Source organism: Streptomyces daghestanicus, assembly GCF_020521275.1.
Lineage (GTDB): Bacteria > Actinomycetota > Actinomycetes > Streptomycetales > Streptomycetaceae > Streptomyces > Streptomyces griseoviridis.
The window spans coordinates 340249-455591 of sequence record NZ_BNDX01000007.1 but is presented as its reverse complement, the minus strand read 5'-3'; the positions used below and the strand labels follow the sequence as shown (position 1 = coordinate 455591).

98 protein-coding genes, 1 tRNA gene and 3 pseudogenes (2 of these 102 only partly in view) are annotated in these 115343 nt (G+C 74.4%); 58 read left to right on the top strand and 44 right to left on the bottom strand.

All coding sequences use genetic code 11. The annotated features are described in order from the left end of the window. A protein-coding gene (locus Sdagh_RS09355) for a catalase (RefSeq protein ID WP_189424446.1) crosses the window boundary here: on the top strand, nt 1-90 show its end. It extends 1569 nt beyond the left edge of the window; the window shows 90 of its 1659 coding nt (coding positions 1570-1659); its start codon lies off the left edge, out of view; the stop codon is at nt 88-90. 4 nt (nt 91-94) lie between these two features. On the opposite strand, the gene Sdagh_RS09350 is transcribed toward Sdagh_RS09355, so the two are convergent. Then, entirely contained in the window at nt 95-961 is an 867-nt protein-coding gene (locus Sdagh_RS09350; RefSeq protein ID WP_189424436.1) for a fructosamine kinase family protein, read from the bottom strand. Between the two features lie 93 nt (nt 962-1054). Between Sdagh_RS09350 and Sdagh_RS09345 the strand changes: the two genes are divergently transcribed. After that, nucleotides 1055-1378: a hypothetical protein gene (locus Sdagh_RS09345; RefSeq protein WP_190078473.1), complete on the top strand. Its 324-nt coding sequence runs from the start codon at nt 1055-1057 to the stop codon at nt 1376-1378. A gap of 52 nt (nt 1379-1430) precedes the next feature. On the opposite strand, the gene Sdagh_RS09340 is transcribed toward Sdagh_RS09345, so the two are convergent. Continuing rightward, nucleotides 1431-2714 carry an SLC13 family permease gene (locus tag Sdagh_RS09340; RefSeq protein ID WP_372478429.1) on the bottom strand — a complete coding sequence of 428 codons (1284 nt, stop codon included), beginning with the start codon at nt 2712-2714 and terminating at the stop codon, nt 1431-1433. A gap of 228 nt (nt 2715-2942) precedes the next feature. Between Sdagh_RS09340 and Sdagh_RS09335 the strand changes: the two genes are divergently transcribed. After that, nucleotides 2943-3476 carry a hypothetical protein gene (locus Sdagh_RS09335; RefSeq protein WP_189424432.1) on the top strand — a complete coding sequence of 178 codons (534 nt, stop codon included), beginning with the start codon at nt 2943-2945 and terminating at the stop codon, nt 3474-3476. Between the two features lie 367 nt (nt 3477-3843). Here the strand turns inward: Sdagh_RS09335 and Sdagh_RS36930 are convergent, their stop codons facing one another. After that, nucleotides 3844-4104 (bottom strand): hypothetical protein, encoded by a 261-nt coding sequence (locus tag Sdagh_RS36930; protein WP_372478424.1) that lies wholly within the window; start codon nt 4102-4104, stop codon nt 3844-3846. 85 nt (nt 4105-4189) lie between these two features. Here Sdagh_RS36930 and Sdagh_RS09325 point away from each other — a divergent pair, with 85 nt between their 5' ends. The 3 genes from Sdagh_RS09325 (at nt 4190) to Sdagh_RS09315 (ending at nt 7676) form a co-directional block, all read left to right on the top strand. Next, nucleotides 4190-5185 carry an NAD-dependent epimerase/dehydratase family protein gene (locus tag Sdagh_RS09325; protein ID WP_189424430.1) on the top strand — a complete coding sequence of 332 codons (996 nt, stop codon included), beginning with the start codon at nt 4190-4192 and terminating at the stop codon, nt 5183-5185. A 372-nt stretch (nt 5186-5557) separates the two neighbouring features. Then, nucleotides 5558-6097 carry a glycosyltransferase family 9 protein gene (locus Sdagh_RS09320; protein ID WP_226534907.1) on the top strand — a complete coding sequence of 180 codons (540 nt, stop codon included), beginning with the start codon at nt 5558-5560 and terminating at the stop codon, nt 6095-6097. Nucleotides 6098-6314: 217 nt separating this feature from the next. Continuing rightward, nucleotides 6315-7676, top strand: coding sequence for an MGH1-like glycoside hydrolase domain-containing protein (locus Sdagh_RS09315; protein ID WP_189424523.1), 1362 nt, complete (start codon nt 6315-6317; stop codon nt 7674-7676). Nucleotides 7677-7701: 25 nt separating this feature from the next. Here Sdagh_RS09315 and Sdagh_RS09310 read toward each other — a convergent pair whose 3' ends face one another. Beyond that, entirely contained in the window at nt 7702-8238 is a 537-nt protein-coding gene (locus tag Sdagh_RS09310) for a DoxX family protein (protein ID WP_189424428.1), read from the bottom strand. A 225-nt stretch (nt 8239-8463) separates the two neighbouring features. On the opposite strand from Sdagh_RS09310, the gene Sdagh_RS09305 reads away from it, so the two are divergent. Together Sdagh_RS09305 and Sdagh_RS09300 are read left to right on the top strand one after the other, a co-directional pair. Beyond that, nucleotides 8464-11508: a glycosyl hydrolase gene (locus Sdagh_RS09305; protein ID WP_189424426.1), complete on the top strand. Its 3045-nt coding sequence runs from the start codon at nt 8464-8466 to the stop codon at nt 11506-11508. Nucleotides 11509-11578: 70 nt separating this feature from the next. Next, nucleotides 11579-12250: a GNAT family N-acetyltransferase gene (locus Sdagh_RS09300; protein WP_189424424.1), complete on the top strand. Its 672-nt coding sequence runs from the start codon at nt 11579-11581 to the stop codon at nt 12248-12250. Here the strand turns inward: Sdagh_RS09300 and Sdagh_RS09295 are convergent. The 4 genes from Sdagh_RS09295 to Sdagh_RS09280 all read right to left on the bottom strand — a co-directional run bounded on the left by Sdagh_RS09295 (nt 12202) and on the right by Sdagh_RS09280 (nt 15551). After that, nucleotides 12202-12957 carry a metallophosphoesterase family protein gene (locus Sdagh_RS09295; protein WP_189424422.1) on the bottom strand — a complete coding sequence of 252 codons (756 nt, stop codon included), beginning with the start codon at nt 12955-12957 and terminating at the stop codon, nt 12202-12204. The genes Sdagh_RS09300 and Sdagh_RS09295 overlap by 49 nt on opposite strands. Next, a complete protein-coding gene (locus tag Sdagh_RS09290; protein ID WP_189424420.1) occupies nt 12957-13238 on the bottom strand; it encodes a BON domain-containing protein in 282 nt (93 codons plus the stop codon). The genes Sdagh_RS09295 and Sdagh_RS09290 overlap by 1 nt, the downstream gene beginning before the upstream one ends. Then, nucleotides 13235-13927 (bottom strand): nucleotidyltransferase domain-containing protein, encoded by a 693-nt coding sequence (locus Sdagh_RS09285; RefSeq protein ID WP_189424417.1) that lies wholly within the window; start codon nt 13925-13927, stop codon nt 13235-13237. The genes Sdagh_RS09290 and Sdagh_RS09285 overlap by 4 nt, the downstream gene beginning before the upstream one ends. A 442-nt stretch (nt 13928-14369) precedes the next feature. Continuing rightward, on the bottom strand, nt 14370-15551 hold the full coding sequence (locus Sdagh_RS09280) for a PP2C family protein-serine/threonine phosphatase (protein ID WP_189424415.1): 1182 nt from the start codon (nt 15549-15551) through the stop codon (nt 14370-14372). A gap of 161 nt (nt 15552-15712) precedes the next feature. Here Sdagh_RS09280 and Sdagh_RS09275 point away from each other — a divergent pair, with 161 nt between their 5' ends. Next, nucleotides 15713-16114, top strand: coding sequence for an SRPBCC family protein (locus Sdagh_RS09275; RefSeq protein WP_189424413.1), 402 nt, complete (start codon nt 15713-15715; stop codon nt 16112-16114). A gap of 231 nt (nt 16115-16345) precedes the next feature. On the opposite strand, the gene ctaD is transcribed toward Sdagh_RS09275, so the two are convergent. Beyond that, nucleotides 16346-18055: an aa3-type cytochrome oxidase subunit I gene (gene ctaD, locus Sdagh_RS09270; protein ID WP_226534906.1), complete on the bottom strand. Its 1710-nt coding sequence runs from the start codon at nt 18053-18055 to the stop codon at nt 16346-16348. Between the two features lie 279 nt (nt 18056-18334). Between ctaD and Sdagh_RS09265 the strand changes: the two genes are divergently transcribed. The 4 genes from Sdagh_RS09265 to Sdagh_RS09250 all read left to right on the top strand — a co-directional run bounded on the left by Sdagh_RS09265 (nt 18335) and on the right by Sdagh_RS09250 (nt 22264). Beyond that, on the top strand, nt 18335-18484 hold the full coding sequence (locus Sdagh_RS09265) for a hypothetical protein (RefSeq protein WP_226534904.1): 150 nt from the start codon (nt 18335-18337) through the stop codon (nt 18482-18484). Nucleotides 18485-18835: 351 nt separating this feature from the next. Continuing rightward, nucleotides 18836-19879 (top strand): polyprenyl synthetase family protein, encoded by a 1044-nt coding sequence (locus tag Sdagh_RS09260; RefSeq protein WP_190078182.1) that lies wholly within the window; start codon nt 18836-18838, stop codon nt 19877-19879. A 589-nt stretch (nt 19880-20468) separates the two neighbouring features. Further along, entirely contained in the window at nt 20469-21743 is a 1275-nt protein-coding gene (locus tag Sdagh_RS09255) for a cation:proton antiporter (RefSeq protein WP_189424736.1), read from the top strand. Between the two features lie 95 nt (nt 21744-21838). After that, entirely contained in the window at nt 21839-22264 is a 426-nt protein-coding gene (locus Sdagh_RS09250) for a hypothetical protein (RefSeq protein ID WP_189424734.1), read from the top strand. Between the two features lie 55 nt (nt 22265-22319). Here the strand turns inward: Sdagh_RS09250 and Sdagh_RS09245 are convergent, their stop codons facing one another. After that, a complete protein-coding gene (locus tag Sdagh_RS09245; protein ID WP_189424731.1) occupies nt 22320-23462 on the bottom strand; it encodes a S1 family peptidase in 1143 nt (380 codons plus the stop codon). Nucleotides 23463-23617: 155 nt separating this feature from the next. Then, nucleotides 23618-24511 carry a hypothetical protein gene (locus Sdagh_RS09240; RefSeq protein WP_189424729.1) on the bottom strand — a complete coding sequence of 298 codons (894 nt, stop codon included), beginning with the start codon at nt 24509-24511 and terminating at the stop codon, nt 23618-23620. 114 nt (nt 24512-24625) lie between these two features. On the opposite strand from Sdagh_RS09240, the pseudogene Sdagh_RS36690 reads away from it, so the two are divergent. From Sdagh_RS36690 to Sdagh_RS09225, 3 genes and pseudogenes are all read left to right on the top strand, one after another. Beyond that, nucleotides 24626-24925: pseudogene (locus tag Sdagh_RS36690) on the top strand (sigma factor); the annotation flags it as partial. A 445-nt stretch (nt 24926-25370) separates the two neighbouring features. Continuing rightward, nucleotides 25371-25871 (top strand): SRPBCC family protein, encoded by a 501-nt coding sequence (locus Sdagh_RS09230; RefSeq protein ID WP_189424752.1) that lies wholly within the window; start codon nt 25371-25373, stop codon nt 25869-25871. Beyond that, on the top strand, nt 25864-27492 hold the full coding sequence (locus Sdagh_RS09225; protein ID WP_189424727.1) for a phytoene desaturase family protein: 1629 nt from the start codon (nt 25864-25866) through the stop codon (nt 27490-27492). The genes Sdagh_RS09230 and Sdagh_RS09225 overlap by 8 nt, the downstream gene beginning before the upstream one ends. A gap of 150 nt (nt 27493-27642) precedes the next feature. On the opposite strand, the gene Sdagh_RS09220 is transcribed toward Sdagh_RS09225, so the two are convergent. The 3 genes from Sdagh_RS09220 to Sdagh_RS09210 are packed head-to-tail and all read right to left on the bottom strand — an operon-like array spanning nt 27643 to nt 31137. Further along, nucleotides 27643-29190, bottom strand: coding sequence for an FAD-dependent oxidoreductase (locus Sdagh_RS09220; protein ID WP_190078183.1), 1548 nt, complete (start codon nt 29188-29190; stop codon nt 27643-27645). Beyond that, nucleotides 29187-29918: a methyltransferase domain-containing protein gene (locus Sdagh_RS09215; RefSeq protein ID WP_190078184.1), complete on the bottom strand. Its 732-nt coding sequence runs from the start codon at nt 29916-29918 to the stop codon at nt 29187-29189. Before Sdagh_RS09215 ends, Sdagh_RS09220 begins: the two co-directional genes overlap by 4 nt. A 28-nt stretch (nt 29919-29946) precedes the next feature. Beyond that, entirely contained in the window at nt 29947-31137 is a 1191-nt protein-coding gene (locus Sdagh_RS09210; RefSeq protein ID WP_226534945.1) for a lycopene cyclase family protein, read from the bottom strand. Nucleotides 31138-31633: 496 nt separating this feature from the next. Between Sdagh_RS09210 and crtI the strand changes: the two genes are divergently transcribed. The 6 genes from crtI (at nt 31634) to Sdagh_RS09180 (ending at nt 38379) form a co-directional block, all read left to right on the top strand. Then, nucleotides 31634-33121: a phytoene desaturase family protein gene (gene crtI, locus Sdagh_RS09205; RefSeq protein ID WP_190078186.1), complete on the top strand. Its 1488-nt coding sequence runs from the start codon at nt 31634-31636 to the stop codon at nt 33119-33121. Then, nucleotides 33118-34125, top strand: a complete 1008-nt coding sequence (locus Sdagh_RS09200) for a phytoene/squalene synthase family protein (RefSeq protein ID WP_190078187.1) — start codon at nt 33118-33120, stop codon at nt 34123-34125. The genes crtI and Sdagh_RS09200 overlap by 4 nt, the downstream gene beginning before the upstream one ends. Then, nucleotides 34122-35129 carry a Rieske (2Fe-2S) protein gene (locus Sdagh_RS09195; protein WP_189424716.1) on the top strand — a complete coding sequence of 336 codons (1008 nt, stop codon included), beginning with the start codon at nt 34122-34124 and terminating at the stop codon, nt 35127-35129. The genes Sdagh_RS09200 and Sdagh_RS09195 overlap by 4 nt, the downstream gene beginning before the upstream one ends. A gap of 18 nt (nt 35130-35147) precedes the next feature. Then, nucleotides 35148-35621, top strand: a complete 474-nt coding sequence (locus Sdagh_RS09190; protein WP_189424713.1) for an MSMEG_6728 family protein — start codon at nt 35148-35150, stop codon at nt 35619-35621. A gap of 9 nt (nt 35622-35630) precedes the next feature. Then, nucleotides 35631-36149: a MarR family winged helix-turn-helix transcriptional regulator gene (locus Sdagh_RS09185; RefSeq protein ID WP_226534902.1), complete on the top strand. Its 519-nt coding sequence runs from the start codon at nt 35631-35633 to the stop codon at nt 36147-36149. Nucleotides 36150-36300: 151 nt separating this feature from the next. Beyond that, nucleotides 36301-38379 (top strand): MMPL family transporter, encoded by a 2079-nt coding sequence (locus tag Sdagh_RS09180; RefSeq protein ID WP_190078188.1) that lies wholly within the window; start codon nt 36301-36303, stop codon nt 38377-38379. A gap of 3 nt (nt 38380-38382) precedes the next feature. Here the strand turns inward: Sdagh_RS09180 and proP are convergent, their stop codons facing one another. After that, entirely contained in the window at nt 38383-39870 is a 1488-nt protein-coding gene (gene proP, locus Sdagh_RS09175) for a glycine betaine/L-proline transporter ProP (protein ID WP_189424748.1), read from the bottom strand. A gap of 465 nt (nt 39871-40335) precedes the next feature. On the opposite strand from proP, the gene Sdagh_RS09170 reads away from it, so the two are divergent. After that, the gene (locus tag Sdagh_RS09170; RefSeq protein ID WP_189424709.1) at nt 40336-41178 is read left to right on the top strand and encodes an RNA polymerase sigma factor SigF; all 843 of its coding nucleotides are present in this window, start codon (nt 40336-40338) and stop codon (nt 41176-41178) included. Between the two features lie 64 nt (nt 41179-41242). Here the strand turns inward: Sdagh_RS09170 and Sdagh_RS09165 are convergent, their stop codons facing one another. From Sdagh_RS09165 to Sdagh_RS09145, 5 genes are all read right to left on the bottom strand, one after another. After that, nucleotides 41243-42577, bottom strand: coding sequence for a lipase family protein (locus tag Sdagh_RS09165; protein WP_190011883.1), 1335 nt, complete (start codon nt 42575-42577; stop codon nt 41243-41245). A gap of 196 nt (nt 42578-42773) precedes the next feature. Beyond that, nucleotides 42774-44843, bottom strand: coding sequence for an iron ABC transporter permease (locus Sdagh_RS09160; protein WP_189424705.1), 2070 nt, complete (start codon nt 44841-44843; stop codon nt 42774-42776). Nucleotides 44844-44850: 7 nt separating this feature from the next. Then, nucleotides 44851-45834 (bottom strand): iron-siderophore ABC transporter substrate-binding protein, encoded by a 984-nt coding sequence (locus tag Sdagh_RS09155; protein ID WP_189424703.1) that lies wholly within the window; start codon nt 45832-45834, stop codon nt 44851-44853. Then, complete coding sequence (locus Sdagh_RS09150; RefSeq protein WP_189424700.1) at nt 45831-46691, bottom strand: ABC transporter ATP-binding protein; 861 nt, start codon at nt 46689-46691, stop codon at nt 45831-45833. The genes Sdagh_RS09155 and Sdagh_RS09150 overlap by 4 nt, the downstream gene beginning before the upstream one ends. Nucleotides 46692-46758: 67 nt before the next feature. Beyond that, a complete protein-coding gene (locus tag Sdagh_RS09145) occupies nt 46759-47322 on the bottom strand; it encodes an MSMEG_1061 family FMN-dependent PPOX-type flavoprotein (RefSeq protein ID WP_189424698.1) in 564 nt (187 codons plus the stop codon). Nucleotides 47323-47377: 55 nt separating this feature from the next. On the opposite strand from Sdagh_RS09145, the gene Sdagh_RS09140 reads away from it, so the two are divergent. From Sdagh_RS09140 to Sdagh_RS09125, 4 genes are read left to right on the top strand one after another with little or no spacing between them, the layout of a single operon-like run. Beyond that, the gene (locus tag Sdagh_RS09140; protein ID WP_189424746.1) at nt 47378-48580 is read left to right on the top strand and encodes a FecCD family ABC transporter permease; all 1203 of its coding nucleotides are present in this window, start codon (nt 47378-47380) and stop codon (nt 48578-48580) included. After that, complete coding sequence (locus Sdagh_RS09135) at nt 48577-49641, top strand: FecCD family ABC transporter permease (protein ID WP_189424696.1); 1065 nt, start codon at nt 48577-48579, stop codon at nt 49639-49641. The genes Sdagh_RS09140 and Sdagh_RS09135 overlap by 4 nt, the downstream gene beginning before the upstream one ends. A gap of 57 nt (nt 49642-49698) precedes the next feature. Then, nucleotides 49699-50505 (top strand): ABC transporter ATP-binding protein, encoded by an 807-nt coding sequence (locus tag Sdagh_RS09130; protein ID WP_189424694.1) that lies wholly within the window; start codon nt 49699-49701, stop codon nt 50503-50505. 22 nt (nt 50506-50527) lie between these two features. Beyond that, nucleotides 50528-51553 carry an iron-siderophore ABC transporter substrate-binding protein gene (locus Sdagh_RS09125; protein WP_190078189.1) on the top strand — a complete coding sequence of 342 codons (1026 nt, stop codon included), beginning with the start codon at nt 50528-50530 and terminating at the stop codon, nt 51551-51553. A gap of 19 nt (nt 51554-51572) precedes the next feature. On the opposite strand, the gene Sdagh_RS09120 is transcribed toward Sdagh_RS09125, so the two are convergent. Next, complete coding sequence (locus Sdagh_RS09120; RefSeq protein ID WP_189424690.1) at nt 51573-52739, bottom strand: spore photoproduct lyase family protein; 1167 nt, start codon at nt 52737-52739, stop codon at nt 51573-51575. Nucleotides 52740-52894: 155 nt separating this feature from the next. Here Sdagh_RS09120 and Sdagh_RS09115 point away from each other — a divergent pair, with 155 nt between their 5' ends. Beyond that, a complete protein-coding gene (locus tag Sdagh_RS09115) occupies nt 52895-53071 on the top strand; it encodes a hypothetical protein (RefSeq protein WP_189424688.1) in 177 nt (58 codons plus the stop codon). A 21-nt stretch (nt 53072-53092) separates the two neighbouring features. Here the strand turns inward: Sdagh_RS09115 and Sdagh_RS09110 are convergent, their stop codons facing one another. The 5 genes from Sdagh_RS09110 to Sdagh_RS09090 form a co-directional block, all read right to left on the bottom strand. Beyond that, nucleotides 53093-53881: an SAM-dependent methyltransferase gene (locus Sdagh_RS09110; protein ID WP_189424686.1), complete on the bottom strand. Its 789-nt coding sequence runs from the start codon at nt 53879-53881 to the stop codon at nt 53093-53095. Between the two features lie 353 nt (nt 53882-54234). Next, nucleotides 54235-56274: a beta-galactosidase gene (locus Sdagh_RS09105; protein ID WP_190078190.1), complete on the bottom strand. Its 2040-nt coding sequence runs from the start codon at nt 56272-56274 to the stop codon at nt 54235-54237. A gap of 73 nt (nt 56275-56347) precedes the next feature. Next, nucleotides 56348-57691, bottom strand: coding sequence for an ABC transporter substrate-binding protein (locus Sdagh_RS09100; protein ID WP_189424682.1), 1344 nt, complete (start codon nt 57689-57691; stop codon nt 56348-56350). A gap of 99 nt (nt 57692-57790) precedes the next feature. Continuing rightward, nucleotides 57791-58744 carry a carbohydrate ABC transporter permease gene (locus Sdagh_RS09095; RefSeq protein WP_189424680.1) on the bottom strand — a complete coding sequence of 318 codons (954 nt, stop codon included), beginning with the start codon at nt 58742-58744 and terminating at the stop codon, nt 57791-57793. A gap of 7 nt (nt 58745-58751) precedes the next feature. Next, nucleotides 58752-59678 (bottom strand): carbohydrate ABC transporter permease, encoded by a 927-nt coding sequence (locus tag Sdagh_RS09090; protein WP_189424678.1) that lies wholly within the window; start codon nt 59676-59678, stop codon nt 58752-58754. Between the two features lie 311 nt (nt 59679-59989). On the opposite strand from Sdagh_RS09090, the gene Sdagh_RS09085 reads away from it, so the two are divergent. Next, a complete protein-coding gene (locus tag Sdagh_RS09085) occupies nt 59990-60979 on the top strand; it encodes a LacI family DNA-binding transcriptional regulator (protein WP_190011878.1) in 990 nt (329 codons plus the stop codon). 318 nt (nt 60980-61297) lie between these two features. Here the strand turns inward: Sdagh_RS09085 and Sdagh_RS09080 are convergent, their stop codons facing one another. The 3 genes from Sdagh_RS09080 to Sdagh_RS09070 form a co-directional block, all read right to left on the bottom strand. Next, nucleotides 61298-62113, bottom strand: a complete 816-nt coding sequence (locus tag Sdagh_RS09080; RefSeq protein ID WP_189424674.1) for a YhjD/YihY/BrkB family envelope integrity protein — start codon at nt 62111-62113, stop codon at nt 61298-61300. Nucleotides 62114-62300: 187 nt separating this feature from the next. Continuing rightward, nucleotides 62301-62990, bottom strand: a complete 690-nt coding sequence (locus tag Sdagh_RS09075; protein ID WP_226534900.1) for a GAF and ANTAR domain-containing protein — start codon at nt 62988-62990, stop codon at nt 62301-62303. 100 nt (nt 62991-63090) lie between these two features. Then, nucleotides 63091-63852, bottom strand: coding sequence for a FadR/GntR family transcriptional regulator (locus Sdagh_RS09070; RefSeq protein WP_189424672.1), 762 nt, complete (start codon nt 63850-63852; stop codon nt 63091-63093). 233 nt (nt 63853-64085) lie between these two features. Here Sdagh_RS09070 and Sdagh_RS09065 point away from each other — a divergent pair, with 233 nt between their 5' ends. The 6 genes from Sdagh_RS09065 to Sdagh_RS09040 are packed head-to-tail and all read left to right on the top strand — an operon-like array spanning nt 64086 to nt 70155. Further along, on the top strand, nt 64086-65453 hold the full coding sequence (locus tag Sdagh_RS09065) for an MFS transporter (protein ID WP_189424669.1): 1368 nt from the start codon (nt 64086-64088) through the stop codon (nt 65451-65453). Next, the gene (locus Sdagh_RS09060; protein ID WP_190078191.1) at nt 65450-67183 is read left to right on the top strand and encodes a dihydroxyacetone kinase family protein; all 1734 of its coding nucleotides are present in this window, start codon (nt 65450-65452) and stop codon (nt 67181-67183) included. Before Sdagh_RS09065 ends, Sdagh_RS09060 begins: the two co-directional genes overlap by 4 nt. An 11-nt stretch (nt 67184-67194) precedes the next feature. Then, nucleotides 67195-67707 (top strand): ribose-5-phosphate isomerase, encoded by a 513-nt coding sequence (locus Sdagh_RS09055; RefSeq protein ID WP_190011876.1) that lies wholly within the window; start codon nt 67195-67197, stop codon nt 67705-67707. Continuing rightward, complete coding sequence (locus tag Sdagh_RS09050; protein WP_190078192.1) at nt 67707-68480, top strand: triose-phosphate isomerase family protein; 774 nt, start codon at nt 67707-67709, stop codon at nt 68478-68480. Before Sdagh_RS09055 ends, Sdagh_RS09050 begins: the two co-directional genes overlap by 1 nt. After that, nucleotides 68480-69286 (top strand): sugar phosphate isomerase/epimerase family protein, encoded by an 807-nt coding sequence (locus tag Sdagh_RS09045; protein ID WP_189424661.1) that lies wholly within the window; start codon nt 68480-68482, stop codon nt 69284-69286. Before Sdagh_RS09050 ends, Sdagh_RS09045 begins: the two co-directional genes overlap by 1 nt. Beyond that, nucleotides 69286-70155: a phosphogluconate dehydrogenase C-terminal domain-containing protein gene (locus tag Sdagh_RS09040; RefSeq protein WP_189424658.1), complete on the top strand. Its 870-nt coding sequence runs from the start codon at nt 69286-69288 to the stop codon at nt 70153-70155. The genes Sdagh_RS09045 and Sdagh_RS09040 overlap by 1 nt, the downstream gene beginning before the upstream one ends. Nucleotides 70156-70412: 257 nt before the next feature. Here Sdagh_RS09040 and Sdagh_RS09035 read toward each other — a convergent pair whose 3' ends face one another. Next, nucleotides 70413-70853, bottom strand: a complete 441-nt coding sequence (locus tag Sdagh_RS09035; RefSeq protein WP_189424656.1) for a hypothetical protein — start codon at nt 70851-70853, stop codon at nt 70413-70415. 137 nt (nt 70854-70990) lie between these two features. Here Sdagh_RS09035 and Sdagh_RS09030 point away from each other — a divergent pair. Next, a pseudogene (locus Sdagh_RS09030) lies at nt 70991-71435 on the top strand (Rrf2 family transcriptional regulator). Nucleotides 71436-71679: 244 nt separating this feature from the next. On the opposite strand, the gene Sdagh_RS09025 reads toward Sdagh_RS09030, so the two are convergent. Beyond that, entirely contained in the window at nt 71680-72738 is a 1059-nt protein-coding gene (locus tag Sdagh_RS09025; RefSeq protein WP_226534896.1) for a GNAT family N-acetyltransferase, read from the bottom strand. 541 nt (nt 72739-73279) lie between these two features. Continuing rightward, nucleotides 73280-74590 (bottom strand): M23 family metallopeptidase, encoded by a 1311-nt coding sequence (locus Sdagh_RS09020; RefSeq protein ID WP_190011873.1) that lies wholly within the window; start codon nt 74588-74590, stop codon nt 73280-73282. Between the two features lie 640 nt (nt 74591-75230). Here Sdagh_RS09020 and Sdagh_RS09015 point away from each other — a divergent pair. Next, the gene (locus tag Sdagh_RS09015; protein ID WP_189424856.1) at nt 75231-76352 is read left to right on the top strand and encodes an epoxide hydrolase family protein; all 1122 of its coding nucleotides are present in this window, start codon (nt 75231-75233) and stop codon (nt 76350-76352) included. Nucleotides 76353-76920: 568 nt separating this feature from the next. On the opposite strand, the gene Sdagh_RS09010 is transcribed toward Sdagh_RS09015, so the two are convergent. Further along, nucleotides 76921-77802, bottom strand: coding sequence for an ABC transporter ATP-binding protein (locus Sdagh_RS09010; RefSeq protein ID WP_190078193.1), 882 nt, complete (start codon nt 77800-77802; stop codon nt 76921-76923). 276 nt (nt 77803-78078) lie between these two features. Between Sdagh_RS09010 and Sdagh_RS09005 the strand changes: the two genes are divergently transcribed. The 3 genes from Sdagh_RS09005 (at nt 78079) to Sdagh_RS08995 (ending at nt 81524) form a co-directional block, all read left to right on the top strand. Next, nucleotides 78079-79110 carry a hypothetical protein gene (locus tag Sdagh_RS09005; protein WP_226534895.1) on the top strand — a complete coding sequence of 344 codons (1032 nt, stop codon included), beginning with the start codon at nt 78079-78081 and terminating at the stop codon, nt 79108-79110. Between the two features lie 197 nt (nt 79111-79307). Further along, nucleotides 79308-80408, top strand: a complete 1101-nt coding sequence (ku, locus tag Sdagh_RS09000; protein ID WP_190078194.1) for a non-homologous end joining protein Ku — start codon at nt 79308-79310, stop codon at nt 80406-80408. Nucleotides 80409-80777: 369 nt separating this feature from the next. Further along, the gene (locus Sdagh_RS08995) at nt 80778-81524 is read left to right on the top strand and encodes an adenosylcobinamide amidohydrolase (RefSeq protein WP_190011871.1); all 747 of its coding nucleotides are present in this window, start codon (nt 80778-80780) and stop codon (nt 81522-81524) included. Between the two features lie 24 nt (nt 81525-81548). On the opposite strand, the gene Sdagh_RS08990 is transcribed toward Sdagh_RS08995, so the two are convergent. After that, entirely contained in the window at nt 81549-82202 is a 654-nt protein-coding gene (locus Sdagh_RS08990) for an alpha/beta hydrolase family protein (protein WP_308288741.1), read from the bottom strand. A 185-nt stretch (nt 82203-82387) separates the two neighbouring features. Here Sdagh_RS08990 and Sdagh_RS08985 point away from each other — a divergent pair, with 185 nt between their 5' ends. From Sdagh_RS08985 to Sdagh_RS08965, 5 genes are all read left to right on the top strand, one after another. Next, on the top strand, nt 82388-82900 hold the full coding sequence (locus Sdagh_RS08985; protein ID WP_190078195.1) for a hypothetical protein: 513 nt from the start codon (nt 82388-82390) through the stop codon (nt 82898-82900). 269 nt (nt 82901-83169) lie between these two features. After that, a complete protein-coding gene (pgm, locus tag Sdagh_RS08980) occupies nt 83170-84810 on the top strand; it encodes a phosphoglucomutase (alpha-D-glucose-1,6-bisphosphate-dependent) (protein ID WP_189424845.1) in 1641 nt (546 codons plus the stop codon). Between the two features lie 238 nt (nt 84811-85048). Continuing rightward, nucleotides 85049-87643: a glycoside hydrolase family 127 protein gene (locus Sdagh_RS08975; RefSeq protein WP_190078196.1), complete on the top strand. Its 2595-nt coding sequence runs from the start codon at nt 85049-85051 to the stop codon at nt 87641-87643. A 67-nt stretch (nt 87644-87710) separates the two neighbouring features. Beyond that, on the top strand, nt 87711-91067 hold the full coding sequence (locus Sdagh_RS08970) for a glycosyl hydrolase (protein WP_190078197.1): 3357 nt from the start codon (nt 87711-87713) through the stop codon (nt 91065-91067). Nucleotides 91068-91095: 28 nt separating this feature from the next. Next, nucleotides 91096-94332 (top strand): family 78 glycoside hydrolase catalytic domain, encoded by a 3237-nt coding sequence (locus Sdagh_RS08965; protein ID WP_190078198.1) that lies wholly within the window; start codon nt 91096-91098, stop codon nt 94330-94332. A gap of 126 nt (nt 94333-94458) precedes the next feature. On the opposite strand, the gene Sdagh_RS08960 is transcribed toward Sdagh_RS08965, so the two are convergent. Continuing rightward, nucleotides 94459-95859 (bottom strand): FAD-binding oxidoreductase, encoded by a 1401-nt coding sequence (locus tag Sdagh_RS08960; RefSeq protein WP_190078199.1) that lies wholly within the window; start codon nt 95857-95859, stop codon nt 94459-94461. A gap of 105 nt (nt 95860-95964) precedes the next feature. Here Sdagh_RS08960 and Sdagh_RS08955 point away from each other — a divergent pair. Beyond that, nucleotides 95965-96036, top strand: a tRNA-Gly gene (locus Sdagh_RS08955). Nucleotides 96037-96055: 19 nt separating this feature from the next. On the opposite strand, the gene Sdagh_RS08950 is transcribed toward Sdagh_RS08955, so the two are convergent. Next, the gene (locus tag Sdagh_RS08950) at nt 96056-97243 is read right to left on the bottom strand and encodes a cytochrome P450 (protein WP_189424864.1); all 1188 of its coding nucleotides are present in this window, start codon (nt 97241-97243) and stop codon (nt 96056-96058) included. Nucleotides 97244-97447: 204 nt separating this feature from the next. Between Sdagh_RS08950 and Sdagh_RS08945 the strand changes: the two genes are divergently transcribed. Next, nucleotides 97448-98803: an MFS transporter gene (locus Sdagh_RS08945; RefSeq protein ID WP_226534886.1), complete on the top strand. Its 1356-nt coding sequence runs from the start codon at nt 97448-97450 to the stop codon at nt 98801-98803. A 7-nt stretch (nt 98804-98810) separates the two neighbouring features. On the opposite strand, the gene Sdagh_RS08940 is transcribed toward Sdagh_RS08945, so the two are convergent. Continuing rightward, nucleotides 98811-99407, bottom strand: a complete 597-nt coding sequence (locus Sdagh_RS08940) for a TetR/AcrR family transcriptional regulator (protein ID WP_190011866.1) — start codon at nt 99405-99407, stop codon at nt 98811-98813. A gap of 106 nt (nt 99408-99513) precedes the next feature. On the opposite strand from Sdagh_RS08940, the gene Sdagh_RS08935 reads away from it, so the two are divergent. From Sdagh_RS08935 to Sdagh_RS08925, 3 genes are read left to right on the top strand one after another with little or no spacing between them, the layout of a single operon-like run. Continuing rightward, nucleotides 99514-101076, top strand: coding sequence for a class I adenylate-forming enzyme family protein (locus Sdagh_RS08935; protein WP_189424832.1), 1563 nt, complete (start codon nt 99514-99516; stop codon nt 101074-101076). A 26-nt stretch (nt 101077-101102) separates the two neighbouring features. After that, complete coding sequence (locus Sdagh_RS08930) at nt 101103-102278, top strand: acyl-CoA dehydrogenase family protein (protein ID WP_189424830.1); 1176 nt, start codon at nt 101103-101105, stop codon at nt 102276-102278. 31 nt (nt 102279-102309) lie between these two features. Further along, on the top strand, nt 102310-104157 hold the full coding sequence (locus Sdagh_RS08925; RefSeq protein ID WP_190078200.1) for an alkyl/aryl-sulfatase: 1848 nt from the start codon (nt 102310-102312) through the stop codon (nt 104155-104157). A 9-nt stretch (nt 104158-104166) separates the two neighbouring features. Here Sdagh_RS08925 and Sdagh_RS08920 read toward each other — a convergent pair whose 3' ends face one another. Beyond that, nucleotides 104167-104919: a sulfite exporter TauE/SafE family protein gene (locus Sdagh_RS08920; protein WP_370594954.1), complete on the bottom strand. Its 753-nt coding sequence runs from the start codon at nt 104917-104919 to the stop codon at nt 104167-104169. Between the two features lie 135 nt (nt 104920-105054). Continuing rightward, nucleotides 105055-105591, bottom strand: coding sequence for a cysteine hydrolase family protein (locus tag Sdagh_RS08915; protein WP_189424824.1), 537 nt, complete (start codon nt 105589-105591; stop codon nt 105055-105057). A gap of 102 nt (nt 105592-105693) precedes the next feature. Between Sdagh_RS08915 and Sdagh_RS08910 the strand changes: the two genes are divergently transcribed. Next, nucleotides 105694-106056 (top strand): transglycosylase family protein, encoded by a 363-nt coding sequence (locus Sdagh_RS08910; RefSeq protein WP_189424822.1) that lies wholly within the window; start codon nt 105694-105696, stop codon nt 106054-106056. Between the two features lie 102 nt (nt 106057-106158). Then, on the top strand, nt 106159-106944 hold the full coding sequence (locus Sdagh_RS08905; RefSeq protein ID WP_189424820.1) for a PepSY domain-containing protein: 786 nt from the start codon (nt 106159-106161) through the stop codon (nt 106942-106944). A 74-nt stretch (nt 106945-107018) separates the two neighbouring features. Here the strand turns inward: Sdagh_RS08905 and Sdagh_RS36685 are convergent, their stop codons facing one another. Both Sdagh_RS36685 and Sdagh_RS36680 read right to left on the bottom strand, forming a co-directional pair. Continuing rightward, nucleotides 107019-107312 (bottom strand): FCD domain-containing protein, encoded by a 294-nt coding sequence (locus Sdagh_RS36685; protein ID WP_306884364.1) that lies wholly within the window; start codon nt 107310-107312, stop codon nt 107019-107021. Between the two features lie 308 nt (nt 107313-107620). Then, nucleotides 107621-107713 (bottom strand): annotated as a pseudogene (locus Sdagh_RS36680) (GntR family transcriptional regulator); the annotation flags it as partial. A 108-nt stretch (nt 107714-107821) separates the two neighbouring features. Here Sdagh_RS36680 and Sdagh_RS08895 point away from each other — a divergent pair. Further along, on the top strand, nt 107822-108751 hold the full coding sequence (locus Sdagh_RS08895) for a dihydrodipicolinate synthase family protein (RefSeq protein WP_189424818.1): 930 nt from the start codon (nt 107822-107824) through the stop codon (nt 108749-108751). A gap of 41 nt (nt 108752-108792) precedes the next feature. Further along, nucleotides 108793-110301 (top strand): sialate:H+ symport family MFS transporter, encoded by a 1509-nt coding sequence (locus Sdagh_RS08890; protein ID WP_190078201.1) that lies wholly within the window; start codon nt 108793-108795, stop codon nt 110299-110301. Between the two features lie 32 nt (nt 110302-110333). On the opposite strand, the gene Sdagh_RS08885 is transcribed toward Sdagh_RS08890, so the two are convergent. Then, nucleotides 110334-110537, bottom strand: coding sequence for a hypothetical protein (locus Sdagh_RS08885; protein WP_372478423.1), 204 nt, complete (start codon nt 110535-110537; stop codon nt 110334-110336). A 55-nt stretch (nt 110538-110592) separates the two neighbouring features. Then, nucleotides 110593-111471 carry an SDR family oxidoreductase gene (locus tag Sdagh_RS08880; RefSeq protein WP_189424814.1) on the bottom strand — a complete coding sequence of 293 codons (879 nt, stop codon included), beginning with the start codon at nt 111469-111471 and terminating at the stop codon, nt 110593-110595. Nucleotides 111472-111766: 295 nt separating this feature from the next. Between Sdagh_RS08880 and Sdagh_RS08875 the strand changes: the two genes are divergently transcribed. From Sdagh_RS08875 to Sdagh_RS08860, 4 genes are all read left to right on the top strand, one after another. Continuing rightward, nucleotides 111767-111946, top strand: coding sequence for a hypothetical protein (locus Sdagh_RS08875; RefSeq protein WP_189424812.1), 180 nt, complete (start codon nt 111767-111769; stop codon nt 111944-111946). A gap of 128 nt (nt 111947-112074) precedes the next feature. Next, the gene (locus tag Sdagh_RS08870) at nt 112075-112578 is read left to right on the top strand and encodes an ATP-binding protein (RefSeq protein ID WP_189424810.1); all 504 of its coding nucleotides are present in this window, start codon (nt 112075-112077) and stop codon (nt 112576-112578) included. A 77-nt stretch (nt 112579-112655) separates the two neighbouring features. After that, nucleotides 112656-113996 carry a pyridoxal-phosphate dependent enzyme gene (locus Sdagh_RS08865; protein WP_226534884.1) on the top strand — a complete coding sequence of 447 codons (1341 nt, stop codon included), beginning with the start codon at nt 112656-112658 and terminating at the stop codon, nt 113994-113996. 91 nt (nt 113997-114087) lie between these two features. Continuing rightward, nucleotides 114088-114852 carry a class I SAM-dependent methyltransferase gene (locus tag Sdagh_RS08860; RefSeq protein ID WP_189424148.1) on the top strand — a complete coding sequence of 255 codons (765 nt, stop codon included), beginning with the start codon at nt 114088-114090 and terminating at the stop codon, nt 114850-114852. Here Sdagh_RS08860 and Sdagh_RS08855 read toward each other — a convergent pair. Then, nucleotides 114842-115343: the 3' portion of a GNAT family N-acetyltransferase gene (locus tag Sdagh_RS08855; protein WP_190078391.1), read on the bottom strand. It continues 110 nt past the right edge of the window; the window shows 502 of its 612 coding nt (coding positions 111-612); its start codon lies beyond the right edge, outside the window — the gene reads right to left on this strand; the stop codon is at nt 114842-114844. The two genes, Sdagh_RS08860 and Sdagh_RS08855, sit on opposite strands and share 11 nt — an antisense overlap.

The following is a 115343-nucleotide window of genomic DNA, read 5'->3' as shown; positions in this document are numbered from 1 at the left end:
TCCAACCTGGGCAAGAACCCGCCGCGCGACGTCGAGGGCCTCACCATGACCCACTGCGTGCCGAACGAACGGCACGTCGTCACGCGCTGAGCGCTCAGGCGGCGAGAGCCTCGCGGGCGACCGCGACGGCCTGCTCGGCGTAGCTCCGGCCGAACAGCACGGCGTGCACCAGCAGCGGGAACAGCTGGTGCACGCCGACGCGTTCGCGCCAGCCCGCCGCGAGCGGCGCGGCCCGGTCGTAGGCGGCGAGGACCGTCTCCAGGTGCGGGCAGCCGAAGAGGCGGAGCATCGCCAGATCGGTCTCGCGGTGCCCGCCGTGCGCGGCCGGGTCGATCAGCCGGACCGCGCCGTCGGCGCCCCACAGCACATTGCCGTTCCACAGGTCGCCGTGGAGCCGGGCCGGCGGCTCGGGCGGCCCGGCCAGTCCGGGCAGGCGCGCGCAGACCCGTTCGACGTCGGCCGCCTCCGCCGGACGCACCGTGCCGGCGTCGACCGCCCGGCGCAGATACGGCAGCACCCGGTGCTCGGCGTACCAGCCCGGCCAGTCGGTACCGGGCACATTGCGCATCGGCGCCCGCCCGATGAACGCCTCCACCGGCCCGTCCGGCGGCGCGGCGCCGAACGCCGGGGCGCCCGCGGCGTGCAGCGCCGCCAGCTCCCGGCCGAACCGCTCCGCCGCCCGCGCGTCCGGCCGGCCCTCCGCCACCAGGTCGGTGACCAGCCAGTGCCGGTCCGCGCCGCGCACGGCGGGGACCGCGACGGCCCCCGCCCGCGCCAGCCAGCGCAGCCCGGCCGCCTCCGCCCGTACCGCGCCCTCGTCGTCGCGCTTGACCATCACCGTCCGGCCGTCGTCGAGGGCGACCTCGGTGAGCGCCACGGACCGGCGGCGCTCAGCAGTCACCGCCCGCCCGGTCAGCCGGGCCGCCACGCCACCGGGAGTGTCGCCGTCCGTCGCGTCCATGCCGCCCACCCTACGAGGGGCCGTCCCGCCGACCCGGTGAAAACCGCCGGGCCCGCCGATCGAACGGACCGGCGGCGGGGGACCAGTGGGACCATGACCAGTTCAGCGTTCCCCCGCACGATCATCCTGCCGCCGCCCGTGTGCGAGCAGGCCGCGCAGCACCTCGAACACGCGGTACGGCGGGCCATCGACGGGGCCGCCGCCCCGTGGCGCGCCTTCCGCGGCGCCGACGGCGACGACTTCGAGATCCCCGTCTCCGTGGTCGAGCAGGCGGCCGGCTGCCTGCTCGTGCTGGCCGCCGAGAGCGCCCAGCACCTCCGCCCGTCCGCCCTGCGCGCCCTGATCACCGTCGCCCTGCACCTGCGGGACGCCGCCGAGGCCGTCCGCCGGCCCACCCTGCCGAGCACGCCCTGGTGACGGCGGACCTCCCGGGACGGCGCGGGCGCCCCGCGCCCCCGGCCGTCCCGGCTCAGACGCCGGCCACCCGCAGCGACGCCCACAGCGCCACCGTGGCGGCCACCAGCGTCGCCGGTACGGCGATCAGCCCGAGCCGGGTGAAACGGCCGAGGTCCACGGCGATGCCCCGGTCCCGCAGGATGCGCCGCCACAGCAGGGTGGCCAGCGACCCCACGTAGGTCAGGTTGGGGCCCAGGTTCACGCCGATCAGCACCGCGAGGACGGGGCCCGGCCCGGCCGGCGCGGCCAGCGGCAGCAGGGCCAGCACGGCCGGCAGGTTGTTGATCAGGTTGGCCAGGACGGCGGCCACCGCCGCCACCCCGAGCAGCGCCGGCAGGGAGTCGCCCGAGGGCAGCACCCGGGCCAGCCCGTCGGCGAGCCCGCCGGCCACCACGGCCTGCACCACCACGCCGAGGGCGAGCACGAACAGGCAGAACAGCGGGGACGCGGCGCCGACCAGTTCCCGTACCCCGGCCCGGCGCCGCAGCAGCGCCCGGCCCCCCAGCACCAGCACGCCGCCCAGCGCGGCCCACGCCGGCTCGATCCCGAACGGCGAGGTCACCGCGAACCCGGCCAGCGTCAGCCCGAGCACGACCAGGGTGAAACGGGGCACCGCCGGCCCCGCCACCGCCTCGGGCACGGCCTCCGGCGCGGCCGGGGCGGCCAGGTCGGCACGGAAGAAGCGCCGGAAGACGGCGTACTCGACGGCGATCGACACCAGCCAGGGCAACGCCATCAGCACGGCGAACCGGGTGAAGGTCAGCCCGCTCGCGGTGAACGCCAGCAGATTGGTGAGGTTGGAGACCGGCAGCAGCAGGGACGCCGAATTGGCCAGGTGGGCCGTGGCGTACAGGTGCGGGCGGGCGACCGCGCCGGCCCGCGCCGCGGTGGCCAGGACCACGGGGGTGAGCAGGACCACCGTGGCGTCCAGACTGAGGACGGCGGTGACCGCGCAGGCCAGCAGGAACACACCCCCGAGCAGCCGCCGCGGGCTGCTCCCGTACCGGCGGGCCACCAGCGCGCCGGCCGCATCGAACAGGCCGTCGCGGGCGCAGAGGTGGGCCAGCACCAGGATCAGCGCGAGGAAGCCGACGACCGGCAGCAGACTGCGGACCTGCTCCCACGCCGCGTCCGGCGAGACCGTGCCCAGCGCCACGGCGAGCGCGGCGGCGGGCACGGCGGCCGCCGCCTCCGGCAGCCCCCGGGGACGTACGACGGCGAAGACCAGCACGCCCAGCAGCAGGACGACCGGGACGGCCTCGGAGACGACGGCGGTGTTCAGCGGGTTCTCCTGGATCGGCTTCGGTACGGGAACGGCGGCGGCGCCGGCCGGGAAGCGGCGCCGCGCACGCCCAGGATCGCATCCGGTACGGGGCACACCGGGCGCCCGTCCCTCCCGTGGCCTGCGCGGATGTGGCCGAGCCCACGCCCCGGGGGAGACCCGGACCCTGGTCCGCGCCGGTCACCGCGGGCTACCGTGACCGGCGTCCCCACCTCCCCGCAGACCCGTACGGACGGCCCGGCAGTGCACGCAGAACTCACCCCGGTCATCGCCGCCACCGCCCAGTGGCTCACCCGCGCCTACCCGGCCTCCGGCGGCGCCCACGCCGCCGCGCTCTGCGAGGCGCAGGCCCGCCAGGCCGTCACGGTCGCGGCCCGGCTGCGCTATCCGACGGCGATGGACGCCGCGCTGGCCGGCGTGGCCGGTCCCGGCGGCTCCGCCCGGCTGGACCGGCTTGCGGGCGCCGACGACGCGACGGCCGAGGCCCTGGCGGAGCAGCCCTGGCGCAGCTGGGTCGACGAGACCGTGGCGAGCTGGGCCGCCTGCCTGCTGGGCGACCCGGGCCTGGCGGACCGGGCCGTCGCCGCGCTCGGCCGGGCCGCGGGGGCGGTCACCGGCCTCGCACCCACCGCGTACCGGCGGCTGCTCGCCCCCGACGCCGGGGACCGCCGCGCGGCGGTCCTCCTGCGCCACCCCGACCTCCTCGCCCCCGTGGCGGCCCTCCACCGCACCGGGCTGCTGACCCGCCTGACCAGGGGGCCGGCCCTGGCCGCCTGAGCGCTCCGGCCGTGTGACCGGGTGCGGTGCCGGGCCGGCGGGACGGCGGTGCCGGGGGCTCGCTGTGCCACCTCGACCGGACGGCCCCGGTGGTCCGGGGCCGACCCGTCCGGCCGGGGTCCGGCAGGGGCTGCCCGAGCGTCCGCCCGGCGAGCCCCCGCGTGGGGTCAGGCCGCCGGGGTCGGTGCCGAGCGGCCCGGGACCTCGGCCTCCTCCGTGCGTAAGGTCAGCGGGACGGTGACGCGGCGTCCGCGCAGCAGGGGGCACGCGCCGCTGGTGCCGACGACGGGCAACCCGCCCGCGACCAGGGCGCCGCGCGCCCCCGCCGGCGCCGTCAGCAGACCGACGGCGGGCGCCCGCCGAGGCGCTACACCGCGCCGACGCTGCCCCACACCCCGGGCACCCGGCCCCGCAGGCGGGCGGGCGGATCGGTCTGGAGGACCGCCGCGCCGGCCGTGTCGGAGACGGACTCCGCCACCGCCGTCGGCGGCACCGCCACCAGCAGGACGGTCATCGAGGGCGGCATCCCGGCCGGCACCTGGAGCAGCCCGCCGGCCGCGGCCGGCGCGCCCACCAGCCGCACCGGGGTCCGCCACAGAGCCGGGCGCGGCAGGGGCGTACGGGGCACAGGGGACGTCGGAGTATGAAGGCGACTCGGCGGGGCACTCGGGGCGCGGTCGTCAGCGTCGCGCGGAGGAAGGAAGGTCGTCCTCATGATGCCGATGGCGGCGTTCGCCATGAAGACCGGGGCACGGGCCCCCTGGGACCGTGCCCTGGTGACCGGGGGAGCGGGGTTCGTCGGCTCCCACCTGTGCACCCGGCTGCTGGATGCGGGCGTCGAAGTCGACTGCCTCGACGACCTCTCGACCGGCCGCGCCGGGAACGTGGCCCACCTCGCGGGCCGCCACGGCTTCCGCTTCCTGGAACGGGACGTCGCCGGCCCCGGCCTGCCCGGCCTCCTCGACGGCCCCTACGACCTGGTGCTGCACCTGGCCGGACCCGCCCGCCCCGGCGCCGGGTGGGACCGCCCCCCGGCCCTCCTGGACGCCGCGAGCACCGGAACCCGGGCCGCCCTGGACATCGCGGGCCGGGACGGCGCCCGGTTCCTGCTCGCCTCCGCGCCGCCGCCGGACGCGGACGACCCCTTCGACGCGCACGGGGCGTACGCCGAGGCCCTCCGGTTCTCCGAGGCCCTGGTGGCCGCGCGGGCCGGCGATCCCGGTGCGCACGCCGGGATCGTGCGGCTGTTCACGGCCTGCGGCCCCCGGATGCGGACGGACGACGGCACGGTGCCGGGCGCCTTCCTCGCCCAGGCGCTCGCGGGCCGCCCGGTCACCCTCGCCGGGGACGGCGGACGCCGGCACTCCCTGTGCTACGTCGACGACCTGGTCGACGGGGTGCTGCTGGTCGCGGCCGGCCGGTCGGTACGGCCGGTCGACCTCGGCGGGGACGAGACGCCGACGGAAGCGGAGATCGCCCGCCGGGTGATCGAGCTGACCGGCTCCGACGCGCCGGTGACCTGCACCGGACGGCCACCGGGCGACCCCGCGGGGCCCCGCCCCGCCACCGGCTTCGCCCAGGAGATCTTCGGCTGGATGCCCGGCGTGACCTGGCAGGAGGGCCTCGCGCGCACCGTCGCCGCGCTCACCGAACGCCCCGGTCCGGTGCCGGCCACGGTGGTCCGCGCCGACGAGGGGGGCTGGGCATGAAGGCGCTCGCCGTCCACCCCGGCGGTTTCGGGGACGTCCTGCCGGCCGGCCCGGCCGTACGGGCGGTGGCCACCCGCGCCGGGCGGGTCACCCTGCTGTGCGCGCCCGGCGGGGCCCACGCCGCGCGCCTGCTGCCCCAGGTCGGCGACGTCCTCCTCTGGGCCCCGCCCCCGGGACCCACCGCGCCCCCGCCGGACCCCGCCGGCCCCGACACGTCCGGCCTGCTGCGGCACCTGCGGCGGGAGGCGTACGACATCGCCCTCGTCCCCGGCCTGCCCCACTCCCTGGCCGGCCGCGCGCCTGCTGCACACGGCACGGACACGCCACGCCGCCGGCGCCCGTCCCGGCGCGGGCGCGCGCCCCGCTCCGGGCGTGGACACCGCTCACGGTGCGGACCCCGCCCCCGGCACGGACCCGCGCGCCATCCCCGCCCCCGCCCGCGCCGCGCCGCACGCCGCCGCCGCGCTGGGCTTCGGACTGCGGCCCGGGGACGACGGCCGGCTCCGGGTCCACCCGGTCCCTGACACCGCCTCCCTCACCGGGAACGGCCCGTACGTGGTCGTCCGTCCCGGAGCGGGCGACCCGGGCCGCGCCCGGGACGCCGCGTACGGCGCCGGGCTCGTCACCCGGCTCTGCGACGCCGGCCACCGGGTCGTCGTCACCGGTGGACCGGACGAGGCCGCCCTGACCCGCGCGGCCACCGGCGACGCGGCCGTCGACCTCGGCGGCCGTAGCGGCCCGCGCGCCCTCGCCGGTGGGCTGAACTCCGCCGACCTCCTCGTCACCGCCTCCGCGGGCCCGGCCCACCTGGCCGCCGCGGTCGGGACACCGGCGGTCGGCCCGGAGCGGAACCGCCCCGGCCCCGAGTCCGTCGTCCGCGAGGCCGCGAACGCCCTGACGGCGGACCGCTGAAGCGCCCCGGGCCACCGCGCCTTGCCCTGTCCGCCGGCCGAAACATCGCCCCACCGCCCGGACTTACGCGCATCCGCCAGTCATCACGCCGCCAGTTCTGCGTGTTGACACGACATAAGTTGGGGATATCGTCGACGCAACCGCAGCCCGTAACCTTCCGGAGTCATCCGTGGAACGCGTCGTTCACACCAGCCGCCGGGCCGAGACCGACCGGCGCGTGCCGTCCCGCCCGGCGCGGACCGGGTCGCCCGATGCCCCCGCTCCGGCCCCGGACCTGCGCCGCGCCGCCGCTCGGGTCCTCGCCGCCAACTGGACCGGTGCCTCCACCGTGCCCTCCCGCACGCTCTACCCCCACCAGTGGAGCTGGGACTCGGCCTTCGTCGCCATCGGCCTGCGTCACCTCTCGGCCCACCGCGCCCAGCGCGAACTGGAATCCCTGTTCGCCGCCCAGTGGGCCGACGGCCGCCTCCCGCACATCGTGTTCAACCCGGCGGTCCCTGCGGACGCCTACTTCCCCAGTCCCGACTTCTGGCGCTCCTCCCGGGCCGGCCGTGCGGCCGGCGCCCCCACCGCACCGGAGACCTCGGGCATCGTCCAGCCGCCGGTGCACGCCCTGGCCGCCTGGCTGGTCCACGGGGCCGACCCGGAGCTGTCCCGCCGCACCGGCTTCCTCGACCGCGCCTACCCGCGGCTCACCGCCTGGCACGACTACCTCCTGAACCGCCGTGACCTCGGCGGCGGGGGACTGGCGGCGGCCGTCCACCCGTGGGAGCCCGGCACCGACAACAGCCCCTGCTGGGACCGGGCCCTCGCCCGCGTCACCGCCGCCCCGCCGGACACCTTCCGCCGCGCCGACCTGGACCACGGCCACCCCCACGACCGGCCCACCGACCTGGACTACGGCCGTTACGTCCGCCTCGCGGGCGACTACCGCGACGCCGGCTACGACGACCGGGCCGCCCGGCCCGCCTTCGCCGTCGAGGACCCTTGCTTCAACGCCCTGCTCATCGCCGGCGAGCACGCGCTCGCCGCGGCCGCCCGCGCCCTCGGCCGCGACGCCGCCCCGCACACCGCGCGCGCCGCCGCCCTCACCCGGGCCCTGCTCACCCGGCTGTGGGACGCCGAGGCCGGTCTCTTCCGGGTCCGCGACCTCGGCCCCGACACGCTGGTCGGCGAACGGGCGGTCACCGGCCTCGTCCCGCTCCTCGTGCCGCACCTGCCGCCCGGCGTGGCACACGCCCTGCGCCGCACCCTCGCCGGACCGGCCTTCGCCGCCCCCGCCACCCGCCTGGTCCCCAGCTACGACCTGACCGGCTCGGCCTTCGACCCGCAGCGCTACTGGCGCGGCCCGGCCTGGTTCAACACGGCCTGGCTGATCCACCGGGGCCTGCGCGCCCACGGCTTCCGCCCGGACGCCGACCGGCTGCGGCACGGCTTCCTCGCCGAGGCCCGCCGGTCCCGTTTCGCCGAGTACGTCGATCCCGTCACCGGCGCGGCGCGCGGCGCCCGGCACTTCTCCTGGACCGCCGCCCTCGCCCTCGACCTGCTCCACGCGCCCGCGGAGGTTCCGCGGCCCTGAAGCCGCCCGCCGCCCGGAACGTGCGTCAGTGCCGCGAGACCTTGCCCAGCACCCCGCCCGCGGCGCCCGCCGGACCCGCCGCCACCTTGACCGAACGGCGCACCAGACGGGCGTCGTGCCGCAGGCCCCGCGCCGCGTGCCGGCCGCGCCACACCACCGAGGGGGCGCCGCCGGTGTCGTCGGCCGCGACCAGCAGGCCGCCCAGCATGGACAGGTTCTTGAAGAAGTGGATGCGCTGCCGGGCGCGGGCGGCCGGGTCCTGCTCCTCCCAGAAGCGGTGCGCCGCCAGCGTCGTCGGCACCAGCGTCGCGGCAAGGGCCAGCGCCGCCAGCCGGGGACAGCGCCCCAGCCCGAGCAGCACACCGCCCGCCACCTGCACCGCCCCGTTGATCCGCACGAGCTGCTCGGTGTCGTCCGGCAGCGCGTTCACCCGGTCGGCCACGGGCCGCACCACGGCTTCGGCGGTCGGGGCCGCGTCCTGGGGACTGCGGACCGCGTGCAGACCGCCGGTGACGAACATGGAGGCCAGCATCGGCCGGCCGGCCAGGCGCAGAAGACTCATCGTGTGCTCCAGAAGTGGGGTGCCGTACAGCCCCCGCCGGGTTCCCCGCCCGCTCCTCGCCAATCGGCACCCGGCGCCGGGCGGACCAAGAACCTCGCGCACGGATCTTGACCCGGCCAGGACGGGCCACTTAGCGTTCCGGCACTGGTAGGCGATTGAAACGATTCATCCCCCTCCCCCCACTTCACTCGCCCTTCTTCCCGATGAGCCGAGGGACGCACACCCATGCACGAACACACCCCGCCGCGCCCGGCGATGCCGCGCCGCCGCATCCTCGCCGCCGGCCTCGGTACGGGCGTCGCGGCGGCCGTCGCCGCCACCGGAGCACCCACCGCGTCCGCGCTGCCCGCCGCCGGCGCCGCCTCACTGGACACCGCCGCCGCGACCGCCGGCGCCGCCCCCGGTGCCGCCTGGTTCGCCGAACCGCCGCGCTCGGTGCGCCCCAGGTTCCGCTGGTGGTGGCCGGACGGCCTGGTGGACCCCGACGAGATCGCCCGGGAGATCGACCAGATCGCGGACGCGGGCTTCGGCGGCGTCGAGATCGCCGCCGTCCACCACAGCCTCTCCGACAAGTCGGTGCTGGACACCGCCCACCGCGGCTGGGGCAGCCGGTCCTGGCGGGACGGCGTCGAGGCGGCCCTGCGCCGCGCGGTCAGACGCGGCCTCACCGTCGACCTCACCCTCGGCCCGAGCTGGCCCACCGCCGTCCCCGGCGTCACCCCCGACGACGAGGCGGCCGTCCAGGAACTCGCCCACGGCCGCGTCTCCGTCGCCGCCGGCACCACCTACCAGGGCCCCGTCCCGGCACCCGTGCACGCGCCCGCCGCCGGCGTCACCCGGCAGACCCTGCTGGCCGTCCAGGCCGCCCGCGTCGACCCGGCCAACTCCACCCGCAAGGAGACCGGCCTCGACCTCGCCACCGTCCAGGACCTCACCGCCATGGTCACCGGCGGAGCGCTGACCTGGACCGCCCCCGGCGACGGCGACTGGGTGCTGATCTCCTACTGGCGGCGCGGCTCCGCCCAGCAGCCCGAGTCCGGCCCGCACTCCGCGCCCGCCGCGTACGTCGTCGACCACTTCAGCCCCGCCGGCACGGCCGCCGTCACCGAGTACTGGGAACGGAACCTGCTGACCCCGGCGATCCGGAAGCTGCTGAAGGCGTCGGGCGGCGCCTTCTTCGAGGACTCCGTCGAACTGGAGACCGACGGCCTGGTCTGGACGCCGAAGCTGCCCGAGGCGTTCGCGCGGGACCACGGCCGCCCCCTGCTGCCGTACCTGCCCGCGCTGATCCTCGACAACAGCAACCAGGTCTTCGCCTTCGGGGCGCAGGAGACCCGGCAGATCCGCCACGACTTCTGGGAGACCGTCTCCCACCTGTTCAACCGCCACCACGTCACCGCCCTGCGGGACTGGGCACACTCCCTCGGCATGGAACTGCGGGCCCAGCCCTACGGCCTGCAGACCGACGCCATCGCCACCGCCGCGATCCTCGACGTCGCCGAGGGGGAGTCCCTGGGCTTCAAGAACCTCGACGACTACCGCTGCCTGGCCGGCGGCCGCGACATGGCGGGGCACACCGTCCTGTCCTGCGAGGCGGGCGCCTACAACGGGTCGGCGTACAGCACCACCTGGGACCGCTTCCTGCGCACCATGGGCGGCGCCTACGCGGCCGGCGTCAACCAGACCGTCGTCCACGGCTTCTCCTACGCCACCGTCCCGGGCGCCGCCTGGCCCGGCTTCGCCGCGTTCAGCCCGTACAACGGCGCCCCCGGCTACGGCGAGTCCTGGGGACCGCGCCAGCCCACCTGGGGCCATCTGCCGGACGTCGCCGGCTACCTGGGCCGGGTCCACCGCGTCCTCCAGGCCGGCACCGCCCGCGCCGACGTCGCGGTGTTCCGGCAGACCGGCTACACCGCCACCGGCATCGGCGCCTCCTGGTTCACCTCGACCGGCGTACCCCTCGGCTGGACCCACCAGTTCCTCAGCGGCCCCCTGCTCGACCTGCCCTCCGCCACCGTCCGGGGCGGCCGGCTCGCTCCCGAGGGTCCCGCGTACAAGGCCCTGTTCGTCGAGGGCGACTTCTTCTACTCCTCCACCCCGACCCTCGCCCTCGCCGACGCCCGCAGACTGCTCGCCCTCGCCGAGCGGGGGCTGCCCGTCGTGCTGCTCGGCGCCTTCGACCAGGCACTGACCCCGGGCGTCCCGGCCGACGACGAGACCGACCGGCTGCGCGCGGTCCTCGCCCGGCTGCTCGCCCTGCCCCACGTCACCCTCGTCGCCGACAAGACGGCCGTCGGGGACGCCCTCGCCGGCCTCGGCGTCACCCCCGACGTCCGGCACGCCGCCTCCTCCACGCTGCTGAACGCCCACCGGGCCACGGACGACGCCGACTTCTACTACCTCGTCAACGGCAAGCACGCCGAGACCGTCAAACCGGCGGTCGCCGCCATCGACCACGACGTGACCCTGCGCCGCACCGGACGCGGCACCGCCGTGCCGTACCTGCTGGACGCGTGGACCGGCGAGGCGGTGCGGCTCGCCCGGTACACCCAGGACGGCGACGCGTTCACCGTCCGCGTCACGCTCCGGCCCGGCGAGTCGATGATCGTCGCCCTGGGCCGCCCCGGCCTCTTCGGCGACCGCCACGGAAACCGCCCGTACGTCCTCGCCACCGACGCGGACGAGGCACTCTTCACCGACCGGGGACCCGCCGTGCGCACCACCCGGGCCGGCACCTTCACCACCCGGCTCTCCCGGGGCCGCCCGGTCACCACGAAGGTCCGGGAGGTGCCCGGCCCGATCACCCCCGCCTCCTGGCGGCTGGAGGTGGAGGACTGGCTCCCCGGCACCTCCGCGACCCGGACCGAGACGGTCCGCCGCACCGTGGACCTCGACACCCTGCTGCCCTGGTCACAGATCCCCCAGCTGGCCGACTCCGCGGGCGTCGGCCGCTACCGCACCACGGTCGCCCTGCCCGCCGGCTGGGACGCCTCGCACGGCGCCCGCCTCGAACTGGGGCAGGTCAGCGACACCGCCCGGGTCACCGTCAACGGCACCCCGGCCCCGCCGGTGGACCGCCTCAACCCCGTCGTCGACATCGGCCCGTACCTCGCCCCGGGACGCAACGTCATCGAGATCGAGGTGGCCACCCCGCTGGTCAACCGCCTGCGGGTGGCCCGCCCGGAGGTGTTCGGCAGCACCGCCCGGCAGGACCACGGCCTGGTCGGCCCGGTCCGCCTGGTGCCGTACGTCCAGACCGTCGTGGGCTGACCGGCGCCCGCCCCGAGCCCGGCCGGGACGCGTCCTTGAGGGGGCGTCACCGGCCGGGCACGATACAGCGGTGACCTCCCCCGACACCGCACCCGAGCCCGCCACCGCGACCATCCGCCCGTACCGCCCCGAGGACGCCGAGGCCCTGGACGAGATCTGCGTCCGCACCGGGCACGACGGCCACGACAGCCGCCCCCACTACACCGACCCCGGCGTCCTCACCGCGACCTTCGCCGCGCCCTACGCCCATCTGGAGCCGGACCTGGCCTTCGTACTGGACGACGGGCGGGGCCGGGCGGTCGGCTACATCCTCGGCACCGCCGACACCGCGCGCTTCGCCGCCGCCTTCCGCGCCCACTGGCTGCCCCGCGTCGCCGCCCGCTGGCCGGACCCGGCCGGCGAGCCCCGCACCCGGGACGAGCGGATCGCCCGCCTCCTGCACCGCCCCGAGCGGATGATCGTCCCCGAACTGGCCGCCCACCCGGCCCACCTCCACATCGACCTGCTGCCCGGGTGGCAGGGCCGCGGCCACGGACGCGCCCTGACCCGCACCTTCCTGCGCGCCCTGCGCGAGCGCGGGGTGCCCTCCGTCCACCTGCTGACCGGGACGGCCAACACCGCCGCCAGGGCCTTCTACGACCGGCTTGGCTTCCGGCGGGTCGACGTACCGTCGCTCGGCCCGGAGACCACCGCCTACGCCCGCACCACCGAGGAGGACCCGGACCGGCCCAGCGCGAGCTGATACACGTTGAACGCCCGCCTGATCACCGGCTGGGCGACGTTGCGCACCCGCACCCCGCCCGCCGTCATGCCGTGCTCCGAGCCGGCGTGCGCGTGCCCGTGCACCGCGAGATCGGCCCCGGCGGTGTCGATGGCCTCGGCCAGCAGATAGCTGCCCAGGAACGGATAGATCTCCAGCGGTTCGCCCGCCAGGGTGTCGGCGACGGGGGAGAAGTGGGTCAGCGCGATCCGCGCCGCGCAGTCCCGGCCGGCCAGGTCCTTCAGCGCGGCGCACAGCGCGTCGGCGCTGCGCCGGGTGGTGCGGACGAACTCCTTCATCACCGGCTCGCCGAACTCCCCGGCGCTGCGCCCGACGAACCCCCCGCCGAACCCCTTCGTCCCGGCGACCCCGACCCGGGTGCCCGCGCAGTCGATCACCGCGCCCTCGCCCTCCAGGACCGTCACCCCCGCATCCCGGAGGATGCCGGTCACCTTCTCGGGCTGCCCGTCGTGGTGGTCGTGGTTGCCGAGCACCGCCACCACCGGCACCGGCAGGTCCCGTACCTCGCGGGCCACCACGTCCATCTCCTCGGGTGTGCCGTGCCGGGTCAGGTCCCCGGCGAGCAGCAGCAGGTCGGCACAGTCCGGCAGGGTCTCGAAGGCGGGCCGCAGCAGGCCCTGGCTCTCCGGTCCCATGTGGATGTCTCCGACGGCGGCGACACGGATCATCACAGCTCCTCGGCACGGTCGGGGCGGGCGGTCTCGGCCACCACGATGTCGCTGTGCACGGTCAGCCCGGCCAGTTCCTCGCCGACGACCCGCAGCAGGGTGTCGCGGCACCGGGCGGACGGCACCGTCCCGGTGACGGCGACCGCCCCGGCCCGGACCTCGGCGCGGACCCCCAGCTCACCCAGTTCCTCGGCGGCCAGCCGGTCGCGCAGATGGGCGACGCGGTACTCGACGTTCTCACCGGTTCCGGCACCGGCCCGGGGTGCGGCGGAGTCGCTCATCGCGGTCCCTCCTCGCCTGTCGTGGGGATGATCTCCAGCCGCTCCAGCACGTAGAAGAAGGCGGCCGGCATGGGGTCGGCACCGAGGTCGCGGCGGAGCCCGGCCCAGTCGACCTTCTCCCGCAGGGTGCGGGCGATGGGCAGGACGGCCCCGAAGTCGCAGTGGTGCTCGGAGAAGGCCGCCAGCAGCCCCCGCAGCAGGTCCGTCGGGCACAGCACCGGCATCAGCACCGAGTCCACCGACCGCTCCTCGGCCCGGCCCAGCAACCCGGAGGTGACGGGCTCGTGCGCCAGCTCGAAGATCAGGTCGACCTGCTGGCCGAGGCAGTCGGCCTTCAGCAGCCAGTCCTCGGGCGGGGTGTAGACGCCCAGCCCGGCCTCGCGCAGCGCCCCGGCGACGGCCTCCGCGTCCTCGGGGCGGATGCAGAAGTCGACGTCGTGCTGGAGGTTCTGGGTGCCGCCGTGCGCGTAGACGGCGACGCTTCCCGCCAGCGCGAACGGCAGCCCGGTCTTCTTCAGCAGGGCTCCGACCTGTTTCGCGGCCTGGAGGATCGCCTGGTTGCGGTCGAGGGGGAGGTCCTCCTCCCGGACCCCGCCGCCGCTCGGGCCGGGCACGGTCTGCCCCGCCACTCGGAGTTCGGACACGCCGGCGCGCTGATCGAGAGCGTGATCGTCGGCGGGCTGCGTCATCGCTGTCCCCTTTCCGGACCGGGCCGTTCGCGGTCCACCGGGGAAGCGGTTCCCCAGGCCGCGAGGTGCCTTTCCGGGTACCCGGCGTACCGGCGCCGACACGGGCCGGTACGCGGACCGGCCGCAGGGGCCCCGGACATCATGGACGACGACCGCCGCACCCTGGACCGGCTGGATGTCCGCCCGGCTCGCGGAGACCGGACGGCACGACCCGGCGGCGGCGCGCGAGGCCCGCGCCGGGTGGCAACGCGGCGCCCTGCCGGAGACGGCCGCCCAGGACCTGGCCACCTGGGTCACGCCCGGGTCACCGACACCGGTTCCACCACCGGTGAGGGGTCCTGCCTGGCCGGCTCCACGCGCGTCACCCCGGCCGGCAAGGATCTCGTCCTCGGCCGGCCGCGGGCGCGCACCGGATCGGGACCGTGCCGCCGGACGGGGCGGGTCAGCGGGCCGGCGGCCGCCACTCGAACATCAGCAGCGTCGCGTCGTCCCGCAGCCGGTTCCCCCGCGCGTCCAGGATCGAGTGGATCAGGCGGCGCAGTGTCTCCGGCGCCAGCTCCCCGCCGGCCGTGGCCCGGATGACGTAGTCCGCGAACCGCTCCAGGCCCATCAGCCGGGCCTCGTGGGTGCGGGCCTCGGTGATCCCGTCCGTGTACACCAGCACCCGGTCACCGGGCTCCAGGGCCACCTCGTGCATCCGGCGCGGCCGGGGCGACAGCTGGGACGGCAGGCCCATCGGCGGGTCGGCTTCCCGCTCCAGGGCGTCGATGAGCAACTGCCCGTCGCGGATGAGGAGGGGTGCCGGATGCCCGCAGTTGCACCAGCGCAGCACACCGGTGGCCAGGTCGAGCTGGGCGATGACCGCCGTGCAGTACTTCTCCGGCAGCCACCGCGCGAGCGCCTCGTCCACGGTGCGCACCAGATCGGGCAGCTCGGCACCGTTGCGCCGGGCGTTGCGGCAGGCGGCCAGCGACACGGCGCTGGTCAGCCCGGACGCCAGGTCGTGCCCCATGGCGTCCAGGACGGTGACGTGCAGGGTCGTCCCGGTCAGCGAGTGGTCGAAGGCGTCCCCGCCGATCTCGTACGCCGGTTCCAGGACGGCGGTCGACACCACCGTGCCGTCGCCGATGGTGCGCGGCGGCAGGAAGGCGCGGAGCATCTCCGAGGGCAGCCGCATCCGCTCGGTGCGGGTGCACCGGGCGAAGGAGTCCTCGAAGGACCGTTTCGAGGTGATCATCATGGCCAGCAGCGAGGCCAGCGCGCGGCCCCGGGTCAGCGATCCCGAGGTGAGCGCGGGCTGGCTGACGGCGAGCACACCGAGCCGCTCGGCGCCGTCCAGCAGCGGGAACCAGGCGGTGACCCCGCCGGTTGCGGCCTCCTCGACCCGCAGCGACTGCGTCCGGTACGCCCAGCCCGCCAGCGAGCCGTCGACGGGCAGCGGGGTGGCCACGTCGGTGTGCGGGACCAGGTGCCGCTGCTGGATGTCGACGAGGTAGACCACGGCGTGCTGGAGGTCCAGGGCCTTCGCGCAGCGCGCCACGGCGGTCGGCAGATCCGAGGTCAGGTGCTCCGGATCGGCGAGGAACTCGTGCAGCCGCGCGTCGCCCGGCTCTCCCGTCGACACCTCGTCTCCCCTCGTCGCGCTCGATGGGCCGCGTAGAGCGCCAGTCTGGCACCGGGCCCCGCGCCCCGCGCGCCGGGCGGGCGCCGGCCCGGACGCTTCGGCCGCCGTGGACCGGGCACGCGGTGACCGACAGGACACCCCGACCGAGGAGCGGTGCCGCGATGACCGAGTACGAGCGTTCCCGCACCCTGCCCGCCGGTGCCGGACAGGTCTTCGAGCGGGCCGCGGACGCCGGGCGGCTGGACGCCTGGCTCCCCCGCGACCTGCACGTCCGCATCGACGACCCGCCCGCCGTCACCGTGCACGAGGACCGCACCGGCCAGGACACCTCCGCCCTGCTGCGGGCCCGCCCGGAGCAGCTGAGGCTGGAATGGGGGACACGTGACGAGGGCGCCTACGCCGGCTGGCTCCAGGTGGCCGGCGTCGACGACGGCACCAGCGAGGTGACGGTGCACCTCTCCTTCTTCGACGACCGGCACGACCCGGGGCGCGCCGCCGTGGACGACGCCCTCGCCACCAGCCTGGACCGGCTGGCGGAACAGGTGGCGGGACACACCGGCTGAACGCGCATGCGTACGGCCGGCGTCACCAGGGCGCCGGGGCCAGCACGACGAGCGGCGCCAGCAGGATCAGCGTTCCGGCCGCCGTGAGGAGCGCCGCCCGGGCGAAGGGACGGGACATCATGGGTTCCCCCTGTGCTGATGGGCCGCGGCGCGCGGCACCTGTCGGTCACCCGGCACTGTAGGGAGCGGGGGACGCCAGGTGTCCCTGAGAAAAGTCAGGGGCGCCCGCCCCTACCGGTCGCTCTCGTGCCCCGGCGCGTCCAGCACGTCGCGCTGCCCGGTGCGCTCCTTCACATCCAGCTGGACCAGCGCGGGATGGTGCAGGTCGAAGGCGGGCGACTCGGAGCGGATGCGGGGCAGCGCGTGGAAGTTGTGCCGGGGCGGCGGACAGGACGTCGCCCACTCCAGCGAACGCCCGTACCCCCAGGGGTCGTCCACCCCCACCTTCTCGCCCCGCTGGGCCGTCTTCCACACGTTGTAGAGGAACGGCAGCGTGGACAGGCCCAGCAGGAACGCGCCGATGGAGGAGACGGTGTTCAGGGCGGTGAACCCGTCGGCGGACAGGTAGTCGGCGTACCGGCGCGGCATGCCCTCGGCGCCGAGCCAGTGCTGCACCAGGAAGGTGGTGTGGAAGCCGGTGAACAGTGTCCAGAAGTGCACCTTCTCCAGGCGGGTGTCCAGCATGGTGCCGGTCATCTTCGGCCACCAGAAGCTGAACCCGCCGAACATCGCGAAGACGATCGTGCCGAACAGCACGTAGTGGAAGTGGGCCACCACGAAGTAGCTGTCGGTGACGTGGAAGTCGATCGGCGGGGAGGCGAGGAGCACGCCGGTCAGCCCGCCGAAGAGGAACGTCACCAGGAAGCCGGCCGCCCACAGCATCGGCGGCTCGAACGACAGCGAGCCCCGCCACATCGTGCCGATCCAGTTGAAGAACTTCACCCCGGTCGGCACCGCGATCAGGAAGCTCATGAAGGAGAAGAACGGCAGCAGCACCGCCCCGGTCGCGAACATGTGGTGCGCCCACACCACCACCGACAGGCCGGTGATGGCGATGGTCGCGCCGATCAGCCCCGCGTAACCGAAGATCGGCTTCCGGGCGAAGACCGGGATGATCTCGCTGACCACGCCGAAGAACGGCAGGGCGAGGATGTACACCTCGGGATGGCCGAAGAACCAGAACAGGTGCTGCCACAGCAGGGCGCCCCCGTTCGCCGGGTCGAAGACCTGCGCCCCGAACCGCCGGTCGGCCTCCAGCACCAGCAGGGCCGCCGCCAGCACCGGGAAGGCCAGCAGCACCAGCACCGAGGTGAGCAGCACGTTCCAGGTGAAGATCGGCATCCGGAACATGGTCATGCCCGGCGCCCGCATGCAGATGATCGTGGTGATGAAGTTGACCGCGCCGAGGATCGTGCCGAACCCGGACAGCCCAAGCCCCATGATCCACAGGTCACCGCCCACGTACGGCGTGTGCTCCGCCCCGCTCAGCGGGGTGTACGCCGTCCACCCGAAGTCGGCGGCGCCCTGCGGGGTCAGGAAACTGGCCAGCACGATCAGCCCGCCGAAGGCGAACAGCCAGTACGAGAACATGTTGAGCCGGGGGAAGGCGACGTCCGGCGAGCCGATCTGCAACGGCATCACCGCGTTGGCGAACCCGGCGAAGGTCGGCGTCGCGAACAGCAGCAGCATGATCGCGCCGTGCATCGTGAACGCCTGGTTGTACTGCTCGGTGGAGAGCAGCTGCAGCCCCGGCCGGGCCAGCTCCGCCCGGATCACCATCGCCAGGGCGCCCGCGATCAGGAAGAAGCAGAACGAGGTGATCAGGTACAGGTGCCCGATCTTCTTGTGGTCGGTGGTGGTCAGCCAGGAGATGACCACCCGGCCCCGGCTGCGGGGGACGGCCGTCCGCACCGCGGCGGTCGGTTCGGTCTGTGTCGCCATCAGCTTCCTCGGGTCGGACCCATCCGTACCCGTGCGGTATTCCGACACGGCGTCAGACGTCCACGCCGATGGGGCCGGATGGCTGACCGTTCCGCCCCGCAGGGGGTGTCCCGGCCGCCACCGGGGCCCCGTCGCCGCCCGCCCGTTCACCCGAATGGCCCCCGCACGGTAGGGGTGCGCGCGGAACCGGTGTCTCCTGGACTGTGACAGCGGCGTCCAACCCGGGAGGCCGGAATGTACGAGATGTGCGTAGGCCCGGAAAAGCCGGGCGGAGCCCTGGTGTGGCATGTGATGGCCAAGCAGGCCGCGGCGACGTTGTGCGGGCAGCAGCTCCGGCAACGCATCGCGGCGACCGACGGCGAACGGGCACGGCACTGCCCGGACTGCATGTCCTCGTTCGAGAGACTGATGGCCACCACGCCGTGCTGACCGACCGTCGGCCCCGGCGTCCGGCCCGCGGGGTCATGTGCCCGGTGATCCCCGCGTGCCGGAGGTGCCCACACCGTGTCCCGGCCGGCCCCGCCGCACACCCCCGCGGCGGGGCCGGCGCACGTCCGCCCGCCGCGTCCGCGACCGTCGGCCGCCCCGGGGCGGGGGGCTGCGCTGCTCCGGTGATCTTTGGCCGGGCGGGGCGCCGGGGCCACGGTGGCGGACACCGCAGCCGATTGACTGACACGGTGGCCGGTCCGGTGCGGTGATCGTCGCCGCCGCCTCCCCGCGTCACCGCCCCCGGACCGCCGCCCGTCCCGTCTTCCGGTGCCACCGTGAGGAGAGTTGTACGTGTCGCAGACCACCGACCCGTCCCCGGTAAGCGGCTTCCCGCGTCTGGACTGGGTCGACGAGGCGTTGCTCCCGGCCCTCCGCGGGGCCGTGCAGGGCCTGCCCGAGGCGGAGAGCCTGGTGGCCCGGTACCACCGAGGCTGGTGCGAGGCCGACGGGAGCCCGCGGACGGCCGATCCCGGCGGCGGCAAGGCCGTGCGCCCCGCCCTGACGCTGCTCTCCGCGGTGGCCGCCGGCGCCGCCCCCGCCGTCGCGGTGCCCGGCGCCGTGGCGGTCGAGCTGGTGCACGACTTCACGCTCCTGCACGACGACGTCATCGACGGCGACACGCTGCGCCGCCACCGCCCCGCCGCCTGGTCGCTGTTCGGCACCCCGGCCGCCGTGCTCACCGGCGACGCGCTGCTCGTCGCGGCCCTGCGCGCCCTGGCGGACGTCCCCGCCGGGGCGGCCGCCGCCGCGGTCCAGGAACTCATCGGCACCCTCGACGAACTGGTCGAGGGCCAGAGCCGCGACGTCGCCTTCGAGAAGGCCCACGGGGTGACGGTCGCCGACTACCTGGTCATGGCGGCCGGCAAGACCGGTGCCCTGATGGGCTGCGCCTGCGCCCTCGGCGGTCTCCTGGCCGGCGCCAGCCCCGGACGCGTCGGCGGGCTGCGCGAGTTCGGCCGGCGGCTCGGCGTCGCCTTCCAGTGCGCCGACGACGTCCTGGGCATCTGGGGCCGCACCGCCCGCAGCGGCAAGCCGGTCGGCGCCGACCTCGCCGCCCGCAAGAAGTCCCTGCCGGTCGTCGCGGCCCTCGCCGCCCGCGGTCCGGCCGCCGGCCGGCTGCGCGCCCTCTACCGCGCCCCGCACCCCCTCACCGGGGACGACATCGCCCTGGCCCGCCACCTGATCGAGGAGGCCGGCGGCCGGCGGGCGGCCGAGGACGAGGCGCGCCGCCAGCTCACCGCGGCCCTGCGCGCCCTCTCCCGGGCCCGGCCCACCGCGGACGCCTACCGGCAACTCCACGACATCGCCTGGGCGATGACCCACCGCGAGTCCTGACCACGCCGGCACCCGGGGGACCACCGGGAAGGGACGCGTGCCGGGTCCCGTTGACGGCGGGCGGCGGCGGGCCACCACCCGGGTGGCCGAGTGTCCCGCCCCCGGAGCCGGGAAGCCGCAGGTCGTACCCGTACGCGCCGTCCTCCCGCGCCGCGGGTACGGCAGCGCGGGCCGCGGCCGATATCCCCGAGTCGGTCGCGGCCCGCCCCCACCGCCGGCGCACTGGGTGGCTGCCGTCCGAGGATTTGGGTGTCGTCCCCGATGCCGCCGCCGGCCCCGCCGTGTGACGGTGGGGGCAGGCCGCGCCCCGGGTTCCCGGGGCGGGGGAGAGCCGGGCCGGGACCGCGGGCGTGCCCCGTGGTCCGGCCGGGCGGCAGCGCGCTCCGGGCCGGTGCGCGGACCGCCGTACACCGTCGTCGTGCCCCTTCCCCGGGCGGCCGTGCGCGCCCGCCGTCCTCGTCGTCCCCGACCGGACGGCGCGGCGCCGCACGACATGCCGGCCCGTACGAAGACAGCAGAAGGAGGACCCGTATCCATCCCCGTCATGTGAAGCGATCCCCACTCCCCGCGCGGCCCGGGGCGGTGTGCCATGGGGCACGCTGACACCCTGCTCGCCATGGGCGGCGCGTTCCTGGCCGCCGCCCTCCTGGCCCGGCTCGGCGGCCGGATCGGGCTTCCGACGATCCCCCTGTTCATGCTCGCCGGCATCCTCCTCGGCCCGCACACGCCCGGCTTCGTCCTGGTGGAGGACGCGCACGACTTCGAGATGCTCTCGGCGCTCGGACTGGTGCTGCTGCTGTTCTACCTGGGCCTGGAGTTCCACCTCGACGACCTCAAGAGCGGCGGCAGGCGGCTGCTGTCCGCGGGCGGCATCTACCTGGTGCTGAACGTCGGGGCCGGCCTGGGCTTCGGGTTCGCCCTGGGCTGGGGGCTGCGGGAGGCGCTGGTCCTCGCCGGTGTGCTGGGCATCTCCTCGTCCGCGATCGTGACGAAGATCCTCATCGACACCGGCCGCATCGGCCGCCCGGAGACCCGGCTGATCCTCGGGGTCATCGTGGTCGAGGACATCTTCCTCGCGCTGTACCTCGCCGCCCTGCAACCGGTCATCAGCGGCGCCCAGGGACTGGGGGAGACGGCGCTCCAGGCGGGCAAGGCGTTCGGGTTCCTGCTGGTACTGGCCGCGGCGGCCCGCTTCGGCACCCGGCTGGTCGGCCGGCTCATCGCCACCCCCGACAACGAGTTGCTGGTCATCAGCTTCCTGGGCGCGGCGGTGCTGGTCGCCGGGGTCTCGGAGGTGCTCGGGGTCGCCGACGCGATCGGCGCGTTCATGGTCGGCCTGATCCTGGCCGGCACGCCCTCCGGGCCCCGCATCCGGGAGCTGGTGCACCCCCTGCGCGACGCGTTCGCCGCCATCTTCTTCTTCGCCTTCGGCCTCGCCATCGACCCCGGCGACCTGGCCTCCGTCGCCGTACCGGTCGCCGCGGCGGCCCTGCTCACCCTCGTCATGAACGTCGTCGCGGGGCTGTGCGTGGCCCGGGTCTACCGCTACGGCTCCGAGCCGGCCGCCGAGATCGCCACCACCCTGGTCGCCCGCGGGGAGTTCGCGCTGATCCTGGCCGCGATGGCGGCGAGCGCCGGGCTCGACGCGCGGCTCGCCCCCTTCATCGCCGGGTACGTCCTGGTCCTTGCGGTGCTCGGGCCGATCGTCGCGGGCCGGGCCCCCGTCCTCGCCGCCGGTCTCCGCGCCGTGGCCGGCCGCCTCCCCGGCCGCCGCACACCGCCGCCTGCGGACCCGTCCGCGGGCCCGGAAGGGGACGCCGGGGAACCGGTCGCCGCCCCGCTGCCCGCGGAGGCCGAGCGGTAGGCGGACCACGGCGCCGGACGGTCACCGGGCCGGTGGGACAATCTGGCCGCAGGGTGGGGCGGCCGGTGCCGCCGGGACCGGAAGGAGCCGTCAGCATGGTCGAGTGGGTGCCCCTGGGACGCGGTGCGCGGCCCGTCCCCCAGCCGGTGGCGGCTCCGCTGGTGTGGACGGGGGCGTTCGTCGGCGCCCTGGTGCTGGTGGCCGTCCTCAACAGCCTCGTCGGCCCCGGCCGTCCGGGGCTGGCCCTGTCGGTGCTCTCCCTGCTCGCCGCCCTGCTGGGGCTGTGCGCGCGGTTCACCGCCGCCCCCGGGACGGCCGTCCTGTGCTGGCTGTCCCTCAACGGCTTCGCGATACCGCCGGCCGGCACCCTGTCCTGGGCCGGCGCCCGCGACGCGGCCTGGCTGGGCTGCCTGTTCGTCGCCGCCCTCGGCGGCACCGCGCTGGCCCGCGTCCACCACGCCCGCGCCGCCTACCGCCGGCTGTCCACGGCGGGCGGCGGGGCGGCGGGGCGGGAGGGCTGAGCGGGGCGTCCCGGAGGAGGCCCGCCGGGCGGCCGGGTCTCCTCCGGGGTCCCGGTCAGGCCGTGTGCAGCGTCAGCCCGTAGCGGTTGAGGATCTCGTTGACCGGCTGGAACCAGGTCTCGCCGCCGCTGGAGCAGTTGCCCCAGCCGCCGGAGGTGACCCCCTGGGCCTGGTCGCCGCTGATGAAGGAGCCGCCCGAGTCGCCGGGCTCGGCGCAGACGCTGGTCTTCGTCATCTGGCGGACGGCGCCCTGGCTGTAGTTGACCGTCTCGTTCTTCGCCAGCACGGTCCCGCAGTGCCAGTGGGTGGTGGAGCCGGAGCGGCAGATCGACGCCCCGATCGGGGCCTCCGCCGAGCCGCGCACCAGCTGGTCGGAGACGGTGCCCCAGCCGAGCACGACCGGCACCGTCCACCAGCCGCTGCCCACACTGACCCAGGCGTAGTCGTTCTCCGGGAACGACGAGCCCTGGAACGTCCCGACGTACGAGCCGTCCCAGCCCCTCACCCCGGCGCCGGCCCCGCCGCAGTGACCCGCCGTCACGAACCCGCCGTGCACCGAGAAGCCGATGGAGCAGCGGACATTGCCGGTGTAGTACGGGTCGCCGCCGACCGTGCCCGCCGCGAAGGTGCCGGGCGCCTCGGGGACGGGCCGCACGGTGACCGGACCGGCCGCGCGGGCCTTGTCCAGGAAGGCCCGGACATCGTTGTCGGCGCGCTCGCCCGCGACGACCTCGACGACCACCGAGTTGGCGGCCGGGTCGACGTGCCAGCCGGCCACGCCCGCGGGCGCGCCGGCGCGGTCGAGGCGGGCCTTGGCGGCGTCCAGCTGCCGGGCGCTGTGCTCGACGGTGCGCACCTCGGCGCCGGTGGCCGCCACCGCCCGGGTGGTCGCGGCGGAGGCGCCGGAGGTGACGGCCACGGTGAGCCGTCCCCGGCCGGCGTCGAACCAGGAGCCGCCGTAGGCGTCCCCGGCGGCCCGGCGGGCCACCGGTTCCAGGCCGGCCGCGTGTTCCTCGGCCGCCAGCCGCCGCTCGGCCTCGGCCCGGGTGAGGCCGAAGTCCTGCTGCATGGCCCGCAGGAGGCCGGCGGAGGCCGGCGCCTCGTCGGCCGCGGCGGCCGGGACGGTACCGGCCGCGGTCCAGCTGCCGAGCATGAGCAGGACGGCGAGCCCGACGTGCTTGAGTCGCTTGCGTCTCACGGGAGTTGCCCTTCGTCGTTCCAGCAGGGTGGGGGTGGAACAACCGCTGTCTGAGAGCGCTCTCACAGGGGTGGGGCGAGCTTAGCGAGACCGAGTGGGTCAGGTCCATGCCAATGCAGTGACGCGTCGGGACGCCGTGGCCGGGCCGGTCCGCCTCAGCGGCGGCGGTGGTGGTCGCGCTCCAGCAGGATCAGCGCCCGCTCGCGCACGCAGTCGGTGTGCACGACCACCTCCAGCGGTCCGAGGCCGTCGATGGCGGACCGCACGGCCGCGAGCGCCTCGTCGAACCGGCGCAGCCGCCGCAGCGCCGACGCCTTGCGCAGCAGCGCCTCGGCCCCGAGCCCGCCGGCGAACGCCGGGGCGTCCAGCAGCTCCAGCATCCGCTCGGGCTGCCCGGGGAGGTCCTCGCCGAGCCAGAGGCCGTGCAGCAGGGCGTGGACGACCTTCTCGTCGTGGGCTCCGCGCGCCAGCGCCGTCTCCAGCAGCGGCAGGCCGGACGCCCGCGACCGCCCGAGCAGAGCGAAGGCCCGCATGGCGGCGACGTAGGGATCGAGGCCCTCGCCGTCGTCCGGCACCCCGGTGAAGAACTCCTCGATGTCCCCGCACCGGAAGTCGTAGCGCAGGGTCGTCAGGTAGCAGTGCCACAGCGCCCGGCCGTACGGCGCGCAGGGGTCGTTCCCGGCCACCTGGGCGCCGCTGAGGAAGACCAGCGCGCTGCGCCCCTCGGACCGGGCCCGCCAGGCCAGGTCGCCGGTCAGCCGCGCCGACTCCGCCCAGTCGGCGGCGCCCGCCGCCAGCCAGAGCGCCGCCTCCCGGGTCCAGTCCCGTCCCGAGGCGATCTCCTCTGCCACCCGGCTCCGCACCATCACCCAGCCCCGGTCGCGCCCGGCCGGCCCGGCGGCGGTCAGCGCCTGCGTCACCGCGTCGGCCGCCCGGGGCAGCCGCCACAGGCCGCGCGCGGTGTGCTCGGCGACGGACGTCCACCGCTCGGGCAGCGAGGCGACCGCCTCGACGGCCTGCCGCAGACCGGGCTCCTGCTCCACGTGCATCGACGCCACTCCTGGGGTCGGCGGGACGGCGGACGGACGGTTCCATGCCTCCCGCGCGCGGACCGGCCTCTAACGCGGTGACGCCCGTACCCCCGCCGATCCGACGCGGAAGCGGTGCGAGTGGCCCGCCGTGCGCGGTGGTTCCGACGATGGCCGACCGAGAACCGCAGGACGCCGTACAGGCCGTACAGGCCGTACAGGAGGGGAGGAGCGGAGACGCGCGGCACCGAGACCGCCCCACCGGTGGACGCGGCGGAGCCGGCCGCCGCCTACCGGGACCGGGCGCCCCTGGTCAGGGCGCTGGCCCGGCGCGCGCCGGGCGACGCCCGGGACGCCGAGGACGTCACCCAGCAGGTGTACGCCGCCGCCTGGCACGGCCGCCGGGGCTACCGCCCGGAGCGCGGCACGCTGCGCACCCGGCTCCTGGGCATCGCCCGCCGCAAGACCGCCGGCGCCCTGGCCGCCCGGACCCGCCGCTCCGGCCTGGTGGCGGCGGCCGGCGCGGTCCGGACGGCCGGACCGGGCGATCCGGCCGTACGGCCCGAGACGGTCCTCGACCGGCTGCTGATCCGGCGGGAACCGGTCAAGCCGCTTCCCGCCCAGCAGACGGTGCTGCGGCTTGCCCTCTGCGACGACCTGTCGCAGACCCGGATCGCCGAACGCGCCGGCCGGCCGCTCGAACACCGTCGAGAGCCACGCCCGGCGCGGGCCGCACCGGCTGCGCGACAGCCTCGGCGAGCGGCCCCTCGCCCGAGTCTCCCGGCGTCCGCGATCCAGGGAGGACCTGGTTGCCGGGCCACCGGAGGGGCACTCGGTGCGCAGCGCGGAAGCACCGCGCAGGCGGACAGGGGAGAAGCGCGTGGCAGTGCGTCATCGACTGGTCCAGGCGAGCCCGCGATCGGTGTGGGCGGTTCTGGCCGATCCCGACAGTTACGTGAAGTGGGTCGTGGGACCCTCCGAGGTCACCCCGGAACGCGGCCGGTGGCCGGAACCGGGCGCCACCATCCACTACGAGCTGAGCCTCGGCCCCGTGCGGCTGGCCAACCAGACGGTCGTCCGCCACGTGGAGGAAGGCTCCGTACTGGAACTGGAGGCCAAGGCGGGCCCGCTCGGCACCGCGCGCATCGCCATCGAGCTGCGGCCCTGGGGCGAGCACTGCCTCGTCATCGTCGACGAGCACCCGCTGCGCGGACCGGGCGGGGCGGTGCACAACACGGGCGTGGAACTCCTGATCCACCTGCGCCACCGCGCCATGCTCGCCCGGCTGGCCAAGCTGTGCGAGAGCAGCGACCCGGCGGCGGAGGCCCCCGCGGCGCCCGGGGCCGTCCGGCGGACCGGGCCGGGGGCGGGTCGTGCCTGACGCCGTCGTGATCGGCGCCGGGCCCAACGGACTGGTCGCGGCGAACCTGCTGGCCGACGCCGGCTGGAGCGTGGAGGTCCTGGAGGAGCAGCCGGAACCCGGCGGGGCGGCCCGGCACGACACCGGGGTCGCCGACGGCTTCGTCAGCGACCTGTTCAGTTCCTTCTACCCGCTGGCCGCCGCCTCCCCGGTGCTGGCCGGACTGCGGCTCCAGGACCACGGCCTGCGGTGGAGCCACGCGCCCCACGTCCTCGCCCACCCGCTCGCCGACGGCGGCTGCGCGGTCCTGGACCGCTCCGTCGACACCACCGCCGCCTCCCTCGACGCCTTCGCGCCCGGCGACGGGGACGCATGGCGGCGGCTGCACGGCATCTGGGAGCGCTACCGGTCGGACATCCTCGACGCCCTGTTCACCCCCTTCCCGCCGGTACGGGCCACCGCCCGGCTCGCCCTGCGGCTGCGGGCCGGCGGCGGACTGCGGCTCGCCCGCACCCTGGTGCTGCCGGTGCGGCGCCTGGGCGAGGAGGAGTTCCGGGGCGAGGGCGGCAGGCTGCTGCTGGCCGGCAACGCCCTGCACGCCGATCTGTCCCCGGAGGCCGCCGGCAGCGGCGGCTTCGGCTGGCTGATGTCCATGCTCGGACAGACGTACGGGTTCCCGGTGCCGGTCGGCGGCTCCGGCGCGCTGACCGCCGCCCTCGCCCGCCGGCTGCTCGCCCGCGGCGGCACCCTGCGCTGCGGGCGCCGGGTCGACCGGATCGTGGTCCGCGACCGCCGCGCCGTCGGAGTCGTCACCGCCGGCGGCGAGACGGTCGCCGCACGCCGTGCCGTGCTCGCGGACGTGTCCGTGCCCGACCTGTACGGCCACCTGGTCGACCCCGCCGATCTCCCCGCCCAGCTCCAGGACGACCTGCGGCGCTTCCAGTGGGACTTCGCCACGTTCAAGGTCGACTGGGCGCTGGACGGACCCGTGCCGTGGCGGTCGGAGGCGGCGGCGCGGGCCGGCACCGTGCACCTGGCCGACGGCCTGGACGAACTGACCCGGTTCATGGCGCAGATCTCCCAGCGGCAGGTCCCCGACCGGCCGTTCTGCCTGTTCGGCCAGATGACGACGTCCGACCCGTCCCGCTCACCGCGCGGCACCGAGTCGGCCTGGGCGTACACGCACGTCCCGCACGACATCCGGGGCGACGCCGGCGACGAGGGCCTCACCGGGAGCTGGGACGCCGGGGAACGCGAGGTCATGGCCGACCGGGTGGAACGCCAGGTCGAGCGGTTCGCGCCCGGCTTCCGGGCCCTGATCCGGGCCCGGCGCGTGCTGGCCCCGCCGACGCTGCAGGCGCTGGACCGGAACCTGTACGGCGGTGCCATCAACGGCGGCACGACCGCGATCCACCAGCAGCTGTTCTTCCGCCCGGTCCCCGGTACGGGGCGGCCCGAGACACCGGTGGCCGGCCTCTACCTGGCCTCGGCGGGCGCGCACCCGGGGGGCGGGGTGCACGGGGCGCCCGGCGCGAACGCGGCGCACGCGGCGTTGCGGCGGTACCGGGGGATGGGGCTGGGGCGCTTGCAGCGGGCACTCACCGGGCGGGACCGGATGGGTGACCGTAAGCCTTCCCGGTAGGGGCCCCGGTGCGCGGGCGGGTGCGGGTGCGTCGTGGGGGCCGGCCGCATAGTTCCCCACGCCCCTGAAGGGGCGTTCCGCGTCCGTCCCTCCAGGGGCGCCGGGAACTGCGCGAGCGACCACGACGCATCCGCGCCCGGGAGACGGCCGTCACCGCCCCCCGCACCGGGCCAGGGCCCGCAGCACCCCGTTGCGCGCCCCGTCCGGGACCGTCCACAGCGTCTCCCCCCGTACCCCCCACCGCTCCAGCAGCGCGTCCGCCGCGAGGAGACCGGAGGTCGCCGCGCGTTCCATGAGGGCCACGGGCAGCCCCGTGCGGACCAGGTCCCCGGCGACCACCAGCGTCGGGTCCGGGGTGCGCACGGTGAGCCGGTCCGGATAGCCGCCGACGGGGAACAGCGGGCAGTCCGCCCGCCACTCGTGCAGCTCGGCGACGACCCGCGCGTGCCGGGTCTCCGGGTAGACCCGGTGCAACTGGCCGGTCAGCCGCTTCTCCTCGACGTCCCGGACGGAGTCCCCCGGGAGCGCGTAGGCGTGCAGTTCGACGACCGAACCGCCCGTGCGGGCCGCCCAGCGGGCCGCCTCCCCCTCCCACTTCGACAGGACGCTGACGTTGTCCAGCGTCCCGTAACCGCTGGTGCCGAGGAACCCGGGCCGGTCCGGCGCCACCGGCCGGTCCAGCCACAGGCGGCTCACCAGGAACGGCGGCGCGGTCCGCAGCCGGGCCACCCGCTCCCGCCAGGCCGCGTCCCCGAGCCCCGGCGAGCGGCCCACCAGCGTCCGCAGCCCCCCGGCGTCCAGGGCCAGGACGACGGCGTCGTGACGCTCGGCCCCGCCGCAACCGGCCACCTCGTACCCGCCGCCGGGGAGCGGACGTACCGCCTCCACCGGGTGGGACGTGCGCGGCTCGGCGCCGAGCGCGGTGAGGCGGCGGGCCAGCGGGTCCCACAGGGCCTGCGGGAACGGTTCGCGCGGCACGTCGAACAGCAGACCCTCCGCGGAGCCCAGGAAGTAGATGTGGAACATCAGCGCCATCTCGGCGGCCGACAGCTGGCGGGGGTCGGCGAAGAAGCTCCGGGAGAACACCTCCAACGCCAGGTGCCGCGCGGCGGCCGGGAAGCGCAGCGCGTCGAGGAAGTCGTGGGCGCTGACCCGGTCCAGGTCCCGGTACACGCGGTCGGCGCGGACGTCGAGCAGCGGCAGGGCCGCGCCGGGGCGGAGCGCCAGCAGGTCCCGCGGTCCGAAACTGGGGCTCAGCGCGACGAAGCCCAGCGCGCTGAACGGAGGGGTGCGCGGCACCCGGCGGAAGCCGTCCCGCGCGCCGTCCGCGTGGACCAGCGGATAGTCGGGCAGCCCGGTCAGCGCGTCCAGCGCCGGGTCGGCGCGGCGCAGCAGGGCGCGCAGGTTGTAGTACTGGCGGAAGAAGGCGTGGAAGCCCCGGCTCATGGTGACGGCCGTGCCGTCGGGCAGGGTGACGGGCCGTCCGGAGACCCGGCCGCCGAGCACCGGCTCGCGTTCGTGGAGCACGACCCGTATGCCCCGCTCGGCGAGCAGCGTCGCCGCCGCCAGCCCCGCGATGCCCCCGCCGATCACCGCCGCGGACGGCGGATCACCGGCCACCCGCTCCCGTCCGGGCCGCGCCGGGAGCCGCCGGGCCCGCCGGTCCCGGCCCGGCGGCTCCGGGTGCCGCCGCCTCATCGGACGTCTCCTTTGGTCGCCGGACGCCGGGCGAGGAAGGTGTGCGTGATGCCGGTCTGCCAGCCCGGCAGCGGGAGCACCCGCACCCGGTCGAAGCCCGCGCGCGCCAGGCGGGCACGGAAGGCCGGTGCGGTGTCGAACGCCTGGACGCTGCGCCACAGGTGGCGGTACAGCCGCCGGTTGCCGGTGACCGCGCCGAGCGGCAGCACCGCCCCCCGGCACACCGCCGACCACACCAGACGGTCGGCGCGCCGCCCGCCCAGGGTGTAGTCGTGCACGGCCAGTACCCCGCCCGGCGCGAGCAGCGCGCGCACCGCGCGCAGCACGCCGTCCGGGTCGGACAGGTTGCGGAACAGGTACGCCGCGAACACCGCGTCGAACGGGCCCCGTACCCCGGCCTCCTCCAGGTCCTCGGCGGGCGCGTGCACGAACCGGACCCGGGACGGCCAGGTCCTGGTCCCCGCCCGGCGCAGCATCCCCGCCGAGGCGTCGACGCCGGTGATCCGCGCGGCGGGCAGCTCGGCGGCGAGCGCCGCCGTCGAGGCGCCGGTGCCGCAGCCCAGGTCCAGCACCCGCCGCACCGGCGTGCCCCCGGCGCCCAGGGCGAGGCGGCGGGCGGAGCGGCGCAGCTGGGCGTGGTAACCGGGGTTGAGCCCGACCAGCCGGTCGTAGGTGTCGGCGCCGCGGTCGAAGGCGGTGGCCAGCGCGGTGTCGCGCAGCAGCGGCATCGGTGAACTCCCGTGGGTGCGAGGTGGGTCAGGGGGCGGAGCGGCGGGGCAGCCACGGCAGTTCGGCCGCGGTGCGCAGCATGGGCAGGACCGGGGTGCGCGCGCCGACCGCCAGGTCCTCGTACGGCCGGGACCGCCCGTCCAGGAAGCGCAGCAGCCGCGCCGCCGGCACCCGGTCGAACAGCCGCAGGAACAGTTCGGGCCCGTCCACCCGGCCGGTGTCCAGCGCGCGCAGCAGCACCGCGTCCATCAGCCGGGCCCGCGCCGGGTGCGGGGGCGGCGGCGCCGGGCGGCGGCCCGCCCGGACGGCGGCGGCGACGGCCTCCGACTGCCGCTGGACGGCGGCGAACGTGTAGCCGGTGGACGGCCGGGTCGCCCCGCCCGCCACGCCGATCCGGAAGACCGGCCCGGCGGTGCGCCGGGGGAAGGCGGCGTCGGTCATCGGGATGACGCCCTGTTCGGTCGACAGGACCCGCAGGGCACCGGTTCCGAGGACGCGGCGCGTGTAGTCGTCGAGTGCGCGGTCGTAGGCGTCCTCGGTGAGCGGGGCGGGACCGAACTCGGTGTACTCGACCAGGGCCGTGCGGCGGCCGGTGGGCAGGACGTAGCCGAAGGACAGGCCCCGCGTGGGCTGCGGGGTGCGGAAGTCCATCAGGTCGACCACCGCCGGGTCGAACACCGGCCGTTCGGTGCGGACGAACCAGCCGCGGAAGTGCTGGAGCAGCCGGGTCCGGGCGGGCGGCGGCCGGTGCGGCGGCCGGGAGTCGAACGCCCAGCGGGCCCGCAGCTCCACCGGACCGCCGGCGGCGTCCGTGCCCCGTACCTGTACGGTCCCGTCGGGCCGGGCGGTGACCGCGGCGACGGTCGCCTCGACCCGCCGGACCAGCGGACGCCCCGCCAGGTCGCGGCCGACCAGCGCCTCGAAGTCGTCCGAGCGGATCATCTTGTAGCGCAGCGGCGCGATCGGCCGCCGCACCACCGCGCCCCGTGGCCCCCGCACCCGCAGCCACTCCCAGGACGCCGTCACCGCGGCGTCGAAGCGGCCCGGCCCCGCCTCCCAGAAGCACCAGGTGCGGGCGGGCGGGCGCAGCGGGCCCGGGGGAGGGCCGACCAGGGTGACGGAGACGCCGGGGGCGCCGCACGCGTCCGCCGGGGACAGCCGGTGCGCCAGCGACAGGCCGGCCGCCCCGGCACCGACGATGACGATGTCCGTGTCCAGTGCGACCGCCTCTCTCCATCCGCGCGCGCCTCGGTCCCGGTCGGCCCCGCGCGCGACGGCCGCGCCGGGAGTACCGGGAGTATTCCGTTCCGGCGGCCCGCGCGGATGCGCCGCGCGGGCGGTGCGGTGCCGGGCGCCCGCCGAGCGGGTGAGCGGCGTACATGATCGGACCAACGCGGCGTGGCGCGGGCCGCGCCGGGGGAAGGCATCAGCCCACCCCGGCGGCACGTCACCAGGACGGGCGGTCCGGCGGCCGGGGCGCATCCGGAACGCCCCGTGATCCGGAACACCTGACGCAGACGCCACCCGCCCCCGCACCGACGACGAGAGGACACGGGATGCGCCCCAGCCGGGCCGACCGCGCCCCCCGCGGCCGACGACCGCCCTCCCCCCGCGCCACCGCGCCCGCGCCGCCCGGGAGACCCCGCGCCACCGGGCCCGCGCCCCGGACCGGGAGGCCCCGCGCCGCCGTGCCCCGGACCCGGCGGGTGGCCCGGTGACGCGTACGGTCACCGGTCCCACCGGCCATGTGGTGGTCGTCGGCGCCGGGCTCGCCGGGCTGTCGGCCGCCCTGCACCTGCTGGGCGCCGGGCGGCGGGTGACCGTCGTGGAACGGGGGGCGGTGCCCGGCGGCCGGGCCGGGCTGCTCGACCGGGGCGGCTACCGCTTCGACACCGGCCCGACCGTGCTCACCATGCCCGACCTGGCCGACGAGGCGTTCGCCGCGGTCGGCGAGCGGCTGCGCGACCGCGTCGAACTGCTGCCCCTGCACCCCGCCTACCGGGCCCGGTTCGCCGACGGCAGCGTCCTGGACGTGCACACCGACCCGGCCGCGATGGAGGCCGAGGTCGAACGGTTCGCCGGTGCCCGGGAGGCGGCCGGCTACCGGCGGCTGCGGACCTGGCTCACCCGGCTGTACGCCGTCCAGATGCGCCGGTTCATCGACGCCAACTTCGACTCGCCGCTCGGCCTGCTCACCCCCGACCTGGCCCGGCTGGCCGCGCTCGGCGGGTTCGGCCAGCTGGACGCGCGGATCGGCCGGTTCCTGCGCGACGAACGGCTCCGACGGGTCTTCTCCTTCCAGTCCCTGTACGCCGGGGTCGCCCCCGCGCGGGCGCTCGCCGCGTACGCCGTCATCGCCTACATGGACACCGTGGCCGGGGTCTGGTTCCCGCGCGGCGGCATGCACGCGCTGCCCCGCGCGATGGCCGCCGCCGCCGTCGACGCCGGCGCCGCACTGCGCCTCGGACAGACCGTCACCCGGCTGGAGCGGTCCGGCGACCGGGTCACCGCCGTCGTCACCGACCAGGAGCGCCTCGCCTGCGACGCCGTCGTCCTCACCCCCGACCTGCCCGCCGTCCACCGGCTGCTGGGCCGCCGCCCGCGCCGCCCGCTGCGGCTGCGGCACGCGCCCTCCGCGGTGGTGCTGCACGCCGGCACCACCCGCACCTGGCCGGAACTGGCCCACCACACGCTCTCCTTCGGGGCCGCCTGGGAGCGCACCTTCGACGAACTCACCCGCACCGGCACCCTGATGACCGACCCCTCCCTGCTCATCACCCGCCCCACCGCCGCCGACCCCTCCCTGGCGCCGGAGGGCCGGCACACCCACTACGTCCTCGCGCCCTGCCCCAACACCGACATCGGACCGGCCGCCGAACACTGGGCCGACCTCGCCCCCGGCTACCGCACCCGGCTGCTGGCCACCCTGGAACGCCGCGGACTGACCGGCCTGGCCGCCGCCATCGAGGAGGAGTGCCTGGTGACCCCCGCCGACTGGACCGCCCTCGGGCACGCCGCCGGAACCCCGTTCTCGGTGGCCCACACCTTCGCCCAGACCGGGCCGTTCCGCCCCCGCAACCTGGTCCGCGGCACCGCCAACGCGGTCATCGCCGGCTGCGGCACCACACCCGGGGTCGGCGTGCCGACCGTCCTGCTCTCCGGGAAACTGGCCGCCGCCCGCATCACCGGGGGCCGCCGATGACCGCCCGCGAACTCGACGCCGCCGGCATCACCGACCCGTACCTGCGCGCCGCCTACACCCGCTGCCGCCGCCTGAACGCCCGGCACGGACGCACCTACTTCCTCGCCACCCGCCTGCTGCCCGCCGACCGCAGACCCGCCGTGCACGCCCTGTACGGCTTCGCCCGCCGTGCCGACGACATCGTCGACGACCTCGCCGCCGCCCCGGCACCGGAGCGCGCCGCCGCCCTCGACCGGCTCGACACCCGGCTGCGCGCCGCCCTCGCGGGCGGCCCGGCGGACGGCGACCCGGTGGTCCGCGCCGTCGCCCACACCGCGGCCCGCCATGCCATCGACCCGGCGCACTTCACCGCCTTCATGGCGTCCATGCGCAGCGACCTGACCGTCACCGACTACCCGACCTACCAGGACCTGCGGGCCTACATGCACGGCTCGGCCGCCGTCATCGGCCTCCAGATGCTGCCCGTGCTCGGCACCGTCACCCCCCGCGCCGCGGCCGCCCCGCACGCCGCCGCGCTCGGCGTCGCCTTCCAGCTCACCAATTTCCTGCGGGACGTCGGCGAGGACCTGGACCGCGGCCGGATCTACCTTCCGGCCGACCTGCTCGCCGCGCACGGCGTCGACCGGGCCCTGCTGGAGTGGAGCAGGCGCACCGGCCGCCACGACCGCCGGATCACCGCCGCCCTGCGCGCCGCCGAGGACCTCACCCGGTCCGTGTACCGCGAGGCCGTACCGGGCCTGGCGATGCTCGACCCGGTCGCGCGGCCCTGCGTCCGCACCGCGTGCGTGCTCTACCGGAACATCCTCGACACCATCGCGGCCGGCGGCCACGCCGTGCTGCACCGGCGGGCCGTGGTGCCGCGCCGCCGCCGGGCGCTCCTCGCGGCCGACGGACTGACCCGGGTGGCCGCCGCCCGGCTGCGGTCCCGCCGCACGGGCGCCGTCGCCGGGCCGGCGACCCCGGTGTGCCCCGACAGCGCCCACGTCATGAGGGAGACCGGATGAACACCGAGCCGGGACCGCGCCGCAGCCGGTTCCCCCTGCGGCTCCGGCGTCCCGTCCCCTGGGAGCGCCAGCGGCCGACCTGGCGCGCGGCCCGCCCCGGCCTCATCGCCGAGGCGCTGAAGCGGGCCCAGGCCCGGCCGTCCGGCAACTGGTACGTCGTCGGCGCCCGGACCGACGTACGCCCCGGCCGGCCGCTGGCCACCACCGTCGCCGGCGAGGAGGTCGTCGTCTGGCGGGACGCGCACGGACGCCTGGTGGGCGGACCCGGTGTCTGCCCCCACCTCGGCGCCCCGCTCGCCGACAGCCCGGTGCGGTGCGGCACGCTGGTCTGCCACTGGCACGGACTCGCCCTCGACGGCACCGCGACGGCGGGATGGGAGCCGCTGCCGGTCCACGACGACGGCGTCCTGGTGTGGGCGCGGCTGGACGGCGTGGGCGGGGAGCGGCCCACCGGGGCGCCCGTCGTGCCGCCGCGCCCCGCGCCGGCGGCGGCCCTGCGATCGGTCTGGCGGGGCACCGGCGCCTGCGACCCCGAGGACGTCGTCGCCAACCGCCTCGACCCCTGGCACGGCGCCTGGTTCCACCCCTACTCCTTCGCCGACCTCACCGTCGTCGGCGAGCCCGACGGCACCGACGGCGGTGACCGCTTCGTCGTGGACGTCTCCTTCCGGCTCGGCGGACGGCTCGTCGTACCGGTCCGCGCGGAGTTCAGCGCGCCCGAACCGCGCACCGTCGTCATGCGCATCACCGAGGGGGAGGGGACCGGCTCCGTCGTCGAGACCCATGCCACCCCGCTCGGCCCGGACGCCGCGGGACGGCCCCGCACCGCCGTCACCGAGGCCGTGCTGGCCGCCTCCGACCGGCCCGGCTTCGCCCTCGCCCGGCGGCTGTCCCCCCTGGTGCGGCCCGTGATGAGCGCCGCCGCCGGCCGGCTCTGGCGCGACGACCTCGCCTACGCCGAGCGACGCCGGCACCTGCGCGAGCGCGGCCGGTTCCCCGGCTGAACCGACGAGGACGAGACGATGCAGACCTTCCTCCCCCACCCCGACTTCTGTGCCACCGCCCTCGCCCTGGACCGCCGCCGGCTCGGCAAACAGCGGGTCGAAACGCTCCAGGTGCTGCGCGGCCTGACCGTTCCCGGCTACGGCTGGCGCCACCACCCGGCGGTGAAGATGTGGCGCGGCTACGAGGAGGCCCTGGTCCGCTACGGCCTGGAGATCTGCCGCGTCTGGCGTGACCAGGGACACCAGGACAGCGTCGCCGCCTCCCTCGTCGCCGGGCTCGCCGCGCTGCGGCCCGGCGCGCCGGTGCGCGGTCAGGCGGACCTGGCGGACGCCGGCGAACTGCCGCCCTGGCTCGGTGACGAGGCGTTCCACCTGAGCCACCGCTCCGCCCTGGTCCGCAAGGACCCCGGGACCTACGCCGCCCTGTTCCCCGACGCCCCCGACGACCTGCCCTACGTATGGCCGGACTCCGACCGCGAGGGCCTTCTATAGGCTGATCACGTGGCGAGTGCGCAGGACCGGGACGGCCGGGAACGACAGCGGGGGACGCACGGGGCGGCGGACGGGCCGGGACCCGGCACCGACCTGCAGAGCTTCGCCGTACTCCTGCGCCGGATGAACGGCGAGATCAACCGGCTGGCGCACGGTTTCGCCGGCGACCAGGGGCTGCACGCCACGGACGTCGCGGCGCTCGCGGCGATCCTCGACGCCGAGGAGCCGATGACACCGGGGCGGCTGCGCGAGCACCTGGGCCTCACCTCCGGCGCCGTGACCGCCTGCGTGGACCGGCTGGAGCGCGCCGGGCACATCCGCCGGGTACGGGAGAGCGCCGACCGCAGGGTCGTCCACCTCCGCTACGCTGCCGACGCGATGGCCGCGGCCCGCGCCTACTTCCGGCCGCTGGCCGAGGCGACCGAGTCCGCCCGCAGCCGCTTCACCGACGACGAGCTGGCGACGGTGGCCCGCTTCCTCGGCGCGCTGAACGAGGAGATGTCCCTGCTCGGGCCCACCGGGCGCTGACTGCGCCGAACGGGTGCATCCGGGGACCGGGTGCGGGCAGAAGGACGGGCGTCGACTACGATCACCCAAAACTATCTTGATGATTGAGATTGTTTTTCATTGAGATAGTCGTCCGAGTCCACCGTGCCAGCTCCGCCACCGATGGAGAGTCATGCCCGTCACCGCACGCCGCGCCCGCTGGGTCCGGCTGCTGCTGCCCGCCCTGCTGCTGATCGCCTGGCTGGGCGTCGGCGGCACCACCGGCCCGTTCGCCGGACGCCTCGGCGAGGTCGCCACCAACGACCAGGCCGCCTTCCTGCCCCGCAGCGCCGAGTCGACCGAGGTGATCGACGAACAGAAGGCCTTCCAGCAGGACGAGACGCTGCCCGCGATCGTCGTCTGGACCGCCGACGGCGGCGACGGCCAGGTCCGCGACCGGCAGGGGGCGGCCACCGAGGCGCTCGCCTCGCTCAGGGGAGCTTCCGGCGTGGCCGGTGAGGTGTCGCCCGCCGTCGTCTCCGAGGACGGGAAGGCGCTGCAGGGCGTCGTCCCGCTGCGGCCCGGCCTCGGGGACGGGCTCGCCGACGCCCTCGACCGCATCCGGGACACCGCGGCGAAGGTCCCCGGCACCCAGGTCGGCATCGCCGGACCCGCCGCCAGCCAGGCCGACCTGTCCGACGCCTTCGCCGGCATCGACGGCCTGCTGCTCCTGGTGGCGCTGGCCGCCGTCCTCGTCATCCTGCTGCTGGTCTACCGCAGCGTGCTGCTGCCGTTCGTCGTCATCCTCGGCGCGGTCTTCGCCCTCGGCGTCGCCTGCGCGCTCGTCTACGTCCTCGCCGACCACGACGTCGTCCGCGTCGACGGCCAGGTCCAGGGCATCCTCTCCATCCTCGTCATCGGCGCCGCCACCGACTACGCCCTGCTGCTGACCGCCCGCTACCGCGAGGAACTCGCCCACCGCGCCGACCGGTTCACCGCGATGCGCGCCGCGCTCAAAGAGTCCTGGGGCGCCGTCGTGGCCAGCGCCGCCACCGTCGCCCTCGGCCTGCTCGCCCTGCTGCTGAGCGACCTGACCAACAACCGCGCCCTCGGCCCGGTCGGCGCCATCGGCATCGTGTGCGCCGTCCTGACCACCCTCACCTTCCTGCCCGCCGTCCTGGTGCTGCTCGGCCGCGCCGCCTACTGGCCCGCCAGGCCCCGCACCGCCGAGGAACGCCGGGGCGTCTGGCACCGGGTCGCGGACCTCGTGGACCGCGCGCCCCGCAAGGTCTGGGCCGTCTCCCTGGTCTGCCTGCTGGCCGCCGCCGCCTTCGCGCCGTCCCTCGCCTCCAAGGGCGTACCGCTGGACGAGACCTTCGTCGGCGAGGCGCGGTCGGTGCAGGCCCAGCGCACCCTCGGCGCCCACTTCCCCGGCGGCTCCGGCAACCCCGCGATCGTCCTCGCCGCCGCCGACCGCGCCGACCAGGTCGTCGCCGCCGCCGAGAAGACCGACGGGGTCGCCTCGGCCGCGCCGGTCACCGCCTCCGGACGGCCCGGCGGGGGCGAGCCGCTCACCGTCGACGGCCGGGTCCGCGTCGACGTCACCCTGAGCGCCGCCGCCGACAGCGACGCCGCCAAGGACTCCGTCGCCCGGCTGCGCGCCGCCCTGCACGCCGTGCCCGGCGCCGACGCCAAGGTCGGCGGCTACACCGCCCAGCAGTACGACACCCTGCGCACCGCCGAGCGGGACCGCACGCTCATCGTCCCCGTCGTCCTCGCCATCATCTTCGTCATCCTCGTCGCGCTGCTGCGCTCCCTGCTGCTCCCGGCGCTGCTGGTGCTCACCGTGGCGCTGAACTTCCTCGCCACCCTCGGCGTCTCCGCGCTGGTCTTCCCGCACCTCTTCGGCTTCACCGGCACCGATCCGTCCGTGCCGCTGTACGGGTTCGTGTTCCTGGTCGCCCTCGGCGTGGACTACAACATCTTCCTGATGTCCCGGGTCCGGGAGGAGTCCCTGCGCCACGGCGTCCGCCAGGGCATCCTGCGGGGCCTGGTCACCACCGGCGGGGTGATCACCTCCGCGGGCGTGGTGCTCGCCGCCACCTTCGCCGCGCTCGGGGTGATCCCGCTCGCCTTCCTGGTGCAGATCGCCTTCATCGTCGCCTTCGGCGTGCTGCTCGACACCCTGGTGGTGCGGTCCCTGCTGGTGCCCGCGCTGGCCCGGGACATCGGCCGCCGGGTGTGGTGGCCGGGGCGGCTGAGCCGCGACTGACGCTCAGCGCGTCGCGGACCGCTCCTCGGCGAAGTCGTAGAGCTGCTCGGAGGTGGTGATCAGCTCCTGCTGTTCCGCGCGGGAGCCGACCATCGGCTGGGAGCCGCGCAGCGGCACCTGGGCGCTCTCCGGGAGGAACCTGACGGTGATCAGGCCGATGACACCGGCCACCACCAGATAGTAGGCGGGCACCAGGTCGTTGCCGGTGGCGTTCACCAGCGCCTCGGTGAACAGCGGCGTGGTGCCGCCGAACGCGGCGACGGCGAAGTTGAAGCCGATGCCCATCGCGGCGTAGCGCACGGCGGTCGGGAAGAGGGCGGGCAGCGTGGCGGCGCTCGGCGCGGCGAAGCAGGCCAGCAGGGTGGAGAGCAGCAGCACCCCGAGCACCGGGGCCACCGTGCCGTCCGACTTCAGCAGCAGGAACGCCGGCACGGCCAGCACGATCATCGCCGCCGCGCCGACCGCGTACAGCGGACGCCGCCCGACCCGGTCGCTGAGCCGCCCGAGGAAGGTGATCAGCAGCACGATCCACAGCATGCCGACGAGGACCAGGAGGTCGGCGAAGCCGGTGGAGCGGCCCAGGGTCTCGGTCTGATAGGTCGGCAGGTACCCGGTCACCATGTAGTTGGTGACGTTGTACAGCAGTACCAGGCCCATGCAGATCAGCAGCGGCCGCCAGTACTTCCTCACGATCGTCCGCAGCTCACTGCCGGCCGACTCCTGGGCCATGTGCTTCTCGTGTTCGTCGAGCTGCTGCTGGAAGGCGGGGGACTCCTCCAGCTTCAGCCGCATGTACAGCCCGATCACGCCCAGCGGACCGGCGATCAGGAAGGGCAGCCGCCAGCCCCAGGAGAGCATCTGGTCGTCGCTCAGGGCGAGGTTCAGCACCGTCACCAGCGCCGAGCCCAGGGCGTAGCCGACGAAGGTGCCGAAGTCGAGCCAGCTGGAGAGGAAGCCGCGCCGGCGGTCGGGGGAGTACTCGGCGACGAAGGTGGTGGCGCCGCCGTACTCGCCGCCGGTGGAGAAGCCCTGGACCATCCGGGCGAGCAGCAGCAGGACCGGGGCGGCGATGCCGATGGTGTCGTAGCTCGGGATCAGACCGATGCAGAAGGTGCCGGCCGCCATCATGATCATGGTGGTGGCGAGCACCTTCTGCCGGCCGATGCGGTCGCCGAGCGGACCGAACACCAGGCCGCCCAGCGGCCGGACCACGAACGCCGCCGCGAAGGTGGCGAACGAGGAGATCAGCTGGGCGCCCGGGGAGGCGCCGGGGAAGAAGACCTTGCCGACGGTGGCGGCGAGATAGCTGTAGACGCCGAAGTCGAACCACTCCATGCAGTTGCCGAGCGCGGAGGCGCCGACCGCCCGCTTCAGCAGGGGACGCTCGACGACCTGGACGTCCTCCTCGCGGAACGCCCCCTCGTTCCGGCGCAGCCGGCGGGTCAGTTCCTCCCGGACCTGCCCCGGCATGTTCGCGACCGCTTTCTGCATCTTCATCCGCCCCAGAGGTCCCGACCCGCCGTCGGGCTCGGCGTCCACCACGCTGTCGCCTTCCTGTTCCGTCCCGGCTTTTGCCTACGCGAATTCTGTGCCGCACTGATCGTCCGGCGCACGCCGTGGCTGCTGCCCGGGTCCGCGCCCGCTCACACCGGCTGCCTGACAGGTCTGCCGCGAGGAGGATTGTCCGGTTCATAGAGAAAGATGAGGTATGCCGCTTGTGGGTTCCAGCGGGCCTTGCCTTCCGGCAAGCGCCACTCCGCGCACCGGCGCCACCGGCCCTCCGGCCGGGGCCCGGGGCCGGACGGAGGGCGCCCGGGCGTCCTCCGGCGGACGCGTTCCAAATCGGTGAAAAGAAACAGGCGTGTTCGAGTGAAGGCCGGGTACGCGCTCTGTTGTCGGCCCCACAGGGCCGGTACGCATACGAATGACTCGGGAGGGCGCGTGATGACGGCGGCGATGACGACGCGGAAGACGGACGTCGAGGGAGAAGCGGTCCGGCTGCCCCAGGTCGCCGACCCGTCGAAGGTGGCACCGAAGGACGCCCGGGAGCTGTCGCGGCTGTTCTTCGACCAGCTCGCGGTGCTGGAGGAGGGCACGCCCGAATACCAGTACGCCCGCAACACCCTGATCGAGATGAACATGTCCCTGGTGCGCTACGCCGCGTCCCGCTTCCGCAGCCGGGGCCCGGAGGAGCGCGAGGACATCGTCCAGGTCGGCATGATCGGCCTGATCAAGGCGATCGACCGGTTCGAGCTGACCCGTGAGGTCGAGTTCACCTCCTTCGCCGTGCCGTACATCGTCGGCGAGATCAAGCGCTTCTTCCGCGACACGTCCTGGGCCGTGCACGTGCCGCGCCGGCTCCAGGAGGCCCGGGTCGAGCTGGCCAAGGCCACCGACGAGCTGCGCAGCCGGCTGGGCCGCACGCCCACGGTCAAGGAGCTGGCCGAGCTGATGAGCCTGACGGAGGACGAGGTCGTGGAGGCGCGGCTCGCCGCCAACGGCTACAACTCCTCCTCGCTGGACGCGGCCCTCGGCGGCAGCGAGGACGGCGAGACCGTGCTGGCCGACTTCATCGGCACCGAGGACACGGCCCTCGAACTGGTCGAGGACTTCCACGCGCTGGCCCCGCTCATCGCGGAACTCGGCGAGCGCGACCGCCAGATCATCCACATGCGGTTCGTGGAGGAGATGACCCAGGCGCAGATCGGTGAGCGCCTCGGCGTCTCGCAGATGCACGTCTCCCGGCTGCTGTCGCGCACGCTGGCGCGGCTGCGGGAGGGCATGCTCACCACCAAGTGACCCCGCTCACGGCGAGAGCCGGTGGCCGCCACGGCCACCGGCTCTCGCCGTGTCGTGCTCCGGGTCAGGGCTGGAGCGGCAGGGTCCGGCAGTCCGAGGCGGCGGGCTTGCCCGCGAGCCGGTCGGTGAGCCAGGAGATGGCCTCGCCCTGGTCGGCGAGGAGCGCCCCGAAGTGGTTGACCAGCTTGTCGCCGACGTTCGGGAGCAGCACCGGCTCGTAGTCGACCTGTCCGCCCAGGGCGCACCAGTCGGCCGCCATCTCGCGGCTCTGGCGGTGCGGGACCAGGTTGTCGCTGGTGCCGGTCGCCACCCGGACCGGGCCGGCCGGCTTCAGGCGGCCGATGCGCTGCTCGGCCAGGAACTCCTGGAGCGCGGGTTCGGCGCGGATGATGTCGCCGAGCGACTGCCCGGTGGTGGTCCAGGCCGAACTCCGGGCGAAGGCGTAGCCGAACAGGGCGTCGCCGACGCACATCGTCGACAGGTCCGCCAGCGCCTCCCGGCCCTTCTGGTTGACGTACTTGTCCGCGATGGGCCGCAGTGCCGGCTCGGTCTGCAGGAACCCGTTGAGGGACCAGCCGAGCGCTCCCGCGAGGTCGCTGCCGTCGATCGCCTCGGTGACCTCGGTGAGGTCGGCGGGCGCGGCACCCGAGTAGGTGCCGGACAGCTTGACGTCGGGGGCGTAGGAGGGCTGGAGTTCGGCGGCGGCGGCCGTCGCCCCGCCGCCCTGGCTGTAGCCGAACAGCCCCACCGGGGACTCGGCGGTGACGGACGCGCTCTCCAGGGACCGGGCGGCCCGTACGGCGTCCAGCACCGCGTGCCCCTCGTCGACGCGGTTGACGTAGGTGTGCAGCCGGTCGGTGGCGCCGAGACCGGCGTAGTCGGTGACGACGACCGCGACGCCGCGGGCCAGCAGGCGGTAGACGGACAGGTCCTCGTAGCCGACCGAGACCGTCTCGCCGTTGAGGCGCAGGGGGTGCTCCAGGCCCAGCGAGGCGGCGCACTGGTCGCCCTGGCCCATGGTGCCGGGGGCGACGACGACCAGCGGGCGCGGTCCGCCGCCGCGCCAGGTGGCGGTCGGCTCGATGTAGGCGCCGGTCACGGCGACCGGGCCGCCGCCCGCGTCCGTGGACTTGTACATCAGCCGGGTCGCCCGGCCGGGCAGCGGGCCGCCGATGCTGGGCAGGCTGAGGGCCAGCTTCAGCGGCTCGCTGCGCACCAGCGTGCCGTCGGCCTCGGGGAGCGTGGACGGCGGGGTGTAGAAGGCGGGTATCTCCACGCCGCGGGAGATCACGGAGGCCGCGTCGCCGGCCGCGGCGGCCGGTACGGCCTGGGCGCCCAGGGCGAGGGCGGCGGCGATCGACGCGGCGAGCAGGGCGGGACGTGCGGGGCGTGCGGGCATGGCGAACCTCCTGGCGATGGTGCTCGCGCTGCTGCTGACGGGACGACCGGACCGTACCGGGCTCGGGGTTACCGTGGGTAGCACCCGGCTTATTACGGTTCAGTAACTTGACTCCGCTTCTAATAACGCGCGGGGGACGCGCCCCGGGCGCCGGGGTGCCCGCGCCCCCGGCGCCCGTGCCCCAGGCGCCCGTGCCTCAGCGGCGGCTGCGGACCAGCAGGTAGAGGAAGTACGGCGTGCCGATGACCGCCGTCATCAGGCCGGCACCGAGCTGGGCCGGCGCGATCACCGTGCGCCCCAGCAGATCGGCCGTGCCGACCAGGGCGGCGCCCAGCAGGACCGCCACCGGCACCACCCGCACGTGCCGGCGCCCCACCAGGGCGCGGGCCGCGTGCGGGGCGACCAGGCCGACGAAGCCGATGGTGCCCGCGCAGGCCACGGCGGTCGCGCTGAGCAGGACGCCCACCACGAGGAAGCCCAGCCGTCCCGGCGCCAGCCGCAGGCCGAGCAGCCGCGGGGTGTCCTCGTCCAGCGACACCAGGTCCAGCTCGGTGCGCCGGACCACGGCGAACACCAGGCCGGCCACCAGGACCAGCGCCACCGGCACCACGTCCGGCAGGGAACGGCCGTAGGTCGAACCCGACAGCCAGGTCAGCGCCTTGGTCGCGTTGAACGGGTCGGTGAGCACGATCAGCAGGCTGATCACCGCCGTCGTCCCCGAGGCGACACCGATGCCGACCAGGACCAGCCGGTTCTGCCGGAACCCGCCGCGCGCGGCGAGCCCGAAGACGACCACCGCGGTGACCCCGGCCCCCGCGAACGCCGCCCCGGCGATGCCCCAGCCGCCGGCCGTGGGCACGGTCGTCACCAGCAGGACGGCGCCGAGCGCCGCACCGCCGGAGACGCCCAGGACGCTGGGGTCGGCCAGCGGGTTGCGGGTGACGGCCTGCACCAGCGTGCCCGACAGGGCGAGGGCGGCACCGGCCGCGAGCGCCGCCAGGACCCGCGGCACCCGGGTGTCCAGCACGAAGGAGACGGCCCGCCCGGCCCGCCCCTGGAGCCAGTTCGAGACATCGCCGAGGAGCAGGGTGCTGTCGCCGACCAGCACACCCGCGACCGTGACGCCGGCGAGGACGACGACGAGGACGGCGACCGTGGCGAGGAACGCCGCCCGGCTCGGGACGCGCAGCCGGTCCGGCGCACCGGCACCGGAGGTGTCCCGCAGCCGGATCGCCATCCCGACCAGGAACACGGCGCCGACCAGGCTGGTGACCGTGCCCGTGGGCACCGCCACCGACACGTCCCGCGGCAGCAGCGCCCGCAGCAGCACGTCCGAGCCGAGCACCAGCGCCGCGCCGGTCAGCGCGGCGGCGGGCAGGCTGCCGCGCGAGCGCGCGAAGCCCCGGAAGCGGCGGGACAGCGGCCGCACCAGCGCGGGCGCGCACAGGCCGACGAAGCCGATCGGCCCGGCGAGGGTGACCGCCGCCGCGGAGAGCAGCGCGGCCAGCACCACGACCGTGACGCGGGTGGCCCGCACCGGCACGCCCAGACCGCGCGCGGCGTCGTCGCCGAGGGCGAGCGCGTCGATCCGCCGGGCCGTCAGCAGCAGCCCGGCCAGGCCGATCACGACGACGGGCAGCGTCTGCAGCACGCCGTCGAAGCCGTTCTGGCTGATGCTGCCCTCGTTCCACTGGAAGAGGCCCTCGGTGCGCTCGGGGAAGAGCAGCAGCAGTCCCTGGGTGAGGGAGTTGAGGCCCAGCATCAGCGCGGTGCCGGCCAGCACCAGCCGGACGGTGCCGGTGCCGAGCCCGGACAGGCCGAGGACGACGGCCGCCGCCGCCAGTCCGCCGGCGAAGGCGACGCCGGCGGAGGCGAACAGCGGCAGCGACAGGCCGGTGGCCCCGGCCACCCCGAGCGCCAGATAGGAACCGGCGTTCACGGCCAGGGTGTCGGGGGAGGCCAGGACATTGCGGCTGACGGCCTGGAGGACGCCGCCGGCGACGCCGAGGGCGGCGCCCACGAGCAGTCCCGCGGCGGCCCGGGGCAGCCGCGAGGCGATCACGACCGAGGCGTCGGACGGGTCGGCCTGCCCGACCAGGGCCTTCCAGACCGCGCCCGGACCGACGTCCGCGGTGCCCTGGGTGACGTCCCAGACGGCCAGCGCGGCGACCAGGACGACGAGTGCGGCCGTCACCGCGGCCGCGCCCGGCCGGGACATGGGCGCCGCCGACGGGCGGGTGGCGGGTTTCGTGGCGGTGACGGCCATGGCCTCGCTACTTCGTCAGCGCGGCGACGACGGAGTCGATGTACGCCGACATCGAAGCGGGTCCGCCGAACATCCAGATGCCGTCGTCCAGCCGGTGCACGGTGCCGGACTTCACGAACGGCAGGGACTTCCACACCGAGTTCTTGGCCAGCGCCCCGGCGAACGGCGTGGCGCTCTCGTCCTCGTCGTTGCCGATGTACGCGAAGTGCGTGTCGTCGGGCAGGCCGGTCAGGCCCTCGACGTCGGTCGAGCCGAGGCCGTACGCGGCGTCACCCTTGACGGTCCAGGCGTTCTTCAGGCCGATCGCCTCGCTGACCTCGCCGATGAGGGAGGTGGCGGTGTACGGGCGGACGGTCACCTGGTTGGAGGCGACGTAGCCGTCCGCGAAGGCGTAGTCGGCGCCGGCCAGGCCGGCGCCGGCGAGGGCCTTCTTGCCCTCGGCGACCTTCGCCTCGAAGTCCTCGCGGACCGACTCGGCCTGGTCGGTGGTGCCGGTGGCCTTCGCGATGAGGTCGACGTTCGCCAGCATCTGGTCGATCTGGCCGGTGCCGTCGGCGGACTTCACCGAGAGCACCGGGGCGATCTTCTTGAGCTGCTTGACGGCGGAGGCCGGCAGGTCGGTGGTGGCGACGATGAGGTCCGGCGCGATCGCGGCGACGGTGTCGGTGCTCGGCTCGCCGCGGGTGCCGATGTCCTTGGGGGAGTTGGTCAGCGGGGCCGACGTGTCCCACGTCGTGTAGCCCTTGACGTCGGCGACGCCGGCCGGCTTCACGCCGAGCGAGACGAGGCTCTCGACGACGTTCCACTCGGTGGCGACGACCTTGGTGGCCGGGCCGTCGAGCTTCACCTTCGCGCCCGTGCCGTCCGTGAGGGTGATGGCCTCGGAGGACTTCTCGGAGCCGCTGTCGGCGGCCGGCTCGGTGGAGCCGCAGGCGGCGAGGGTGAGCGCCGCGGCGGTGGTGGCGGCCGCGGTGAGGAGAGCGCGTCTCATGAGGTGGTGCCGAGCCTTTCACGTCGGGTGTGGTGGCGGCCGATCGGGCGGGTGCGCAGCCGGCCGGTGAGGGGGTCGGTGTCGACCTCGATGCGGATGCCGTAGACGGCGGTGAGCCGCTCGGGGGTCAGGACGTCCTCGGGTGGACCGTCGGCGACGATCCGGCCCGCTTCGAGCAGGGTGACCCGGTCGGCGACGGCCGCCGCCTGGTCGAGGTCGTGCAGGACGACGCCGACGGCGATGCCGTGGTCGTCGGCCAGGTCGCGGATGAGATCGAGGAGTTCGACCTGGTAGCGCAGGTCGAGGTAGGTGGTCGGTTCGTCCAGCAGCAGGACGCCGGTCTCCTGGGCGAGACAGCTCGCGAGCCAGACCCGCTGCAACTGCCCGCCGGAGAGGTGGTCGGCGCCGCGTCCGGCCAGCTCCGTCACCCCGGTCAGGGCCAGCGCCCGGTCGACGGCGGCCGGGCCGTCCGGGTCCGCCCGGCCCCAGCGCCCCCGGTACGGGTAGCGGCCGAACTCGACCACGTCCCGCACCGTCAGACCGCCCGGGGTGGGCCGGCCCTGGGTCAGCAGCGCCACGTACCGCGAGAACTCACGGGACGTCAGGGCCAGGCCGTCGGTGTCGCCGTCGATCCGCACGGTGGCGGTGCGCGGGCGCTGCAACCGGGCGATCGTGCGCAGCAGCGTGGATTTGCCGCTGCCGTTCGGACCGACCAGGACGGTCACCTCGCCGGGCCGGAGGCCGACCGACGCGCCGTGGACGACGTCGACGCCGTCGTAGGCGACGGTCACGTCCGTGGCCGTCAGCTCATGGCCGCGCAGCCGCACGGTTTCGGCCACTTCTTCACCAGATCTCACGAGGCGAAGGTTAGCCTAACCTAAAAAGTGCTGGTAGTGCCGGGGTGCCGTCGGTCCCCGGGGGTGCTCAACCGGCCTGCCAGGACTCCGGCTTCCACAGTCCCGCGCGGTTCAGCGACGCCGGGCAGTGCAGGTAGATCTCGTCGATGTCCAGCACGATCGCCAGCGCGGGCCGCTTCCCGCCCTGGGCCATCGCGTCGAAGAACGGCGCGTCGGTCAGGATGCGGGCCCGGCCGTTGATCCGCAGCACCTGCTTGCCGCCCGGTATCAGGTACAGCAGCCCGGCGCGGGGGTTGGCCAGAATGTTGTGGAAGCTGTCCCCGCGCCGGTTCCCCGGCCGGTCCGGCAGCGCGATCCGGCCGGGTCCGAGGACATGGGTGAAACCGGGCGCGTCCCCGCGCGGGGAGACGTCGCAGTTGCCGTCGGCGTCGGAGGTGCCCAGCAGGCAGAACGACGAGCGGGCCAGGATCTCCTGGTCCTCCTCCGTCAGCCGGCCGTGGACCTTGTCGATGACCAGCGGCCAGGGCTCACCGAGCAGTTCCCGCAGCTCGGCGGCCGAGGTCAGCTCGGTCCAGCCCGCTTCCGTGCCGGTGTCCGGCCGGTCGCCGGCGGTGTCGATCGTAAGCGGCAAGGCCGGCTCCCAGGGTGCGTCGTACGACGGGTAGTTGCGTGTGAAACGATATCTGATGTTAGGTTCGCCTTACTTATCGATCCGGAGGTGCCCCCTCCGGTGCGCGCGGCCCTTTCCGGGCCCGTTCAGCACGCCCTTCGAGGACCCGACCCGCCATGACCTCAGTCCCTTCCCTCCGGACCCTCCTCCGGTGAACGCTCCGCCAGCCGTCCGGCCCCGGGCCGACGAGGGGGCGCGGGCGGTCCTCGCCCGCCGGCACGGCGGCGCCGCCCTCGCCGCCGGGCTCTGCCTGCTCGCCGTCCTGCTGCTCGCCGCCCTCGTCCTCAGCCTGGCCGTGGGGTCGGGTCACGTCCCCCTGCGCGATGTCGTCCAGGGCGTCTTCGACCCGGACCGCTCGGTCCGCGCCCAGCTCGTCGTGCAGGAGGTACGGGTCCCGCGCACCCTCGCCGGACTGCTGGCCGGCGCCGCCCTCGGCCTCGCCGGCGCCGTGATGCAGGGCGTCACCCGCAACCCGCTCGCCGATCCCGGACTCCTCGGCGTGAACGCCGGCGCGTCCGTCGCCGTCGTCTTCGCGATGAGCGTGCTGTCACTGACCGCGCCCGAGCAGTACATCTGGTTCGGCTTCCTCGGCGCCTGCCTCGCCGCCCTCCTCGTCTACGGGGTCGCCGGGCTCGGCCGCGAGGGCGCCACACCGGTCAAACTCGCCCTCGCCGGGGCCGCCGCCACCGGGCTGCTGATCTCCCTCACCGACACCATGCTGCTCACCGACAGCCAGGCCTACGACCAGTACCGGTTCTGGCAGGTCGGCGCCCTCGACGGCCGTGACCTCGACGTCGTCCTCCAGGCGGCGCCGTTCATCGTGGTGGGCGGCGTGCTGGCGCTCGGCCTGGGACCCCGGCTCAACGGCCTCGCGCTCGGCGACGACCTCGCCCGCGCCCTCGGCCAGCGGGTCGGCGTCGCCCGCGCCCTCGGCGCCGTGAGCACCGTCCTGCTCTGCGGGGCCGCGACCGCCATCGCCGGACCCCTCGGCTTCGTCGGCCTCGCCGTGCCGCACGCGGTACGGATGTTCACCGGCCCCGACCACCGCTGGGTGCTGCCCTACAGCGCCCTGCTCGCGCCCGTGCTGCTGCTGGTCGCGGACGTCGTCGGCCGGGTGATCGCGCCGCCCGGCGAGGTCCAGGTCGGGGTCGTGACCGCCGCCGTGGGCTGTGTCCCGTTCATCCTGCTGGTCCGCCGGCGCGGTAAGGAGACGCTGTGAGCACCTCCCTGAGCGGTGTCCCGGCGCCCGCCGGGGCCGCCGCCGCGATCGGCCGGCTCCGGCGCGCGCGCAGGGCCCGCTTCGCCGCCGTCTGCGCCGGCCTGGCCCTCGCCGCGCTGGGCGCGCTGGTGCTCTCGCTGACCGTCGGCGACATCGACGTCCCCCTCGCGGACGTGCTGGCCGTCCTCACCGGCCGCGCGGACGCCGGCACCTGGTTCATCGTCGGTGAACTGCGGCTGCCCCGCGCGCTGCTCGCCCTCCTCGTCGGCCTCTGCTTCGGCCTGTCAGGTGCCGTCTTCCAGTCCCTGCTGCGCAACCCCCTGGCCAGCCCCGACGTCATCGGCGTCAGCTCCGGGGCGAGCGCGGGCGCGGTGCTCGCCTCCATGGCGTTCGGCCTGAGCGGACTGGCCATGTCGGGCAGCGCGCTGGTCGGCGCGCTCCTCGCGGGCACCCTCATCTACCTGCTGGCCTGGCGCGACGGCGTCAGCGGCAGCCGGTTCGTGCTCATCGGCATCGGCGTCGGCACCGGACTGATCAGCCTGCGCTCCTATCTGATGACCCGCGCGGAGGTCACCGAGGCCGCGAACGCCTTCGTCTGGCTGACCGGCAGCCTCAACGGCCGCTCCTGGGACCAGTTCCGGCCACTGCTCGGCTGCGCGGCCGTCCTCGTGCCGCTCACCCTGGCCGCCTCCCGGTACCTGGCGCCGCTCCAGCTCGGCGACGACGCGGCCGGCGGCCTCGGGGTCCGCGTCGAGCGCGGTCGGCTCGCCCTGCTGGCGAGCGCCACCGCGCTGGTCGGCGTCGCCACCGCCGCGGCCGGGCCCATCGGGTTCGTCGCCTTCGTCTGCCCGCCCATCGCCCGCCGCCTGGTCCCCGGCCAGGGCGCCGCGCTGCTGCCGTCCGCGCTGACCGGCGCCGCCCTGGTCTGCCTCGCCGACTTCGCCGCCCAGCACCTGCTGCCCGGCACCCAGCTGCCGGTGGGCGTGGTCACCAGCGTCATCGGGGCGCCGTACCTGCTCTGGCTGCTCGCCCGCGCGGGCCGGGCCGGGCGCGGCGGCTGACCGCGCCCCGCGAAGAAACCCGCCGTCCCCCTTTCCCGTCGACGTAGGAGAACTCCGGTGCCGTCCCAGCACACCCTTCAGACCCGCGGCCTCGGTCTCGGCTACGGGGAGCGCGAGATCATCTCCGGTCTCGACGTCGACCTGCCGCCCGGCCGGGTCACCGTCGTCGTCGGCCCGAACGCCTGCGGCAAGTCGACGCTGCTGCGCGCCATGGCCCGGCTGCTCGCCCCGACCGCCGGCGCCGTGCTGCTGGACGGCAAGGACATCCACCGCACCCCGCCCCGGCAGGTCGCCGCCACCCTCGGCATGCTCCCGCAGAGCCCGGTCGCCCCGGACGCCATCACCGTCGCCGACCTCGTCGGCCGGGGCCGCTACCCGCACCAGGGCTGGTTCCGCCGCTGGACCGCCGCCGACAGCGAGGGCGTCGCCGCGGCGATGCTCGCCACCGACGTCATGGACCTGGCCGACCGGTCCGTGGACGAACTCTCCGGCGGCCAGCGCCAGCGCGTGTGGATCGCCATGGCCCTCGCCCAGGAGACCGACATCCTCCTGCTCGACGAACCCACCACCTACCTCGACATCAGCCACCAGCTGGACGTCCTCGACCTCCTCACCGACCTCAACCGGGACCGCGGCGTCACCCTCGCCGTCGTCCTGCACGACCTCAACCTGGCCTGCCGCTACGCCGATCACCTGATCGCCATGAAGGCCGGCCGCGTCGTCGCCGAGGGCGCGCCCGCCGACATCGTCACCGAGTCCCTGGTGCGCGAGGTGTTCGGGCTGCGCTCGACGGTGGTCCCGGACCCCGCGTCCGGCACCCCCATGGTGGTCCCCCTCGGCCGCCACCACGTCCCCTCCCCGTGAACCGCACAGAAGGAACCCCCTCATGTCCCTCAGCTCCCCCTCCCGCCGGCGCCCCCGGCGCCTGGTCGCCCCGGCACTCGTCCTCTCCCTCGCCGGCGCCCTGACCGCCTGCGGCGGCGGCTCCTCCGCGGACGACTCCGCCTCCTCCTCCGACGCCTCGGCGAAGGCGTCCGCCGGTGCCTTCCCGGCCGAGGTCGCCACCAAGTTCGGCACCGTCACCGTCGACGAGCAGCCCAAGAGAGTCGTCGCGCTGGGCTGGGGCGACGCCGAGACCGCCCTCGCCCTCGGCGTGCAGCCCGTCGGCCAGAGCGACTGGCTCGCCTTCGGCGGCGACGGCGTCGGCCCCTGGGCCGAGGGCGAGTACGACAAGAGCCCCCAGAAGATCGGCACCCTGGAACCCGAGTACGAGAAGATCGCCGCGCTCAAGCCGGACCTGATCCTCGACACCAAGTCCAGCGGTGACCGGACCCGCTACGACACCCTCAGCAAGATCGCCCCGACCATCGGTGTGCCGAAGGGCGGCGAGCAGTACAAGATCGGCTGGAAGAAGCAGACCGAGATGATCTCCCAGGCGCTCGGCCTCGCCGACAAGGGCGAGAAGCTCATCGCCGACACCGAGGCCGAGTTCACCGCCGCCGCGAAGGAACACCCCGAGTTCAAGGGCAAGACGATCACGGTCGGCTCCCGCACCTCCAACGGCTGGGGCGCCTACGTCCGCGGCACCGACCGGGTCGGCTTCGTCGAGCAGCTCGGCTTCGAGAACAACCCGAAGGTCGAGGCGGAGGCCGGCGAGGGCTTCTCGGTGACCGTCTCCGAGGAGAACCTCCAGATGCTCGACGCCGACCTCGTGGTCATGGCGCCCATCGGCATCGACGCGGCCAGGATCTCCGGCGACGCGCTCTACAAGTCGCTGCCGGCGGTGAAGGCGGGCCACGACATCGTCTTCACCGACAAGAACATCAGCACCGCCTTCGCCACCAACTCGGTGCAGTCGGTCGGCTACGCACTGGACAAGGTCGTCCCGATGTTCGCCGACGCGCTGAAGTGAGGCATCCGGCGCCCCCGCCTCAGAACGCGTAGCGCACCCGCAGCCAGGGGGCGCGGGCGGTGATCAGGTCCCGCAGGGCCCCCACCGCCTCCGCCTTGACCTGGTTGCGGTAGCGGACGTTGAGCGCCCCGTTCTCGGAGCGCTTGGCCTGCTGGAGGTCCGGACGCCACAGCACCTCCTCGCCGCGCGGGTGCCAGCCGAGGTTCACCTCGTGCAGCTCCCGGTTGTGCGTCAGCATGATCACCTCGGCTGCGGCCTGCTCCTTCACCCGGGCCGGCAGGACGTCGTCGAGGTGGGTCAGCAGCTCCGCCCAGGCCTCCCGCCAGCCGGGCCGGACGACCACGGGGGAGAGGTTGAAGTGCACCTCGTACCCGGCGTCCAGGAAGTCCGCCGCGGCGGCGATCCGCTCGGCCACCGGGGAGGTGCGCAGGTCCAGCAGCCGGGAGTCCTCCGGCGGCATCACCGAGAAGCGGACCCGGGTCCGGCCGCGCGGGTCGAGGGCGAGCAGGTCGGGGTTGACGAACTTGGTCGCGAACGACGCCTTCGCGGCCGGCCAGCGCCGGAAGGCGTGCACCAGGTCCGCGGTGTTGTCGCTGATCAGGGCGTCCACCGAGCAGTCGCCGTTCTCGCCGATGTCGTACACCCACGCCTCGGGGTCGCACTGGTTCGGCTCCGGCTTCGGGCCCTGGCGGGCGATGTGCCGGCCGACGTGGGCGATGATCCGGTCGATGTTGGTGAAGACGGTGACCGGGTTGGCGTACCCCTTGCGCCGGGGGACGTAGCAGTAGGCGCAGGCCATCGCGCAGCCGTTGGAGGCGCCCGGCGCGATCCAGTCGGCGGAGCGGCCGTTGGGCCGGGTGGTGAGCGTCTTGCGTTCGCCGAGCACCAGTGTCTCGCCCTTGACCCGGACCCAGCGCTCGACCTTGCCCTCGTTGCCGTGCAGGCCGGGGATGCGCCAGTGGGAGCCGACCTCGATCAGCCGGGCGCCGGGGAAGCGCGCGAGGATCTGCCGGCCGCGCGGAGAGGCAGCCGCCGCGGGCTCGGCGTGGATCTCCCGCACGGGCAGCATGCGGCGGGCCGCGGGGGAGTCACGGAAGGACGGGCCCTCCTCGCGGGCGTCCACGAGGGCGTCGAGCCCGAACAGCGCGCCGGAGCCGTCGTCCGGGGGAAGGGACGGGTCGTGCATCGGTACTCCGGGGCGTGAGGTATGTCCGCATAAGGGCCGTCATCCCACTGTACGGGCACCGGCACCGGTGCCGTATGTCCCCGTGTTCCGGTCCCCGCCGGGGGCATACGGGTGACACGGCGCCGACCGGCGTCGCATCACCCCAGGAGGCCCCCGTGCTCGCCATCGTCGCAGCGGTTCTGTTCCTCATCGCCTTTCTGATCAACGCGGCGGACATCGCGACCAACGACATCTTCACGTCGGTCAACTTCATGCTCGTCGGGCTGGCCCTGCTGGCCCTGCACGTCGCGGGCATCGGCAGCGGCTGGGCGGCGCGCGGCCGCCGGCGCTGACGGCCCGGCGGCCGGCGGCGGTCAGGGGATGCGTGCGACCGCCGCGTAGATACCGCTCTCCTCCGGCTCGGGGCGCTCCTGCCCCGGGCCGGCCCACTCGGTGGCCGTGACCAGACCCGGCGGGAGCAGTTCGAGGCCGTCGAAGAAGCGGGCGACCTCGGCGCGGGTACGGAAGCCGAGACGGATGCCGCCCTTCGCGTACTGCTCGATGACCTGCTCGGCCAGCTCGGGGAAGAGGTCGATCGCCGCGTGCGAGAGCACCAGGTGGCTGCCGGACGGCAGGGTCTCCACCAGCCGCCGCACGATGCCGTGGGCGTCCTGGTCGTCGGGGACGAAGTGCATTAGGGCGATCAGCGACAGCGCGATCGGCCGGTCGAAGTCGAGTATGCCCCGGGCGTGCCGGACGATCTCCTCCGGGGAGCGCACATCGGCCTGGATGTAGTCCGTGGCGCCCTCGGGGCGGCTCACCAGCAGCGCCTCGGCGTGCCGCAGCACGATCGGGTCGTTGTCGGCGTACACCACCCGGGCCGTCGGCACCGTGCGCTGCACGATCTGGTGCAGGTTGGGCTCGGTGGGGATGCCCGTGCCGATGTCGAGGAACTGGTCGATGCCCTGGGCGGCGAGGTGGGCGACGGCACGGTTCATGAACGCCCGGTTCTGCCGGGCCGCGTCGTGCGCCTCCGGCGGCAGGGTCCTGCCGACCGCCTCGTCGACGGGATAGTTGTCCTTGCCGCCCAGCAGCCAGTCGTAGACGCGTGCGGGGTGGGCCTTGCTGGTGTCGATCTCCAGCCGGGAACTGTCCGTCGTCATGGCAGGCTCCGTCGTCCGGGGCGCGCGGTGTCGCACCTCGCGATCATCGTACTGCGACCGCCGACCCCCCGGCGCCCCAGGGGAGTTGGCGTATCCGGCGGTGCGGCGGCCAGCCGAGCGGCGGGGCCCGCGCGCCCTGCGACGAGGGGCGCGCGGGCCGGCCGTGCCAGGGCCGGTCGTTCGGATCACGCCGCGGACGCGGGGCCTGGTGCGCGCACCTGCCGCGTTGTCGTCACTCGCCGACGCTCCGCGTCGGCTCCCTCCTCCGCCTCGCATCCGCACGCACCAGGCCCCGCTCACCGGCGCGGGGAAGGCGCAGCCGATTCCCCGCGACCTGGTCCGAACGACAGGCCTTAGACGGACTGCCGCAGGACCGCGACCTCGCGGGGGCCGAGGACCGGGTGGCCGTCGTCGCCCGCGGTGCCGGTGAGCAGCTCGCCGGACAGGCCGGTCACCGGCACCGTGTCGTCGGTGCGGTTGACCAGGAACAGGAACCGGGCGCCGGGTGCGCTGCGCACGGTCACCTCGACCCGTCCGCGCAGGGCGGCGGGCAGCTCGCTGCCGACCCCGGCCGGGGAGAGCAGACGGGGCAGCAGGGCGGTGAGCCCCGTGACACCGAGCCGGGTGGAGACGTAGGCGGCGGAGCCCTCGGCGACCGGGCGCCGGGTCACCGCGGGGCGTCCGGCGTGGTCACCGGTGCGGTAGCGGGCGAGCACCTCGGTGTCCTCGGCGGTGACGGTGATCCGGTCGGTCCACAGCCCGCCGGCCGTGCCGTCGTCCAGCTCCACGCTCTCACCGTCGAGCAGCGGGCCGAACTCCTCGACACGGATGCCGAGCACGTCGCGCAGGGCTCCCGGGTAGCCGCCCAGCCACACATGGTCGTTCTCGTCCACGATGCCGGAGAAGTAGGTGGTGACCAGGTGGCCGCCCCGCTCGGCGAAGCGGGTGAGGTCCTTGGCCAGCTCGGCGGGGACCAGGTGCAGCACCGGCGCGATCAGCACCTTGTGGCGGCTCAGGTCGGCCCGGGTGGTGACCACGTCGGCGCGCACCCCGAGGGCGAGCAGCGCCGAGTACCAGTCCAGGGCCTCCTGCCGGTAGTCGAGCAGCGAGGTGGGGTGCGAGTCCTGCTCGCTCGCCCACCACGACGCCCAGTCGAAGATGATGCCGACCTCGGCCGCCTCCCGTTCGCTGCCCGCGACCGGCGCCAGGGACTCCAGTGTCCGCCCCAGCGCCGCCACCGAGCGGAACAGGTCGCTGTCCGCGCCGGCGTGCGGGACCATCGCCGAGTGGTACTTCTCGGCGCCCGCCGCCGACTGCCGCCACTGGAAGTAGCAGACCGCGTCGGCGCCGTGCGCCACGTGCAGCAGCGCGTCCCGGGCCAGTTCGCCCGGCCGCTTGGCCAGGTTCACCGGCTGCCAGTTCACGGCGCTGGTGGAGTGCTCCATCAGGAACCACGGCCGCCCGCCGGCGATGCCGCTGGTGAGGTTGGCGGAGAAGGACAGCTCGTCGCGGTCCTGCGGCCCGGGGTGCACGTAGTGGTCGTTGGAGACGAAGTCGATCTCGGGCGCCCAGTCGGCGTAGTCCATGCCCTTGGTGCCGCCCATCACCATGAAGTTGGTGGTGACCGGTACGTCCGGGGTGATCTCCCGCAGGATCTCGCGCTCCGCCCGCAGATGGTCCTTCAACGCGTCGGACGAGAACCGCTTGAAGTCGAGCTGCTGCGTCGGGTTGGGGTGCGAGCCCGCGAGGCGGGGCGGCAGGATCTGCTCCCAGTCGGTGTAGCGCTGCGACCAGAACGCCGTCCCCCAGGCGTGGTTGAGGGCGTCCAGGGTGGTGTACCGGGCACGCAGCCACTGCCGGAAGGCGCGGGCCGCGTCGTCGGAGTAGTCGTAGACGTTGTGACAGCCCAGCTCGTTGGAGACGTGCCAGGCGACCAGCGCCGGGTGGGCCGCGTAGCGCTCCGCCATCGCGCGCACCAGGCGCAGGGCGTGTTCCCTGAACACGGGGGAGGTGGGCCGCCAGTGCTGCCGTGCCCCGGGCCACACCGTCTCGCCCCGGTCGGTGACGGGGAGGATCTCCGGGTGGGCGGTGGTGAGCCACGGCGGCGGGGAGGCGGTGGCGGTGGCCAGGTCGACACCGACGCCGTTCGCGTGCAGCAGGTCCATGACCTCGTCGAGCCAGCCGAAGTCCCACTGGTCCGGCCCCGGTTGCAGCCTGGCCCAGGAGAAGATCGCCACCGAGACGACGTTGACGCCGGCCTCGCGCATCAGCCGTACGTCCTCCTCCCACACCTCCCTCGGCCACTGCTCGGGGTTGTAGTCGGCGCCGAAGAGGAGCCGGGGGGTCCGGTCGTCGTCCGGGCCGCCGGGGCGCGACAGGAGAGTGGAGATCATGGCGGTCCTTCCAGATGTGCAAAGGGGCGGCGCGGTCTCGCCGCGCCGCCCCGGGAGTGGTGCTACCGCAGGGTCACTGGACGGTGAAGCCCTGCTCCTTGCCGTACTTCACCGACGCGTCCTGCCAGGACTTCAGGGCGTCGCTCAGCTTGGTGTCGGAGACGTATGCCTTGCCGACGGTGTCGTTGAAGATCGAGTTGGCGTACACCTGGAACGGCAGGTACTGCCAGTCGTCAGCGACGTCGGCGGCCGACTCGGCGAAGATCTTGTTGGCCTGCTGGCCGCCGAAATACGGGAACTTCGTCTCCTGGAACGTCGAGGACTGCAGGTCCTCGGTGGTCGCCGGGAAGGCGCCCGCGTCGAGCCGGGTCTGCACACCCTTGCCGGAGTTGGCGTACTCGATGAACGCGTAGGCCAGCGCCTCGTTCTTGCCCAGCTCCGGCATGGCCAGCGAGCTGCCGCCGTTCTCCGCGCTCGACTTGCCGCCTTCCTTCCACTGCGGCAGCGGGGCGACGCGCCAGTCCCCGGACGCCTCCTTCGCGCCCGACTCCAGGTTGGCGGGCATCCAGGCGCCGATGGGCAGGGTGGCGATGGTGCCGTCGCCGAGGCCCTTGAACCAGTCGTCGCTCCAGCTGCTGACGGGGGCGACCAGGTCCTCGTCGAGGAGCTTCTGCCAGGTGCTCGCGAACGTGGTGGCCCCCTGGTCGGAGAAGTCGACCTTCACGTTGGTGCCGTTGACCACCGAGTACGGGCGCGAACCGGCCTGCCACAGCAGGCTGGTGGTGAAGCCGGCGTCACCGGCGTCGGCGGTGATGTACGCCTTCGGGTCGGCCTCGTGCAGCTTGCGGGCGGCCTCGACGTACTCGTCCCAGGTGCCGGGCACCTCGATGTCGTACTTGTCGAAGACCTTCTTGTTGTAGAACAGCGCCATCGGACCGGAGTCCATCGGCAGCGCGTACACGCTGTCGGTGCCCGCCTTGACCGCCGACCACGGGCCGGGGGAGTAGTGCGCGGCGAGCTTGCCGGCGCCGTAGGCGCTGAGGTCGGTCAGACCCTTGGAGAGCGCGTACTGGCCGATGGCGTAGTACTCGATCTGGGCGACGTCCGGGACGCCCTTCTTCGCCGATATGGCGTTCGACAGGGCGGTGTACTCGTCGGCGTTGGTCCCCGCGTTGACGAGGTTGACCTTGACCTTCGGGTTCTCCTTCTGGAAATCGGCGGCCACCTGCTTCAGGGTGGGCTCCCACGCCCAGACGGTGATCTCCCCGCCCTTCTTCAGGGCTGCCTTGACGTCCGCCTCGGAGACCGCCTTCCCGCTCGATCCTCCGTCGTCGGAGTCACCGCAGGCGGTGGCTCCCAGCGCGAGGGCGCAGACGAGTCCGATGCTGCGCAACAGAAGGCGCGAGTGCTTGTGCATGGTCGAGCTTCCACTTCCTTGTGGCCGGTGCGGCCCTGTCGGGGGTGTGCAGAACGAGGAACATGCGTGGGGGGAGGACGAGGTGGGGGGAGTCTGCCGTCACTCCTTGACACTCCCGGCGGCGAGCCCGGACTGCCAGTACCTCTGGAGCAGCAGGAAAGCGGCGACCAGGGGCACGATGGTGATCAGGGATCCGGTGATGACCAGGTTGAACACCACCTCGCCACCGGCCGTCTGGGCTTGGGCGTTCCAGGCGTTCAGGCCCACGGTCAGGGGGTACCAGTCCGGATCCTTGATCATGATCAGCGGCAGGAAGTAGTTGTTCCATGTCGCGACCATGGTGAACAGCAGGACCGTCACAATACCGGGAGCCAGCAAGGGGAGTACAACTCGGAAGAAGGTCCTGGCCTCGCTCGCGCCGTCGATTCGGGCGGCTTCCAGCAGTTCGGTCGGAATGGCCTCGGTGGCGAACACCCACATCAGGTACAGACCGAACGGCGAAATCAGTGACGGGATGATCACCGCCCAGGGGGTGTTGGTGAGCCCCATCTTGCTGAACATCAGGAAGGTGGGCACCGCCAGCGCCGTGGTGGGCACCGCCACCGCGCCGATGACGACGGCGAACACGGCCTTCTTGCCCGGGAACTGGAACTTGGCGAGCGCGTACCCGCCGAGCACGGCGAGGAAGGTGGCACCGCCGGCGCCCAGGACGACGTACATCAGCGTGTTCAGCAGCCAGCGGGAGAAGACGCCGTCGTCGTAGGTGAAGGTGTCGGCGATGTTGCTCCACAGGGCGAAGTCGTCGTCGAACCACAGGCCGAACGAACCGGCCAGCCCCTGCTGGGTCTTGGTGGCGCTGATGAGCAGCCACAGCAGCGGCACCAGGCTGTAGAGCAGCACCAGGCCGGTGAGGACGGTCAGCAGGACGCTGCGGCGGGGCTTGGTGGACGGCGCCCGGCGGCGGTGGGAGCGCAGCCGCGGCGGCGCGGCGTGCGAACGTCCTTGTACGGGCGGGTGGTTGCGGCCCGGGGCGGTGGCGAGGGGACTGGTCATCGCTGGTTCACACTCCCTTGCGCGTGCCGCGCAGCTGGACGACGTAGGCGATGACCATGGTGATCAGCCCCATGATGATGGCGACCGCCGCGGAGTAGTTCTGCTGCTGCCCGTTGAAGGACAGCGAGTACGTGTAGAAGTTCGGCGTGTAGTCGGTGGTGATGGCGTTCCGCGCCAGCGGCCGCATGATGCTGGGCTCGTTGAACAGCTGGAAGCTGCCGATGATGGAGAAGATCGTGGCGATCACCAGGGCGCCCCGGATGGCCGGGAGCTTGATGGCGGTGATGATCCGCCACTGCCCCGCGCCGTCGATCTGCGCCGCCTCGTACAGCGAGTCGGGGATCACCCGCAGCGCCGCGTAGAAGATCAGCATGTTGTAGCCGATGAACTCCCACGTGACGATGTTGCCGATGGAGGCCAGCATCAGGTCGGCGGAGAGCGGGTCGGGCAGGGAGACGCCCAGGGCGTCGTTGATGTCACCGACCAGGCCGTAGCGGGTGCCGTACATGAACGACCACATCAGGGTGGCGACCACGGCGGGCACCGCGTACGGCAGGAAGATCGAGACCCGGAAGAAGTCCCGGCCGTAGAGGCGCCCGCTGTCCAGGGCCAGGGCGACCAGGAGCGCGAGGCACAGCATGACCGGCACCTGCACGACCAGGAAGAGCGAGACGCGGCCCAGCGCGGCCCAGAAGCGGTCGTCCCGCAGCGCCTGCTGGTAGTTGTCCAGGCCGACGAAGGTGTTCCCGCCGATCAACTGCTCGCGGAAGAGGCTCAGGTAGATCGCGTACACGATCGGCGCGAGGAAGACCAGGGCGAACACGGCCACGAACGGGCCGAGGAAGCCCCAGCCCGTCCACGAGCGGCGGTCCCGTCGCGCCTCGGGCGGTACGGGACGCGACCGGGTGGCCGCTGGGGGGTGCAGCGTCGTCATCTCGTTCCTTGCTGGTTCACTGGTGAACTCGCGATGTTTACGTAAACATCGCACAGCGCGAAGACGGGCTGGGGTTGTTAGGTTTACGTGAACATCCGGTAGGCGGCATGTCTACCGTGCTCCGGTCAAGACGGTCAAGCGGCCCCCGGGCCACATCCCGGGCAGCGCCCGGAAAAGCAAGGAAAGGCGGCGGACGGCGAGTGGACACCGCTGAGCGAGCCGACGCGGGCACGCCCGCACCCAAGGGACCCGCCGGGACACCCGCGACGACCCCACGGCGCCGGCGCCCCGGCCGGTCGCAGAACGCCTCGATGGCGGACGTGGCAAGGCTGGCGGGGGTCTCGTCGCAGACGGTGTCACGGGTCTCCAACGGCTATGCCGGCGTCACCGAGGAGACCCGGCGGCAGGTGCGCGCGGCCATGGAGCAGCTCGGCTACCGGCCCAACAGCGCCGCCCGCGCCCTCAAGAGCGGCGAGTTCCGCACCATCGGAGTGATCACCTTCACACTGTCCACGACCGGCAACGTCCGGACGCTGGAGGCCATCGCGCAGTCCGCCGCGCAGGAGGGGTACGCGGTCACCCTGCTGCCGGTCGCGCTGCCCACCCAGGACGAGGTGCGCGGCGCCTTCTCCCGGCTGGAGGAACTGGCCGTCGACGCGGTGATCGTCATCATGGAGGTCCACCTGCTCGACGCGGCCGTCATCACCCTGCCCCCGTACGTGCAGGTGGTGGTCGTCGACTCCGACGCCGGGGACCACTACACGGTCGTGGACACCGACCAGGCCGGCGGCACCCGCGCCGCCGTCCGGCACCTGCTCGCCCTCGGCCACGAGACGGTGTGGCACCTGGCCGGACCCGAGGACTCCTACGCCGCCCAGCGCCGCGCGGACGCCTGGCGGGCCACCCTCACCGAGGCGGGCCGCACCCTGCCGCCGCCGGTCCGGGGCGACTGGTCGGCCGAGTCCGGCTACCGGGCCGGCCTCGACCTCGCGGGCCGCGACGGGTGCACCGCCGTCTTCGTCGCCAACGACCAGATGGCGCTGGGCCTGCTGCGCGCCCTGCACGAGAGCGGGCGGCGGGTGCCGGAGGACGTGAGCGTCATCGGCTTCGACGACATCCCTGAGGCCGGCGCCTTTCTGCCGCCGCTGACCACCGTCCACCAGGACTTCGCCGAGGTGGGCCGGCTCTGCGTGGCGGCGGCGCTGCGCCAGATGCGCCAGGACGCCCCGGAGCGGGGCACGACGCTGGTGCCGACCCGGCTGGTGGAGCGGGCGAGCACGGCGCCGCCGCCGGGCCGCTGAGCGGTTCGGGACGGGGCCGGGCCGGGCGCGGCCACTCGGGCCCTCGCCGGTCCCGTCGTGACCGTCGCGGTCGCCGTTCCCGTCGCGGCCGTCGTGGCCCGGCGGTGTCCACGGCCCGCAGCGCCGACCGGGCCATCCGCCGCGCCGGCTCCGGCCGATGCCCACGCCGGCCGGAGCCGCGACGGCCTGGAGCGGGCGGCAGAGGAGGGCCGGGAGGCCGGCGGCCGGGTTCTGCCGCTGGTGGTGGACGTCGCCGTCGCGGGGGCGGTGGGCGCCGCCGTGGCCACGGTGGTCGCGGCGGAGTCGCGGCGGCGGGCGTCACCAGTCGGTCTCGGCGGCCGCTTTGCGGGCCCGCCGGGGCAGCCAGTGGTGTTCGTGGAACCAGCGGCCGACCAGTGCCCCGCCGAACACCACGAACCCCACCCCGATGAGCCACGACTCCACCACCAGCACGGTGCCGACCGTGCCGTAGCTGATGGCGTTGTCGAGGATGAGCGGGGTGAACACCAGGTAGGAGAAGCCCCGCAGGCCGATCAGCCCGATCATCGTGGCCAGCGCCCCCGGGAACAGGTCCCGCCAGCGCACCGAGCTGCCCAGCAGGAAGTGCTGCCCCCACCAGAAGAACAGCGTGCCGGTCACCGTCGACAGCACGATCCGCGCGGTGCCGTGCAGCCCGGTCCGGGTCTGCACCTCCTGGTAGAGGTACGCGGTGAGCACCACCACCCAGGTCAGTTGGCGCCAGACCCGGTGCCAGGGGCCGGAGGGCAGACCCCAGATCCGCTCGTAGCCGTTCTGCACGCTCGCCGCGAAGGACACCCCGAACACCCCCAGGAGCAGACCGCCCCAGATGCTGGTGGTGCCGATGATCTCGCGCGGCGGGCTGATGATCTCCGTCAGCACCCGCGCGGAACGCCCCGACAGCCCCATGCCGTCGGCCAGCCACGCCGCGAAGCCCCCGCGGCCCAGCGGATCGGCGGCGGCGACCACGATGAGCAGCGGCGCCAGGGTGACCAGCGCGATCGTGGCGAAGCCCATCGCCCGGTGCATCAGTTCCAGGTCCCGGCCGTGCCGGACCAGGGCGGTGGCGGCCAGCCGGTCCCACAGGGAGTGGAACGGGCGCAGGAACCGGTTCACGGAAGGGGCGCTCCTCCAGGCGGGTCCGAGGCGGCTCGGGGCGCGGCCCTGAGGGTGGGGCCGTAGGGGTGTGGGCCGGTAGGGGGCAGGGACCGCGGTGTGCGGGCCGCTGGGGTGCGGCCGACTGCACCAACCTAGCCCGGTGGCCCGCCCGCCGCGCGCGCCCGCGTCCGCGCGGGGCACCCGCTCAGTCCAGGCGGCCCAGCTCGCAGACGCGCCGGGCGACGTCCCGCAGCTTCACGTTGTGGTCCTGGGAGTAGCGGCGCAGCACCTGGAACGCCTGCTCCTCGGTGAGCCGGTGACTGCCCATCAGGATGCCCATGGCCTCGCCGATGGTGTGCCGGGTGCCGATGGCCTGCTCCAGCTGGGCGTGCGTCCGGGCGCTGGAGAACGCCACCGCCGCGTGCGAGGCGAGCAGCCAGCCGGCGGTCTCACTGGCCTCGGTGAAGGCGCCCCGGCGGCGGGAGTAGAAGTCGAGCGCGCCCAGCTCCTCCTCGTCCGTGTAGAGCATGATGCCCATCATGCTGCCCAGGCCCAGCTCGCGGGCGCGCACCACGTAGTCGGGCCAGTGCGCCGGCTCGTCGTGGAAGTCGGTGATCCGGAAGCCCCGCTCGGCGGCGGCGGACCGGGCGACGTCGAAGCAGGGGCCCTGTGCCAGGCGCTCCTGGAGCCGGTCGCTGTCGACGACCACCTGGTCGGTCGGCGCGACGGACCGCACCTCACCGTCGCGCACGATGAGGATGCCGGCGGCGTCGCAGCCCTCGACCAGTTCGGTGGCCGCGTGGGTGATCCGCTCCAGGGTGGCGTCCACCGACTCCTGTGCCAGCAGGTCCCGCGCCAGCAGCGCCATGCGCTCCCCGAACTCGCGCCAGTCCACCCTGCCCGCCTTCCGCCGCACCGGTATCCCCCGGCACCCAGCATGCCGGGACCCGGGAGGAGCCGCCTGCCCGGAATACGGCGCGGCGGATCCGGACGGCTCAGCCGGCGCCGTCCACCGAGGCACGCAGCCGGGCGCTGGCCATCCGCATGTGCTCCGCCATCGCCCGGTCGGCGGCCTCCGGGTCGCGGGCCCGGATCGCCTCCAGGACCGCGTCGTGCTCGCACAGGGTGCCGCTGACCGTGCCCTCGATGTCGCTGACCCGCTCCATCCACACCTGGAGCAGCGCCCGGATGCTGTGCAGGATGTCGCTCAGCACGCTGTTGCGGGCGATCCGGGCGCACTCCAGGTGGAAGGCGATGTCCGCGTCGATGAAGGCCGTGACGTCGCCGCCCGCCTCCCGCATGTGCCCGAGATGGGCCTCCAGCAGGGCCACGTCCTCGTCGGTGGCCCGCTCGGCGGCCAGCCGGGCGGAGACGCCCTCCATGTACGTCCGCACCTCGACGAGGTCCTGGGTGCGGCGCTGGCCGAGCATCAGCCCCCAGTTGATCGCCCGGGGCAGGAACTCGGAGGTGCCCTCGCGCACGTAGGAGCCGGAACCGGGCCGGATCTCGATGATGCCGAGGACGTCCAGCGCGGACAGCGCGCCGCGGACGCTGGAGCGCGCCACACCGAGGGCCTCGGCGAGCTGGCGTTCCGCGGGCAGCCGGGTGCCGGGCCTGATGTGTCCGGCCGAGAGGTGGTCGAGGAGCCGCTTGGCGACCTCGCTGACGGAGGACTCACGCACCACGGGGCGCAGCAGCCGCGCCAGGTCGGGCGCGGCGTCCGGAGACTGCTGATCGGGCTGACTGGTCACGGTCACCAGTCAACCAGATGCGCGCGTACCCGCACTGACCAGCCGGTTCATCGGCCGGATGGGTGAGGTTTGTCAAGAGTTGGGCCGTTCGGAAATCTATGACGGTCGCCACACTGGTAAATTGGTGACCAATTTGTTTCGGCGGCATAGCGTGAGGTCCGATCCGGTCGGCCGCCCTCGCGGCGCCACCGGCGTGAGCCATCCCGGACGGAGCTGTCCGGGCGAGCCGAGGAGTCGCCATGGGTGCCGACGCGCCAGCCGCGGCAGTCGAGAGAACTGCCATCAAGAAGGTCTCAGTACGCCTCGTGCCGTTCGTGGCCCTGATGTTCTTCGTGAACTATCTGGACCGCACGGCCGTCTCGTTCGCCGAGCCGAACGGGATGGGCCAGGATCTGGCCCTGACCGCCGCACAGTTCGGTTTCGCCTCCGGGATCTTCTTCCTCGGCTACATCGTCCTGGAAGTCCCGAGCAACATGGCCCTGCACCGCTTCGGAGCCCGCCGCTGGCTGGCCCGGATCATGGTCACCTGGGGCATCGTCTCCCTGCTCTTCACCTGGGTGAACAGCAGCGGCGGCCTGTACACGCTGCGCTTCCTGCTCGGTGTCGCCGAGGCCGGGTTCTTCCCCGGCGCCATCCTGTTCCTGAGCCAGTGGGTGCCCTCCCGCCACCGCACCAGGATCCTCGGCCTGTTCTACCTGGCCCAGCCGCTGACCACGGTCTTCGGCGCCCCGCTCGCGGGCTGGCTCATCGGCCATCACGGACTGTTCGGCCTGGAGGGCTGGCGCGTGATGTTCCTCTTCGTGTCGGTCCCGGCCATCCTGCTGGGCGTCATCGCCTGGTTCTACCTGATCGACAAGCCGGCCGACGCCAAGTGGCTGACCCCCGCCGAGCGCGACTGGCTGACCGCGGAACTGGCCGCCGAGAACGCCCGGAAGACCGGTCACGACGACCAGCACGCCAAGGGCGACCTCAAGAAGGCGTTCACCAGCGGCCGTGTCTGGACCCTCGCCGTCGTCTACTTCGGCTTCGTCTACGGCCTGTACGCCCTGGCCTTCTTCCTGCCGACCATCATCAACGGCTTCCAGGAGCAGTACGACACCACCTTCAGCGTGATGGACAAGGCGTGGATCACCGCGATCCCGTACCTGCCCGCCGCGATCGCGCTGTTCTTCTGGACCCGGCACGCCACCCGGCACGGCACCCGCACCTGGCACGTGGCCGGCCCGGCGGTCGTCGGCGGCGTCACCATCCCCGTCGCCCTCTACATGGGTTCGCCCACCGCCACGGTCGCCGTGATCACCGTGACCGCGTGCGCCGTCTTCGCCGCCCTGCCCGTCTTCTGGTCGGTGCCCTCCCGGTTCCTGACCGGTGCCGCCGCCGCGGCCGGCATCGCCCTGATCAACACGGCCGGCAACATCGCCGGGTTCGCCTCCAGCTACATCACCGGCTGGCTGAAGGACTGGACCGGCGACTACTACGTCCCGCTCTACCTGGTCGGCTTCTTCATGCTGCTCTCCGCCGTCCTGATGGTCCGGCTCGCCGCCCGCCACCGCACCGACGAACCGGCCCCCGACCCCGAGCACCAGTCCCTGGAGGCCCTTCGATGACCCGCCTGTTCAACGACCCCGCCGCCTTCGCCGACGAGGCCCTGGAAGGCTTCGCCGCCGCCCACCGGCGCTGGGTGCGGCCCGTCACCGGCGGCGTCGTCCGCGCCGGCGGCACCCCCGGGGGACAGGTCTCCGTGGTCGTCGGCGGCGGCTCGGGCCACTACCCGGCCTTCTCCGGCCTGGTCGGCCGGGGCCTGGCGCACGGCGCGGCGGTCGGCAACGTCTTCGCCTCGCCCTCCGCCGCCCAGATCCGCTCGGTCGCCCGCGCCGCGCACGGCGGCGCCGGGGTCCTGCTGATGTACGGCAACTACGCCGGTGACGTCCTGCACTTCGGCCAGGCCGCCGAACGGCTCACCGCCGACGGGGTCCCGGCCCTGACGTACGCCGTCACCGACGACGTGGCCAGCGCGGACCCGGGAGAAGCGGGGAAGCGGCGCGGCATCGCCGGCGACCTGCCCGTCTTCAAGGCGGCGGCGGTCGCGGCGGAGCGGGGCCTGCCGCTCCGGGAGGTGCGCGATGTGGCCGCGCACGCCGGCGCCCGCACCCGCTCCTTCGGGATCGCCTTCTCCGGCTGCACCCTCCCCGGTGCCGACCATCCCCTGTTCACCGTCCCGGCCTCCCGGATGGCCGTGGGCCTCGGCATCCACGGCGAGCCCGGCATCGGCGAGGCGGAGCTGCCCACCGCCGACGAGGCCGCCGAGCTGCTGGTCGCCACCCTGCTGAAGGAACTCCCCGAGGACGTCGCGGCTCCCGCCGGACAGCGCGCCGCCGTGATCCTCAACGGCCTCGGCTCCGTCAAGTACGAGGAGCTGTTCGTCGTCTACCGCAAGGTCGCCGCCCTCCTGGCGGAGGCCGGTGTCGAGACGGTCGACCCGGAGGTCGGCGAACTCGTCACCAGCTTCGACATGGCCGGTGTCTCCCTCACCCTCACCTGGCTGGACGACCTCCTGGAAGACCTGTGGCGGGCCCCGGCCGACACCCCGGCCTACCGCAAGGGTGTCCTCGGCGAGCCCGAGGCGTCCGCCGCCCCGGCCACGCCGGCCCCCGACACCGAGGACGAGGCGATCCCGGCCGCCTCCGACGCCTCCCGGCGGGCCGCCGGCACGGTGCTGGCCGCGCTGGAGGCGCTGGCCGCCACCGTCGACACCCACGTGGACGAACTCGGCCGGATCGACGCCGTGGCCGGTGACGGCGACCACGGCATCGGCATGCAGCGCGGCTCCACCGCCGCCCGCGAGGCCGCCCGCGCCGCCCGGGACCTCGGCGCCGGTGCCGCCACCGTCCTCGCCCACGCCGGTGACGCCTGGGCCGACAAGGCGGGCGGCACCTCCGGCGCCCTGTGGGGCACGATCCTGCGGTCGGTCGGCACCGCCCTCGGCGACCAGGAGGCCCCCACCGCCGCCCGCGTCGCCGAGGGGGTGGCGGGGGCCTCCGCCGCCGTACAGCGGCTCGGTGGCGCCGAGGTCGGCGACAAGACCATGGTCGACGTCCTGGTGCCCTTCGCCGCCGCCCTCACCGGGGCCGTGGCCGCCGGGGACGGGCTCACCGCCGCCTGGGACCGGGCCGCGACCGCCGCCGCCGGGGCCGCCGCCGCCACCGCGGACCTGCTGCCCCGCAAGGGCCGGGCCCGCCCGCACGCCGAGAGGTCCCTCGGCACCCCGGACGCCGGGGCGCACTCGCTCGCCCTGATCACCCGCGCCGTGCACGGCGTACTGCTCGACCACCAGTGAGGAAGACGGTCATGACTGACAAGCTCCGTATCGTCGTCGGCTGCGACGACGCCGGCTACCAGTACAAGGAAGCGCTCAAGCGGGACCTGGAGAACAGCGGCCTGGTCGCGTCGGTCACCGATGTCGGGGTCGACGCCGACGGGCACACCGCCTACCCGAAGGTCGCCATAGCCGCCGCCGAGCTGGTCGCCCGCGGCGAGGCCGACCGCGCGCTGCTGGTGTGCGGCACCGGCCTCGGCGTCGCCATCGCCGCCAACAAGGTCAAGGGCATCCGCGCCGTCACCGCCCACGACTCCTTCTCCGTGGAGCGGGCGGTCCTCTCCAACAACGCCCAGGTGCTCACCTTCGGCCAGCGTGTCATCGGCCTGGAACTGGCCCGCCGGCTGGCCGGGGAGTGGCTGACCTACCGCTTCGACGAGACCTCGGCCTCCGCCGCCAAGGTCCAGCTGATGTGCGACTACGAAGAAGGCGCCGTCGGTGCCGACGGTGCCGACGGCGCTCACGGTGCGGAGGCCGCGGCCTGATGTCCGGCCCCGTACAGCCCCCCGTCCTGCTGGGGGTGAGCCTGAAGATGTACTTCGGCCACCACCAGACCCTCAACTGGGCGCGCAGGGTCGCGGACCTCGCCCGGCGGCACCCCGCGGTCACCTCCGGCGCCGCCCGCCTGTTCGTCCTCCCCGCCTTCCCGGCCATCGTCCCGGCCGCCGGCATCCTGGCGCCGTACGGCATCGGGGTCGGCGCCCAGGATGTGGCCACCGAGGACTCGGGTCCGTACACCGGCGAGGTCGGCGGCCCGTTCCTGAAGGAGATCGGCTGCCGCTACGCCGAGGTCGGCCATGCCGAACGCCGCCGCCTGTACGGCGAGGGCGACACGGTCGTCGCCGCCAAGACGGCCGCCGCCCTGCGCAACGGCCTCACCCCGGTCCTCTGCGTCGGCGAACGCGACCGGGGCACGCCCGGGCAGGCCGCCACCCGCACCGTCGCCGAGGCCGAGCGCCTGCTGCACGGCCTGTCCGGCGCGGTCGTCCTCGCCTACGAACCCCAGTGGGCCATCGGCGCCCCCGAACCGGCCGCCACCGAGCACATCGCCGCCGTCTGCACCGCCCTGCGCGGCTGGCTCGACGCCCGCCCCGGACACACCGGTTCGACCGTCATCTACGGCGGCAGCGCCGGCCCCGGCCTGCTCACCCGCCTCGCCGGTACCGCGGAGGGCCTCTTCCTCGGCCGCTTCGCCCACGACCCGGCGAACGTAGAGGCGATCCTCGACGAGATCCGCACCTCCGTGGAGGTGGCCTGATGGCCCACGGCATCAGCACCTACGCCTACTTCTGGCGGATCTCCGCCCGCGCCCCCCGGCCGCTGACCCTCACCGAGATGCTCACCGACACCGCATCGCTCGGCGGCCGGGTCTTCCAGATCTGCGACTACCCGCCGATCGAGACCTACGACGCCGCCCGGCTCGCCGACGTCCGCGCCACCGCCCGCGACCTGGGCCTGGAACTGGAACTCGGCACCCGCGGCGTCCGCCCCGGGCACCTGGCCACCTACCTCCGCCTGGCCGGCGAACTGGGCGTCACCCTGGTCCGCTCCATGCTCAACACCGCCGGCCACCGGCCCACGCCGGACGAGGCCGTCGCCCTGCTGCAGGAGAGCGTGCCCGCCTACGCCGACGCCGGCGTGACCCTCGGCCTGGAGACCTACGAGCAGGTCGCCACCGACGACCTGGTGTCCGTCGTCCGCCGGGTCGGCGACGACCACCTCGGCATCGTCCTGGACCCGGGCAACAGCGTCGCCCGGCTGGAACGCCCCGTCGACGTCGTGGCCGCCGCCGCGCCGTACACGGTCAACATCCACGTCAAGGACTTCGCCTTCACCCGCCGGGACGGCTGGGTCGGCTTCACCTACGCCGGCTGCCCGCTCGGCGAGGGACTCCTCGACCACGCCGGCATGGTCGCCGCCGTCCGACAGGCCCGGGGGGACCGCCGTGTCAACCAGATCGTGGAGCACTGGCTCCCGTGGCAGGACGAGGGCTTCGACGCCACCGCCCGGCTCGAACACCAGTGGACGCAGCACAGCATCAACACCCTTCTGAGGAGCGAGTAATGGCCACCGAGATCCAGACCGATGCGACGACCGTCGCCGTCATCGGGGCCGCCGGCAAGATGGGCCAGCGTGTCTCCAACAACCTGGTCGGGAGCGACTTCCGGGTGCTCTTCAGCGAGGCGTCCCCCCAGGGGCAGCAGCTGATCCGCGACCTCGGCCGCGAGCTGACCGAGTCCGCCGACGCCGCCGCCCGGGCCGACGTCGTCATCCTCGCCGTCCCGGACGTCGTCCTCGGCAAGGTCTCCGAGGAACTGGTGCCGCTGATGAAGCCGGGCACCGTCGTCCTCACCCTAGACCCGGCCGCCGCCTACGCCGGTCTGCTCTTCGAGCGCGAGGGCATCCACTACGCCTGCGCCCACCCCTGCCACCCGTCGGTGTTCCTGGAGCGCACCACCAAGGAGGAGTGGCAGGACACCTTCGGCGGCATCGCCGCCCCGCAGGAGGTCGTCGCCGCGTACGAGGGCGGGGACGCCGCCAAGCAGGAACTGGCCGACTCCGTCATCCGCGTGATGTACGCGCCCGTGGTCGACGTGCACTGGGTCACCGTCAAGCAGCTCGCGGTGCTGGAGCCGACCCTCGTGGAGACCATCGCCTGCATGGTCGGCGCCCTGCTCACCGAGGCCCTGCACGAGACCGTGCACACCGTCGGCGTCCCGGAGAAGGCCGCCCGCGCCATGCTGCTCGGCCACACCCAGGTCGCCCTCGCCAACACCCTCAAGGGCTCCAACCCGTTCTCCGACGCCTGCCTGATCGCCATGGACTACGGCCGTGAGTCCATCGTGCGCGACGACTGGAAGAAGGTCTTCGAGGACGAGGAACTGGACAAGGTCATCACGCGCATGCTGAAGATCAAGGAGATCAAGCGCTGACCCGCCCGCCCGGCCTCAGGATGGACCGCGCCGGAAGGCCCGGTCCATCCGGGGTTCCGGCACACACCGGAAGACCCGCCGCACCGGCGCCGTGCGGAGCGCGGTGACGCCACGCCGTCGAGCCAGAACGGCGACACCGGTCACCTCGCGCACGGGCCCCTCCCCGTCCGCCGGGAAGCCTCGCCCCGACGGCGGCTCGTCCCTGATGGGCGCCGACGACACGGACCTTCCGCCTCGGACCGGCGTATGCCCCGAGGCTACGACGCGCCGGAAGGCCCCTCGGGGGCGCGGGGCGCGGGCCCGAGCCGTTCCGCTTCGGCGGCGGACCTGATGCGCAGGCCCGGCCGGCGACGGTGCGCGGTCAGGTATGTCAGCCCCCGCGCGCCCGCCTCGACGCCGCGCGCGGCGCCGTGCGGCAGCCATGCAAGCCCGCCCGCGCGCAACGGGACCGGTTCGTCCGCGCCCAGCAGGGTGCCCTCGCCGCCCAGGACGAGGAGCAGGACGTCCAGGTCCGGCTCGGTGTGCGGGGCGACCCGGGCCGCCGGGGGGAGGCGGACCACATTGGCGTCGAGCTGCCGCCCGGCCTCCGCGAGTTTCCACAGCGCCCCGGCCGGCGCGTCGTCCTGGGCCGCGAGCGCGGCGGTGTCGCACAGGAACCGGGGGAGGGGCGCGCCCTCACCCGCCGCGGGCGTCGTCATCCGCCTGTCACCGTCTCTCTCCTCGTCACCATGGCGTACCGCGCGGCGCGCCGGCGCATCCGCCGTGACACACCGCACAGGGCCGATACCGCCCTCCAAAGGCGAAGGCTACATGCGTATTCGAGTGCCTTCGGATCGTGCGGCTGACGCAGTTCACCGACCTGGCCCCGCGCTCTGCGACGCGCCTGGCGGTGGCGAGACGACTGCGACCCGCTGACCACGCGCGAGGTGGCGGACGGCATGGGCGCGCCCTGCACCCGCGCGGCCAAGGCCGACACCCGCCTCCGGCACCTCGGTGTCGCGGGGGCACGGCGCGGACGCGGCGGCGGACCGGCGCTGACCGCCCTCGGACGGCGGTCCTTTGTGGGCCGGCTGGACCGGGAGCTCGAAGGGGACGGCGAGGTCGTCGAGTGCGAGGGCGACATGCCGTGCCCGCTGCGGGCGGCCTGCCGGCTGCCCGGCGCGCCGCGGGCCGCGCGGGCGGCCTTCCGTGCCGGCCTCGACCCGCTCACCGCCGCCGACCTGGTGACCTCGCCGACCGGCCCGGTCCTGCTCGGGCTGACGGAACGCCCTCCCCCCTGACCCGCTCGGCGGGACACGGGCCGGCACGTCGGCCCGCGACGCCCAGGCGCACCGACCACCTCATTCGGTGAGATACGACTCGGTGATGGCCTCAGTAACGCTCGGGGGGAGGTCCTCCTCCGTCGCACCGGCCTCTTGGGATGGCCGCTCAGTCCGAAGCTCGCAGCAGGAGGACACGCCCCGTGCCAACCGCCGCCCCGGGCCGTGACTGAGGCTCCACCCGGTGCGCGGTGGGGCACACCTTTCAGGCAGGCTCCGCGCTGGGCCGGGGAAGTTCGTCGGGCACTCCGGGGCACGCCGTCGGGGCGCTGACGGCGGAGACGGTCTCAGTCCAGCGTGGCAGGTACTGGTCCTTGTAGGCGTGCTGGCCCGGGACGGTGCGGCCCAGATCGAGGTACTCGTATCCGGCCGTGGTCAGATCCTGTGCGAGGTGGCGCAGGAGGGCGTGGCCGGGAGCGAGGTCTCTGCGGAGAGGGTCTATGGCCGGTACCACGGAGTAAGCCCGGCGGTGTCGCGTCAGACAGAGCTGGGCGGCGGCGATCTCGTCGTCCACGGCCAGGGTGACGATGAACGCCATGCCGGCGCCGCAGCGCTCGAGCACAGTCGGCCAGTGGGACGCGCCGGGGGCGTGAGGCGAGCCGGCGGGCGGCGCGTGGCCGGCCCAGCGGCGCGCGTGCAGGCGGGCCAGGACCGCGTAGGCGGTCAGCAGTTCGTCACTGTCGCGGGTGCGCCGGTAGGTCACCTTGCGGCGTCGGGCGAGTTCGTCCCAGACGCGTTGGCGTCGCTTGTGATCACGTCGGGTCGAGCGGGACATCTCCTCGTAGGCAAGGGGCAAAGGGATCTCGGCACAGTCGGTGACGCTGGTCTGCCAGCGCCCCGCAGCGGCGGAGCCGGTGGACGTGAGGTGTCGGGCGAGGGCACTGTCCGCGGGCAGGCCCGCCAGATCCACGTGCTGGCCCTCGGACGCCAGCCCTTCGAGGTACCCGGCAAGAGCCTTGGCCACCCGCGGGTCCTCGGCTGCCGGGCCCATGGCGCGGACGTACTCCCCCATCGGCGCCGACAGGGCGGTCGTACGCGGTCGGGCGCCCGCACGATCGCAGACCAGCGGCACAGCGGCCAGGACCTGCCGAGCAGGCCCCTCACACAGCGCGACGACCACGCGCGAGGAAGGCGGGAGCTGGTGCGCCCACCCGGTGAGCCACGACGGTGACTGGTAGGGGGTCGCCTCCGAGTCCTGCCGGTACAGATCCGCCCATGACGACGCGATGAAGGCGCCGGCAGCGGCCCCCTCCAGCACACGCACCGTGAAATCCAAGACCGCCTTCTTCCCCTCCGGGCGCCCCGCACGCCGCCTGTAGCCACAGGATCACGTCACCAGAACGGCAGATCGCCGCTTCAAACCCGTATTCACTCGGACGGGAACCGCCGAACCGCGATCACCGGGCGGGGCGAATCGCGACGCAGGCCGGGGTGCCTGGGCCCGAGGTGCGGGAGGCCGCCTCGGAGGAGCCGCCGCCGGCGGGCAGGCCGGCACCACCTGCCGGTGGGAGAGACGTCACCACCACCGCGGCCGCCACTCACGGCGCCAAGTGCGGACAGGACAGCCCCCAGAGGCAGCACCGTACGGCCAGAGCATCGCCGGCGAGGCCACTTGGGAAGCAGCTGAACAACGCCATCGCCCGCTACGGCCGCGTCGACCTGCTCCGCGTCGGCGAACTCGGATACGTGGAACTCGTGGACCTGTCCCGGCGTTCGTCCCCCGCCTGCTGCCGGCTACGCAGCACCCCCCACGTCGGAACCCAGCACGCTCGGCAGTGCGAACGGAGGCCGTGTCCCACGGCGGGTCAGTAGGAGCAGCCGGTGGTGGGCAGAGAACTCGGGGCCGGTGGGGTGGTGTTGTCGTAGAGGGCGAGGAGCAGTCGCTGCGGGCAGTGCTTGACGCCGCCGACGCGGATCTCGAAGTGGAGGTGCGGTCCGGTGGACTGGCCCGTGTTGCCGGACTCGCCGAGGTACTGGCCGGGGGTGACGGTGGTCCCGGCTCCGACGGCCCGGGAGTCAAGGTGACCGTAGATGTACGTGACGCCGCCTGCGTCGGTCAGGGTGACGCCGTTGCCGAAGCCGCCGTCGATGTGGCCCACGGTGCCGCGGGTGACGGCGTAGACGGGGGTGCCGATGGGGACCTGGATGTCGATCGCCGCGTAGTCGTGGTGCGGGTCGTCCAGTTCGCTGCGCGGGACGGCCGACCGGGGGAGGACGTAGGCGTACTGCCGGCCGACGCAGTCGGCGGTCTCCGGTTCGGCGGAGAGCAGGGTCTGCGTCCATCCGGAGGGGTCGACCGGATCGTCGGTGTGGTAGACGATGTCGCTGCCCGAGCCGTCGTCGGGGTCGAGGTCCTGGTACCAGTACATGCCTCCCGCCGAGGTGACCCCGTAGTAGAGGCCGCCGCCGGGTGATACGAGTTTGTCGAAGCCCGACCAGCCGGACGCGACGAGCTGCCTCCCGGTCCAGTCCCCCGCGTCATCGATCCGGTACTCCAGCAGCCGGCCGTCGGCGGCGTTGGCCAGAAGCCGGTCGTCCCCGGTGGAGGTCAGCGCCTTCAGGACGAAGCCGCCGCCGATCTCACGACGCTGGCCGATGTGCTGGGACCCGGCCGGCTTGGGCTGCGAGACGAGGTACTGCAGCAGCACCCCGCCCGCGGTGCCGTAGAGGTGCCCGTGGCCGTCATGGACGAGCTTGTCGTGGGTCCAGCCCGTCCCGATCGGCGTGGGAGCGCTCATCAGTGCGAGGGAGAGGTTGTTGGTCTTGACGTCGATCCGGTAGAGGGTTCCGGACGCGTCGGTGGCGAGGACGGTGTTGAAGTTCAGCGTCGCCAGGGCTCTGGGCTCGAAACCGAGATCGGGGCCTATGTGGGTCTTGAGGCGGTTGCCGGTGGAGGGATCGATCTGGGAGTACGTCAGCCGGCCGTCGGCGAGGGCGCCGTAGACGGACACGGAACCGGAGCAGTCGGCGTCAGCTGCCGCGGCGCGCACGGTGCTCGGGCTCTCGCCGGTGCGGAGCGCGCCGGCGTGGACGGCCGCCGTGGCGCTGGTGCCCAGCCCGAGGGCCAGGGTCCAGGTGAGGAGCGCTCGAACGATTCTGCGGCGTCTATGGGTCAACGTCGGTCCTCCGTCGGTCCGGGTCCGGTGGCACGGGGCGCCCGAGTTCCGGTGTCCGTGCCCTGGTGAGAGCGTCGGCGCGCGGGGTGGTGCCGGCGACGGTGAGCCTTTCCGACGATGAGACCGGTCCGCGCGACACGTGATGCAACTGTGACAGGCTGTCGCGGACTTGACCGGAGAGCGCTCCCTTCGCGACCCGGGGAAGTCTTGACCGTTCGCCAGGAGTCGGCGTAACGGCGCGCAGCCTCCACTCGGCCCGGCCCACGCGATCCGGAACTGACCGGCACACCCGGATGGCGTCTGACGAACTCCTCGGCCGACTGGCCTGGAACTGATCCCGTTGCGTGAGCGAGGACGGCTCCGGCCGCGAGGAGACGAACGCATGCGTGCCCGTGGTGCCGGAGCCAAGGACAGCTGACCGCCGCTGCCGGCTGCCGCCGCGCCCAGGGACAGGACGGAGACGACGGCCCGGGGCACGGCAGCCATGGCACCCCGGCGGCCGCACCACCCCGGGTCCGCACCCGGATGATCAACCGTCTCGGTGCACGCCCTCCGGGGCACACCCCTTCCGAGATCCTTCCGGACGTCACCGGATCGCGGACATGGGACACGCTCCAGAGGAACGAGAGGACGACCGAACATGATCAGCACGGAACAGGCCGCTGCCCCCGTCGTGGAGCAGTCGGTCCTCGACGACCTGCGCCTGCGCCTGCGCGGCTACCGCCGAGTCGACGTTCCCACCGGGCCGGGATGGGCGCGCGGTGTCGACGGCGCCTACCTCGCGGACCTCATCTCCTACTGGGCCCGCTCCTACGACTGGCGCGAGCACGAAGCCCGGCTCCGCGCCCTGCCATGGGTCCTCACCGGCCGGGGCGACGCACCGGTACGTGCGCTTCATCTGCGAGCGGCCCGCGCCGACGCGGTCGCGGTGGTGCTCCTGCACGGGTGGCCCGATTCCGTCCTGCGGTTCGAGAGGGTGTGGCCCCTGCTGCCCGACCTCCACGTAGTCGTCCCGGCCCTGCCCGGCTTCCCGTTCGCCGCCCCTGTCGCCCGCCGCGGTATGTCGTCCCGGGACATGGCCGAAGCGATCGCCGACGCGATGACCGGGCTCGGCTACGAGCGTTACGTCGTGTCCGCCGGTGATGTGGGCTGCGACGTCGCCGAGGCGCTGGCCGCTGCCCACCCCGACCGCGTCGCCGCCCTGCACCTGACGGACGTGTCGCAGTACCACTTCCTGGTGGACCCGCCGAAGGACCTGTCAGACGCGGAGCGGGCATACGTCCGGCACGGTCATCACTGGCAGGCCACGGAGGGCGGTTACATGCACGAACAGGCCACCAGACCGCACACGTTGACGGTGGCCCTCGGTGACTCGCCCGCGGGCTTGGCCGCCTGGATCCTGGAGAAGCTGCGGGCGTGGACCGACTGCGGCGGCGATGTGGAAACGGTGTTCACCCGGGACGAGTTGCTCACATGGATCACCGCATACTGGGTCAGCGGCGCCATCGGCACCTCCTTCACTCCCTACGCCGAGAGCGCGGCGAAACCGACCGGACGCATCGACGTCCCCACGGCATTCACGATCTTCCCGAAGGACCTCGTCAACGCGCCCCGCGAGTTCGCGGCACGCTTCTTCGACGTCCGCTCCTGGACAGAGGAGCCCGCCGGCGGTCACTTCGCCGCCTGGGAGCGCCCGTCGGAGTACGCCGCCGGCATCCGCACGGCGGTGGGTCTGGCGAGGCGGGGCTCTGCGTCCCTGTGATCCTCCTCGCCCCGGCGGCGGTGCTGCTTCAGGCGGCAGAGCCGGGGGGAGTCTCATCGGCCAGGGCCGGGCGCGATTTCGACGGGGCCGGTAGTGCGAGGTCCTGGTCGGGCAGCCGCCTCCGGCGGTGAAGACGCGGCTGTCGGGGCACACCGTTCGCTGCCGGCACCGGATGCTCGCTCAAGGCCCTGGTGGGGTCCGGCGGCCTTCGCCATGGAGAGGGTCCACGCGCGAGAGCAGGGGTGGAGGTCTGGGCCTCACCGCCACGGCGCGAGGTGTGCACGGACCCTTCCAGATGCAGGCCGCCGGGTGGGGGCAGACGGTTGCCTCCCTCGGCTCAGTCCCATGGCCTCACCGGCCCTGCGGACGTGGACGAGCTGGTCCGCTGGGGTGCTCGTTCCAGTCGGCGAGCCAGGACCGGATGTCTCGCTCCGATCTGTCCGTGGGCAGCGGGGCATCGCCGCACGGGACCGCGAAGCCCCCCGCACGGTCCCGGACGACGGTCCCCTGGGCGACAGCCGTCGGCTGCCGTGATCCGCGGTGGCCGTCACCCGGGGCCGGCGCCGGTTCACGCCGGCCGGAAGGGTGTCCGGGCGGGGGAGTGGGCTGCCGTGGCGGTGGTCCCGGAACGGCCGGACCACGCCGCCCACCGGCCCTCGCGCCGGGCCACCCTGATCGGCCGCCCGAAGCAGGCGGTGAGGCCGTCGTCGGTCAGCACCTCCGACACCGGTCCGCTGGCCAGGACCCGTCCCTCGCGCAGCAGCAGCGCGTGACCGACCACCGGGGACAACTCCTCCAGGTGATGCGTCACCGTCACCGTGGCCAGCCGCGGCCGCCCTTCCGCGAGCTGGTGCAGGGCCTCGACGAGATCCTCCCGGGAGGGCAGGTCGAGGGCGTTGAACGGCTCGTCCAGGAGCAGCAGCGCCGGGTCGGCCATCAGCGCGCGGGCGATCAGCACCCGGGCCCGCTGACCGCCCGAGCACACGCCGTACGGGCGGTCCGCCAGCTCTTTGATGCCCAGCTCGGCCAGGAGTTCGTGGGCCCGCTGCCGGACCTCGTCGTCGTAAGCGCGCCACAGCGGCTGCACGGTGCCGGTGTGGCCCGTCAGGACGACGGTGTGCGCGCCGAGGTTCTCGGGCACCCGCTGCGCCGAGGAGACGTGGCCGATCCGGGCGCGCAGCTCCCGCACGTCGACCCGGCCGAGGCGGGCGCTCAGGACGTCGACCGTGCCGGTCGTGGGGTGCATCAGCGCGCCCAGCAGCCGCAGCAGGGTGGTCTTGCCGGCGCCGTTGGCGCCCAGCAGGGCCCAGTGCTCCCCGGGGCGTACGGACCAGTCGACGGCGTCCAGGATCACCTGGTCGGTGGTGAAGCGGCGGACGCTGACGTCCCGGAGGAGGACGACGGCCCTCTCCTGGCCGTTCCCCGTGTGCTCCGCGAACTCCCCGGCCATGCGTGAACTCCTCTCGGTCCCGGACTGCGCCGTCCGGCGGTCCACGGTAGATGTAAACGACATGCTGTTGCTGGGGCGTCCGAGTCCTGGACGGGCGTGCCACCGGGCGGGGGCGGGGACCGGCCGGGGTGTGCGGCGTACCGCGCGTGTCGCGGGAACGGGCACGGTCCGGCTGAGGAGCGCGTGTTCCGCGTGCGGCGTGCGCCGGTGCGGGCCGGTCAGGGCGGGCGGGCGTACCGCGTGCGCCGCGGGGCGGTCCGGTGGAGCCTGGTGTCCGTGCAACGCAGAAGCGCGCGCCGCGCGGACGGCGGCAGCGGCGGCCGGGCCGGTTCCGGTGCCGGTGGGGCGGACCCCGGGACCGGCACCGCGGACACTGCCCTCGACGAGCTGTACGCCACCCCGCCGCCGCGTTTCGTCGCCCGCCGCGAGGAACTGGCCGCCGAGGCCAGGACGGCCGGCCGCGCGGCGGACGCCCGCCTCGTCCAGCAGGCCCGCCGGCCCACCCTGGCGGCCTGGGCGGCCAATCTCCTGCTGCGGTCCCGGCCGGAGGAGTCCGCGCGGCTGCTGGAACTGGGCCGCGCCCTGCGTGCCGCCTACCGAACCCTGGACGCCGCGGAGCTGAAGTCGCTGACCGCCCAGCGGCGGCTCGTCACCGCCCTGGCCCGGCAGGCCGCCGACCTGGCCGACGCGGCCGGCCACCCGCTCTCCGCGGCGGTCCGGCAGGAGGTCGAGTCGACCCTCGGCGCGGTCCTGGCCGACGAGGAGTGCGCCGACCGGTGGGCCGCCGGCCGTCTGCACACCGCCCTCACCCCTCCGTCGGCGTTCCCCGTGGGCGACCTCGCCGCGCCCCCGCCGGCGCCTGTGCGCGAGGGGCGGGAGGAAGGCCGGGCGGCACGGCGCGGGAAACCGGCGGACCGGCCGGCCGTCCGTGCCCGGCACGACCGTGCCGGGGACGAACTGGCCGGGGACGAACTGGCCGCACGCCGCCGGGCCCGGCAGGAGCGGCTCGACCGGGCCCGGAAGGCGGCCGAGGAGGCGGCGCGGCACCGGTCCGCCGCGCGGGCCGAGGCGGCGGAGGCGGACACCGCGCTCGACCGGGCCCGCGAGCGGCACGAGGAGGCCCGGCAGCGGGTGACCGAGGCGCGGCGACGGCTGGACGAGGCCCGTACGGAGGCCCGGCGTGCCGACCGGGAACAGCGGCGGGCCGAGGAACGGCAGCGTACGGCGGCCCACGCCCTGACCGAGGCGGAACAGACGGCCCGCGAGGCCGAACGGGCGGTACGCCGGGCCGACCCGCCCGGCCGCTGACCGGCATCCCCCGCATGCCCCCGCCGCGTACTCCGCCCGCCCGCGCCCGGCGCGCGCTCCGGCCCCCGGAGTGCCAGCGTGGTCGGAACGGACGGCCCGCCGAGCGGCCCCGGGGCGCGGACGCGTCCCGCGGGACGGGCGGTACGGCGGCGGATCGGTACGGCGGCGGAACGATACGGCAGGAGGAGCGGACGGCCATGGCACGCGCGATCTGGACCGGTGTGATCACCTTCGGGCTGGTCAGCGTGCCGGTCGCCCTGTTCACCGCGACCGAGGACCACACCGTCCACTTCCACCAGTTGCAGCGCGACACCGCCGACCGCGTCCGCAACCGGCGCGTCAACGAGCGTACCGGCGACGAGGTCTCCTCCCGGGACATCGTCAAGGGATACGAACTGGACCAGGGCGACTACGTGGTGGTCGAGCCCGACGAACTCGACTCGATCGCCCCGGGCCGCTCCCGGACCGTCGACATCACCGACTTCGTCGACCTCGCGGACATCGAGCCCGTCTACTTCGACCGCACCTATTACGTCGCCCCCAGGGGCGAGGAGTACGGCAAGGTCTACGAACTGCTCCGCGCGGCCCTGGCCGGCACCGGCAAGGCCGGCATCGCCACCGTCGTGATGCGCAACAAGCAGTACCTCACGGCCCTGCGCGCCGAGGCGGACCACCTGGTCATGCAGACCCTGCACTGGGCGGACGAGGTCCGCGACCCCGCCCGCGAACTGCCCGGCCTCCCCGCCGAACGGGCCGGGCGCGGCAAGGAACTGGACATGGCGGTACGGCTGATCGACGCGATGAGCGGGCCGTGGGAGCCGGAGCGTTACCACGACACCTACCGGGACCGGGTCCGCGAGCTGGTCCGGGACAAGGCGGCCGGCCGGGAGATCGCGACGGCCCAGGAACCGCCCCGCGCCACCGACGTCGTCGACCTGATGGCCCTCCTCGAGAGCAGCCTCGACCAGGCCGGCGGTACCGGCGGAGAGGGCCGCGCCGGCCAGCGCGGCGAGGACGCCGGCCGTGCGAAGAAGCCCGGCCGGGGCACGGGCCGCACGGCCGAACGAGGCAAGGGCGGGAGCCCCGGACACGGACGTGGCGAGCGACCACGCGGCGGGCGCGAGGGTGCCGAAGGGAAGGACGAACTGCACCGGCTGACCAAGGCGGAGCTGTACCGGAGGGCCACCGAACAGGCCGTCCCCGGCCGCTCCCAGATGACCCGCGAGGAGCTGATCGACGCCCTGACCGGCCCGGAGCGCCGCCGCCGGGGCCGGGGCCGGGCGAGGAGCGCGGCCTGACCCCTCCGGGGCGAGCACGGCCGTCACGCGGGCGCCGCCGTACCACCGGGGCCGGCCCGAGGGACCATGACGCCCCGGACCGCCCGTCCGGGACTGTCTTCCCGTCCGGGACTGTCTTCCCGTCCGGGACTGTCTTCCCGTCCGGGACCGTCTTGCCGTCCGGGACCGTCTTGCCGTCCGGGACCGCCTTCCCGGTCGGGACCGCCTTCCCGGTCGGGACCGCCCTCCCGACCGGTACCGCCCTCCCCGCCGGTACCGCTCGTACGCCGGGGCGGGACACCGACGGTCCGCGCCCCCACGTACCATCGAGCGGTTGACACCCCTCCCACCAGCCGCTTCCCGCCCCCCCGTTCTGAGGAGCCCCCGCCGGTGCCCGCCGTCCTGCCGCCGCCCCGAACCGGTCCCGGCTCCCGCCTGCTCGACTGGGAGCACCTGGTCCGCACGGAGGACGGCGAGCACCTGCACGCGCTGCTCTGGCGGGCCGGCCCCGGCTGGCGGATGGTCGCCAGTGCCGTCCTGGGCGGCGGGATCGCCGAGCGGGCGTGGGTGCTCAACGCCCAGGTGGCCCACGGCTACCGCCGTACCGACCCCGCCGGGCACCTGGCGGCGTTGGCCGTTGCGGCCGGGGCGGCGGGGCCGGGCGTCGGCCTGATGACGGCCGCCGAGGTGGCCGACCCGGGGTACGCGCGGGACGGGGGAGCGGAAGCCGTGGCGACCGCGGGCGTCTCGGTGCGGGGCTGGGCGGCGTCCCCGGCGGAGGGGACCCGCGGTGCCGCCGCGCCGGGCACGATCAACATCGTCGCCGCCGTCCCCGTCCCGCTGGGCGACGCGGCACTGGTCAACGCGGTGATGACGGCGACGGAGGCCAAGGTCCAGGCGCTGCTGGACGCCGGCTACGACTGCTCCGGCACCCCCACGGACGCCGTGTGCGTCGCGGCCCGCGCACCGCGCGCCGGTGCGCCGGCGCACGCCTTCGCCGGCCCCCGCTCCGAATGGGGAGCCCGGCTGGCCCGGGCCGTGCACCGGGCCGTGCTGTCCGCCCTGCCCGGGGAACCGGGCCCGCCCCCGGCCGGCGAGGGCCACCGCGCCCACCCGGCACCGCCCACCCTCGCCTGATGGGGTCCGTGCCGGTGCGCCGGGTCACCGCAGGTCGACCAGACGGTCCAGCGGCGTCCCGTCCGCCCACCGCCGCAGCAGCGCGCCGTCCATGAGCCGGGTGCCGGCGCGGTGCCGGGCCCACCGCGCGTCCCGCGCGCTGAACGTGCCCCGGTGCACGATGAGCAGCAACGGCGGTCCGGCGCCGGGCGGGTCCTCGTCGGGCAGGGGCTCGGCCACGGGGCGGAACACCACCTCCAGCCGGTGCCCCCGGGGATGACGCGCCCGGACCCGGGGCCGTACCCGGTCACCGGACGGCGGCCGGACCGACCAGCCGTCCCGACGCAGCATCCGCGAGACGGCCGACGCCAGTCCCGCCGCGTCCAGGGCGGCGATCTCCTCGGCGGTGTACCGGCCGCGCCGGCGCCGGGCCGCCGGGCGCAGCGCGCGGACGGCGAGCGGTACGACGACGGCCAGCAGCGCGAGGAAGACGAACGGCACCACGACGCCGAGGGCGCGGTAACCCGCGGCCAGCCCCGCCACCCCGGCGCACAGCACGAGGACCAGCACCGTCAGCGCCGGGAGCACCTCGCGGAACTCCGGGCCGTGCCGGCCCTGCGCCCGCAACAGCCGTACGGTGTCCCGCCGTCGGGCGCGGCGGGAGGCGCTCCGACCGGTCGTGCCACGCCACATCGTCATCGGAGCCGGCCCCCCTGCTCCCCACCCGCCCCCTGCCGCGCGGGTACACGAACCAGGCATACCCCTCCAGGGCGGGCCCTCCTCGACGCGGCCGGTTTCCGGTCAGGTTTCGGCTGAAACGGGCGTGGCCGAAACAGTCGCCCCGGCGGGCGTTTGCGCAGGGAGCGAGAGGCAAACCGAAGGCCATGACTGAATCGAACAACAACACGCATCAGAAGCCGGACAGCAAGACCGACACCAAGACCGAAGCCAAGACCGAAGCCAAGACCGACGCGAAGTCCGACGCGACGTCCGACACGAAGTCAGGGACCGCGAAGGACACCGCCGCCAAGGCCCGGCAGACCGCCGGCAAGGCGACCGCTCCCGCCTCCCGTACCGCCGGGCGCGCCGCGGACAAGGCCGGTGACGTCACCTCGACGGCGGGGTCCGGCGTCCAGCGCGCGGCCGGCGCCGCCGCGGGTGCCGCACAGACCGCCGCCAAGGGCGTGGAGGCCGGCCGGCAGGCGGTCGTCGCGACCACCGGCCAGGTCGCCGGAGCCGCCCGGACAGCCTGGACGGTGATCGCCCAGCGCAAGCTGATCGCCGCCGGTGCGGCCGCGGGCCTGACCGCGCTGAGCGCCGCCTCCTACGCCGTCGGCCGCCGCTCGGCCCAGCACACCCACGGCCCCGTCACCCGGCTGACCGGCGGACGGATCTGACCCCGGGCCGGACCGGGCGGCTCGGGGCAGGCCCCGCGGGCCGGGGCCGCCGCACGTCCCACGGACGGGTCCCGGTCACGGCCGGCCCGTCCGGGGCGCCCGCCCGGCGGACCCGCATCGGAGCGCCGCCGAAGAGCGGGTGCGGCGCATGACCGGCGAGCGCCGGTGCCCCGGACCTCGGAGAGCAGGTCCCGGCCGGTCCGGGGGAAGATGGGACGGCGAGCGAATGCCCGATTCGGTCGCCCGATTCGATGCGGAGGAGTGGGCGCATGCAGCATGACCGTGCCGGTCAGCCGGCCGGACCCGAGGACCTGATCGACGTCGCCCGGCTGGTGACGGCGTACTACGCGCTGCACCCGGACCCGGCCGAGCCGGGGCAGCGCGTGGCGTTCGGCACGTCCGGGCACCGCGGCTCGTCCCTGAACGCGGCGTTCAACGAGGACCACATCGCCGCGACCAGCCAGGCCATCTGCGAGTACCGCGCGGAGCAGGGCACCACCGGCCCGCTCTTCCTCGGCGCCGACACCCACGCCCTGTCCGAACCGGCGCGGGTGACCGCCCTGGAGGTGTTCGCCGCCAACGACGTCACCGTGCTGATCGACGAGGCGGACGGCTACACCCCCACCCCGGCGGTCTCGCACGCCATCCTCACCCACAACCGCGGCCGCGCCTCCGGCCTCGCCGACGGCGTCGTGGTGACCCCGTCGCACAACCCGCCCGCCGACGGCGGTTTCAAGTACAACCCGCCCAGCGGCGGCCCCGCGGGCTCGGACGCCACCTCCTGGATCCAGGACCGCGCCAACGAGATCATCGCGGCCGGCCTGAAGGACGTGCGGCGCGTCCCGTACACGAAGGCCCTCGCCGCGCCCGGCACCGGCCGGTACGACTTCCTCGGCACCTACGTCTCCGACCTGCCGGCCGTGCTGGACCTGGACGCGATCCGCTCCGCGGGCGTGCGCATCGGCGCCGACCCGCTGGGCGGGGCGTCGGTCGCCTACTGGGGCCGGATCGCCGAGCAGCACCGCCTGGACCTGACCGTGGTCAATCCGCTGGCCGACCCCACCTGGCGGTTCATGACGCTGGACTGGGACGGGAAGATCCGGATGGACTGCTCCTCGCCCCACGCGATGGCCTCGCTCATCGGGCAGCGCGACCGGTACACGATCGCCACCGGCAACGACGCCGACGCCGACCGGCACGGCATCGTCACCCCGGACGCCGGCCTGATGAACCCCAACCACTACCTCGCCACCGCCATCTCCTACCTGTACGCGCACCGCGCCGACTGGCCCGCCGGCGCCGGCGTCGGCAAGACGCTGGTCTCCTCCGGCATGATCGACCGGGTCGCCGCCGACCTCGGCCGGCGCCTGGTCGAAGTCCCGGTCGGCTTCAAGTGGTTCGTGGACGGGCTGGTCGACGGTTCGCTGGGCTTCGGCGGTGAGGAGTCGGCCGGGGCGTCGTTCCTGCGGCGGGACGGTTCGGTGTGGACCACCGACAAGGACGGCATCATCCTGGCGCTGCTCGCCTCCGAGATCACCGCGGTCACCGGCAAGGCGCCCTCGCAGCACTACGCCGCGCTCACCGAGCGGTTCGGCGAGCCCGCCTACGCCCGGATCGACGCCCCGGCCACCCGTGAGGAGAAGGCCCGGCTGGCGAAGCTGTCCCCGGCGCAGGTCACCGCCGACACCCTGGCCGGGGAGCCGGTGACGTCCGTGCTCACCGAGGCGCCCGGCAACGGCGCGGCCATCGGCGGCATCAAGGTGACCACCGAGAACGCCTGGTTCGCGGCGCGGCCCTCCGGCACCGAGGACGTCTACAAGGTCTACGCCGAGTCCTTCCGCGGCCCGGACCATCTGAAGCAGGTGCAGGACGAGGCCCAGGAGGTGGTCCTCGCCGCCCTCGGCGGCTGACCGGCCCCGGCCCGAGAGCGCCGCCGCGACGGGAATCCCTGTCGCGGCGGCGCTTTTCATTTCCGTTCATTGAACGATTCAATTTCCGTGTCACCTCGGCCTCTCGATCTCTTCCTGTGTGAAGTCTTGACGCTTGTTGTGCTCACCCTTACCGTCTCGGGCGACGAACTTAAACGTTTCAACTCCTCTTGCACCCACTCCCGTCTGTTGCGCTGTCCGTTCGAAGGAGCACGGCACTTTGTCCGCAGACCACGCGTTTCCCGGACCGTCCCGCCGAGGGGTCATCACCGCCGCGTCGGCCGTCGCGGCCGTCACCGCCCTGCCGGCCCCCGCCACGGCGGCTCCGGCGGGCGGCACGACGGCCTCGGCCGCCGCCGCCGGGGCCGCGGCCGCGGCCGTCGGGAAAGGCCCCGCCCTCGCCCCGTTCGCCCTGTCCGAGGTCCGCCTCCTGGACGGCCCGTTCCTCGCCAACATGCGCCGCACCTGCGCCTACCTGCGCTTCATCGACCTCGACCGGCTGCTGCACACCTTCCGCCGCACCGTCGGCCTGCCGTCGACGGCGGAGCCCTGCGGCGGCTGGGAGGCTCCCGACGTCCAGCTGCGCGGCCACACCACCGGCCACCTGCTCAGCGCCCTGGCCCAGGCGCACGCGGCCACCGGCGAGGCGGTCTACGCCGACAAGGGCGCGGCCCTGGTCACCGCGCTGGCGGCCTGTCAGCAGGCCGGGCCGAGAGCCGGCTTCCGCCGGGGGTACCTCTCCGCCTTCCCGGAGTCGGTCTTCGACCAGCTGGAGGCCGGCGGCAAGCCCTGGGCGCCGTACTACACCCTGCACAAGATCATGGCCGGGCTGCTCGACCAGTACCGACTGGCGCGGAACAAACAGGCGTTGTCGGTGCTGCTGGAGATGGCCGCCTGGGTGGACGAGCGCACCGCGCCGCTGTCCCGGGAGCGCATGCAGACCCTGCTGAAAGTCGAGTTCGGCGGCATGAACGACGTGCTCGCCCGGCTCCACCTGGTGACCGGCGATCCCGCCCACCTGCGCACCGCCCGGCGCTTCGACCACGAGGAGCTGTACGGCCCGCTCGCGGGGGGCCGGGACGAGCTGGCCGGCCGGCACGCCAACACCGAGATCGCCAAGATCGTCGGCGCGGTCCCGGAGTACGAGGCGACGGGGGAGCGCCGGTACCTGACCCTCGCCGACACCTTCTGGACCACCGTCGTCCGCCACCACTCGTACGCCATCGGCGGCAACTCGGACAAGGAGCTGTTCGGTCCGCCCGGCGAGATCGTCTCCCGGCTCTCCGAGGTCACCTGCGAGAACTGCAACAGCTACAACATGCTGAAGCTGGGCCGCCACCTCTTCCTGCACCGGCCCGAGCGCGCCGAGTACATGGACCACTACGAGTGGACGCTCTACAACCAGATGCTCGGCGAGCAGGACCCGGACTCCGCGCACGGCTTCGTCACCTACTACACCGGGCTGTGGGCCGGCGCGCGCCGCGAGCCCAAGGGCGGGCTGGGCGCGGCCCCCGGCAGCTACAGCGGCGACTACGACAACTTCTCCTGCGACCACGGCACCGGCCTGGAGACCCACACCAAATTCGCCGACAGCGTCTACTTCCGCTCCCGCGCCCCCCACCCGCGCGCCCTCTACGTGAACCTGTTCATCCCCTCCGAGGTGCGCTGGAAGGAAGCCGGCGTGGCGATCCGTCAGGAGACGGGTTATCCGACGGACGGGCGCACCCGGCTGACCGTCACCGAGGGCCGGGGCACCTTCGCGCTGCGCCTGCGGATACCCGGCTGGGTCGCGGACACCGGCGGCAGCGCCGTGCTGAAGGTCAACGGCCGCACGACCGGCACCCGTCCGCGCCCGGGGACGTACGTCTCCCTGGAACGCCACTGGCGCGCCGGTGACACCGTCGACCTGATCCTGCCGCGCACACCCGTCTGGACCCCCGCGCCGGACAACCCACAGGTGACATCGTTGTCCTACGGTCCGCTGGTCCTGGCGGGGGAGTACGGCGACGAGGCCCTGGCCACGCTGCCCACGATCCGCCCGCGCACCCTGCGGCCCGCGGGGGGCGACCGGTCCACCGAGTTCACCGCCGTCGCGGACGGCCGTGCGGTGACCCTGCGCCCGTTCCACGAGGTGCACCACCAGCGGTACAACGTGTACTGGGCGGTGACCCCGCGCCAGGGCCGCGAACGGGACGTCGTCCGCTACCCGCTGGACGAGGGCACCGGCACCACGGCCACCGACGCCACCGGCGCCTTCGGCGACGCCGTCCTGGCCGGCGGCGCCGCCTGGACACGGGACGCCGGGGCGGCGGCCGTGGAGCTGGACGGCGCGGACGGCCATGTCGCCCTCCCCGCCGGGCTGCTGAGCGGCCTGAACGAGCTGACCGTCAGCGTGCGCGTCCGGGTCGACACCCTGGCCGCCTCGGCCCGCGTCTTCGACCTCGGCTTCCACAAGGAGACGTACCTCTTCCTCGCCGCCACCACCGGCGCCCGGCGGGCCCGGGCCGCGCTGCGCATCGCCGGGATGGAGGGCGAGGACGTCGTCGACGCCGCAGGACCGCTGCCCCTGGGCCGCTGGACGCATGTGGCGCTCACCCTCGGCGGCGGCACCGGGGTGCTGTACCTCGACGGCGTGGAGGCCGGCCGCAACCCGGCGATGGTCTCCGGCCCCCTGCTGCTCGGCGCGACCGCCCGCAACTACCTGGGCCGCTCCCAGAACGCCACCCACCCCTTCCTGCACGGCGCGGTGCGCGACTTCCGCCTGCACAACCGCGCCCTCCCCGCCGCCGACGTGGCCCGCCTGGCCGCCGGCTGAGCGCCGCCCACCCCGTCAGCCCCCGGTCAGTCCCAGTCAGTTCCGGTCAGTCCCCGAAGGAACAGCCATGCCTCGATTCCCCCTGTCCAGACGCCACTTCGTCGTGGCGACCGGCGCCGCCGGCACCGTCCTCGCCACCGGCCTGCCCGCCCTCGCCGCGCCCGCCCCGGCCGCCGCGCGGGCCGGCTTCTCCGGCCGGCGCTTCGCCGACCCGCCCAAGGACAGCCGCCCGACCGTCTACTGGTACTGGAACGGCCCCGTCACCCCCGACCTGGTCGACCGGCAACTGGCCGACCTGCGCGACAAGGGCATGTACGAGGTCGTCCTCTTCTCCTTCGACAACGACGCGATGCGGCCCGCCTTCTTCACCGAGGGCTGGTTCGAGATCGTCGGGCACGTGCTGCGCACCGCCGAGAAGACCGGCATGCGGGTGTGGCTGTTCAACGACGACCACTTCCCCAGCGGCCGGGCCGGCGAATACGTCGTCAAGGGCGGCACGGTCGGGTCACGGACCTACGCACCCCGCCCCGACCTGCGCCTGAAGGCACTGTGGCGGTCCACCACCGTCGTCGAGGGCCCGGCCCGCGTCGACCTGCGCCGCTCCACCGGCCTCGGGGTGCAGGCGGGCGCCCTCGTCGCCGAGGCGGCGGTCCTCGGCGGCGCCACCGCCCTGCGCGGCAGCGCCGGCTGGACCGACTACACCGTCACCGGCAGCGCCAAGGCCGACCACACCGCCGCCGGCTTGGTCGTCCGCGCCTCCGCCGACGGCCTCGACGGCTACGCGGTCACCTTCGACCAGACCGGTGTCACCACCGTCCTGCGGCTCGCCCGCGACGCCGCCCCCGTCGAACTGCTGCGCAGCACCCGCACCGACGGCTTCAACAGGACCAGGTTCCACACGCTGGCCGTCACGGTCACCGGCGACCGGCTCTCGGTCACCCTGGACGGCAGGGACAAGGGCACGGTCACCGACGCCGCGCACCCCTCCGGCGGCGCGGGCGTGCGCGCGGTCGGCGACGAACGCGGCCTGTGGGACAGCCTCAGCGTCACCGCCGCCGACGGCACGGCCCTCTACACCTCCACGTTCGACGACCCCGCCGCCGCCGGGGACTTCCCCGACCGCGACGCCCTCCCGGTGACGGCCGCCGCCGCGGCGGCCCGCCCCGTCGGCGCCACCGAGGTCACCGACCTCACCGAGGAGGCCGGCGGCACCTGGCGGGTACCCGCCGGACGCTGGCAGATCGACCTGTTCGGCGGCACCCCGCTCGTCGACGACACCCAGGGCTACAGCCGCAGCTACGTCGACCTCCTGGACGACGAGCCGGTGGAGCTGTTCCTCGACATCGTGCCGGGGGAGTACCACCGCCGCTTCGAGCGGTACTTCGGCACCGTCGTCCCCGGTTTCTGGGACGACGAGCCGTTCTTCGCCTCCGCCGAGGCCCACTTCAAGCGCCTGCCCTGGTCACCCGCCCTGGACAAGGCGCTGCGCGCGGTGGACGTCGAACCCGGTGTCGCCTACGCCGCCGCCTTCGACGACCTCGGCCGCCCCGGCCGCATCGCCCGGGGCCGCTACTGGAGGGCCGTCTCCAACCGCTTCGCCCAGTACTTCGAGAAGCAGGCCCGCTGGTACGAGAAGCGCGGCGTCGCTCTCATCACCAACCCGCTCTACGACGAGACATCGCCCGCAAAACGCGTCCCCACCACCGGAGACCTGCACAAGGTCAACCAGTGGGCGCACGTCCCCGGCGGTGACATCATCACCGCCGAATACGTCGCCGGGGAGCAGACCATGCTGCCCCGCAACCCCGTCTCCGTCGCCCACCAGATGGGCCGGGAGCGGGCGCTGATGGAGATGTTCGGCAACATGGGCTGGCAGGTGACCCCCGGCTTCGTGCACGCCACGGTCGGCGCGCAGGCCGCCCGCGGCGTCAACCTGACGGTGCTGCACGCCCTGTGGACCGACGAGAAGGTCGTCTACTTCCCACCGCCGTTCGGACCGCGCGCCCCCTGGTGGTGGGGCATGCGACCGCTCGCCGAGTGGATCGGCCGGGTCATGGAGGCGGGCCGCGGCACCTCCGCCGCGCGCACCGCGCTGCTCCAGCCGCAGCGCGCCGCCGAACAGTTCACCGGCACCGCCCGGCAGGGCGAGGTCGACGGCGCGCTCGCCGACGCCGCCTACGCCCTGGAACGCGCCCAGGTCGACTTCGACCTGCTGCACGAGGGCGCCCTCACCGGCGACCCGGACCTGCTCACCCACGCCCGGGTGCGGTCCGGCCGGCTCGACGTCGGCGACGCCCGCTACGACCTCGTGGTCCTGCCGCCGGCCCCGGCCCTGGACGCGTCCGGTGTCCGTGTCCTCGCCTCCTTCGTCCGCGCCGGCGGCACCGTCGTCGCGGTCGGCCCGCTGCCCGCCGACGACGCCGACGGCAACGACCGTTCGCTGTCCCGGGCGCTGGCCGACCTGTTCGGGGACGCCGTACCGGGCAGCCGCACGGTGGGTGCCGGACGAGCGGTGCGGGTCGCCGACGTGTCCGCGCTGGGGGCCGCCGCACGGGACGCCGGAGCGGCCGCCGCCGTACTGGACCCGCCACAGGACGCGATCCGGGTGCTGCGCGTCACCCGGGGCGAGGACACCGCGTTCCTGCTGAACAACGAGAGCGGCGCCCACGTCACCACCGCCGCCGCCCTCCCCGCCGCCGGCGCCCCCGAACTCTGGGACCCGGCCACCGGCGACACCGCCCCCGCCCCCGTGTACCGCGCCTCCAGGCGCGGCCTGCACCTGCCCCTCACCTTCGAGCCGTACCAGACCCGGATCGTCGTCGTCCGGCCCGGCGGACGCCCCCGGCCCCATCTGACCGCCGCCCCGCTCCCCGTCCTCACCGTGGCGCGGACCGGCCGCACCCTGCGCGCCACCGTCGAGGCCGCCGCCCCCGGAACCCACCGGCTCACCGGCACCGACGGCAACCACACCTACCAGGGCACCGTCCGCGTCACCGACCCGCTCGCCCCGCTCCCCGTCACCGGCGACTGGACCCTCACCCTGGAGCAGGACGGTGCCGCCCCGGTCACCGGCCCCCTGGGCAGCTGGACCGCGACCGCGCCCCTGTTCTCCGGCAGCGGCACCTACACCACCACCGTCGACATCGACCGCGCCCGCCTGGACGGCCGGCGCGTCCTGCTCGACCTCGGGGAGGTCCGCGACATCGCCGCCGTCACCGTCAACGGCACCGGCCTGCCGCCGCTGCTGTGGGCGCCGTTCGTCACCGACGTCACCGGACTGCTGGTGCCCGGCGCCAACCGGCTGGCGGTCAAGGTCGCCAACACCCTCTCCAACGAACGGAACAAGCCGCTGCCGTCCGGCCTGCTCGGCCCGGTCACCCTCCGGTTCCGCCGCCGCGCCACCGTCGAACTCACCCGTGTCTGATCGCCTGCCGCACGCCGAGAGGAACCCCATGCCCCGACCCCGCCCCGCGCTCGCCGTGACCGCCGCGGCGACCGCCCTCGTCACCGTCCTGGCCGGCGCGACCGCCTCGGGCGCCACCGCCGGGGCCACCATCAGCCCCGTCCACCCACGCACCCAGCACCTCCGGCAGGCCCTCGGCATCGACGACACCACCCCCGACCTGAGCTGGGAGACCACCGCCCGCGCCACCGGCGTCCTGCAGTCCGCCTACCGCGTCCAGGCCGCCACCTCCCCGCAGCGCCTGCGCGGCGGCCGACCCGACCTGTGGGACTCCGGCAAGGTCCGCTCAGCGGTCCCCGGCACGACGTACGCGGGCGAGAAGCTCGGCTCCCGCACCCGCGTCTACTGGCGGGTCATGCTGTGGTCGCGGCGCGGCGGCACCCCCTCCGGCTGGAGCGAGACCGCCGTCTTCGAGACCGGCCTGACGCGGCAGTCGGACTGGAACGCCGACTGGATCACCCACCCCGACTGGCGGCTCAGCGAGCGCGCCGTCACCCCGGTCGTCGTCAAGGTGCCCCGCACCACCGCCCGGTACGTCCGCCTGGACGTCACCAGGCTCGGCCTCCCCCTCGCCGAGAACTTCCCCGACCGCGCCTGGCGCCTGCAACTCGGCGAGATCGACGTCCGGGACACCGCCACCTCCGCCACCGGCCTCGCCAAGGGCGCCGCCGTCACCGCCTCCGAGACCACCACCCTCCGCAAGATCTGGGAACCCGCCCTCGCCGTGGACGGCCTGCCCAACAGCGCCCTCCAGACGGCGGCGGGCTACTCCAGCGCCGCCCACACCGGCCCCGACGTCTCCGCCGCGCCCGTGACCCTCACCCTCGACCTGAAGTCCGCGAAGACCTTCGACGAGGTGGCGCTCCATCCCCGCGCCGACGTCCTCACCGACGACGGCCGCGTCCCGCACTTCCCCGTCGACTACGCCCTGTCCAGCGGTGACACGGCGGCCGGCCCGTTCACCGAACTCGCCCGCGTCACCGGCCAGCGGCCGCCCGAGCCCTACCTCCCCTCCGGACTCCCGCTCCTCACCGACGACTTCGCCCTCCCGAAGAAGGCCCGCAGCGCCCGCCTCTACATCGCCGGCCTCGGCGTCTACGACGCCACCGTCAACGGCGAACCCGTCGGCGACGCCGTCCTCGAACCCGCCAACACCACCTACGGCGAACGCGTCCAGTACGCCACCTACGACATCACCGACCTGCTGCGGAAGGGCACCAACACCCTCGGCGTCGCGCTCGGCAACGGCATGTCCAACGTGGTCAGCACCGCCGACCGCTACCGAAAGCTGTACGGCAACATCAGCGACCCCAAGCTGATCGCCCGCCTGGAGGTCACCCTGGCCGACGGCACCCCCCGCACCGTCACCAGCGGCGACGGCTGGCGCACCGCGCTGGGCCCCACCACCTCCTCCAACTGGTACGGCGGCGAGGACCACGACGCCCGCCGCGAACTCCCGCACTGGGACGAGCCCGGCGGCGACCGGCGCGCGTGGCGGCGCGCCGTCCCCGTCGACGCACCCGGCAGCGCCGGCCGGCCCGCCGAACTGAGCGCCCGCGAGACCGAGCCGATCCGCGTCGTGGAGACCCTCACCGGCGAGGAGGTCGACGGCGCCGCGGGCAGCCGCGTCTTCGACCTCGGCCGCAACATCGCCGGCTGGCCCGAGATCACCGTCACCGCCCCCGGGGGCACCACCGTCCGCGTCTACCCGGCGGAGTCGCTGAAGGACGGCCACGCCTTCCAGTCCATCTCCAACGTCGGCGCCCCGCTGTGGGACAGCTACACCACCGGCGGCGGACGCGACGAGACCTGGCACCCGCGGTTCAGCTACCACGGCTTCCGCTACCTGGAGCTGAAGGGCGTCCCCGAGGGCGCGGAGATCACCGTACGGGGCAAGGTCCTGCGCACCGACAACGCCTCCGCCGGCACCTTCGACAGCTCCGACCCCCTCATCGACGGCATCCACGCGCTGATCCGCGGGGCGATCCAGGGCAACATGATGAGCGTCCTCACCGACTGCCCCAGCCGCGAGAAACTGGGCTGGCTGGAGCAGAACCAGCTCGTCTTCCCCGCCCTCGCCGCCAACTACGACATGCGCTCCTACCTGCGCAAGATCGTCCGCGACATGGCCGACGCGCAGACCGCCGAGGGCCTGGTCCCGAGCACCGTCCCGGAGTACACCAGCCTGCCCGGCGCCTACCGCAACGACGCCAACTGGGGCGGCGCCTTCGTCCTCGTCCCCTGGCAGCTGTACACCACCTACGGCGACCGGGAGACGCTCCGGACGTACTACCCGCGGATGAAGGAGTACGGGGCCTTCCTGGAGACCCAGGTGAGCGGCGGCATCCTCGACTACGGCCTCGGCGACTGGTTCACCCCGGACCGCACCTTCCCGCGCGCGGTGGCCGGCACCTACGGCTACTGGCGGGTCGTCGACGCGCTGAGCCGGATCTCGGAGGTCCTCGGCGACCAGGACGCCGCCACCGCCTACCGGGCGAAGGCCGAGACCTCCGCCGAGGCCCTCGCCGCCAAGTACTACGACACCGCCACCGGCACCTTCGGCGGCGGCGGTCAGGGCGCGGAGGCACTCGCCCTGGACATGGGCGCCTACCCGGCGGGGCAGCGGGAGCGGCTCCTCGGCCACTTCACCGGGGCGATCGAGAACGCCGGCCACCACCTGCTGCTGGGGGAGATCTCCCTGCCCAGCGCGTTCCGGGTGCTGTCGGGAGCCGGGCGCGACGACCTCGTGCACCGCATCGCGACGCAGACCACCAGTCCCAGCTACGGCCACCAGGTGCTGGCCGGCAACACCACGCTCGGCGAGTCCTGGGACGGCGGCCCCGGCCAGTCGCAGAACCACTTCATGCTCGGCGCCATCGACTCCTGGTTCACCACCCGGATCGCGGGCATCGACCAGACCGCGGACTCCGTCGGCTACTCCGAGCTGCTCGTCGACCCGGCCGTCGAGGGCGACCTGACCTCGGCGTCCGGTTCCTACCGCACCCCGTACGGCACCGCCCGCACCGCCTGGGAACGGGCGGACGGCCGCTTCCGGCTGACCGTCGACGTCCCGGCGGGCAGCACCGCCGAGATCCACGTCCCGACCGACGGCACCCGGCCCGCCGCGCCCGCCGGCGCGCGCCTGCTGCGGATCGAGGCGGGAGAGGCGGTGTACGCGACGGGCTCCGGCCACTGGACGTTCCGGTCGGTGGCGCCCGGCGCCTGACGGCCGCGGACGGCACCGCGCGAAAACCGGGTGTGCGCCGGCGGGCGGTGGGCACCCGTCGTCCGCGGGAAGGTGCAGGGGCGTGGCGGCGCGGCAAGGGACGGCCGCGCCGCCACCTGCGCCTCCTCAGCGGGCGTACGCGACCACCTTGCCGGGGTTGAACAGATGCCGCGGGTCCAGGGCGTCCTTGACGGCCCGGTTCAGGGCCAGCACCCGAGGACCCACCTCGTCGCTCAGCCCCTCCCGCTTCAGCAGCCCCACCCCGTGCTCGCCGGTGACCGTGCCGCCCAGCTCCAGCGCCTCGGCGATGATCTCGTGGAAGGCGGCCTGGGCCCGCGCCCGCGCCGCCTCGTCGCCGGGCGGGGTGATCAGCAGCGGGTGGAGGTTGCCGTCGCCGGCGTGGGCGATGTTGGCGATCAGCGTCTCGTGCCGCTCGGCGATCGCGTGGACGCGGCCCAGCATCTCGGGGACGGCCGCCCTGGGCACGCAGATGTCCTCGGTCAGCACCGGGCCGAGCCGTTCCAGCGCCGGGTAGGCCAGCCGCCTGGCGTCGAACAGGGCGTCCGCCTCGGTCTGGTCGGTGGAGCGGACGGCGTAGGTGGCCCCGCCCTCCTCGAAGCAGCGCCGCATCTCCTCGGCCTCCCGCTCGCCCGCCGCGCCGGGCGCGTCCGTGCGGCCCAGCAGGACCACCTCGGCCTCGGTGGACAGGCCCATGTGCTTCCAGGCGTCGACCGCCCGGAGGCAGTACCGGTCGACCAGCTCCAGCGCGGACGGCGTCAGTCCGGCGGCGGCCACGGCGGCGACGGCCCGCCCGGCGTCCACGATCGAGGAGAAGTACCCGGCGACGGTGTGCTCGGGCTCCCGCCGGGGCCGCAGCCGCACCGTCACCTCGGTGATCACCCCGAGGGTCCCCTCGGAGCCCACCAGCAGCCCGGTCAGGTCGTACCCGGCGACGCCCTTGGCGGTGCGGCGGCCGACCCGGACCAGGTCCCCGTCGGCCGTGACGAACTGCAACCCCAGGACATAGTCCCGGGTCACCCCGTACTTCACGCAGCACAGACCGCCGGCGTTGGTGGCGACGTTGCCGCCGATGGTCGACCAGGGGGCGCTGGCCGGGTCCGGCGGGTACCACAGGCCCCGCTCGGCGCAGGCCGTGCGCAGGGTCTCGTTGACCACCCCGGGCTCCACCACCGCGAGCCGCTCCACGGGGTCCACCTCCTTGATGGCGGTCATGGCCTCGGTGGAGAGCACCACACAGCCGTCGACCGCGTTGGCGCCGCCCGACAGTCCGGTGCCGGCGCCGCGGGGCACCACCGGCACCCCGGCGTCCCGGCAGATCACGACCACCTGCCGGACCTCCTCGGCGGTGTACGGGCGGACCACCGCCAGCGGCGTGCCGCGCGGCGCCCACTCGGCCTCGTCGTGCGCGTACCGGGCGGTGGCTTCCGGGTCGGTCAGCACCCGTCCGGGCGGCAGTTCGCGGTGGAGCCGGGCGACGGGACGTTCGGGGGCGGTGTCGTCGTTCATGGCTTCACGCTAAGGAGCCGCCGGCGGGTACGGAAGTGCGGGGGGTCCGGCAGCGGGTTAGTGTCGGTCCCGGACGCGGCGCCGCACCCCGGGCGCCCGCCCCGCGCGTCGGTGGTCGAAGGCCCAAGACGCCCCGCTTCCCGCGGGGAGATGCAGGTGCGAGCCCTGCCCGACGCTCCCGTCAGCGGTACGGCGGTCAGCGCACCGCGACCGTCATGCCCCGCAGTTCGTACCCGCCGATGGCGTCCCGGAAGGCGACGCGCGGCGGCACGGCCATGCGGATGCCGTCGAGGGCCGTCAGACGGCTGAGGAAGACATCGGCCTCCAGGACGGCGAGGTGCGCGCCGGGGCAGCGGTGCGGCCCGTCCCCGAAGGCCAGGCCCGCCCGTCCGGGACCGAAGTCCAGCACCCGGTCGGGGTCGACGCGCAGCGGATCGGCGCCGACCACGCCCGGATCGGTGTTGGTGTCGTCCAGGAACAGCTCCACGTACTCGCCGGGCCGGACCGTGACCGGCCCCCGCGGTGTGCGCAGTTCCAGGCCGGCGGTGGCCCGGCGGCGCAGCCGGGCCGCCACCGGTTCCAGGCGCAGCAGTTCCTCCAGGACGGCCAGCCGCTCCGCCTCGTCCGCCGCCCGGTAGCGAGCCAGCAGCGCGTCGTCCGTGAACAGGTGCCAGGCGGCCAGGCAGATGAACTCCCGGGTCGTGACCATCCCGGCGGCGGCGAAGGTCAGGCACTCACCGAGGATCTCCGCGTCCGAGCAGCCCTCGTCGAGCAGATGGGAGATCAGGTCGTCGCACCGGTGCCGCCGGTGGGCGCGGACCGCGGGGCGGACGTCGGCGAGGTACACGCGCAGCCAGTTGGCGTTCTGCCGCACCAGCCAGTACAGGCCCCGCGCGCTGGTCAGCCCCGGCTCCCCGAACTCCTCGGGGAAGAAGCGCTCCAGGCGCCGCCGGACCCCGGGGCGGCCGCGGCGCAGGCCGATGACCTCGCCGACCACCCCGATGGACAGCTCGAACGCCAGCTCCGACAGCGGGGCCTCACCCGCCTCCCGCACCCGGGCCACCTGCTCCTCGGCGATCCGCACCATCAGGGCGCGGTAGTGCTCGTCCACCCGGCGCGGGGTGAAGAACCGGGCGGTCTGCCGCCGGTGCTCGCGGTGCTCGGGGCCGTCCCGGTAGAGCACCGGCCGCCTGATCCGGGCCGGCAGCTTCTCCACCGTCTCGATGCCCAGACCCGCCTGGACGGTGCCGGGGCCGCGCAGCACCTCCCGCGCCACCGCGTAATCGTGCACCTGCCACGTCCCGTCGGCCGCCCGGCTGACGGGGCAGCCCGGCCGCTCGCGCCCCCGGTCGACCTTGCGTGCGGAACCCCGGCCGTCGCCCACCGGCACCTCCCCGAGTCTCGTCGCGTCCCGCCCAGCATCGGCCACGCCGGGACCGGCCCACCAGACCGCCTCCGGCCGAAGGCCCCGGTCCGACCCGTTGACCTCGGCCCGAGACGGGGCTTACGTTGCCGCACTACGAGCAAGTTACTGGACAAGTAGTTCAGAAATATTGCCGCAACACTCGGAACTCAGCGTGGAGCCGCCGTGGCCGTCCGTCCCGTACCCTCCCGTACCTCAGCCGCCCCCCTCGCGGCCGGCGAGCCGCCGTTCGACCGGCGCCGCTCCTGGCTGGTCCTCGGCATGATCGTCGCGTTCATGATGATCAACTATGCCGACAAGTCCGTCCTGGGCCTGGCCGCCGTCCCGCTCATGGACGAACTCGGCATCGGCAAGAGCACGTACGGGCTGGTCTCCAGCGCGTTCTACGTCCTGTTCAGCGTCACCGGCCTGGTCGTCGGACTGCTCTCGGCCCGCTGGTCCGCCCGCACCCTGCTGCTGGTCATGGCGGCCCTGTGGGCGGTGGCCCAACTCCCCGCCCTGCTGGCCACGGTGCCCGCCCTGATCGCCGGCCGCCTGCTGCTCGGCGCGGCCGAGGGGCCCGCCGCCTCCATGTCGATGCACGCGCTGTACGCGTGGTTCCCGCCGGGGCGGCGCGGGATGCCCTCGGCCCTCCAGATCGGCGGGGCGGCCCTCGGCACGGCCGTCTCGGCGCCCATCCTGACCTGGCTCATCGTCGACTTCGGCTGGCGCTCGGCGTTCGTCGCCCTGGCGGTCACCAGCGCGGCGTGGGGCGCGCTGTGGTACGCCGTCGGCCGGGACGGGCCCTACGGCGGCGGGCGCGACCGGAAGCCGCGCCCCGCGGGACGGGACCGTACGGCGCCCGCCGCGGAAGGGGTCGCCGCCCCCGCCGCCGCGCCGCCCCCGCTCTCCCGTCTGCTGCGCAGCCGCACGGTCGTCGGCGGTGTCCTCAGCGCCTTCGGCTCGCACTGGGCGCTGGCCCTCTCCAGCGCCTGGCTCCCCGTCTACCTCCACACCGAGCTGGACATGACCGCGAAACGGGCGTCCGGCATGGTCAGCGCCGTCTCCGTGCTCAGCCTGGTGCTGCTGCTGACCGTCCCCGCGCTGCTGGACCGGCGCGGGCGGCGCGGCCGTCGGGGTCCGGCCGCCGACGGGCTCGCCCAGGGCCTGGCGGTGCTGGTGTCGGCGGCGGCCCTCGCCCTGCTGCCCTTCGCGCCGGGCCGGCCGGTCCAACTGCTGCTGGTCGCGCTGGCGTTCGCCTGCCACTCCGTCGCCCTGCCGCTGCACTACGTCACCACGGCCGCCGTCGTCCCCGCCGTCCGGCGCGGCGCCGTCTTCGGCGTCGTCGCGGCGACCGGCACGCTGCCCGGCATGTTCGTCCCGTACCTCACCGGCCGGCTGGTGGACGGCGCGGGCACCGAGACCGCCGGGTACGCGACCGCCTTCCTGGTCTCCGCCGGGGTGCTCGCGGTGTGCGGCGCGGTGGCGGCGGTCACCGTCCGGCCCGGCCGGGACGCGCGGGCGCTCGGCGGGGAGGGGTGAGGCACGGTCAGGCGGGCCGGTCGAACCCGGTCGCCCAGTAGCGTCCGCGCAGCGCCAGGTCGAGGAGCATGCGCACGACCTCCTCCGCGGGCATCGGCTCCACCTCGTGCTCCACCCACCACTGAAGCACCGCCACCTGCTCCCCGACCCAGGCCCGCGCCAGCAGTCCGGCGTCGATCCGCGGCTCGACCGCGTTGCGCTCGGAACGCCCCCGGAACTCGGCGGCGGCCACCCGGGCGCACGCCTCGGTGAACATCCGCAGCGGCTTCCCGTCGCCCTCGCCCCGCAGCACGATCCGGTACAGGTCGCGCTCCGCACGGGCGTGCGCCAGCATCTGGAGCACCGGCTTGCCGGTGAAGCCGACGGCGCTCTCCGCCACCGCCGGACGCAGCCGCTCGTCCAGCTCGTCCAGCAGGTCCCGGGTCACCCGGGCGAACAACTCGTCCTTGTCCCGGAAATGACTGTAGAAGGTCGCGCGCGCCACGTCGGCGCGCTGGGTGATGTCCTCGACGCTCAGCGCCGTGAACCCCTTCTCCAGGACCAGTTCCACCAGGGCGTCCCGCAGCGCCCGGCGGGTCTTGCGGATGCGTCTGTCCTCGGCCATCCCCGCATTGTACGGACCCTTGACAGCCCATGCGTTACCGAACAACCTGTCTGGAAACATTCACCTCGTTTTCCATCACCTCGTTCCTCGCTCTGGGAGTACGTCGTTGAACCTCGGCATCTACCTCACGCGCAGCGCCCGTCACTGGCCCGAGCACCCCGCCCTGGTCTGCGGTGACCGGACGTGGAGCTACGCCCGTCTGGAGGAGCGCGCCGACCGCCTGGCAGCCGCCCTCGTGGCCCGCGGCATCGGCCCCGACGACGCCGTGGCCTCCCTCGCCTGGAACCGCGGCGAACTGGTCGAGGTCGAGTTCGCGCTCTACAAGGCCGGCGTGGTCCGCGTCCCCGTCAACGCCCGCCTCGGCCGCGGCGAGATCGAGCACATCCTGCGCGACGCCCCCGTCCGCGCCCTGGTCTTCGACGAGGCCCACCGCGAGGACGCCCTCGCCGCCGTCGCGGCGGCCGGCACCGGCTGCCTGCCGGTCGCCCTCGACCCCGCACCCGGCGACGACAGGACCCTCGCCTACGACGACCTGCTCGCCGAGGGGGACACCGGACCCGTCGCCGTGGACGTCGAGGAGGACACGCCCGCCGTCCTCAACTTCACCTCCGGCTCGACGGGCGCGCTGAAGGCGGCCGTGCAGACCGTCGGCAACCGGCTCGCCAACATGCGCAAGACCCTGATGAACGACGAGTCCCGTCCCCGCCCCGACACCCGCTACCTGGCCTGCGGCCCCATCACCCACGCCACCGGCATGGTCTTGCTGGCCGGCGTGTTCGGCGGCTCCACCACCCACGTCCTGCCGGCCTGGAGCGCCGAGGCGTTCCTGGAGACCGTGGAGCGGGAGCGGATCACCGCCACCTTCCTCGTCCCCGCCATGCTCAACGCGGTCCTCGCCCACCCCGGCGCCGCCGCCCGCGACCTGTCCAGCCTGCGCAGCGTCCGCATCGGCGGCGCCCCCGTCTCCCCCCAGCGGCTGCGCGACGCCGTCGCCCTCTTCGGCCCGGTCGTCGCCCAGGGCTATGGACTCGCCGAGACCACCAGCGTGGTCGCCGGCCTCTCCAGCGCCGACATCGCCCGCGCCGTCACCGACGACCCCGAACTCCTCGGATCGTGCGGCCGGGCCGCCTACGACACCGAGATCCGGGTCGTCGACGAACGGGGCCGCGCCCTCCCGCCCCGCGAGGTCGGCGAGATCGTCGTGCGCGGACCGGACTGCGTCAGCCGCTACTGGCGCGCCCCCGAACTCTCCGCCCGGACCTTCCGCGACGGCTGGGTGCACACCGGCGACCTCGCCTGGATGCGCGAGGACGGTTACCTCTTCCTCGTCGACCGCAAGAAAGACATGATCATCTCCGGTGGCTTCAACATCTACAGCACCGAGGTCGAGACCGTCCTGTACGAGCACCCCGCCGTGCGGGAGGTGTGCGTCATCGGCGTACCGGACGACCGGTGGGGCGAGGCCGTCAAGGCGGTGGTGGTGACCCGGCCGGACACCGAGGTCACCGCCGAGGAGATCACCGACTTCTGCGCCGCGCGCCTGGACCGCTTCAAGAAGCCCCGCTCGGTCGACTTCGTCCCCGCCCTGCCCCACAACCGCAACGGCAAGCTCGACCGCAGGGCCGTCCGCGAGCCGTACTGGGCGCACACCGACCGCCGCGTGCACTGACCGTCCCGACCCCGGAGCCCCGCACCATGACCTTCTCCTTCCGCCCCGTCCCCGACGACCCGCGCCTCGCCGGCCTGGTCGAGCGCCTGCGCGGCTACCTGGACGGCGAACTCGCCGCCTACGAACGGGACAACGGCTTCACCCATGACTCCCGCCTCACCCGCGCCGACCTGGAACCCGTCTGGAAACGCAGCCGCGAGCTGGGCTTCTACGGCATCCACCTCCCCGAGGAGTACGGCGGCCAGAACCTGACACGCACCCAGCTCGCGGTGCTGAAGGAGGAGGTCGGGGCCTCCGGCCGGGTCCTCGGCCACAGCGTCCTCGGCGACATGGGCGGCCCGCTGCGGGCCGGTGACATCCTCCGCCACGCCACCGACCACCAGCGGGACACCTACCTCCTGCCCCTGGTCCGGGGCGAGCGCGCCTGCTGCTTCTCGCTCACCGAGACCGACGCCGGCTCCGACGTGCGCGCCATGCGCACCACCGCCGTCCGGGACGGCGACTCCTACCGGCTCACCGGGCACAAGGTGTTCAGTTCCGCCGGGCCGTTCGCGGACTTCGCCATCGTCGTCGCCCGCATGGCCGGCACCGAGGACACCTACTCCGCCTTCTTCGTCGACCTCGACAGCCCCGGCTGCCGCGTCACCGAGGGCGCCACCCCCATGTCGGGCGAGCACATCGAGAGCGACATCGTCCTGGAGGACTGCCGCGTCCCCGCCGCCAACCTGCTCGGCGAGGAGGGCCGGGGCCTGCGGATCGCCCTCGGCCGGGTCACCGTCAACCGCCTCCTGCACTGCCCGAGCGCCCTCGGCGCCGCGCGCCGCGCCCTGGAACTCAGCCGCGACCGCGCCCTCACCCGCACCGTCGACGGCCGGCCCCTGATCGCCCTCCAGGCCATCCAGCACAAGCTCGCCGACATGGCCGCCGACCTGTACGCCGCCCGGTCGATGACCTACGCCGCGCTGGCCGCCCTGGACCGGGGCGAGGACGTGCGCACGGAAGCCTTCCTGTGCAAGCTCTTCGTCGCCGAGGCCGCCTTCCGCATCCTCGACCAGGCCGTGCAGATCCACGGCAAGGAGGGCCTGACCCAGGGCAACGAGGTCGAGTACCTGTTCCGCAAGATGCGCATGTTCCGCATCCTCACCGGCACCTCCGAGATCCAGCGCAACGGCATCGCCCGCCGGCTGGCCACGCTGACCTGACCGTTCACTCCCGCACCACCGAGGACCCCACATGCCCGGCACCACCCCGCCCACCCCCCACGACGCCGACCGGGGGTTCATCGCCAATCTCACCCCGGGCGTCGTACGCGACGCGGAGGGCCGTACCGTCTGGGACGCGGACGCGTACGCCTTCCTCGACGCCGACTGCCCGCCCACCGCCCACCCGGGCCTGTGGCGGCAGAGCCGGCTCACCGCCAAGCAGGGCCTGTACGAGGTGGTGCCCGGCGTGTACCAGGTCCGGGGCCTGGACCTGTCCAACATCACCTTCGTCGAGGGCGACCGGGGCGTCCTCGTCATCGACCCGCTGATCAGCGCCGAGGTGGCCGCCGCCGCCCTCGCCCTGTACCGGGAGCACCGGGGCGACCGCCCGGTCACCGGCGTCCTCTACACCCACTCGCACATCGACCACTTCGGCGGCGTCCGCGGTGTCGCCGACCCGGCCGACGCCGCCGCCGGCCGCCTCCCGGTGCTGGCGCCCGCCGGGTTCCTGGAGCACGCGGCCGGCGAGAACGTCATCACCGGGCCCGCCATGTCCCGCCGTTCCGTCTACATGTACGGCACCGCGCTGCCCACCGGACCGGACGGCCAGATCGGCTGCGGCCTCGGCCAGACCACCTCCCGGGGCAGCGTCGGCCTCATCGCCCCCACCGTCGACGTCCGCGCCACCGGGCAGACCGAGACCGTCGACGGCATCCGCATGGTCTTCCAGCTCACCCCCAACACCGAGGCCCCGGCGGAGATGAACATCCACTTCCCCGCCCTGCGCCTGCTCTGCGTGGCCGAGAACGCCTGCCACACCCTGCACAACGTGCTCACCCTGCGCGGAGCCCTGGTCCGCGACCCCAGCGCCTGGGCCCGGTACCTCACCGAGACCGTCCGCCTGTTCGCCGACGACACCGACACCGTCTTCGCCTCCCACCACTGGCCCACCTGGGGCCAGGACCGGGCCGCCCGCTTCCTGGAGGAACAGCGCGACGCCTACGCCTACCTGCACGACCAGTGCGTACGCCTCATCAACACCGGGCACACCGGCGCCGAGATCGCCGAGGAACTCCGCTTCCCGCCCGCCCTGGAGAACGCCGCCCACATCGGCGGGTACTACGGCTCCCTCAGCCACAACGCCAAGGCCGTCTACCAGCGGTACATGGGCTGGTTCGACGGCAACCCCGCCCACCTCTGGCAGCACCCGCCCCGCGAAGCCGCCCTGCGCTACGTGGAGTTCATGGGCGGCGCCGACGCCGTGGTCGCCAAGGCCCGCGCCTCGTACGACCGGGGCGACCTGCGCTGGGCCGCCGAAGTGCTGAACCACGTGGTGTTCGCCGACCCGGAGCACGCGGAGGCCCGAGCCCTCCAGGCGGCCACCTTCGAGCGGCTCGGCCGGGGCGCCGAGTGCGGCCCCTGGCGCAACTTCTACCTCACCGGCGCCGCCGAACTCCGCGACGGCGTACGGGGCGCGGCCGGGCGGGGCGCCCCGGACATCGTCGCCGCGCTCACCGCCGAGCAGATCTTCCGGTCGATGGCCGTACGGATCGACGGACCGCGCGCCGCCGAGGCCGGCCGGTCCCTGCTGCGCTGGGAGATCACCCGGTCCGGACAGCGGGCCCCGGAGACCTGGACCCTGCTGCTATCCAACGGGGCACTCACCCCCATGCCCGGCGACGCGCCGCGCGGCGAGGCCCCGCACGTCACCCTGCGCCTGGACCGGTCGGTGCTGGACGAGGTGGTCGGCCGCCGGACCACCTTCGCCGACGCGATCGGCGCGGGCCGGATCACCGTGACCGGTGACATGGGGACACTGGCCGCCTTCGGCGCACTGCTGGGCCGCCCCGACCCGGGGTTCGCCGTCGTCACCCCGTGACCGGGCGGGTCAGCGCACCAGCAGCAGGACCAGGGCGACGGTCCCCCAGCCGAGGACCACGGCCCGCAGCGCGGCGGGCGGCAGCCGGCGTCCCAGCCCGGCTCCCGTCCGCCCGCCGACCGCCGAGCCGGCCGCGACCAGCACCACCGCCGTCCAGTCGAACTCGGCGGCGAACAGGAAGAACGACGCCGCGACCGCGTTCACCCCGCCCACCAGGACGGTCTTCAGGGCGTTGAGGCGTTGCAGCGACTCGTCGAGGAAGGCGCCCATCAAGGAGAGGCAGACGGTGCCCTGCGAGGCGGAGAAGTAGCCGCCGTAGACGCTCGCCAGGGCCAGGCCGGCGCGCAGCGCCGGACCGCCGTCCGGGCGCGCCGGGCGGCCGGACCGCCCGCGCCGCTCACGCAGCCACCGGTTGAGCCGGGGCTGCGCGGCGACCAGGACCAGCGCCAGGCCCACCAGCACCGGCACGATCAGGTCGAACGCCGAGGTGGGCAGCGCCAGCAGCAGTCCGGCACCCACCAGGCCGCCCGGCAGCACACAGGCGCCGAGCCGCAGCACGCGCCGGCGCTGACCGCGCAGTTCCCTGCGGTATCCGACGGCCCCGCCGACCGAACCGGGGACCAGCCCCAGGGCGTTGGAGACCGTGGCGGTGACCGGCGGCAGTCCGACGGCGAGCAGCACGGGAAAGGTGACGAGGGTCCCGGAGCCGACGACGGTGTTGAGCGCGCCGCCGGCCACTCCGGCGAGGAACACCGCCGCCATGTCCAGCGGCGTCACGACGGACGGGCGGGGGAGGGGGCTTCCCGCATGAGGGTGGCTTTCCGCATGAGGGGGACGGTAGCCCGCGGGTCCTTCGGCGCCTGCCGAAGCATGCCGGACCCTCACCGGAGTACCGCGTCACGCCCACAGTTCGGCGCTGTCGCAGACCCGCGCCCCCATGTTGCGTTCCATCATGCGCAGCGCCGCGTCCGCGAGGTCCTGGTGGATGTGCGCGACGGCGTCCTTCGGCACGACGACGTCCAGGTGGCGGATGTGCGCGTCGAGCGCGGAGTAGAGGACGCACTGCTCGGTGACCTGCCCGGCCAGGACCAGTTCCCCGATGCCGAGCTGGTGCACCAGGTAGGTCAGCGGGGTCTCGAAGAAGATCGAGTGCCGGGCCTTGACGACGAAGAGGGAGGAGTCGTCGGGGCGGAGCGGGTCGACGAGGTCGGCGTGCGGCCCCGCCAGGGCCTTGTCGAGGAGTTCACCGTGGTGCGAGCGCCACTCGCCGAAGTTGTCGTTGACGTAGATCACCAAGGCGTCCGCGGCGCGGGCCCGCCCGAGCAGATCCGTGAGGACGGGCACCACGGACCGGGCGGAGGGGAGCAGCCGATCGGCGTCCGGGTGGTCATAGGTGTTGATCATGTCGATGACGACCAGTGCTGTCTTGCTCATGCGTCTCAGGGTTCCCCCGAGTCGGCGTTCCAGCGACCCGGCCGGCGTACGGCTGCCGAGCGCCGTCCGGCACACACGGTCACCTCATGTCACAGTCCGTTCATGATTTGGTCACTGAATGATGCGAACGGTGTCCGGCGCGTACTGGTCGCGCTGGCGACGGCGGCGGTGCTCACCGTCCCGACGGCGACGGCGACGGCGGCCCCCACCGGCCCGTACGCCGCCCCGGGCGGCCCCGACTGGGACGCCATCGCGGCGTGCGAGTCGAGCGGGAACTGGCAGGCCAACACCGGCAACGGGCACTACGGCGGACTCCAGTTCAAGCAGTCCAGCTGGGCGGCGGCGGGCGGTCTCGCGTACGCGCCGCGCGCCGACCTCGCCACCAGGAGCGAGCAGATCGCCGTGGCCGAGCGCCTGGCCGCCCTCCAGGGCATGTCGGCCTGGGCCTGCTCCTGGGCCGGATAGCCGCCGGGGGCGAGGGCCGGGGGAGGGACGGCGTCCGGCCGTTGAGGTGGTTTCCCGCGCGCACCGGCGTGACGGGACGACACGGGTGATACCGACCATCACATGAGTTCTGTGCGACGTCTTCTCTCTCCCCGTACGGCGGCCGCGTTCTGTGCCCTGGGAACGTCCGCCCTGTTGCTGACCGCCTGCGCCGGCGCGGAAACGACGCGCGCGGACGTGGCCGCCGCGGCCCCGACCAGCCCGTCCGCCGGCACCGCGAGCCCCACCGGTGCCACGACCTCCCCCTCGGGGACCGCGACCGGCCCGTCCGCCACGTCGACGTCCCTCACCGACGACCGGGCCGAGCGCGAGGCACTGGTGCCCAAGGCCAAGGTGACCTGGGACAAGGCGGCCGACACCGCCGTGAAGGAGGTCTCCGGCGGCAAGCTCACCGAGATCGAACTGACCCGGGCGTCCGGCGAGAACGCCAGCCCCACCGGGTCCCCCACCGGCTCGCCCACCGAGACCGGCGCCGCCCCCACACCGTCGGCCGGGTCCCCGGTCTGGGCGGCCGAGGTGGCCGCCTCCGACGGCACCGTGCACGAGGTCCACGTCGACGCCGTCACCGGCAAGGTGTTCCGGTCGCGGACCGACAGCGACCAGAGCGCCGACGACAAGAGCGAGATCGCCGACCGGCTGAGCCGGGCCGACCGGACGCCGGAGCAGGCGGCCAAGGTGGCCACCGACAAGACCGACGGCACCGTCACCGCCGTCAAGCTCGACGAGAACGACGACCAGCGGCTCGTCTGGATGGTCGACGTCGTCACCACCGGCGACTGGAACAAGACCATCTACGCCGTCGACGCGGGCAACGGCAAGATCCTCGGTGAGGACGTCGACCGCGACTGAACGCCTCCGCCGGCAGACCCGCCGCCCGCGCGTCGGCGGGGGGACGGGTCTGCCACTGTGTCCGGGCGCCCGCCTCAGTGCCCCGACAGACGGCCGCGGATGCCGTCGTAGTGCCGGTGCGCCGGCCGCTCCGCGGCCGCTGCGTCACCCGCGCGGACCGCGTCGACGATCCGGGCGTGTGTCCGCGCCGGTTCCGCGCCGACGGCGGCCGTGCCCAGGCCGCGCGCCCGCACCTGGTGGAACGCACTCCAGAACGCACTCCAGAACGCGTCGAGCAGCTCGCTGAGCAACTCGTTGCCGGGGCTGCGGTGCGGGGCGCGGTGGGACGCGCGGTCGGTCCGGGCGGCGATCTCCCCGGCCTCGCGCACCTCCGGGCACGTCTTCGCCGCCAGCGCGTCCGGTTCCGCGAGGTCCTCCGGCAGCCGGCCCGCGAGCCGGCTGCATCAGCCCGGCCTCCAGCGCCTCGCGCGACTGCGGCAGTCCGGGCAGGCTGCCCTGCCCGCGCCGGTGCCCGACCGCCGTACGGAAGGCCAGGGCCTCGTTCAGCGGCTCCAGCGGCATCCGGCCGGCACAGGCGCCGAAGCCGCGCCGGATCTCGACGACGTGCGTCGCCCGGGAGGGACTTCAGCGCCTCGCGCAGCGCGTTCCGGCTCACGCCGAAGCGCCGCATCGGCTCCGGCTCGGTGGGCAGCGGATCACCGGGGCCGAGTCCCCGCTCGACGATCAGTTCCTTGATCCGTTCCGCGGCGCTCGCGGCGACCGGTCGCATCCGCCGGCCCCTCTCCACGCTTGACACGCCTGTCGGCCGCGCCCACTCTGGCAGGACGTAGGACGTCCTACGTCCCCTTCGAGGGGATCGGTGCGACCTGGAGCGCGTATGCCCTTCCCAGCCCCCCTGCGCGGCGTCGTCCCGCCGGTCCTGACCCCCCTCACCCCGGCGGGGGAGGTGGACACCGCCTCACTGCGCCGGCTCCTGGAGCACCTGCTCGCCTCCGGTGCGCACGGTCTGTTCCTGCTCGGGTCGAGCGGCGAGGCCGCCTACCTCACCGACGCCCAGCGGCGCACCGTGCTGGAGACGGCCGTGGACGCGGTCGCCGGACGTGTCCCCGTGCTGGCCGGGGTCATCGAGGCGACCACGCCCCGGGTGCTGGAGCGGGCCGCCGACGCGGTCCGTGCGGGCGCCGACGCGCTGGTCGCCACGGCACCGTTCTACGCCCGCACCCACCCCGCCGAGATCGCCGACCACTTCCGGCGGGTGCGGGCCGGTGCCGACCGGCCGCTGTTCGCCTACGACATCCCCGTCGCCGTCCACACCAAGCTCCCCCGCGACGTGCTGCTCGGCCTGGCCGCCGACGCCACCCTGGCCGGCCTGAAGGACTCCAGCGGCGACGAGGGCTCACTGCGCCGCCTGCTGCTCGCCCTGCGCCGCACCGCGCCCGGCTTCACGGTGCTCACCGGCTCCGAGCTCACCGTCGACGGTGCCCTGCTGGCCGGCGCCGACGGTGTCGTCCCCGGCCTCGGCAACGTCGACGCGGCCGGCTACGTACGGCTGTACGAGGCCGCCCGGGCCGAGGACTGGAAGGCCGCGCGGGCCGAACAGGACCGGCTGGCCGCGCTGTTCGCCCTCACCGAGGCCGGCGACCCCGCCCGGATGGGGGCGAACTCCTCGGCGCTCGGCGCCTTCAAGGCCGCGGCCCACCTGCTCGGCCTCCTCGACTGCCCCGCCACCGCCGCCCCGCAGGTCCCGCTCGACGAGGCGGCCGTGGCCCGGGTCCGCGACCGCCTGCGCGAAGCGGACCTCCTCTGACTCCAGCGGCCCCGCCCCCCACGGAAACCCTTGGACCCGCCTTGGACGCAGCGCGCACCCCCCGGACCCCGCCGCCCTGGTACCGGGAGATCACCCCGCGGAAGCGCAAGTCCTTCTTCGCGGCCTGGATCGGCTACCTCCTGGACGGCTTCGACTTCGTCCTGATCACCCTCGTCCTGACCGAGATCGCCGACGACTTCGCACTGAGCACCGTCGAGTCCGCGAGCCTGGTCTCCGGCGCCTTCATCACCCGCTGGCTCGGCGGCGCCCTGCTCGGCGCGCTCGGCGACCGTCTCGGCCGCAAGAGCGCCATGGTGGCCAGCATCCTGCTGTACTCCGTCGGCACCTTCGCCTGCGGCTTCGCCTGGGACTACACCAGCCTGTTCACGGCCCGCCTGCTCATCGGCATGGGGATGGCGGGGGAGTACAGCGCGAGCGCCACCTACGTCCTGGAGAGCTGGCCCGCCCGGTTGCGCAACCGCGCCTCGGGCTTCCTCATCTCCGGTTTCTCCCTGGGCGGCGTCCTGGCCGCCGAGGTCTACGAGCACGTGGTGCCGGGCCACGGCTGGCGCTGGCTGTTCTACATCGGCCTGCTCCCCGTGGCCGTCGCCCTGTGGGTGCGCCGCGCGCTGCCCGAGGCCGACGACTGGCAGGAGCGGGTCGGGTCCGCGGATGTCCGCCCGAACCCGTTCCGGCCGCTGTTCGCCGGGCGGCGCCGGGCCGTGGGCAACACCGTGCTGGCCGTCGCGGCCACGGGCGCGCTCTTCGCGGTGTTCACCCCCCTGGGCGCGGGAGCCGTGCCCGCGCTGTCGGTGGCGGCGGCGGCCTGCCTGGCCGCGTTCGCCGTCCAGCTGGGCGGACGCCGCCGGTGGCTGCTCCTCCTGGCGCTGTGCGTCACCGTCTTCTGCGCCTTCCTCTACAGCTGGCCGGTGCAGGCCCTGCTGCCCACCTATCTCAAGACCGAACTGGGCTACACCCCGCAACAGGTCAGCGACGCCCTCTACTTCGCCGGGTTCGGCACGATGGCCGGCTGCGTCGCCGCCGGGTTCCTCGGCGACCGGTTCGGAACCCGCCGGGCGTACGGCTGCACCCTGCTGGTCGGCGTGGCCTTCGTCTTCCCCGTCTTCGCGGTCCGCGACAGCCCGGTCGGCCTGGGTGTCCTGCTCTTCCTGATGCTCGCCTGCACGCAGGGCATCTCCGGGCTGCTCCCCAAGTACATCGCCGGGCACTTCCCCACCGAGCACCGTGCCGCGTCCCTGGGTTTCACCTACAACGTGGGCGCGCTGGGCGGAGCCGTCGCCCCGGTGCTCGGCGCCCGGCTGGCGTCGACCATGTCACTGGGCCGGTCCCTCGCCGTGCTCACCTTCGCCCTGACCCTGGTGGTGATCCTCCTCATCGGCTTCGACGTGCCCCGCCGCCTCAACCGGCTGATCGACCCCGTGCCCGTACCGGACCACCTCCTCGCGGAGGCCGTTCCGCGGACGGACACCGCGCCGGGACCGGAACGGGCCGGCGAGCCGGAGCGCCCGGGGTGCCCGCCCGTCACCTGACGGCGGCCGTAGGCCCGGACGGCCGGGCGCCGTCAGTCGTCGTCGCCGCGCCCACCGGACCTCGGCCCGCCGGAATGGCGCACCAGCTCACCCGCCGCCAGGGTCACGCGGGCCACCCCGCGCGCCCAGCGCGGACCGCCCCGTTCCGCCCACACCACACACGCGCAGCCCCCGAGCACCAGCACGAGCACCCCCGACAGCACCACCACGGCCACGGCCGCCCCCCTCAACCTCACGCTCGACCGGCGTCATGCTGTCAGGGAGGCGCCCACCGGCGACAGGGGCACGCCGTCACGGCAGCGGCGTACCGCCGGTCGCGTTGACGATCTCCGCGGTGATGTACGACGCCTCCTGCGAGGCCAGGAAGACGTACGCGGGAGCCATCTCGGCAGGCTGGGCCGGACGGCCGATCGGCGCCTGCTTGCCGAATTCCACGGTGTCCGGCAGCGTCGCGGGGATCAGCGGCGTCCACACCGGTCCGGGCGCGACGGCGTTGACCCGGACGCCCCGGTCGATCACCATCTGCGCCAGCCCCTGGGTGAAGGTGACGATGGCCCCCTTCGTCATCGCGTAGTCCAGCAGGTGCGGACTGGGCTGGTACCCCTGCACGGAAGCCGAGTTGATGATGCTGCCGCCCGCCGGGATGTGCGGCAGCGCGAACTTCGACAGCCAGAACATGCCGTAGAGGTTGGTGCGCATCACCCGGTCGAACTGCTCCGTCGTGATCGCCTCGATGCCGTCGGGCTGCGCCATCTGGTACGCCGCGTTGTTCACGAGGACGTCGATGCGGCCGAACGCGTCGACGGCCCGCTCCACCAGGGCCCGGCACTCGGCCTCCTCGCGGATGTCGCAGGGGACGGCGATCGCCCGGCGTCCGGCCTCCTCGACCAGGCGGACGGTCTCCGCCGCGTCGTCCTTCTCCTCGTCGAGGTGGGTGAAGAGCACGTCCGCGCCCTCCCGGGCGAAGGCCAGCGCCACCGCCCGGCCGATCCCGGAATCACCGCCGGTGATCAGCGCCTTGCGGCCGTCGAGCCGCCCGCTGCCCCGGTAGGAATCCTCACCGTGGTCCGGAGGCGGGTCCATGGGCCCGGTCCAGCCGGGATGGGGCTGGTCCTGGGCGGGGAACTCGGGCTGCGGATGCCGGTGGGCCGGATTCTGCGGCTGGTTCACGGTTATGGCCTCTCACTCGTCGTCATCGGGCTGTCACGCCTGTGACCAGCGCTCCGGGTGCCCGCGCGGGGCCCGCCGGAAACGGGGTGGACGGCCGGGAGCGGCCTGGCAAGGGGAAGGGCGCCGTCGTGACCGGTACGTGATCGGCCGCGCCTTGTCGTACCCGCAGTAACAAGATCATCATTTCCCGGTGAGAGCCTCGGGCAACTTCCGGGGCCGTTTCCCCCCTTGCCGCGGCCCCTCGGGCCCCGTCGTGCCTGGTCCGCGGTGTCTCCGTCACCCCAGGGAGTCCCGCATGCAGTCCTCGAGCCAGCCGGTCGAACAAGCGCGCGCGGAGTACGAGGCGCACCAGCGGGACTGCCGCCAGTGCCGCGCGGACGCGGCCCCCTGCCCGGTCGCCAAGCACCTGCGGCGCGTCCACAACAACCTCGCCCGTGCGGCCCGCCCCCGCCCGACCGGCCGCGCGGCCTCCTGACGGCAGGCCCCGCCCGCGCGCACGGGTGACCACCTGGGTGACCGGGGGGCTCCCGAGTCCGTTGGTTCCGGATTTTCTGGGTAGACGGCTGCCGTAAACGGTCAGAGCTCAGGAAGCGGGCGGATCGGATGGACAGGACTGCCCAGAATGACGACCGGCTCCAGGACGGGCTGGTCTGGATGTCTGCGGCGTACGAAGGGGTACCGGGTGACATCGCGCGGGCACGGGACCTGGCACGCGCCTTCCTGGTACGGCTGGAGCACGACCACGGACATCCGGTGGCCGCCCGCGCCGCGCAAGCGGTGGAGCTGGTCGTCAGCGAGCTGCTGACGAACGCCTGCAAGCACACCTCGGGCCCCGCCGTGCTCGACCTGGAACTGGTCGGCGACCAGGTGTACATCACCGTCCGGGACACCGACCCCGGCCTGCCGGTGGCCCGGCCCCCCGATCCGACCCGCGTCGGCCGGCACGGGCTGGAGATCGTCATGGCCCTCGCCCACAGCTTCGACGTGCACCGGGAGCCGGCCGGCAAACGCACCAGGGCGGCCGTACCGCTCACCGGCGATCCGCGCCGGGACGGCGACGGCCGCTCGGGCCTCGGCGCGCCCCGCGCCGAACCCGGGGAGGCTTAGCGGCGCGTGTACCTGGAAACGACTACCTCCGAGCGGTCGCGGTAGCGGCCGTCGACCGGCGCGGAGGGGGTCTTCACGTGAGGTACGACAGCATCACGGAGGCCATCGGTAATACGCCGTTGGTGCGGATCGATCCGGGTGTGCATGGTCTGCGGAATGTGGATCTGTTCGCGAAGCTGGAGATGTTGAATCCGTTCGGGTCGGTGAAGGACCGTCCGGCGTGGCACATGGTGCGTCCGTTGCTGGAGGGGGCGGCGGGTGGGGGTGGTGGGGGTGGTGGTTCGACGGTGGTGGAGTTGTCGAGTGGGAACACGGCGAAGGCTCTGGCGTTGCTGGCGGGGATGCACGGGTTGGGGTTTCGCAGTGTGACGAACCGGATGCGGGTGCCGGAGGTCAAGGAGCTGCTGCTGTTGCTGGGGGCGGAGATCGAGGAGTTGCCGGGGCAGAGCGAGTGTCTTGATCCGATGGATTCGGATGATCCGTTGACGCGTTTCCACCGGGCGTTGTCGGAGCCGGGGAGCCGGTTTCTGCATACGGATCAGTATTTCAATCCGTTGAATGTGGAGGCGCATGCGGTGGGGACGGGTCCGGAGATCGTGAAGGATCTGGAGGGGCGGGTTCCGGACTGGTTCGTGGCGTGTGTGGGGACGGCGGGGTCGTCGACGGGGGTGGCGCGGGTGTTGCGGGAGCATGATCCGGGGGTGCGGGTGCTGGGTCTGGTGGCGGAGAAGTCGGATTTCGTGCCGGGGATCCGGACGATCGACGAGGTGCGTGGGGTGGGGTTGTTCGATCCGGGGACGTATGACGTGTTGGCGTCGGTGTCGTCGGGGGAGGCGATCGAGGGGATGGTGACGCTGATCCGGCGGTGTGGGGTGTTGTCGGGTCCGACGGGGGGTGGGGCGTATTTCGGTGCGGTGCGTCATCTGCGGGTGGTGGACGAGGAGTTGGAGGGGTCGGGTCGTCGGGAGACGGCGGTGTTCATCGTGTGTGACCGGGCGGAGAGTTATCTGAGTTATGTGCGGCAGCGTCGTCCGGATCTGGTGGGGCGGGTGCGGCGTGGGCCGGGTGTGTCGGAGGTGTCGGTGGCGGGGGTGCGGACGGTGGGGGTGGGGGAGGCCCGGGAGTGGCTGGTGTCGGGTGTTCCGCGTCCGTTGGTGGTGGATCTGCGGGGGCCGCGTGCTTTTGGGGCGTTGCATATCGAGGGGTCGGTGAACATCGTGGACGAGGTGTTCGAGGAGTTGGTGCGGGGCGGGTTGCCGTTCAGCAAGTCGGTGCCGGTGCTGCTGGCGTGTCCGGTGGGGGAGAAGTCGGTGCGGTACGCGGCGTTGTTGTCGGGGCTGGGGCATCCGGATGTGCGGAGTCTGGAGGGCGGGATCGTGGCGTGGCGGGACGCGGGCGCACCACTGGTACGGGAGTGACGCCTCTGAATGGTAAGTGATAACCGTTTCCACCTGTAGATTTCTGTCCACGACAACGACAGGTGCGGAACGGAAGAGGTGGCGCGACCAGATGGGCGTGAGCATGCAGACCGCCGAGATGTGGGTGGAGCGCTGGGAACGGCAGCAGCGCCGCTACGCGGTCGACCGCGAGGAGCGGTTCACGGTGATCGCGGACGTCGTGGAGCACGTCTGCGCCGGCCGGCCCCGGCCGCTCCTGCTCGACCTGGGCTGCGGGCCGGGTTCGCTGTCCGCGCGGCTCGCCCGGCGGCTGCCGGACGCGGAGATCGTCGCCGTCGACATGGACCCCGTCCTGCTGGAACTGGGCCGCACCCACCACCCCGACGCCGCCCACTACGTCGACACCGTCATCGGCGCCGACGGCTGGACCGACGCCCTCGGCCTGCGCCGCCCCCTGGACGCCGCCGTCTCCACCACCGCGCTGCACTACCTCGACGAGGCCACGCTCCTCGGCACCTACCGCGCCCTCGCGGCTCTGCTGCGGCCCGGTGGCGCCCTGGTCAACGGCGATCACTTCCCGCCGGGCACGACGCCCTGCGCGGGGCTGACCGCCCACGTGGGCCGGCGCCGCGCCGAGCGGACCGGCTGCCACGACCACGAGGACTGGCGGACCTGGTGGGCGCAGGCGTCCCAGGAGCCCGAACTGGCCGACCTCTTCGCCGAGCGGGCCCGCCGCCGCCCGCCCCAGGGCGTGAGCGGCGCCGAGGACCTCTCCCTGGACCGGCACACCGACCTGCTGCACCGGGCCGGGTTCGGCGAGGTCACACCGGTCTGGCAGTTCGGCGACAGCCGGGTCCTGGTGGCCGTCAGGCAGTGAGGCCGGCGGCCCCGGGTCCGCACCCGTCCGCCGGCGGTTCCCGCAGGTCGAGGGCCATCAGGATCTCGTCGCGGTCGTCGCCGGGGGCCACCCGCAGCGCCCCCGGCCACCGGCCGACCTCCGTCCAGCCTGCCTTGCGGTAGAAGTCCTCCAGGCCCAGCCCGGCCCGCGCGGTCAGCTTCAGCCGCTCCAGGCCCATCTCGTCGCGGGCCACCCGGCGCACCTGCCCCATCAGCGCCGCGCCGATGCCCAGACCGCGCACCGGCACCCGCGTCATGACGTGGTTGACGACCCCGCAGTGCGTCTCCAGCGGATGGCTCTCGCGCCGGACGACCAGCCAGCCCGCCAGGGCGCCCCCGACGGTGGCCGTGAGCAGCCGGCGCCGCCCGGGGTCCAGCCCGGCCACGAGCCGGTCCAGCGCCGGTGCGAGGTGGGGCGGGGAGACCGGCGGGAGCGGGGTGTCGGGCGGGATGACCGCCCCGCCGGCGTTG

Bases quoted from the DNA above. Each gene is read 5' to 3' on its own strand.
- Sdagh_RS09350 (WP_189424436.1), bottom strand. From the start codon at position 961: ATGGACGCGACGGACGGCGACACTCCCGGTGGCGTGGCGGCCCGGCTG.
- Sdagh_RS09345 (WP_190078473.1), top strand. From the start codon at position 1,055: ATGACCAGTTCAGCGTTCCCCCGCACGATCATCCTGCCGCCGCCCGTG.
- Sdagh_RS09325 (WP_189424430.1), top strand. From the start codon at position 4,190: ATGATGCCGATGGCGGCGTTCGCCATGAAGACCGGGGCACGGGCCCCC.
- Sdagh_RS09310 (WP_189424428.1), bottom strand. From the start codon at position 8,238: ATGAGTCTTCTGCGCCTGGCCGGCCGGCCGATGCTGGCCTCCATGTTC.
- Sdagh_RS09305 (WP_189424426.1), top strand. From the start codon at position 8,464: ATGCACGAACACACCCCGCCGCGCCCGGCGATGCCGCGCCGCCGCATC.
- Sdagh_RS09295 (WP_189424422.1), bottom strand. From the start codon at position 12,957: ATGATCCGTGTCGCCGCCGTCGGAGACATCCACATGGGACCGGAGAGC.
- Sdagh_RS09290 (WP_189424420.1), bottom strand. From the start codon at position 13,238: ATGAGCGACTCCGCCGCACCCCGGGCCGGTGCCGGAACCGGTGAGAAC.
- Sdagh_RS09285 (WP_189424417.1), bottom strand. From the start codon at position 13,927: ATGACGCAGCCCGCCGACGATCACGCTCTCGATCAGCGCGCCGGCGTG.
- Sdagh_RS09275 (WP_189424413.1), top strand. From the start codon at position 15,713: ATGACCGAGTACGAGCGTTCCCGCACCCTGCCCGCCGGTGCCGGACAG.
- ctaD (WP_226534906.1), bottom strand. From the start codon at position 18,055: ATGGCGACACAGACCGAACCGACCGCCGCGGTGCGGACGGCCGTCCCC.
- Sdagh_RS09255 (WP_189424736.1), top strand. From the start codon at position 20,469: ATGGGGCACGCTGACACCCTGCTCGCCATGGGCGGCGCGTTCCTGGCC.
- Sdagh_RS09250 (WP_189424734.1), top strand. From the start codon at position 21,839: ATGGTCGAGTGGGTGCCCCTGGGACGCGGTGCGCGGCCCGTCCCCCAG.
- Sdagh_RS09240 (WP_189424729.1), bottom strand. From the start codon at position 24,511: ATGCACGTGGAGCAGGAGCCCGGTCTGCGGCAGGCCGTCGAGGCGGTC.
- Sdagh_RS09220 (WP_190078183.1), bottom strand. From the start codon at position 29,190: ATGAGGCGGCGGCACCCGGAGCCGCCGGGCCGGGACCGGCGGGCCCGG.
- Sdagh_RS09215 (WP_190078184.1), bottom strand. From the start codon at position 29,918: ATGCCGCTGCTGCGCGACACCGCGCTGGCCACCGCCTTCGACCGCGGC.
- Sdagh_RS09200 (WP_190078187.1), top strand. From the start codon at position 33,118: ATGACCGCCCGCGAACTCGACGCCGCCGGCATCACCGACCCGTACCTG.
- Sdagh_RS09195 (WP_189424716.1), top strand. From the start codon at position 34,122: ATGAACACCGAGCCGGGACCGCGCCGCAGCCGGTTCCCCCTGCGGCTC.
- Sdagh_RS09190 (WP_189424713.1), top strand. From the start codon at position 35,148: ATGCAGACCTTCCTCCCCCACCCCGACTTCTGTGCCACCGCCCTCGCC.
- Sdagh_RS09180 (WP_190078188.1), top strand. From the start codon at position 36,301: ATGCCCGTCACCGCACGCCGCGCCCGCTGGGTCCGGCTGCTGCTGCCC.
- proP (WP_189424748.1), bottom strand. From the start codon at position 39,870: ATGCAGAAAGCGGTCGCGAACATGCCGGGGCAGGTCCGGGAGGAACTG.
- Sdagh_RS09170 (WP_189424709.1), top strand. From the start codon at position 40,336: ATGACGACGCGGAAGACGGACGTCGAGGGAGAAGCGGTCCGGCTGCCC.
- Sdagh_RS09165 (WP_190011883.1), bottom strand. From the start codon at position 42,577: ATGCCCGCACGCCCCGCACGTCCCGCCCTGCTCGCCGCGTCGATCGCC.
- Sdagh_RS09160 (WP_189424705.1), bottom strand. From the start codon at position 44,843: ATGGCCGTCACCGCCACGAAACCCGCCACCCGCCCGTCGGCGGCGCCC.
- Sdagh_RS09155 (WP_189424703.1), bottom strand. From the start codon at position 45,834: ATGAGACGCGCTCTCCTCACCGCGGCCGCCACCACCGCCGCGGCGCTC.
- Sdagh_RS09140 (WP_189424746.1), top strand. From the start codon at position 47,378: ATGTTAGGTTCGCCTTACTTATCGATCCGGAGGTGCCCCCTCCGGTGC.
- Sdagh_RS09125 (WP_190078189.1), top strand. From the start codon at position 50,528: ATGTCCCTCAGCTCCCCCTCCCGCCGGCGCCCCCGGCGCCTGGTCGCC.
- Sdagh_RS09120 (WP_189424690.1), bottom strand. From the start codon at position 52,739: ATGCACGACCCGTCCCTTCCCCCGGACGACGGCTCCGGCGCGCTGTTC.
- Sdagh_RS09110 (WP_189424686.1), bottom strand. From the start codon at position 53,881: ATGACGACGGACAGTTCCCGGCTGGAGATCGACACCAGCAAGGCCCAC.
- Sdagh_RS09105 (WP_190078190.1), bottom strand. From the start codon at position 56,274: ATGATCTCCACTCTCCTGTCGCGCCCCGGCGGCCCGGACGACGACCGG.
- Sdagh_RS09100 (WP_189424682.1), bottom strand. From the start codon at position 57,691: ATGCACAAGCACTCGCGCCTTCTGTTGCGCAGCATCGGACTCGTCTGC.
- Sdagh_RS09095 (WP_189424680.1), bottom strand. From the start codon at position 58,744: ATGACCAGTCCCCTCGCCACCGCCCCGGGCCGCAACCACCCGCCCGTA.
- Sdagh_RS09090 (WP_189424678.1), bottom strand. From the start codon at position 59,678: ATGACGACGCTGCACCCCCCAGCGGCCACCCGGTCGCGTCCCGTACCG.
- Sdagh_RS09085 (WP_190011878.1), top strand. From the start codon at position 59,990: ATGGCGGACGTGGCAAGGCTGGCGGGGGTCTCGTCGCAGACGGTGTCA.
- Sdagh_RS09065 (WP_189424669.1), top strand. From the start codon at position 64,086: ATGGGTGCCGACGCGCCAGCCGCGGCAGTCGAGAGAACTGCCATCAAG.
- Sdagh_RS09060 (WP_190078191.1), top strand. From the start codon at position 65,450: ATGACCCGCCTGTTCAACGACCCCGCCGCCTTCGCCGACGAGGCCCTG.
- Sdagh_RS09055 (WP_190011876.1), top strand. From the start codon at position 67,195: ATGACTGACAAGCTCCGTATCGTCGTCGGCTGCGACGACGCCGGCTAC.
- Sdagh_RS09050 (WP_190078192.1), top strand. From the start codon at position 67,707: ATGTCCGGCCCCGTACAGCCCCCCGTCCTGCTGGGGGTGAGCCTGAAG.
- Sdagh_RS09045 (WP_189424661.1), top strand. From the start codon at position 68,480: ATGGCCCACGGCATCAGCACCTACGCCTACTTCTGGCGGATCTCCGCC.
- Sdagh_RS09040 (WP_189424658.1), top strand. From the start codon at position 69,286: ATGGCCACCGAGATCCAGACCGATGCGACGACCGTCGCCGTCATCGGG.
- Sdagh_RS09035 (WP_189424656.1), bottom strand. From the start codon at position 70,853: ATGACGACGCCCGCGGCGGGTGAGGGCGCGCCCCTCCCCCGGTTCCTG.
- Sdagh_RS09015 (WP_189424856.1), top strand. From the start codon at position 75,231: ATGATCAGCACGGAACAGGCCGCTGCCCCCGTCGTGGAGCAGTCGGTC.
- Sdagh_RS09010 (WP_190078193.1), bottom strand. From the start codon at position 77,802: ATGGCCGGGGAGTTCGCGGAGCACACGGGGAACGGCCAGGAGAGGGCC.
- ku (WP_190078194.1), top strand. From the start codon at position 79,308: ATGGCACGCGCGATCTGGACCGGTGTGATCACCTTCGGGCTGGTCAGC.
- Sdagh_RS08990 (WP_308288741.1), bottom strand. From the start codon at position 82,202: ATGACGATGTGGCGTGGCACGACCGGTCGGAGCGCCTCCCGCCGCGCC.
- Sdagh_RS08985 (WP_190078195.1), top strand. From the start codon at position 82,388: ATGACTGAATCGAACAACAACACGCATCAGAAGCCGGACAGCAAGACC.
- pgm (WP_189424845.1), top strand. From the start codon at position 83,170: ATGCAGCATGACCGTGCCGGTCAGCCGGCCGGACCCGAGGACCTGATC.
- Sdagh_RS08970 (WP_190078197.1), top strand. From the start codon at position 87,711: ATGCCTCGATTCCCCCTGTCCAGACGCCACTTCGTCGTGGCGACCGGC.
- Sdagh_RS08965 (WP_190078198.1), top strand. From the start codon at position 91,096: ATGCCCCGACCCCGCCCCGCGCTCGCCGTGACCGCCGCGGCGACCGCC.
- Sdagh_RS08960 (WP_190078199.1), bottom strand. From the start codon at position 95,859: ATGAACGACGACACCGCCCCCGAACGTCCCGTCGCCCGGCTCCACCGC.
- Sdagh_RS08940 (WP_190011866.1), bottom strand. From the start codon at position 99,407: ATGGCCGAGGACAGACGCATCCGCAAGACCCGCCGGGCGCTGCGGGAC.
- Sdagh_RS08930 (WP_189424830.1), top strand. From the start codon at position 101,103: ATGACCTTCTCCTTCCGCCCCGTCCCCGACGACCCGCGCCTCGCCGGC.
- Sdagh_RS08925 (WP_190078200.1), top strand. From the start codon at position 102,310: ATGCCCGGCACCACCCCGCCCACCCCCCACGACGCCGACCGGGGGTTC.
- Sdagh_RS08920 (WP_370594954.1), bottom strand. From the start codon at position 104,919: ATGGCGGCGGTGTTCCTCGCCGGAGTGGCCGGCGGCGCGCTCAACACC.
- Sdagh_RS08915 (WP_189424824.1), bottom strand. From the start codon at position 105,591: ATGAGCAAGACAGCACTGGTCGTCATCGACATGATCAACACCTATGAC.
- Sdagh_RS08910 (WP_189424822.1), top strand. From the start codon at position 105,694: ATGATTTGGTCACTGAATGATGCGAACGGTGTCCGGCGCGTACTGGTC.
- Sdagh_RS08905 (WP_189424820.1), top strand. From the start codon at position 106,159: ATGAGTTCTGTGCGACGTCTTCTCTCTCCCCGTACGGCGGCCGCGTTC.
- Sdagh_RS08895 (WP_189424818.1), top strand. From the start codon at position 107,822: ATGCCCTTCCCAGCCCCCCTGCGCGGCGTCGTCCCGCCGGTCCTGACC.
- Sdagh_RS08875 (WP_189424812.1), top strand. From the start codon at position 111,767: ATGCAGTCCTCGAGCCAGCCGGTCGAACAAGCGCGCGCGGAGTACGAG.
- Sdagh_RS08870 (WP_189424810.1), top strand. From the start codon at position 112,075: ATGGACAGGACTGCCCAGAATGACGACCGGCTCCAGGACGGGCTGGTC.
- Sdagh_RS08860 (WP_189424148.1), top strand. From the start codon at position 114,088: ATGGGCGTGAGCATGCAGACCGCCGAGATGTGGGTGGAGCGCTGGGAA.